Origin of the sequence: Arenibacter catalasegens (assembly GCF_002909235.1) — a bacterium.
In the GTDB taxonomy this organism is placed as follows: domain Bacteria; phylum Bacteroidota; class Bacteroidia; order Flavobacteriales; family Flavobacteriaceae; genus Arenibacter; species Arenibacter catalasegens.
This window is the reverse complement of record NZ_PHQQ01000019.1, coordinates 1-115,343: the sequence shown is the minus strand read 5'-3', so window position 1 is coordinate 115,343 and position 115,343 is coordinate 1. Positions and strand designations below refer to the sequence as shown.

Annotated in this window: 91 protein-coding genes; 54 read left to right on the top strand and 37 right to left on the bottom strand. The window is 38.1% G+C overall.

Translation table 11 applies throughout. The features are described from left to right. The first annotated feature begins 107 nt into the window (after window positions 1–107). Window positions 108–479 carry a hypothetical protein gene (locus CWD90_RS15005; RefSeq protein WP_103476890.1) on the top strand — a complete coding sequence of 124 codons (372 nt, stop codon included), beginning with the start codon at window positions 108–110 and terminating at the stop codon, window positions 477–479. A gap of 590 nt (window positions 480–1,069) precedes the next feature. Here the strand turns inward: CWD90_RS15005 and CWD90_RS14995 are convergent. Next, window positions 1,070–1,504: a cupin domain-containing protein gene (locus tag CWD90_RS14995; protein ID WP_103476888.1), complete on the bottom strand. Its 435-nt coding sequence runs from the start codon at window positions 1,502–1,504 to the stop codon at window positions 1,070–1,072. Between the two features lie 71 nt (window positions 1,505–1,575). On the opposite strand from CWD90_RS14995, the gene CWD90_RS14990 reads away from it, so the two are divergent. From CWD90_RS14990 to CWD90_RS14980, 3 genes are all read left to right on the top strand, one after another. Beyond that, window positions 1,576–2,196: a TetR/AcrR family transcriptional regulator gene (locus CWD90_RS14990; RefSeq protein ID WP_103476887.1), complete on the top strand. Its 621-nt coding sequence runs from the start codon at window positions 1,576–1,578 to the stop codon at window positions 2,194–2,196. A 265-nt stretch (window positions 2,197–2,461) separates the two neighbouring features. After that, a complete protein-coding gene (locus tag CWD90_RS14985; protein WP_103476886.1) occupies window positions 2,462–4,312 on the top strand; it encodes a hypothetical protein in 1,851 nt (616 codons plus the stop codon). Window positions 4,313–4,315: 3 nt separating this feature from the next. Then, window positions 4,316–5,083 (top strand): polysaccharide deacetylase family protein, encoded by a 768-nt coding sequence (locus CWD90_RS14980; RefSeq protein WP_103476885.1) that lies wholly within the window; start codon window positions 4,316–4,318, stop codon window positions 5,081–5,083. A gap of 840 nt (window positions 5,084–5,923) precedes the next feature. Here the strand turns inward: CWD90_RS14980 and CWD90_RS14975 are convergent. Beyond that, window positions 5,924–6,457: a hypothetical protein gene (locus CWD90_RS14975; RefSeq protein ID WP_103476884.1), complete on the bottom strand. Its 534-nt coding sequence runs from the start codon at window positions 6,455–6,457 to the stop codon at window positions 5,924–5,926. 248 nt (window positions 6,458–6,705) lie between these two features. On the opposite strand from CWD90_RS14975, the gene CWD90_RS14970 reads away from it, so the two are divergent. Further along, window positions 6,706–7,671 (top strand): tRNA dihydrouridine synthase, encoded by a 966-nt coding sequence (locus tag CWD90_RS14970; RefSeq protein WP_103476883.1) that lies wholly within the window; start codon window positions 6,706–6,708, stop codon window positions 7,669–7,671. Here the strand turns inward: CWD90_RS14970 and CWD90_RS14965 are convergent. The 21 genes from CWD90_RS14965 to CWD90_RS14870 form a co-directional block, all read right to left on the bottom strand. Further along, window positions 7,668–9,554, bottom strand: a complete 1,887-nt coding sequence (locus tag CWD90_RS14965) for a right-handed parallel beta-helix repeat-containing protein (protein ID WP_103476882.1) — start codon at window positions 9,552–9,554, stop codon at window positions 7,668–7,670. The genes CWD90_RS14970 and CWD90_RS14965 overlap by 4 nt on opposite strands. After that, complete coding sequence (locus tag CWD90_RS14960) at window positions 9,551–11,833, bottom strand: glycosyl hydrolase family 95 catalytic domain-containing protein (protein WP_103476881.1); 2,283 nt, start codon at window positions 11,831–11,833, stop codon at window positions 9,551–9,553. Before CWD90_RS14960 ends, CWD90_RS14965 begins: the two co-directional genes overlap by 4 nt. Before the next feature lie 395 nt (window positions 11,834–12,228). Further along, window positions 12,229–14,037, bottom strand: coding sequence for a right-handed parallel beta-helix repeat-containing protein (locus CWD90_RS14955; RefSeq protein ID WP_103476880.1), 1,809 nt, complete (start codon window positions 14,035–14,037; stop codon window positions 12,229–12,231). Beyond that, window positions 13,994–15,226, bottom strand: a complete 1,233-nt coding sequence (locus CWD90_RS14950; protein ID WP_103476879.1) for a metallophosphoesterase — start codon at window positions 15,224–15,226, stop codon at window positions 13,994–13,996. Before CWD90_RS14950 ends, CWD90_RS14955 begins: the two co-directional genes overlap by 44 nt. 250 nt (window positions 15,227–15,476) lie before the next feature. Further along, a complete protein-coding gene (locus CWD90_RS14945) occupies window positions 15,477–17,300 on the bottom strand; it encodes a neutral/alkaline non-lysosomal ceramidase N-terminal domain-containing protein (RefSeq protein WP_205161255.1) in 1,824 nt (607 codons plus the stop codon). 55 nt (window positions 17,301–17,355) lie between these two features. After that, complete coding sequence (locus tag CWD90_RS14940; RefSeq protein WP_205161254.1) at window positions 17,356–20,403, bottom strand: PVC-type heme-binding CxxCH protein; 3,048 nt, start codon at window positions 20,401–20,403, stop codon at window positions 17,356–17,358. A 119-nt stretch (window positions 20,404–20,522) separates the two neighbouring features. After that, window positions 20,523–21,860, bottom strand: a complete 1,338-nt coding sequence (locus CWD90_RS14935; RefSeq protein ID WP_103476899.1) for a neutral/alkaline non-lysosomal ceramidase N-terminal domain-containing protein — start codon at window positions 21,858–21,860, stop codon at window positions 20,523–20,525. A 176-nt stretch (window positions 21,861–22,036) separates the two neighbouring features. Then, window positions 22,037–23,707 (bottom strand): metallophosphoesterase, encoded by a 1,671-nt coding sequence (locus CWD90_RS14930; RefSeq protein WP_157941251.1) that lies wholly within the window; start codon window positions 23,705–23,707, stop codon window positions 22,037–22,039. A 13-nt stretch (window positions 23,708–23,720) separates the two neighbouring features. Then, window positions 23,721–23,885 carry a hypothetical protein gene (locus CWD90_RS23090; RefSeq protein WP_157941250.1) on the bottom strand — a complete coding sequence of 55 codons (165 nt, stop codon included), beginning with the start codon at window positions 23,883–23,885 and terminating at the stop codon, window positions 23,721–23,723. 51 nt (window positions 23,886–23,936) lie between these two features. After that, window positions 23,937–25,349 carry a Gfo/Idh/MocA family protein gene (locus CWD90_RS14925; RefSeq protein WP_103476877.1) on the bottom strand — a complete coding sequence of 471 codons (1,413 nt, stop codon included), beginning with the start codon at window positions 25,347–25,349 and terminating at the stop codon, window positions 23,937–23,939. A gap of 91 nt (window positions 25,350–25,440) precedes the next feature. Next, on the bottom strand, window positions 25,441–27,075 hold the full coding sequence (locus tag CWD90_RS14920; RefSeq protein WP_192878032.1) for a PQQ-dependent sugar dehydrogenase: 1,635 nt from the start codon (window positions 27,073–27,075) through the stop codon (window positions 25,441–25,443). Window positions 27,076–27,230: 155 nt separating this feature from the next. Then, window positions 27,231–28,100 (bottom strand): GNAT family N-acetyltransferase, encoded by an 870-nt coding sequence (locus CWD90_RS14915; protein ID WP_103476875.1) that lies wholly within the window; start codon window positions 28,098–28,100, stop codon window positions 27,231–27,233. 9 nt (window positions 28,101–28,109) lie between these two features. Next, a complete protein-coding gene (locus tag CWD90_RS14910; protein ID WP_103476874.1) occupies window positions 28,110–29,177 on the bottom strand; it encodes a dihydrodipicolinate synthase family protein in 1,068 nt (355 codons plus the stop codon). Between the two features lie 154 nt (window positions 29,178–29,331). Beyond that, a complete protein-coding gene (locus CWD90_RS14905; RefSeq protein WP_103476873.1) occupies window positions 29,332–30,372 on the bottom strand; it encodes an NAD-dependent epimerase/dehydratase family protein in 1,041 nt (346 codons plus the stop codon). 42 nt (window positions 30,373–30,414) lie between these two features. Next, complete coding sequence (locus CWD90_RS14900) at window positions 30,415–31,635, bottom strand: Nramp family divalent metal transporter (protein ID WP_103476872.1); 1,221 nt, start codon at window positions 31,633–31,635, stop codon at window positions 30,415–30,417. Between the two features lie 154 nt (window positions 31,636–31,789). Beyond that, window positions 31,790–33,049, bottom strand: coding sequence for a hypothetical protein (locus CWD90_RS14895; RefSeq protein ID WP_157941249.1), 1,260 nt, complete (start codon window positions 33,047–33,049; stop codon window positions 31,790–31,792). A gap of 80 nt (window positions 33,050–33,129) precedes the next feature. Further along, window positions 33,130–34,806 carry a right-handed parallel beta-helix repeat-containing protein gene (locus tag CWD90_RS14890; RefSeq protein ID WP_103476870.1) on the bottom strand — a complete coding sequence of 559 codons (1,677 nt, stop codon included), beginning with the start codon at window positions 34,804–34,806 and terminating at the stop codon, window positions 33,130–33,132. 71 nt (window positions 34,807–34,877) lie between these two features. Further along, a complete protein-coding gene (locus CWD90_RS14885; RefSeq protein WP_103476869.1) occupies window positions 34,878–36,191 on the bottom strand; it encodes an amidohydrolase family protein in 1,314 nt (437 codons plus the stop codon). 123 nt (window positions 36,192–36,314) lie between these two features. Then, window positions 36,315–37,868 (bottom strand): RagB/SusD family nutrient uptake outer membrane protein, encoded by a 1,554-nt coding sequence (locus CWD90_RS14880; protein ID WP_103476868.1) that lies wholly within the window; start codon window positions 37,866–37,868, stop codon window positions 36,315–36,317. 27 nt (window positions 37,869–37,895) lie between these two features. After that, window positions 37,896–41,228 (bottom strand): TonB-dependent receptor, encoded by a 3,333-nt coding sequence (locus CWD90_RS14875; RefSeq protein ID WP_103476867.1) that lies wholly within the window; start codon window positions 41,226–41,228, stop codon window positions 37,896–37,898. A 146-nt stretch (window positions 41,229–41,374) separates the two neighbouring features. Then, complete coding sequence (locus CWD90_RS14870; RefSeq protein WP_192878031.1) at window positions 41,375–42,541, bottom strand: FecR family protein; 1,167 nt, start codon at window positions 42,539–42,541, stop codon at window positions 41,375–41,377. Window positions 42,542–42,704: 163 nt separating this feature from the next. On the opposite strand from CWD90_RS14870, the gene CWD90_RS14865 reads away from it, so the two are divergent. The 3 genes from CWD90_RS14865 to CWD90_RS14855 all read left to right on the top strand — a co-directional run bounded on the left by CWD90_RS14865 (window position 42,705) and on the right by CWD90_RS14855 (window position 46,088). Continuing rightward, window positions 42,705–43,280 carry an RNA polymerase sigma factor gene (locus CWD90_RS14865; protein WP_157941248.1) on the top strand — a complete coding sequence of 192 codons (576 nt, stop codon included), beginning with the start codon at window positions 42,705–42,707 and terminating at the stop codon, window positions 43,278–43,280. 302 nt (window positions 43,281–43,582) lie between these two features. Then, window positions 43,583–45,211 carry a glycoside hydrolase family 31 protein gene (locus CWD90_RS14860; RefSeq protein WP_103476898.1) on the top strand — a complete coding sequence of 543 codons (1,629 nt, stop codon included), beginning with the start codon at window positions 43,583–43,585 and terminating at the stop codon, window positions 45,209–45,211. A gap of 229 nt (window positions 45,212–45,440) precedes the next feature. Continuing rightward, the gene (locus tag CWD90_RS14855) at window positions 45,441–46,088 is read left to right on the top strand and encodes a DUF4377 domain-containing protein (protein ID WP_103476864.1); all 648 of its coding nucleotides are present in this window, start codon (window positions 45,441–45,443) and stop codon (window positions 46,086–46,088) included. Between the two features lie 104 nt (window positions 46,089–46,192). Here CWD90_RS14855 and CWD90_RS14850 read toward each other — a convergent pair whose 3' ends face one another. Continuing rightward, window positions 46,193–46,867 carry a class I SAM-dependent methyltransferase gene (locus CWD90_RS14850; protein ID WP_103476863.1) on the bottom strand — a complete coding sequence of 225 codons (675 nt, stop codon included), beginning with the start codon at window positions 46,865–46,867 and terminating at the stop codon, window positions 46,193–46,195. 610 nt (window positions 46,868–47,477) lie between these two features. On the opposite strand from CWD90_RS14850, the gene CWD90_RS14840 reads away from it, so the two are divergent. The 6 genes from CWD90_RS14840 to CWD90_RS14815 all read left to right on the top strand — a co-directional run bounded on the left by CWD90_RS14840 (window position 47,478) and on the right by CWD90_RS14815 (window position 52,683). Then, window positions 47,478–47,996 carry a GNAT family N-acetyltransferase gene (locus tag CWD90_RS14840; protein WP_103476861.1) on the top strand — a complete coding sequence of 173 codons (519 nt, stop codon included), beginning with the start codon at window positions 47,478–47,480 and terminating at the stop codon, window positions 47,994–47,996. A 23-nt stretch (window positions 47,997–48,019) separates the two neighbouring features. Beyond that, window positions 48,020–48,484, top strand: a complete 465-nt coding sequence (locus CWD90_RS14835) for an N-acetyltransferase (RefSeq protein ID WP_103476860.1) — start codon at window positions 48,020–48,022, stop codon at window positions 48,482–48,484. A 247-nt stretch (window positions 48,485–48,731) separates the two neighbouring features. After that, window positions 48,732–50,450: a purine-cytosine permease family protein gene (locus CWD90_RS14830; protein WP_103476859.1), complete on the top strand. Its 1,719-nt coding sequence runs from the start codon at window positions 48,732–48,734 to the stop codon at window positions 50,448–50,450. Between the two features lie 4 nt (window positions 50,451–50,454). Then, window positions 50,455–51,939: a mannitol dehydrogenase family protein gene (locus tag CWD90_RS14825; protein ID WP_103476858.1), complete on the top strand. Its 1,485-nt coding sequence runs from the start codon at window positions 50,455–50,457 to the stop codon at window positions 51,937–51,939. Between the two features lie 224 nt (window positions 51,940–52,163). Then, the gene (locus tag CWD90_RS14820; RefSeq protein ID WP_103476857.1) at window positions 52,164–52,409 is read left to right on the top strand and encodes a ribbon-helix-helix domain-containing protein; all 246 of its coding nucleotides are present in this window, start codon (window positions 52,164–52,166) and stop codon (window positions 52,407–52,409) included. Continuing rightward, on the top strand, window positions 52,396–52,683 hold the full coding sequence (locus CWD90_RS14815) for a type II toxin-antitoxin system RelE/ParE family toxin (protein WP_103476856.1): 288 nt from the start codon (window positions 52,396–52,398) through the stop codon (window positions 52,681–52,683). The genes CWD90_RS14820 and CWD90_RS14815 overlap by 14 nt, the downstream gene beginning before the upstream one ends. A 198-nt stretch (window positions 52,684–52,881) precedes the next feature. On the opposite strand, the gene CWD90_RS14810 is transcribed toward CWD90_RS14815, so the two are convergent. Next, window positions 52,882–54,171, bottom strand: a complete 1,290-nt coding sequence (locus CWD90_RS14810; protein ID WP_103476855.1) for an FG-GAP-like repeat-containing protein — start codon at window positions 54,169–54,171, stop codon at window positions 52,882–52,884. 321 nt (window positions 54,172–54,492) lie between these two features. On the opposite strand from CWD90_RS14810, the gene CWD90_RS14805 reads away from it, so the two are divergent. Continuing rightward, the gene (locus CWD90_RS14805) at window positions 54,493–55,095 is read left to right on the top strand and encodes a TetR/AcrR family transcriptional regulator (RefSeq protein WP_103476854.1); all 603 of its coding nucleotides are present in this window, start codon (window positions 54,493–54,495) and stop codon (window positions 55,093–55,095) included. 101 nt (window positions 55,096–55,196) lie between these two features. Here the strand turns inward: CWD90_RS14805 and CWD90_RS23085 are convergent, their stop codons facing one another. Further along, window positions 55,197–55,475, bottom strand: a complete 279-nt coding sequence (locus tag CWD90_RS23085) for a hypothetical protein (protein WP_157941247.1) — start codon at window positions 55,473–55,475, stop codon at window positions 55,197–55,199. 62 nt (window positions 55,476–55,537) lie between these two features. On the opposite strand from CWD90_RS23085, the gene CWD90_RS14795 reads away from it, so the two are divergent. Continuing rightward, entirely contained in the window at window positions 55,538–56,272 is a 735-nt protein-coding gene (locus CWD90_RS14795; RefSeq protein ID WP_103476852.1) for a glucose 1-dehydrogenase, read from the top strand. 272 nt (window positions 56,273–56,544) lie between these two features. Beyond that, complete coding sequence (locus tag CWD90_RS14790; RefSeq protein ID WP_103476851.1) at window positions 56,545–57,549, top strand: alpha/beta hydrolase family protein; 1,005 nt, start codon at window positions 56,545–56,547, stop codon at window positions 57,547–57,549. Window positions 57,550–57,750: 201 nt separating this feature from the next. Here the strand turns inward: CWD90_RS14790 and CWD90_RS14785 are convergent, their stop codons facing one another. Beyond that, window positions 57,751–58,707, bottom strand: a complete 957-nt coding sequence (locus tag CWD90_RS14785) for a helix-turn-helix transcriptional regulator (protein WP_103476897.1) — start codon at window positions 58,705–58,707, stop codon at window positions 57,751–57,753. Between the two features lie 325 nt (window positions 58,708–59,032). On the opposite strand from CWD90_RS14785, the gene CWD90_RS14780 reads away from it, so the two are divergent. The 5 genes from CWD90_RS14780 to CWD90_RS14760 all read left to right on the top strand — a co-directional run bounded on the left by CWD90_RS14780 (window position 59,033) and on the right by CWD90_RS14760 (window position 65,605). Next, entirely contained in the window at window positions 59,033–59,524 is a 492-nt protein-coding gene (locus CWD90_RS14780; protein ID WP_103476850.1) for a DinB family protein, read from the top strand. Window positions 59,525–59,544: 20 nt separating this feature from the next. Continuing rightward, window positions 59,545–59,763, top strand: a complete 219-nt coding sequence (locus CWD90_RS14775) for a hypothetical protein (RefSeq protein ID WP_103476849.1) — start codon at window positions 59,545–59,547, stop codon at window positions 59,761–59,763. A gap of 363 nt (window positions 59,764–60,126) precedes the next feature. Then, window positions 60,127–62,763 carry an MGH1-like glycoside hydrolase domain-containing protein gene (locus CWD90_RS14770; RefSeq protein WP_103476848.1) on the top strand — a complete coding sequence of 879 codons (2,637 nt, stop codon included), beginning with the start codon at window positions 60,127–60,129 and terminating at the stop codon, window positions 62,761–62,763. A gap of 197 nt (window positions 62,764–62,960) precedes the next feature. Next, window positions 62,961–64,247 carry an acetylxylan esterase gene (locus CWD90_RS14765; RefSeq protein ID WP_103476896.1) on the top strand — a complete coding sequence of 429 codons (1,287 nt, stop codon included), beginning with the start codon at window positions 62,961–62,963 and terminating at the stop codon, window positions 64,245–64,247. A 68-nt stretch (window positions 64,248–64,315) separates the two neighbouring features. Continuing rightward, entirely contained in the window at window positions 64,316–65,605 is a 1,290-nt protein-coding gene (locus CWD90_RS14760) for a Gfo/Idh/MocA family protein (RefSeq protein WP_103476847.1), read from the top strand. Window positions 65,606–65,804: 199 nt separating this feature from the next. On the opposite strand, the gene CWD90_RS14755 is transcribed toward CWD90_RS14760, so the two are convergent. Next, window positions 65,805–67,586 (bottom strand): PQQ-dependent sugar dehydrogenase, encoded by a 1,782-nt coding sequence (locus CWD90_RS14755; protein WP_205161253.1) that lies wholly within the window; start codon window positions 67,584–67,586, stop codon window positions 65,805–65,807. 287 nt (window positions 67,587–67,873) lie between these two features. Between CWD90_RS14755 and CWD90_RS14750 the strand changes: the two genes are divergently transcribed. The 5 genes from CWD90_RS14750 to CWD90_RS14730 all read left to right on the top strand — a co-directional run bounded on the left by CWD90_RS14750 (window position 67,874) and on the right by CWD90_RS14730 (window position 71,008). Continuing rightward, a complete protein-coding gene (locus tag CWD90_RS14750; protein ID WP_239986529.1) occupies window positions 67,874–68,260 on the top strand; it encodes a tyrosine-type recombinase/integrase in 387 nt (128 codons plus the stop codon). A 90-nt stretch (window positions 68,261–68,350) separates the two neighbouring features. Then, window positions 68,351–69,046 (top strand): hypothetical protein, encoded by a 696-nt coding sequence (locus CWD90_RS14745; RefSeq protein ID WP_103476846.1) that lies wholly within the window; start codon window positions 68,351–68,353, stop codon window positions 69,044–69,046. A 335-nt stretch (window positions 69,047–69,381) separates the two neighbouring features. Then, a complete protein-coding gene (locus CWD90_RS14740) occupies window positions 69,382–69,789 on the top strand; it encodes a nuclear transport factor 2 family protein (RefSeq protein ID WP_103476845.1) in 408 nt (135 codons plus the stop codon). A 78-nt stretch (window positions 69,790–69,867) separates the two neighbouring features. Continuing rightward, window positions 69,868–70,239 carry a hypothetical protein gene (locus CWD90_RS14735; RefSeq protein ID WP_157941246.1) on the top strand — a complete coding sequence of 124 codons (372 nt, stop codon included), beginning with the start codon at window positions 69,868–69,870 and terminating at the stop codon, window positions 70,237–70,239. A 67-nt stretch (window positions 70,240–70,306) separates the two neighbouring features. Beyond that, window positions 70,307–71,008 (top strand): hypothetical protein, encoded by a 702-nt coding sequence (locus CWD90_RS14730; protein WP_103476843.1) that lies wholly within the window; start codon window positions 70,307–70,309, stop codon window positions 71,006–71,008. Between the two features lie 231 nt (window positions 71,009–71,239). On the opposite strand, the gene CWD90_RS14725 is transcribed toward CWD90_RS14730, so the two are convergent. Next, window positions 71,240–71,932 carry a LytR/AlgR family response regulator transcription factor gene (locus CWD90_RS14725; protein WP_103476842.1) on the bottom strand — a complete coding sequence of 231 codons (693 nt, stop codon included), beginning with the start codon at window positions 71,930–71,932 and terminating at the stop codon, window positions 71,240–71,242. Between the two features lie 895 nt (window positions 71,933–72,827). Here CWD90_RS14725 and CWD90_RS14720 point away from each other — a divergent pair. From CWD90_RS14720 to CWD90_RS14700, 5 genes are all read left to right on the top strand, one after another. Next, a complete protein-coding gene (locus CWD90_RS14720; protein WP_103476841.1) occupies window positions 72,828–74,114 on the top strand; it encodes a glucuronyl esterase domain-containing protein in 1,287 nt (428 codons plus the stop codon). 326 nt (window positions 74,115–74,440) lie between these two features. Further along, a complete protein-coding gene (locus CWD90_RS14715; RefSeq protein WP_103476840.1) occupies window positions 74,441–74,854 on the top strand; it encodes a hypothetical protein in 414 nt (137 codons plus the stop codon). A 250-nt stretch (window positions 74,855–75,104) separates the two neighbouring features. Further along, window positions 75,105–76,493 carry a sensor histidine kinase gene (locus tag CWD90_RS14710; protein ID WP_103476839.1) on the top strand — a complete coding sequence of 463 codons (1,389 nt, stop codon included), beginning with the start codon at window positions 75,105–75,107 and terminating at the stop codon, window positions 76,491–76,493. 366 nt (window positions 76,494–76,859) lie between these two features. Continuing rightward, window positions 76,860–78,263, top strand: coding sequence for a BNR repeat-containing protein (locus tag CWD90_RS14705; RefSeq protein ID WP_103476838.1), 1,404 nt, complete (start codon window positions 76,860–76,862; stop codon window positions 78,261–78,263). Window positions 78,264–78,349: 86 nt separating this feature from the next. Then, entirely contained in the window at window positions 78,350–79,639 is a 1,290-nt protein-coding gene (locus tag CWD90_RS14700) for a sialidase family protein (RefSeq protein ID WP_157941245.1), read from the top strand. Between the two features lie 119 nt (window positions 79,640–79,758). On the opposite strand, the gene CWD90_RS14695 is transcribed toward CWD90_RS14700, so the two are convergent. Next, window positions 79,759–80,334, bottom strand: coding sequence for a DUF4494 domain-containing protein (locus CWD90_RS14695; RefSeq protein WP_103476836.1), 576 nt, complete (start codon window positions 80,332–80,334; stop codon window positions 79,759–79,761). A gap of 471 nt (window positions 80,335–80,805) precedes the next feature. On the opposite strand from CWD90_RS14695, the gene CWD90_RS14690 reads away from it, so the two are divergent. Then, on the top strand, window positions 80,806–81,531 hold the full coding sequence (locus tag CWD90_RS14690) for a class I SAM-dependent methyltransferase (protein ID WP_103476835.1): 726 nt from the start codon (window positions 80,806–80,808) through the stop codon (window positions 81,529–81,531). 223 nt (window positions 81,532–81,754) lie between these two features. Next, a complete protein-coding gene (locus tag CWD90_RS14685) occupies window positions 81,755–82,759 on the top strand; it encodes a 3-keto-disaccharide hydrolase (RefSeq protein ID WP_103476834.1) in 1,005 nt (334 codons plus the stop codon). Window positions 82,760–82,812: 53 nt separating this feature from the next. Here the strand turns inward: CWD90_RS14685 and CWD90_RS14680 are convergent, their stop codons facing one another. Continuing rightward, window positions 82,813–83,952 (bottom strand): NHL repeat-containing protein, encoded by a 1,140-nt coding sequence (locus CWD90_RS14680; protein WP_103476833.1) that lies wholly within the window; start codon window positions 83,950–83,952, stop codon window positions 82,813–82,815. A gap of 425 nt (window positions 83,953–84,377) precedes the next feature. Here CWD90_RS14680 and CWD90_RS14675 point away from each other — a divergent pair, with 425 nt between their 5' ends. The 3 genes from CWD90_RS14675 to CWD90_RS14665 all read left to right on the top strand — a co-directional run bounded on the left by CWD90_RS14675 (window position 84,378) and on the right by CWD90_RS14665 (window position 85,779). Beyond that, a complete protein-coding gene (locus tag CWD90_RS14675; protein ID WP_103476832.1) occupies window positions 84,378–84,863 on the top strand; it encodes a hypothetical protein in 486 nt (161 codons plus the stop codon). Window positions 84,864–85,058: 195 nt separating this feature from the next. Beyond that, the gene (locus tag CWD90_RS14670) at window positions 85,059–85,553 is read left to right on the top strand and encodes a MarR family winged helix-turn-helix transcriptional regulator (RefSeq protein WP_103476831.1); all 495 of its coding nucleotides are present in this window, start codon (window positions 85,059–85,061) and stop codon (window positions 85,551–85,553) included. Next, window positions 85,534–85,779 (top strand): YgjV family protein, encoded by a 246-nt coding sequence (locus CWD90_RS14665; RefSeq protein ID WP_103476830.1) that lies wholly within the window; start codon window positions 85,534–85,536, stop codon window positions 85,777–85,779. The genes CWD90_RS14670 and CWD90_RS14665 overlap by 20 nt, the downstream gene beginning before the upstream one ends. Window positions 85,780–86,113: 334 nt before the next feature. Here the strand turns inward: CWD90_RS14665 and kbl are convergent, their stop codons facing one another. Further along, entirely contained in the window at window positions 86,114–87,301 is a 1,188-nt protein-coding gene (gene kbl, locus CWD90_RS14655; RefSeq protein WP_103476828.1) for a glycine C-acetyltransferase, read from the bottom strand. A gap of 49 nt (window positions 87,302–87,350) precedes the next feature. Beyond that, on the bottom strand, window positions 87,351–88,325 hold the full coding sequence (locus CWD90_RS14650; RefSeq protein ID WP_103476827.1) for an NAD-dependent epimerase/dehydratase family protein: 975 nt from the start codon (window positions 88,323–88,325) through the stop codon (window positions 87,351–87,353). A 181-nt stretch (window positions 88,326–88,506) separates the two neighbouring features. Between CWD90_RS14650 and CWD90_RS14645 the strand changes: the two genes are divergently transcribed. After that, entirely contained in the window at window positions 88,507–88,968 is a 462-nt protein-coding gene (locus CWD90_RS14645; protein WP_103476826.1) for an Lrp/AsnC family transcriptional regulator, read from the top strand. 96 nt (window positions 88,969–89,064) lie between these two features. Further along, the gene (locus CWD90_RS14640) at window positions 89,065–90,057 is read left to right on the top strand and encodes a 2-hydroxyacid dehydrogenase (protein ID WP_103476825.1); all 993 of its coding nucleotides are present in this window, start codon (window positions 89,065–89,067) and stop codon (window positions 90,055–90,057) included. 18 nt (window positions 90,058–90,075) lie between these two features. Here CWD90_RS14640 and CWD90_RS14635 read toward each other — a convergent pair whose 3' ends face one another. The 3 genes from CWD90_RS14635 to CWD90_RS14625 are packed head-to-tail and all read right to left on the bottom strand — an operon-like array spanning window position 90,076 to window position 94,227. After that, on the bottom strand, window positions 90,076–90,366 hold the full coding sequence (locus CWD90_RS14635) for a Dabb family protein (RefSeq protein WP_103476824.1): 291 nt from the start codon (window positions 90,364–90,366) through the stop codon (window positions 90,076–90,078). 40 nt (window positions 90,367–90,406) lie between these two features. Continuing rightward, the gene (locus CWD90_RS14630; protein ID WP_205161252.1) at window positions 90,407–92,017 is read right to left on the bottom strand and encodes a hypothetical protein; all 1,611 of its coding nucleotides are present in this window, start codon (window positions 92,015–92,017) and stop codon (window positions 90,407–90,409) included. Between the two features lie 29 nt (window positions 92,018–92,046). Further along, window positions 92,047–94,227, bottom strand: a complete 2,181-nt coding sequence (locus CWD90_RS14625; RefSeq protein WP_103476823.1) for an alpha/beta hydrolase — start codon at window positions 94,225–94,227, stop codon at window positions 92,047–92,049. 213 nt (window positions 94,228–94,440) lie between these two features. Here CWD90_RS14625 and CWD90_RS14620 point away from each other — a divergent pair, with 213 nt between their 5' ends. The 3 genes from CWD90_RS14620 to CWD90_RS14610 all read left to right on the top strand — a co-directional run bounded on the left by CWD90_RS14620 (window position 94,441) and on the right by CWD90_RS14610 (window position 98,322). Next, window positions 94,441–95,367 carry a hypothetical protein gene (locus CWD90_RS14620; protein ID WP_157941244.1) on the top strand — a complete coding sequence of 309 codons (927 nt, stop codon included), beginning with the start codon at window positions 94,441–94,443 and terminating at the stop codon, window positions 95,365–95,367. Between the two features lie 4 nt (window positions 95,368–95,371). Beyond that, window positions 95,372–97,420 (top strand): heparinase II/III family protein, encoded by a 2,049-nt coding sequence (locus tag CWD90_RS14615; RefSeq protein WP_103476821.1) that lies wholly within the window; start codon window positions 95,372–95,374, stop codon window positions 97,418–97,420. A 524-nt stretch (window positions 97,421–97,944) separates the two neighbouring features. Then, a complete protein-coding gene (locus tag CWD90_RS14610) occupies window positions 97,945–98,322 on the top strand; it encodes a nuclear transport factor 2 family protein (protein WP_103476820.1) in 378 nt (125 codons plus the stop codon). Between the two features lie 222 nt (window positions 98,323–98,544). Here the strand turns inward: CWD90_RS14610 and CWD90_RS14605 are convergent, their stop codons facing one another. Beyond that, window positions 98,545–99,270, bottom strand: a complete 726-nt coding sequence (locus CWD90_RS14605; protein ID WP_103476819.1) for a hypothetical protein — start codon at window positions 99,268–99,270, stop codon at window positions 98,545–98,547. Between the two features lie 480 nt (window positions 99,271–99,750). Between CWD90_RS14605 and yiaK the strand changes: the two genes are divergently transcribed. The 12 genes from yiaK to CWD90_RS14545 all read left to right on the top strand — a co-directional run bounded on the left by yiaK (window position 99,751) and on the right by CWD90_RS14545 (window position 114,895). Further along, entirely contained in the window at window positions 99,751–100,770 is a 1,020-nt protein-coding gene (gene yiaK / locus CWD90_RS14600) for a 3-dehydro-L-gulonate 2-dehydrogenase (protein ID WP_103476893.1), read from the top strand. Window positions 100,771–100,854: 84 nt separating this feature from the next. After that, complete coding sequence (locus CWD90_RS14595) at window positions 100,855–101,562, top strand: class I SAM-dependent methyltransferase (protein WP_103476818.1); 708 nt, start codon at window positions 100,855–100,857, stop codon at window positions 101,560–101,562. Between the two features lie 121 nt (window positions 101,563–101,683). Continuing rightward, a complete protein-coding gene (locus tag CWD90_RS14590) occupies window positions 101,684–102,781 on the top strand; it encodes a hypothetical protein (protein WP_103476817.1) in 1,098 nt (365 codons plus the stop codon). 254 nt (window positions 102,782–103,035) lie between these two features. Continuing rightward, entirely contained in the window at window positions 103,036–105,465 is a 2,430-nt protein-coding gene (locus CWD90_RS14585; protein ID WP_103476816.1) for a hybrid sensor histidine kinase/response regulator, read from the top strand. A gap of 181 nt (window positions 105,466–105,646) precedes the next feature. Then, entirely contained in the window at window positions 105,647–106,096 is a 450-nt protein-coding gene (locus tag CWD90_RS14580) for a hypothetical protein (protein ID WP_103476815.1), read from the top strand. A gap of 40 nt (window positions 106,097–106,136) precedes the next feature. After that, window positions 106,137–106,502, top strand: coding sequence for a DUF2200 domain-containing protein (locus tag CWD90_RS14575; RefSeq protein WP_103476814.1), 366 nt, complete (start codon window positions 106,137–106,139; stop codon window positions 106,500–106,502). A gap of 463 nt (window positions 106,503–106,965) precedes the next feature. Further along, window positions 106,966–107,427: a (2Fe-2S)-binding protein gene (locus CWD90_RS14570; protein WP_103476892.1), complete on the top strand. Its 462-nt coding sequence runs from the start codon at window positions 106,966–106,968 to the stop codon at window positions 107,425–107,427. 1 nt (window position 107,428) lies between these two features. Continuing rightward, complete coding sequence (locus CWD90_RS14565) at window positions 107,429–109,693, top strand: xanthine dehydrogenase family protein molybdopterin-binding subunit (protein WP_205161251.1); 2,265 nt, start codon at window positions 107,429–107,431, stop codon at window positions 109,691–109,693. Between the two features lie 686 nt (window positions 109,694–110,379). Beyond that, window positions 110,380–112,008 (top strand): long-chain fatty acid--CoA ligase, encoded by a 1,629-nt coding sequence (locus tag CWD90_RS14560; RefSeq protein ID WP_103476812.1) that lies wholly within the window; start codon window positions 110,380–110,382, stop codon window positions 112,006–112,008. 590 nt (window positions 112,009–112,598) lie between these two features. After that, a complete protein-coding gene (locus tag CWD90_RS14555; protein WP_157941243.1) occupies window positions 112,599–113,342 on the top strand; it encodes a hypothetical protein in 744 nt (247 codons plus the stop codon). A 475-nt stretch (window positions 113,343–113,817) separates the two neighbouring features. Further along, window positions 113,818–114,147 carry a hypothetical protein gene (locus CWD90_RS14550; RefSeq protein ID WP_103476810.1) on the top strand — a complete coding sequence of 110 codons (330 nt, stop codon included), beginning with the start codon at window positions 113,818–113,820 and terminating at the stop codon, window positions 114,145–114,147. A gap of 40 nt (window positions 114,148–114,187) precedes the next feature. Further along, on the top strand, window positions 114,188–114,895 hold the full coding sequence (locus tag CWD90_RS14545; protein WP_103476809.1) for a 3-keto-disaccharide hydrolase: 708 nt from the start codon (window positions 114,188–114,190) through the stop codon (window positions 114,893–114,895). Window positions 114,896–115,343: the final 448 nt, after the last annotated feature.

Here is a 115,343-nt window from a genome sequence, read left to right as displayed (position 1 = left end):
TTGAGAAACAATTCCAGTATTCACCCAATATTTTCTTTACAATTATTCTAAATACTACTGTTTTAATTGTAAATTAGAGGAGGACTATTTAAAAAAAATCAGATAATATGAAACATACAAAAACTCATTATTTCGGATTACTAGTGACAGCTTTTCTTTTTATTTTCTCTACCAGTGCTTTTGCTCAAAGTTCGGAAACTATCAAAGGAGAAGTTTTAGACCTATCTTGTTATATGACGCAAGATGCTACGGGACAAGGCCACAAAAAATGTGCTCAAGCCTGTTTGGATAAAGGATTACCTGCCGGAATTCTTAGCGAAAACGGAACGGTTTATCTCTTGGTGGAAGACCACAGCGCATCCGATGCCTATAAGCAAGTAATCGGACAGGCTGCTGAAATGGTTGAAGTAACCGGAAAAGTGGTAGATAAAAACGGCGTAAAATCCATAGTTGTAGAAAAAGTTGCGGTAAAAGGATAAACTAAAAATCTTTTTAAACCTATTCAAAAGCAGTTCTCTTACGGGACTGCTTTTTTTATTTCAATTTTTTTCCATTGTCCAATATAAGGTCCACCCAAACCACAAAGCGTATTTCTTTTGAGGTGGGCCGTTTAGGAAAACTATTTTGACCGCTATGTTTTGATGGTTCAAGCTATTCTAAACATTGGTAGGGTTATGCTGATCTATGTATTGGGCAAAACTCAAATAACAGATTATCAATTAATTAAAGTTAATGTTTCTGTCGCCTCGAGCCTGCCTTGTCTGCAGACAGGCTCCGTCGAGAGGTATTGGACACTTATATATGTAAATGAGGTCTCTCACGATAACCGTAGGGATGGGCTCGACCGGACAACATTTCCCTAAACAACTCATTAACAAATATCGATCGAACACACCTTATTTTCGAAAAAAGTATTCATGAAAACCGATGAAAAACAATAACAACGACTTGAGTAAAATGAAGGTATAATTGTATCCTACCAAAGCTCCAAGCCTATTGCTTTGGGTGTTCCCACTAATCATTTTAAAAAGTTGTGTGTCTAGCCGCTTGGCAACAAGCTTTGAATTATTTACATTTTAATATGCATGTCAAAACTAGCTGCTGATTGGATCACCTTTTGCACCACATCAGGGGATACAGATTTCATTTGAGCATCTGTTTCTTCTTCCGATATACCCATCTCTTCAAAGAATCCTCTAAAGCCCTTGGGACTGTGAATATTGATAAGTTTGCAAGTTTTGTCCCCCACATTTTCAAACGTATGTAAGGTATTGGGTGGAATATCAATAACCTCTCCTGCCCCTAAAGTCTTTATTTCCCCATCAATAAAAAATTGCATTTCCCCATCAATGACCATAAATGATTCATTATAGGATTGGTGGGTATGAGGAGGTGGCCCTTTTGCCTTTCCAGGTGTTTCTATAACTGCTAAATCGTAATTTCCTGTAGTATCATGCGTAGTTATCTTATGTCCTACTACCCATTTTGATTGACCATTTTTCATATATAAGATTTTTGTCTCATAAATATAGAATGGAATTTTGACACTAACAAATTTTATAAGATATTTGTCTCATGAAAAGGGAATATATCCAAACTGGAAGAATTAATCAAAAGTTGGAAACAAGGGCTAAAATCCTTGAAAGTGCCAAACAATTGGTTAGACAAGGAATAGATTTCAATCTTGAAGACGTCGCAAATACAGCCGAAATTTCCAGGGCTACCATTTACAGATACTATCCCAATGTAGAAATCCTCTCCTATGAGGTAGGAATCGACATTGGAACTAAAAGTCCCGAAGATATAATTGAAGATATAATTGAAGATAATAAAGACTGTTCCCTAAATGAAATGATATTGGGTATCCAAAATTATTACAACGATCATGCTGTAAACAATGAAAATGCTTTCAGAAAATATTTGAGTGCCGTATTAACGTCCGCTTCTGAAAAAAAACGAGGTGCCCGACGGAACAAGACGTTGCAGCTAGCTTTGATGAAAACTGATATAAGTCCTAAGGAAAAAAAGCATTTGGTGAACCTTATGGCCATACTAATGGGAATTGAACCACTTATTGTAGCCAAGGACGTCTCTGGATTGGATAACAAAGAATTCAAAGAATTGATGAGTTGGGGGATGAAGTTACTTCTAAAAGCGTTCTTTGAAGGTAAAGAAGATAAAGCTGATTTACAATAAGGCCTTAATGAAAAACATTACTCCACGCTGCTAATTAACCGAACCTCAAAAGTTTCTATTCTATTTTCCCCAAGTCCACAATGATGTACTAGAGGCTTTATCATCCTTCCATCAATTCTAAACATTAACTGGGTAAGACTACTCCATAAATCTCCTTACTCTCCCCTATTGGGGTAACCATAAGTCAGGTTTCGGTAATATTTACCAATTATAGCAGCTTTTTATTCCATAAATTGATGTTTTTATTACAGACCTAATTACACCCATGACCACAACCAACCACTTATTAAGAAAACTGTTTATTTCCGGATTAATGATAGCCATATCCATTTCCGGGTTTTCCCAATCGAGCGCAGCAATAGATGACAATTTCCATTTCGCCAAACAACATCAAGAGGATTTAACGCTGAGCGTATATATCACAGCACATTCTGTGGAGCGCTTGCTTTCAACCCCAGAAGGAAGAAGGGAAGCTACTTCGCTCATGATGGCCAATGGGATTACCAAAGTGTATTTGGAAGTCTATCGAAGCGGTTTGGTAGTCGCTCCCGAGTTGTTGGCCGAGACCACAAAATATTTTACCCAAAACGGCTTTGAAGTTGTTGGTGGAATTGCCACGGTTCCCGGAGGTGATATAGGGGTAAAACAAGAGGGCGGACTAGGTTGGTTCAATTGGCAGAATCCAAAGACCCAACAAGACATGAAGAAAGTGATGTTGGACGCAGCCCCTATTTTTGACACTTTTATTGTGGATGATTTTTTATGTACGGGAGATATCAGTTTGGAATCCAAGGCCGCCAAGGGAGACCGCAGTTGGTCCGACTACCGCAGACAATTAATGACGGAATTGGCAACCTCAATCTTCATAGATCCGGCCAAGTCCGTTAATCCTGATATCCATATGATCATTAAATATCCACAGTGGTACGATCGTTTTCATATGTTCGGTTATGATGTGGAAACTGGCCCAAAATTATTTGACGAGGTTTGGGTAGGAACGGAAACGCGGGGACAATACACCCAGCGGTTTGGATTTGTACAGCCTTATGAAGGCTTTGTGAATTATAGTTGGATAAAGTCTATGGCGGGAAAGAAGATCGGGGGAGCCTGGTTTGATCATGGGGATTGCGATGCTTTGGATTTTGTGGAGCAGGCGTATCAATCCGTACTTGCCGGGGCCAACGAATTGGTGATTTTCAATTATGGGAGTTTTGTAAACGGCCATGCCGGGCACCACTTGCTGCGAATGGATTTTGAAAAATTGGCAAGGCTCGCCAAGGCCCTAAAGACCTCTCCAATACATGGTGTAGCCGGGTATAAGCCCCCGAATAGTGATGCAGGTGGCGACCTGTATATCATGGATTTTATTGGGATGTTGGGAATTCCATTGCTACCAACGGCCTACTATCCCGAAAATGCTGAAACTATTTTTCTACCAACGCAAGCTGCTGCAGATCCTGACATTGTCGGCAAAGTAATGGCATCCCACAAACAGGGAAAAAGAATCATCATGACGGCGGGATTTTTGGCCACTGTTGATGACAAAGGGAAACTGGCCAAATTAGCCGGTATCCTAAAGCCCAAGATTGGGGTAATAAATGCGGAGAAAATAATCCTGGACGGAAGTGAAACCACTTTAGAAAGGCCGTTGGATTTGGAGGCCGCATTGAAAATCAAAAAAGCCATTTCGATGCTGGAAGTTAAATCCGGCAACAGCACCATTCCATTCCTGACCAAAAGTAAAGATGGGCAGGTTTATGTAATGAATTCCCATACGTTTTCCGAGGCCGATTTTGAGGCCGTAGGGGAAGTTTTGCTCTGCCCTCGCCCACTGGGTCTGCTAGATCTACCTACTCCCTGGGCCAACGTTCTTCGTAATGTTTTCAACGAACAATTACAGATAGAACTTAAAGCACCCACCAGAATTACCCTGCAACCCATGGAAAATGGGGACCTAATTTTGCACAATTACAACAAAGAAGACGTAGAATTTCAATTAAAGGGATTTGAAGGGAATGGATACTTGGATGCTTTTACCGGTCAAAAATTGGATAACGCATCAGGAACACTGAAAATGAAGCCGAGGTCGAGGCTTTGGCTTGGCAAGACCCATTAGCCCATGAGAATATATCCCTTACTTCTCCTCCTTTTTTTAATTGGACCCAATGCAGGACAACCCACCATTAAGAAGGTTACAGGAGCTAAACAAGCCGTATTTAGCTTTATTTTTGATGATCTGAATACCACTGATGCCGATGTAAAGGCCATTTTTGATGAATTTGGTTTTCAGCCTTCATTTGCCATCACCACTAATAAATTAAACTCAAAAACAGCTCCTCTTTATAAATCCTATGCCGAGGAGGGAATAAGTATTTTATCCCATTCACACACCCATCCCAAGATGAACAATGCATCAGTTGTTGATAAGGAAACCATTCTTTTGGAATTAAAAAGTTCTAAAGAAAGGATTGAAAGTTATGGTATTCCCGTTCATGGTTTTGTTACGCCCAATTCATATATGCGCCCAGAATTTCTAACGTTGTTGGGTGCAACATATGATTATGCCTTTACCAATAATCACAATGATTTGTATGATACATCGGTAGGCAAGCAACATCTTGCACGATATGGTATAGAAAGTAATATAGCTACCTCCGACCACAGTATCGAAAAAATAATGTTACGCATAGACCAAGCCATAAAGAATAAGGAACTATTGGTGTTTTATGGGCATGCCTTGCCTTCCACTTACCTGGATGATTTGGGCAAGCCTAGAGTTACCGCCAATGATCTAAGGGCTATTTTGAGTTATTTAAAAAGCAAATGGGACAATAATGAATGCCTTGTACTTTCTTCGGATTTAGCTATAGAGGCGTATTATAAATAAAGGGAGGTTTATCAATATCTTTTTTTAAGTTTACAAAAGCTGGTGTTGTTTTTATGGATCAATCCCAAAAGTTGTGTGAGAGTTGGAAAAGATAGAATTAATTATCCCACAGTTTGTGTCCTGTTCATTTTTTGCATCGCCCAAAAAACGAACCAGGGCCGAAAAACGAAGGTACGGTATACCTTTGTTTCGAGGAGCCAGCAGTAGAAGTGGTCACCTTGCGCTACGGCTACCCCCGCCCAATGTGAAATCCACTTGATTTAAAACGAAATCGAAGATTCACGAAAACCTATAAAAAACAATAATAACCACTTAAGTAAATTGAAAATAGGCCGTTCCTTTGTTCCGTCAACTTATAAAGTCCAGAAAAAACCTTATCCGCTATTCAATAACGTTGAACATTGGCTTCAAAGTCCGTTGTTAGGTTGATCTTCTTCCGTCGTGGAGATGGCCTGGCCGTAAAGAATTATTGAAGCCTTGGAAATAATTTAGGCCATGCCATCGGCCCATAAAATCTAAAGATTTTATGGGCCACCTAGCGAAGAAGGGTCTTTTCTTTTGTTTCGTTTTATTTGGACAAGCAAAGAAAATGAAAAGATAATTTCAACAAAAATTTAATGCGATTATGCCCAATAAATATAGCTAAAATCAAAGAACACGATAAATCATATTCATCCCAATTTTTGAAGAAACACAACAATTAAGCATGAACCGTTTTTTCCAATTTATTAACGAAACCCAGAACTCGTTTCTGAATTCAATGGCCAGATATATTAAACCTCTAAAACGCAAAGAGTCCTGAATAAATCAGGACTCATTAAATTGTATGAATACTATAAACTAGTTTTTCTGATATACTTTTACATCAACTTGTTGGGTGTCTTTGTTATAATATTCTACAACAAAATCCCCATTAGTATTGAAATGACCAATACCAGAATGTGTTTCTCCTTCTACAATATAATATTCATCATTACTTGAGGCCCAGGAATTTGCACTTTCTACCGATGCAGCATTGTCTGGATTATATTTTATACCAAAACCCTGATCATTAGGAGAAAAAACATAATTACCGCCATCGGAAATATAATACGTCTCTTTTGTTAAAAACTGATAACCGGTATTGTCATCATTATCCACATAAACCTCTTTTTCTACTTTTGTACTTGATTTTACGCGGTCTTGATTACTTTTGTCCAACTTAATGTCTGATGTTTCTTTGGTAACTACCTTTACACTCTTTGCGGAAATTTTATCACCATGGTTTGTTTTAACAGTAGTTACTTCCGTCTCTTGTTTTACTTCCTTTGGATTTTCTTGTGCCAATAGCGTTACAGAAATCAGAAGCACTATAATAAATAATAAATTTTTCATTTGTTTATTTTTTAAATTTTTAGTGTTGCCGTTTTTAAGATGCCAACATACAAAGGTGAGCTAATTTCCTAGCGTTCGCGTTACATAATTATCGCCAAGTATTGTATAATTCAACTATATTTCACCAACTAGAGTAGATTGGAGAAGGTGAAATTAGATGCACTCTATGCGTGAAAATCGTTTAAGGATTTAATCCTTAATGAAAACCATCAACCAATTATCCTATCTTTGCCCAGCTAAACAAATAAATGGCCTCTACCCTACTTTCATCACCTTTACAAGGTTTTACAGATTTCAGGTTTCGCAATGCCTTCAATCATTACTTTGGGGGTATCGATACTTTTTATTCGCCCTACATTAGACTAAATGGAAAGCTGAAAATTAAGCAGTCCTATCAAAACGATCTATTACTCGAAAACAACACTACTTTAGAGGTGATTCCGCAAATAATCACTAATGATCCCGAGGAGTTTTTATTTGTTGCCAAATACGTGCAGAGCTTGGGCTATAAAGAATTGAATTGGAATTTAGGTTGCCCTTATCCTATGGTTACTAAATCGGGAATGGGCTCTGGCTTAATTTGCAATCCTAAAAGAATTGACGAAGTCTTACACAGAGCACACAACGAAACAGATATTTTGGTTTCAATGAAAATGAGAATGGGTTACGAAAACGCAGAAGAAATTCTGGACGCCTTTCCTATTTTAGACCAATACCCGCTTAAAAACATTGCCATTCACGCCAGAATTGGTAAGCAACTCTACAAAGGCCCCGTAGATTTAGATGCTTTTGAAAAATGCCTCAGTAGTACCAAACACAAGTTGTACTACAACGGAGACATTACGAGCGTATCTGCTTTTAAAGCCATTGAAAAACGGTTTCCGACTATAGATCACTTTATGATCGGTCGCGGTTTAATTGCCGATCCTTTTTTACCCAGTATGATCAAAAATAACACTACGGAATATCCCCAAAACCGATGGTCTATTTTTTCAGAATTTCATGACACTATTTACAAGCAATACGACGAGTACTTGACTGGACCGACACCTATAAAAATGAAAATGCTAGGTTTTTGGGAGTTCTTTTCACAATCTACCTCCAATCCACAGAAAACGTACAAAGCCATAAAAAAAGCCGGAAATCCTGTAAAATACAGACTAGCGGTTGATCAAATTATAAATTCTGAAATGAAAGTCAAAAGCCCTTTTTAAAAGGGTTTGACATTGGGTTTTGAAATTAATTGCAATTCGTTTTTAGAGTCATATTTTATTTGTGACTTTTTCATATCCTTGATCTGGATCTTGGTGTCCATTTCTTCGGTATCCATCTCATTCGACCGGATACTTACATCTGTACAATGTTCCAAGAAAAACATGGGTTGATCGCTAATAGGAAAAATGTCCTGCTCTCCTCTCCTCACCTTGTTGTGTTCAAAAGTAATATTCTCCGTTGCCCTAGCGAATAATAATGGGGGACCAAAAAGCGTGAACTCATTATCCACAATGCTAATATTGGAATGTACATATTGATTCTTTACAAAATTATGGGTCTCCGGCATAATAGCGATGGGATAGGTATTGGGAAAAGAATTGTAACCACATTCAATAAATTTATTGTTTCTGATCGTAACGTCCTTTACCGCTCCAGATTCATACCAGAAATTACAGTCGTTGGCAATAAGAATGGCATGCATACCGGTTCTAAAAAAAGTATTTCCCTCTATCAATACTTTCTTTCGCGTTGTTACCAGAAGTCCTCGTGTATTGGTATGTTCAAATCTATTATTCCGTACTACCAATTCAGGGGTTTTAGTAAGGTTTTCCACACAATGCTTCTCCTTTAATTCTTTGGGCACTGGGCGGTCCAAGTATAGTTCTAGCTCCCTGTCCGACAGTTTTGTTACCTTTTTTACAACCGCATTTTGGTACACCAATAGGTTCTCGTTGTCTACATATCCAATGGAATCACCTTCTTCAAAGGCCATCAAATTCCATGTTTGGTGGTGCATAAACCGCACTTTTATCTTGTCCCCGTCATGGCCAACAACACGCAAATGGGTACCATGCACATTTACGGGATCATCATGAGATCCCGAAAAAAGACTGTTATCTATGGAAATCTTGCCATAGCAACCGGAAAAATGAAGAAAATCGGCAAAACCGGCGATTATCCTTCCTGTTTCGGGCCTAGGTTTCGCTCTAAGGCCATCTACAGAAATATTCTTGGAAAATTGGCTCACCATTCCCAAGCCGTGCATATAATGGAATCCAATGTTCTCAAAAATCAAATTCTCTGAAAAATGATTGAGTATACCCAAGCAATCCCGGTAGGTATCCCGCATTGTTAAAACATCATCCGTAGCTAATCCCGCATTGACAAAATCTCCCCGGAATTGAATTTGGTTATTACCAAGGTCCGTAGCTATGGCATTGTCAAAAGCCGGATTTCTAAAATAATACATTGCTTCAAGGTCAGGGTCAAACTTAATAGTATGTAATTTCCCAGATTTCCAGCCCTCCCCATACCACACCACTTTTTGGTCGATAACAGAATAGCGCGAATCGCCGTGAACTTTTACCAAGGCATAATCATCCTGCACCTCCAATATTGTGAATTCGGACATGGTTGGCCTTTCGTAGTCGAAACCAATATTTTTTACCGTAATATTCCGGCTATTAATATTCGCCAGATGTACCATTTTCCCATGGCTCATTATTATGGTTTCATCGCCTTCCAAAGTAATGTTACTCATATTCTCCAATAGAATACCTACATTTTTAACCTTGCTCAGGGAGTCGGACTCTGTAGCATTGGAAACATACAATTCCCTCTTGGCAGCTTCGGCAGGCCACAGATCGATTCGACCCTTTGGAAAACGTACCACCGCAGAATCATATTTCGCAGCTTCTGCTAATGCTTTGGCTATGGCAGGAACGGCATCCTGAAAGGAATTGGCCCTAACCCCATAATCCTTGAGGTCTATTATTTGTTGGGCATTTAATAAATTAAGGGCTCCTATAATTAGAAAAAGGGTAAGCGTATGTATTTGCATTCTCAAAAAAGTACCTAACCTATCCCATGGTATAATAATCATAATTTTAGCAATATTTTTTCATTCACTTGGGTAGGAAAAGAAAAGCTATCGCCATGCAATAGTTCTGCTTTCTTTCCATTCCTGTATAACTGGACACTGTTTTTGGGCCATGGGTTTTTCATGGTGCAAACACGACCTTTTTCACTCAAAATATCCACGTATAAGACTATCCCGTTCCTTAGTTCACTAGAAACCAAGAAAGCTCCATATGCCCTTAAGGTTTTAAAACTAGCATCTTTATTTTTAGGCCAAACAGGAAAAACACGTAATATTCCACCATGGCCCATACAAAGCATTTCATTAATGGTATTGGGCACTGTGCTCATATTTTCTATGCCATGGGGATTATTTTTCTGAAGTCCATTTGGATAGGTGTTTTTAGCATATCGATTTAGATTGGTTAAGATAGAATCAGCTTCGTACCCTACACGAACTGCTGCAGGAAAGAAACTATTGGAGCCATTAAAATCGATCCAACGATGCATTACGCCAATGGTGTTATGGGCAACTTTTAGTAGTTCTGGATCGCTATCCAATCCTATTTGTCCGCCCGGATAGATGTGTTGGATTCCCAATGTATTGTCATTCCACCAATCGGTTCCTTTCTCAGTATACCGAAAAACTTTTTTACCGTCTCGCATTTGGAAGGAATAGTCTGATAATTTATCTATTATCTGTTGCCATTGTTTTCTTCTGGTGGAATCAACTCCTAAATTAACGCTCATGTCAATGGCGGCATTCATCACCATTCGCACTAGGCCCAAAGAAAGAATGGGGTTTACCGTACCTACAGTTCCTTCATGAATGGCATCGTCATATATAACATAGCGGCCATTCTCATACCTTAGGTAATTTTCCCAAAAAGTAGCTACCCCTTTAACAAATGGGTAATATTTTATGGTATATTCTTTGTCATATGTAGTATAGAAGTGTTGGGCCATATTTACTACGGCATAGGCGGAGTTACTCTTTTGTCCGTAAAACAAACCTTCGTCCTCTACATTGCCCTCATCGATCCAATTGGAACGATGTTCTATCATTAGTTTATTTTTGCGAGTAGTCTCTATTCCTAAGGGGCCAGCGCCTACTGGCAAAATAATACCGTTCTTAATACCTGTGTTTTTTTCGGAATAATATTCCCCTCTTTCTTGTTGCGCCAATAAAGGCATGTTACTGGTGATTGCCTGTTCCGGATGATTAGACGAAAACAAACCGTAATAAGGCGCGAAATGATTGTAGTTTAAATGATAATCCCCATTCCAGTGTGGGCGTTCCTTAGTTATCCAAGAGCCAAAAATTGACGGAGGGAAATTCAAGTCTCGACTACAACTCGCCATGGTGTATTGGGAGAGGTAGTATTGTTTTTCTATGATCGGGTCCTTAATATTTACATAGGATTTCGACCAAAAATTGGCCCACCAAGAGGTATGTGCACTGTCCATGTCTTTTACATCCCCATCATTAATCTCATCCAGTTTGCGAATTACCGATTGCAAAGGGGCATCATTCTTGAAATTGCTGGAAAATGCCATAACGATGAAAACCGGTTTTGCTTCTGAAATTATAAATGTTTTGGCAGGATTATCTATAATTTTAAATGCCGCTACAGCTTTAGTTGGGATATCAACATCTTCCTCAAAAGCCCTTGAAATATAAAAAATACCGTTTGAAGCTTCCCCTTTATCGGCTACTGTGGGGAATATGACATCAAAGGGAGGATTGTCGATCAATTCCTGTTCACCAGGTAAATCTAGATTAATTGTACCCTCTAACTTTCCTTTACCGATCATGTCTATCTGTACTACCATAAAATCCTCAGCAGCGGAAACATAGCTTGTAAAGTGGACTTCCTTACCTTGAATTTCAAATTTGGATTTAGTTTTTGCGCTGTACAAATCCTGTTCCACCAAATACGTTGCATTGGCAAGGCCGGGTAAACTGATTTCCAATTTTCCCAAAACTGCAGGAAACGATTGGTTAAAAGAAGATTTTAAACGCCAAAAATCATTTCTGGCCAAATAATACACCTGCTTTTCCGGAGGTCCCGAAATTGCGACACCGGTAAACCCGTTGCCCATCAATGGGGCATCCACAGAATAGGGAACAGGTATTTTATTAGGTTTTTCATTAAAAATAGCTAGATGCTTAGATATTATAGTCTTAGGACTGCTGCTCTCTTTTCCAACAATGTCCGCGGGTATCTGTGCTAATGCAAAAATTGGCAAAAACAATGTAACCAAACCTATTTTGAAGCGTTTCGTGTTGCAATGTTTATTCATACTATTTTTTTTATTTCACAGTAGTAATCTGTTCCAAACAAATTACTCTAAATATAACAACCCTCCTTTAGTTGGTATCATCATAATTTTATCGGCATGTCCAAAGGTACTTTCTTCCAGTAATTTTACAATTTTAGGGTCATATAATTTCACTTTTTACGTCAGATGCATACATAGGATTTACCACCACCAATCCGCCAGTTGCAGCCGAATTGCCTAAAAAATATCAACTTTTCATATGTTATAAATTACGATTATAACCGTAGAACATTAGGTTGGGCGGCTAACAATATCAAAAAGAAAACTAAAATTATAATTTTGATTATGGGGTAGAATCCTCATTTTCCAGTACTAAAAAAGGGTTCAATCGTCTTTTTCATTGGTTTTTTCCATGACTATAAATTTGGTAGTCTAGGAACATTAACATCCGTCTTCAATGTTTCAGCACCCTTGTTATCATAAGCACTAACACGTTTTGATGAGCCAATAATAATGGGGTCTCCACCAATGTTTTTAAAAGTATTGTTTCGTAAGGTCACATCTTCTGAACCCTTAACAACAATGGCATGTTGTCCTCCATAAATAGTATTATTATCTATCAAAATGCGCCTATGCAGTCCCTGCACACTGGTGTTTTTGGCCTTTACATGAAGTGCAATTGCCGATGCACCGTCTAAAGTGCCGTCATTGGGACCGCCTAAACCACAATTGGTAAATTTATTACCCCTTATAACCACATCTTCAGAGGCAGGTCCTTCACCCCAATCACCTTCAACACCCAAGTGTATGGCAGTGCCGGTCGTATTTTCAAAAGAATTGTTCTGAATCAACACCTTACGGGTCTTTACTAAAACTGAACGTGCCCTGTGGGAACGGATGGTGTTATTGACAAACTCCAATCTTGGTGATGCCGATATATTAATTAGGTAGTAATCTTCTATTTTTTTAGGTAGCTTTCCATCAAATTGGATCCTAACCTTGTCCTGCAATGGATAGGGCCAAAATCGTCTTACCCTAAGGTAATCCAATTCTTCCAAGGTATTTTTATCTACCAAAGCCATTATATCACCTTCCGTGGGTTCATCCAGATAAGAGGAATGGGTATAATTCTTTCTATCGACCATAATATCGTAATATCCTTCTTTTGAAGTATTGGCGATGGAAACATAATAGGTGTGCACATTGGTGGCATCATCACCTTGCCCAGCAAACTCACAGCCATTGAACCTAATTAACCCCCTGTTCGTGGCAAAATGGGTAGCGTCGGTATTGGTAGAGGCATAACGGCCCTCAGAAGGCACTACCCTTAAGTGATTCATGCTAATGTTTTCACTGAGATGCCCTACAATTCCCATTCCTGCTTGGGAATGTATGGTTACATGGTTCAATTCAATATTTTGGGTCTTATAAATTAAAATGGCAGGACGATAATGATATCCTGAAAAGGTGAGCAGCATATTACCTATTTCCGATTGACCCCTAATGTTCTTTCCATAAAAGCGCACAGTATTGGGGCCCACGAATTCCATTTTCTCATGATAGACCCCTGCACCGGTAAAGGAATTTTTCTTTTTGTCGAACACCATAATACGCAATACAATCTGATTGTGTTGCAGCATCTCCTTGTCTGTAAAATACACCTCAACATAGTTGCTCCCCAAGGACGTAACTTCCCCTTGATTGTTGGGTCTTCGCTTATAATCTATAGTGATTCCGTTTAAGGTAATATTTTTAGTGTTCCGAAACGAAAGTGGCTCCATCCATCCATCACAGAGCAATTGCACTCCAGCTGCCTCAATGACCAGATTCTCTGCTTCATCAAAATCAAGGCCAATGGCATATTCCTGATTGGGAATGAATAATTTGTCCTGGGGATTTGCACCCAATTTTCCTGACATGGCCTCCTCTTGGATCTTTAGTGCTAGTGGATCCGATATGTGGTAAGTGCCTGGCTCAATATACAAAATGGCACATTCTTGGGAAGATGCCGCCGATCGTACAGCACGTCTCAGAGCCTCTGTATCATCTTTTTCGTCATTAGGCAAGGCGCCAAATTCTGTTGCCTTTATAATTTTGCAATCTGATTTTTCTATTTGCGCACTTCCTAGGCAAGGAAGACAAAATATCAATAAAAGGGTTCCTAAATAAACTGTGTAATTATTATTCATTTCCAATTCTGTATTTACCCACATTGGTTCCATCATCCCTGATCATTTGAACCTCCAATTCCAAATCATCCGCTTTAAACTGTATGAGTGTCCTGTTTCCCGTTTTAGGTCCACCACCAATTATTATAGGATAATTATGTTCTTCCGAAGGGGGATGGACCCCATAGCGGTGAGTATGACCTGATATCACCATATTTACCCCATGATTCTCAAAAATGGGATGGAAAAGTTTTCTACAGTGGGTTGTTCCGTGCCAGTCCCCGGAATAAAAAGGTGGGATGTGCATAAGTACTACACGAAACTTACAATTTTTGAACTTAAGGCTTTGCAACTCTTCCTCTAGCCATTTTGCCTGTTTTTCCCTAAAGGCATCAAAACATACAATATCACCATAAACAGGTGTCTCATCTTCTTTATCCTCTCCAGTATCCAATACGATCCAGTGTACAGGGCCCTGTTTAAAGGAGAAGTAGTATTCATTATCGGGAAAGGTAAAATAATCTTTGATATTTCTGGCAAACTTGCCCCTAGTCTCATGATTCCCTCGAATCATAAGGAAAGGCCTATGACTAGCAAAAAGTGTAGTACAGGGTGTTATCAAGTGATCTATTAGCTGTTGCTCATCAGTTTGATGATCGAACATATCTCCATTGAGTGCCACAAAATCAAAAGGAAAGTCTTTGTTCAATGAAAGTAGATCCGAAAAAGAATAAGGTCGGTCATGGATGTCATTCAGAATCACACAGGAAACGGTATCCGAATCTTTTTTAGGCGTACGAAAAGTATGGATATCCCCCGTTAACGTCTCCCCAAAAACTAGTTCATAAGGATCGAACATTATAATTTCCCTACTCATAACTCTATACTTATAAGTTGTATTGGGTGTAAGCCCATTTATCCTGATTTTATTAAGACGGTTATTGGCCTTCACAAATCCATCCTCTGTGGACTCTGCTTTTAGCCATAGTTCCTTTTCACCATATTCCACCCAACTATGTGCCCTATTATTCATTATGAAAGTAATGCTTATAGAAATTTCCGATAAATCCTGAAGGTAAGGTGCTGCCAAGATTTGTAATTCATCTTCACGGGTTTCAGGAATTGCCATTGCGGAGGTTAACGGCAAAGATGCCCCAACTAGGGTGATTTTGGTTAAATCGCCCATGAATCCCCTCCTACCTTTGTTGAGCCCTTCTTTTTTTGAAATGTTATTGCTTTTGTCCATTTTACAATATTTTAAGGGTGCCTTTATAGGTCATCCATATCCAGCAGTGTGATTAATATTATTCTCCCTTCCTTAACTTTAACCTTGCCTGATTGCTACACCCGAGCCATACTTACCCTCAACATGTTCAATTCCCTAAATTATTTCCAAACTACGGTATACCATTCAATTGCAATCTAGCCGCCGCCGATATTCCCAAATCATAAATACAGCTAGAAACACAAACTAGCACCTAAAGGTTTTTACCTTTTTACAATCCCAATAAATACCCCAAAACTGCCTCCTTTAGTTCTGTTTCAGCCGAAGATGTAAAGGGAGAAACTGTTTCTACTTCATAACCTCCGTGTTGCCAAGCCGACGTAGTAGGCAAATACCCGAGCCAGCCATTGGTGTACCCAAAATAGAACGTAAAAGGGAAAGGGGAACGATCGCGAATTTCGTTCGATATTTCATTGAACAGCTCCAAGGGAGCACTCCATATCGCCACATCATCGTTTATGTTTAAGAAGCGGATTGGAAGTCGTACTATATTCATTCCATCATCCGTAGTTCGTGTGTAGTTCCCGAGGTCCGATGGCCATCCAAGATCTGGTTTCCTAGGGGTTTCAACAACCATTGCTCCTGCATGTAATTTAACCTCATTGGTCGTGGATAAAATCCTTCGGTTCGCTTCAATAATTTTATCTCCCAATAGCACCCGGAATTGTCCTAAACGGCCAGACCCCGGCGTTGGGTAAGTACTATAAATGGGGGCCAGATTACCCGCAGCACCATTAATAAAGAGAACCGGTGCCCCAATCTTTTGCTCCACATACTCCGAGACAATTCCCGGGGCATCACCACTAATTTTTAAGTTACCATGTCCCAAAACCGTTCCATGAATGGCATAATTGGAGAGCAGCGCCAGTGGGCTTCCATCTTCCCTATCAATTCGCATCAGGCCAATACGTCTGTCAACAGCCCCATCAGGATTCATACCCAAGGAGGCCTTTCCATCAACATCCAAAGCCCTACGGTTAATATTTGCCTGTGAGAAACCCCAGCCCACACCTAAACGTGCTGGTTCAAGGTTCTTCCTGGCCTCTAAAATTCCATCAATTAATTTCTGTTCCACCATGGCAGTATAAACGGGGTCGATTTCGTGTTGAATTCGTTCACCCATATAGGTGCCATAAATACCTGGCACGCCCACTTCAGGTGCCGAGTGGGTATGGGTAACCGTCCACCATACATCAATTGGGTTTATTCCATGTTGTTTCTGGAGCCTATCTGCTACCTTATCATATTCCGATGGGGAAAACAAGCAGATATCTGTCGATACGATAAAAAATTGTTTTGTACCGTCATCCATTGCAACAATCCGATGAAAAATACTATCGTGGACACTCTCCGATTTTCGTTCTCCATAGCCAAGAAGATATTGGCTATCCGCTGGGGTGATACTTTTTTTGACAACGGCCGCTCTAAATTCGTTCCCTATGGTCGAATTCTGCACCCCAACTTTGGTTTCAATTGGAACTAATCTTATTTCCCTTAAATCTAACAGCGCACCTTCCTTAAATTTAGAGTCTGGCTTAAAAACCATCAACTGCCGACCTGCCGTTAAATGGACACTACCTATTTTTTTACTTTTAAAGGTCTCCCATGAACCGGATTTAGCAACATTATTTTTCAATTCCTTATTTCCTGCTTTAAAAACAAAAGGCTTACCAGCTTCAATATCTGATACGGACCATTCTAAGAAGACATCATATTCTCCACTTTTGTTTACCAAAACGTTCCATTCTACCCTGTCCTTTGCCGTAAACCAACCGAAAGCTTTCCATTCTGGCATATATTTGATCTCCGGACCTATTGCCTTACCCTTTTCCGCATTTAAACTTAACGAGCCATTGGATTCTGGCCGCACTAACAATTCATCTTGTACGAATGAATTTCCAGACATAGATTGGAATGAAATCAACAGAATAAAAACAGTGATAAGGTAGCTAACACCACAAATTCTTGAATGTCCACCCAAGATTTTTTTTGGGTTTAATTGTGCCAGTGATAATTTTACTTTTAGAGAATCCATAATTATTTCATTTGAATTGAAACTTTTCTACCTGCTTAGTTTTAAACCGATAATACTATTTTTTTACATCCCGTATATAGGCTAACAGATCTGCCATTTCCTGTAGATCAATATTATTCTCGAGTCCAACTGGCATAGCTGACATGCCTAGTGGTACTAATGACTTAATATCTGCACGGGAAATAGTTGTTTCCTGTCCCCCTATTTGGTGCAGGGTGATAGCAGTGGGAGTTTCCGCCGAAACAACTCCCTGAATTGATTCACCATCATTAAGCATAACTGTCCACAGATCAAAACCATCGGCGATAGATTGGGCGGGATTTATAATATCATTGAGAATGGAAGCAGGTCGCCGATTTCTGATGGTGGCAAGATCGGGACCGAAATCTGTTCCAATTTCACCTCCTATTTGATGGCAGGAAGCACAATTTTGAAGGAACACTTGCTTTCCCTCTAATGGGTTTCCATTAAGTTCTAGTGCACTTTTATAACGTTCTATTATCTCTTGGCGTTGATGATCATCATTTTCAGAAAACATGGTACGGGCTCGGTCCTTAAGTGCTTGATCATGCTGGGTCATAAGTTGAATTTTATGACCTTGGCCCAAGTTCGTTTTCTGAATTTGTCCTGCATCAATTGCGTCCAGGAGTAATTTAACCCTAATCGGATCCTTTAAAAAAGTCTGAATAGCGGCCTTTCTTACTTCAGGAGACAATACTTTCCATTGCTCCAAAAGATATGCACTAATAATCTGTCCGGGTATGGCACTAAGGGTACGCAATGCCGCCAGTTGAACTGGCAATGCCTCACCAGGTGTAATTAGCCCTTTAAGCAATGGAATATGTTTTTCAGGATTGTTAAGGGCTAGAAAATATACCGCCTCTGCCCTATGTTCTATAGATTGGTGTTTGTTACCTATTGTTTTTTCGGCACGATCTAAGGCAGTTGTTGTTATTGGACTATCAGCAAGACCTATCACTTGCAACATTTGTAAGGAACCCTCCCGAACCGATTCTGAAGTATGTTCAAAAAACGCTCGAATTAATGAATTTTGAACCTGCTGAAAATCTGAAGAAACTAATTCCTTGCTTTTAAGGCCCTGCGCCAAGCCTTTGAGGACAGATGACTGCCACTCAGATACCTCTTTTGAATCCTTCTTTGTTGCCCTTTGCACTAAGTCTTGAATTTCCTTTAGCTTTCCAGACCTTCCAATCATAGCGCTCAATTTATGGATCAGTGAGGTATATGCTGAAACATCCACCGCGGAGTGAACGATGACGGCATCCAACAACGTACTATGCTGAACGGAGGAAGCCGAAAGCGCTGCAATTTGAAACCACTCGTCCTCTATATCTTTAAACAGAAGGTCTTGCCGTGCCTGTGAAACAGCTGGTGTATCAACAAATCCTAATGTCAGTAACAATTGATACCTTACCTTGGGGTCTTCATCTTCCTTTAGCGATAGCAAAGCATCACTAAGATCAGAAGTTTCACTAAGGTGCAACTCCGCCAGTCTGATGGCATTTTCTCTTATTCCCGCAATGGGGTCCTTAAACGCCTGTTTTATCATTTCCGGGGCAAGCTGCCCTAATCCTTCGAGGGTCCACAAGGCATGTAGCCGGCCCAATGGGGAGTCAATGTTCTTTGCCATTTCCGTTAATAAAGGTATCGCCTCTTTCTCGTTCCTATCCAGTAATATACGTTGAGCATTTCTACGCCACCAAATATTATTGTTGGTCAAAGCCTCTACAAGTTGCCCAATAGAAGCACCTGCCAGGTTCAACCTTTTGGACAAATCTGCAGATTTTGATCCAATTGGGGTAATGCGATAAATTCGACCCTTATCGGTGCCTTCATAAAGTTCGCCCGATTCTACCACTTCTTTTGCCATCCACTCAGGATGTTCTATAAATTTCCTGTAATAATCAATTACATAAAGGGCACCATCGGGTCCGGTATAAATATTGACGGGACGAAACCAAGAATCGGTAGATGCCAAAAATTCCTTTTGGTTATAAACACGGGAGGCTTTAAAGCTAACCCCATCATCTTTTATATAGTCTGCATGTACTAGATTATTTACAGGCTCTGCTACGAAACTCACTTTATCAAAATCTTCTGAAAAAGCACCCCCTTGGTACATTTCAAGGCCGGCAGCAGAGGTAAAAACCCCTACGGTGGTCAGTAATTGGTGCTGTGGGTCTTTAGTTATGGGAAACACATCTGCCGGTTGCCCATGGTCGGAAAGGTTTCGGGTAACTCTTGTTACAAGAAGGTCTGGGTTTCGTTGCAGATATCGCTCGGCTATAAGTTCTTGGTAGATGTGATTGGAATTGTTAAGTAGGAAGTGATTGCCCCAGGAATCAAATGTTTGACCAAATTGAGAGGCGGCAGCGGTCATTTCCAGTTCATGACTGTCCGGTCGGAAACGGACATTTCTGCCATTGGCATTTTTTGGAAGACGTGAACCCTCAGGTTCGGAAGGATAGAGAATAGCTTCCCCTTCATCACCGAACTCCTTCTTATAGGCTTGGGTAGCCACCGAAGATTCATGGGCCAGATATATCCAATTATCCAGGCCATACAAAGGATTATTGAGGTTGTGTTGTGGATTTGACAAGGCAAATCCTGTTAGTATGGTTTCCCTAACATCTGCTTTGCCGTCATTGTTAGTATCTTCCAGGTAAAGAACATTGGGAGCATCTGTGACTATGACACCCTTCTTCCAACGCATGATTCCCGTGGGAAGCGTTAGTCCATCGGCAAAAACAATGCTACTATCAATTTGTCCATCACCATTGCTATCCCTTAACAGTTTAATTTTTCCGGTGCCACTTTCATCAAGTGGATATCCATGCATTTCTACGACATAAATTTCTCCATTTTCATCTATCATCATATCTACAGGATCCGATATCAATGGTTCGGAAGCAAGCAGTTCTATCTGGAAAGGTGGCGCAATCTCCATGCTAGAAAGAGCATGGACAGCTGATTCACTAAATGGTGTGTCAGAAACATTCCGACAACTTGTACTAATTAAAAGTAAAATACAAAACGAAAAAAGAAAACATGGTTTATAGGCATATAGGCAGTTCTTTTTCATTCCTAATATTTAATTTAACCAAAGATTATAAATTCATAGGTTAAATCGGTTATATATATTGCCCTTTAACAATGATTTTTTAACTTTTAAAGTGTTCCTATACTTAGGGGGTAGCTGGATTAGAAGCCATCCTTTGATCGCCCTTCAAGATATCCCAGAACTGCCTCCTTAAGTTCAATTTCTGCAGAAGATGTAAAGGGAGAAACTGTTTCTACTTCATACCCCCCTTGTTCCCATGAAGCAGCGGTGGGCAAATACCCTAGCCAGCCGTTGGTGTATCCAAAATAAAAAGTAAAAGGGAATGGGGAACGATTGCGTATTTCGTTCGATATTTCATTGAACAATTCCAAGGGAGCACTCCAGATGGCCACATCATCGTTGATATTTAAGAAGCGTATTGGAAGTTTCACTATATTTTTTCCGTCATCCGTAGTCCGTGTGTAGTTCCCGAGGTCCGATGGCCATCCCAGACCTGGTTTCCGAGGGGTTTCAACAATCATTGCTCCGGAATGTAATTTCACCACATTGGTCGTGGATAAAATCCTTTGGTTGGCTTCAATAATTTTGTCTCCCAATAGCACCCGGAATTGCCCTAAATGGCCAGACCCAGGAGTTGGGTAGGTACTATATATGGGAGCAATATCGCCAGCGGCACCATTAATAAAGAGAAGCGGGGCTCCAATCTTTTGCTCAACATACTCCGAGACAATACCAGGGGCATCACCACTAATTTTTAGGTTACTTTGTCCCAAAACCGTTCCATGAATGGCATAATTGGAGATTAGAACCAATGGGCTTCCATCTTCCTTATCAATTCGTAACAGACCAATACGTCTGTCAACCGCTCCATCAGGGTTCATGCCAAGGGAAGCCTTGCCATCTATATCCAAAGCCCTACGGTTGATATTTGCTTGCGAGAAGCCCCAGCCCACACCTAAGCGTGCTGGTTCAAGGTTTTTGAGCGCTTCCGAAATTCCTTTTATAAGCTTTTCCTCCACTTCCAAAGTATATTCTGGATTAGCTTCATGTTGATAGCGTTCCCCCATAAAAACAGCCGGAAGTCCTGGAGCACCCACTTCTGGGGCAGAGTGGGTATGGGTAACTGTCCACCAGAAATTAATTGGACCAATTCCAAATTTATCTTCAAGTTTGGCCGCAATAAGATCATACTCGGATGGAGAAAGAACGCATAATTCAGATGATACTATAACAAACTTACTTGTACCATCATCCATAGCCATAATACGATGGTAAATATTATCATGGACTTCTGTCGATTGTCGTGGACCATAACCCAGCAGCCATTGGGGGCCTTTAGGAGTAATGTCCACTTTAACTACCGATGCCCTAAACATTGTAGACGGTGCTTTTTCTTTTGCAACTGAAGAATTAAACTGTTGGGCCAAAGACACTTCAGAAATAAATAAAAGAAAAAAAACTACAACAAGATTTCGCATTATCATGGAGGAATTAAATTATTAATTTCGTTAGTAGCTTCCATCACCAAGCTAACATCTTTTATTTTTATGGGTTGATTTCATCCCTTTCCCATAGGTTTTGGTTCCTCTTTGGAGGAAATTCTTTAAATTGGATACTACTCACTGGTCAATTTAGGAATAATTTATTTACTAAATTATTCTATCACAACAGATTCGTTGTACGTTTTTTTGTTTGTTATTATCTCCACAACATATATGCCTTTTGGCAACTTGCTAACATTGAAAGTTTCTTTTCTACTCTTCTTTACCAATTTCCCAATGTTATTATAGAATTTAACTTTCTTTAACCGTTCATTAAGATTTACGTTGATCTTAACCAAATCATTTTCGGAATTATAAATAAGCACTTTATTCCTTGTTACAGCTTTGTTTGCATTGGCTTTAAGTGTTATACCTGATTTGTTGATGGTGAAATAATCATCGACCTCATCAGTTTCTCTTATAAACTTTACGGTCAGATTTTGCCCGCCCATTCCATCATCTTCAATTTCCATAACACAGGACCCCAGTTTGTTCAACGACACGGACATGGCTTGGTGGTTCAAGTCTCCGCCAGATATTTGACCGGCAGAGCCTGTAGTTATATAAACAGCACCTTCTGAAGCTGCACTAGTTTTTTGATAGGCACCATCACTATCTGCTTTACCGTCCCCATTTCCTTGTGGTCCAACGGTATGCCCGCCTTTATTAATTTCTGCTGAGTTAAAAGTATTGGAAAATCCTTGATGTCCGTTTAAGAAATAAGAGCGTTCATAAGAGTGGCTATGACCATTTAATATAAGATCTACTCCGTTAGCTTCCAACATGGGCATAAATTTTTCCCGCATTTCAATTGGTCGGTGATCAACATCAGAGTCATGTGACCCTTTAGAGTAGGCTGGATGATGAAACAAAGTTACTATCCAATCCTGTGTTGTGTTTTGAATATCGGTCTGTGCCCAATTGAACATAGCGCCTCCGATGGTACGACTTGAATGATGGGAGTCTAGAATTATAAAATGAATGTTGGCATAATCAAAGGAATAATAGGCCTCTGTTCCCGATGCTGTTCCCCCGGCTTCTCCTGCTGTCGGAAAGGTAAAAACATCATAATACGGACCCGATTGTGTAGCCGAATCTGCAGAGTCACCATCATGGTTCCCCAGGCAGGACCAAGCTACGGATTTTTCAAACATATCCCCATACACATCAAAAAAGGCATTTTGATATTCGGCATCTGTTCCAGTATGATAGGCGTTATCCCCTAAAAACAACATCATATCCGTTTTATCCTGGTTTATTGGCGCAGTTGCCACATACTTGTAGTACGCATCGCGCACATTCCTTTGGTTATTATTACCAGTACCAGGATCGCCCAAAATCCATGCACGCACAAATTGTTTGGTGCCTGCAATAGGTGCTGTTATTAGATACATATCGCCCGAATCACTTTCGGATAGCACTTCTGTTTGATTACCAATATTGAAATAATATTTTGTGTTGGGAGTTAACCCAGATAAAGTAACTTCATGTTCCGTTGTTAAATTAGCACTGGACTCTTTCATAGACAATGACCCTAATGAGGTCCCGAAATTAACAACAGATTCCGTTGCACTATCTGTTCTCCATCTTATAATAACACTTGTTGGTGTACCGCTTTGCATATAAGGACCTCTTTCTACAACTGCGGAAGGAGAATTCTTTGGAAGGTCAACATTTTTAGAGACCGAGGTAGCACTTGCATTAGGAATATTTACAATTGAAGTTTGCGAAAATGAAGACACCGTTAATAGCATCAATAAAATAAGAGCACTTTTTTTAATCATAATTTTTCCTTGTTTAAGCTTTTTCAACTTGATCGGAATCCTTTAGGTAGTCTAATTCTTTAAGTTGAGGTGACAATGTGATTGGTCCAAGTTGGTTTAAACCAGGTTCAATTGCATTTAAAGCGGCTTCATGATTTTCATTGTTTTTTAGGTCATTGCCTTCTGAACCAACTATCAATAATGTTTATTCAGAAGGCATTCACCATATATTTATTCCTTGTAAATAATATTAACCAACTATCCCTAAAGGCTCAGTTGTTTTCCAATTGCCCCTAGTAAAATCGGGAAATGCCTGTGGAGCACCATTCTGGGCCACAGAAACTTCACTCAAGGTCCCTACTGCACTCCAATAACAACCTTCGTATACGTTTTGATCTAAGGGTTCCCCTTTTCTTAAACACTCAATAATCCGGTATCTCATTATAAAGTCCATTCCTCCATGACCGCCCATTTTGGTGGCCAGTTCGCCCAGTCGGAGGTACAACGGGTGTTCGTATTTCTCAAATATTTTCTGTAATTGATCCCCTTCTGCGTATTCATGATGGCTATCAGGACCTCCTTCTACCCCACCTTCCAAAGCAACCCTGGTCGGGAAACCGGTCAAGGTGCCCTTTGTTCCCTGTATCAGATTATGTCTGGTGTAGGGCCTAGGACTGGTTTCGTCCCATTGTACCATTATAGTTCTGCCCAGGTTGGTTTTTACAATAGATGTATTGATATCCCCTCCCTTAAAGTCCAACTTGTTCCATTTATGGTCCGAAGGAAAGTTTTTGGCTGCATATAGGTTACGTCCTTTGCCGGGTGAAGAAAAGGAGTTAATAAATTTAAAATTATCCTCTCCCCTGGCCAAATTCATGTATTGGGCAACCGGGCCCAATCCATGTGTAGGATACAGATTACCATTGCGATGGGCATAATGCTGGGTACGCCATGAACCTGTGCCACGTTCCACATCGTTCATCTGTGATCTTAATTCATGGATATAGGAAGCTTCACCATGGAGCAATTCCCCAATAACACCTTTTCGGCACATGTTCAGGTAAAGTAGTTCTTCCCTGTTGTAATTAACATTCTCCATCATCATACAATGCCTCTGGGTCTTCTCGGAAGTATCTACTATTTCCCACATTTCTTCTATGGTAAGAGCTAGGGGGACTTCCACAAATACATGGGCTCCGCTTTTCATGGCCTCAATGGCCATAGGGGCATGTAATTCCCATGGGGTACAGACAAAAACAGCATCGGGCTTTTCCTTTTTTAACATTTTTTTCCAATCGTTTTCACCATTGGTGTACAACTTTATCTTCTTGTGGCGGGTTCCCGCACCATGCTCCTTACATACCTTTGCGGATTTTTCGGCCAAGTCTTCGTATAGATCACTGATCGCCACCACTTCGGTACCTTCAATGGCCGCAATCTGCTGTACATGACCAGATCCGCGGGACCCCACGCCTATAAACGCACATCTCACCGTATCCAGTTTCGGGGCGGAAAAGCCACCCATATAGGTAGCACCGGGCTTAGCTGCCGATATATTATTTAAATTGTGGTCCGTTATGGAATTGGACCATGCAGGCGCCATAGCCAAACCCATTCCTGCAATGGATGTTTTTCTTAGAAAATCTCTCCTGTTCGAATTCATTGTCTGTATTTTGATTAATTAAATATTTGAGTTTATCCAGTATTTTGTTATTGCCATATACAAATACGTAACCTTCGGTATAAGTACCTTGTTAGTTATTTGGCATGGATTTATATTTGTTTACTTCATTCTCCGTAACGCTCGATTTACTATTCCCAAAGGAAGCCCTGACATAGGTAAGCACATCAGCCAATTCTTTGTCTGTCAAAAATTTAAAACTGGGCATTTCCTGATTATATGATTTACCTTGAACCTCTAATGGCCCGGACAAACCACTTACCACAGTCCGTATCAATCTTTCCTTATCAGCAACTCCCTCAGTTTTGGATATTGGAGGAAAGAAACCATCACTACCGGAACCATCGGTTTTATGACATGAAGCACAATATTTTTGATAAATGGCCATACCTTCGCTATGTACGGTCCCATCCATATTGGCCATAGCTTCTACATCAAGAGGCGCTTGCTTTTCAGTCATCTCAGCCAACCTATTTCTTAAATCTTCCCCTGCTTGGTGAATTCTAATTATTCTGTCATCATTCTCAAATGGTAATTTTGCTGGACTATAAAATTCTGGATTGGCAATTGGATGCCAGTCTTTATTGCTTGTACATATATAAATATCTCCATTCGGTGCAGAGACTACATCCCTTATCCTTCCAAACTGTCGGTTAAAAGCCACAGTTTCTTCTTCTATACCAGTTCCATCCGAAGAAAGTTTCAAAACCCTTAAACTCGTGCCTTTTAGGGAGCCAACCAATAGACTATTATTCCATTCCGGGATTGTTTCTGACCCATAATAGTCTATACCTGCTGGGGCTATGGTTGGAGTCCAAGATTTAATAGGCTCCGTTATTGTAGAGTCTTTGCAATACCCAATTTCATAGGGCTCATTACAGTAACCTGTTACATCTGGCCAACCATAATTGCTTCCTGCTTCAATAATATTTATCTCATCATCATTGGCTTCTCCATGTTCTGAACTATATAATTTACCATTGGCTATCACCAAACCTTGAGGGTTTCGGTGTCCCCATGACCATATAGGGTTATCTTTAATAGGATTATCACTTGGGATAGTCCCATCAAGATTAAGTCTCAAAACCTTTCCCGTTAATACAGAAACACTTTGGGCCATTCTTTTATTTCCAGCATCACCCAAGCTTATAAAAATTTTATTTTTTGGAGAAATAACAATTCTACTCCCGTTATGATACGTGGCGCCAGGAATGTCCTCTAATAATATTTTTGGACTTTCCAACCTCCCTTTGCTGTAGGTATATCTAACTAACTTAGAATGTAATTCATCATTCTTTAAATAGGTATAGTGTAAAAACACATATGGATGTCGTGCCATATCCGGGTGAACCACGAAACCTAATAATCCATAGGACTTTTTAACCAATACGTCCTCCAGTCTTAAAAGTGTTTTTATCTCCCCTGTAACTGTATTTAACTGGTTAACTGTTCCTTCTATTTCCGTAAACCATAAAATATTACTATCATCATTACCCCAACATAAGTCCCAAGGATTGTTCAAATTTGAAGCAACAACAGATATTGCCAATTGGGAAGTTTCCAGCGTTTTTTTGAATAAATGTTTCTGATAGGATACTTCTTCAGGCCTCTTTTTATTTTGTTCCAAACAGGAAAAATTCAATACTACCAACAATAAAACATAAGGACTGAGCCTCATTGCAACTATATTTCGTTTTAATTTCATCATGTTTTTTAATATTAAGCATCTGCAATGGCCCATAGAAAACATTAGGTTATCCCACAAAAAATTTGAGGTAACAAAACATTGGAAATTTTAATTACCGATACGCAGACATAATTCCAACACCTATTTTTGCCTTCTTCCCATTGCTTTTAAAGGAACTAACCCAATTCGGGACCTGCAATTAAAAACTGTTTATTTGCTACCCCCGAAAAGGAGTTATTTTTTAAATACATTCTTGTGAATGAGCGTTGAAAGGAAAACCCTAAAGAAGTTAATCGTTGTTTAAATGCAACCTGATGGTGCAAAACGTCGATTACAACGGACTGACCAACGCATTGTTCAAGAATAGTTTCTAAAAGGTTTACTGCATCATCAACCGTTTCTGCCATAAGCGGACCTACTTGAAAGAAATTAAGGCCAATCCGCCCTAGCACATATCCTACGATACGTTCGTTTCTTAAAATACACCAAGTTTTATATCCATTTCTATTGATTAGCGAATTGATCAATTCAAATCTATCCGCCCCAAAAATTTTTAAATCCAGCTGTAATAATTCTTCAATATCGTCTTCCGATATAAGCTTAATATGTGCGATGTTCCTTTTGTCAGTATTTCCCTTAATCTCAGTTGTTACCATGCGGTTGATTTCCAATTCTTCATGGAAACCCAATTTTCTATAGACCGGTATTCCTGCAGGTGTTGCATCCAATTTAATTGATTTGCAATCCCCCAACTTTTCAATTACAGTATTTAATAAAGTTTTACTAATACCCAAACCTCGGAAGTTCTTAGAAACCAGCATCATTCCTATCCAAGCCACTTGATCTTTATAATTTACGGCAGTAACCGTACCTACTACTGCTCCATTATATACAGCTACAAGGCATAAATTAGAATTTAGGCCTAGGAGCATCCGCCAATCCTCCTTTGTTTGATTCCAATTTTCATCAAACACCAATTGCATTGCCCCGGAGATATCGGCATTGTCCATTAGTCTTACAACTATATTTTCTAGATCAATTCTCATATCAATCTACTATTGGAGCCAGGCCTCTAAATTTTTAGTGACAAAATGGTCATCATTTAATTCAGGATATGCTTTATAAACTCTATCTATTTCCGCTTTTTGCTTTGAGCTTAAACAATCGTTTTCATTCAAGGTCCATGTACCCTCTAAAAGACCCTGTCTCCTTAAAACTTCAAGCAGCCCCACGATACAACCTGAAAAATTATTGGCAGCGTCAAAGAATGCAGCGTTGCTATCTGTAATTTTCGCAGCCATGGTCAGAAGCTTCCCCGAATCATTGGCATACACCCCTTTTTTAATGTCCTCTAAAAGAGTAACGGCTTCTTTTGCCCATACCGACCAATGCCCTAGTAGCCCCCCTACAATTCTCTTATTTATGACCTTACCTCCCGACTGAATCTGGAATTCTGTCATCAAATCCACCAAGATGTTATCATCATTACCGGTATATAAGGCTATTTTTTCCGCACAACCAGATTCTACAACTGCACGCGCTACATCGAAGGTTTGATACCTGTTAAAAGGAGCCATTTTAATGGCAACCACATTCTTGATCTGAGCAAATTCATACCAAAAGTCAAAATCCAAATACCGACCTCCTACAGCGGTCTGCATATAAAACCCTATTATTGGCAGTACTTCGGATACCGCTCTACAGTGATCCAACAATTGTTTATTGGAAGCATCGGGCAAGGAGGCTAGACTTAGTAAAACAGCGTCATATCCAAGATCAACGGCCAATTGAGCTTCCTGTAACGCTTGGTTTGTATTTCCGATTACACCCGCAATTCGAACGATAGGCCTATTCGATTTTAAAGCATAATTGTCAATTTCTTCTTTGGCCAACTCTAATACAGGCTTAAATAGATTTACATCCGGCCTTCTAATCTCGAATTGGGTGGTATGAACTCCTACCGCCAAACCACCGACTCCGGCATCCAGATAATATCTTGATAACGCCCTTTGCCTTTTCTCATCTAACTTTCTATGTTTATTTAAAGCCAATGGGTGTGCCGGAATAACCGTCCCCTTATGAAGAAGTTGCATTGCTTTGGTTGATAATATATTATTGTTCATATGTACTATCTAAAATTAATTATCGCTATTTCTGGCTTACCAGTGTTAGCCATTTATGTATTCGTAAAAAATAATTCTTGATGTTTTATCAATTCCATTCCGTTTTGGGTCCATAATTTATCCTTGCACAAAAATTAGAATTAATCAACCTACCTTAATACTTACCATCTTTTACTTCAAAATGTGTTGGTTTCCCATGAACTCTTTGTTCTGAATTAACCCAATCCGCAATCCATTTGATCATTTCGTCAACAGAAACCACTGGCTTGCCCATTGATTTAATAATATTGGAGGCGTTTGAAAGCAGGGCAACTTTATCTTCTTTTCCTGTAATTACCACTTCCCTACCCATAAGTTTTCCCAATTTCTTGGCTACATCATGTATTGAGATTCTTTCCAAGCCTGTAAGGTTCAATATTCGAGCTGGATTTTCACACAACATTAATGAACGCAGTACAAAAGCGTTGGCATCGCCCTGCCAAATAATATTGGCATAACCCATTGTAACATCCACCGGTTGGTTATTTTTAATTTTTAGGGCTATATCCACTAAAACGCCATAACGCATTTCAACCGCATAATTGAGCCTGATCAAGGAAATGGGGGTTTTATGTTCCAAACTCCCATATTGAAATAGCCGCTCTCTCCCCAAGCATGATTGTGCATACTCTCCGATGGGCAAGGCTGGATCCGATTCCAATGAACCTCCTGAATCTATATTGACCAAAGGATAAACACAACCTGTAGACAGGGCTACGATACGGGAATTTTTATAGTGGTCCACCACTAAACCTGGGATAAAGGAATTCATAATCCAGGTGTAGGGTTCATTACCGTCAGTCCCAAATTTAGTACCTGCCAAATAAATGACATTCTCCACTTTCGGCAAGCTTTTTACAAATTCTTGATCAACAAGATCCCCTGATATTATTTCTATTCCGAGCGATTCCAAATAATCTTTATTTGTAGGTTGGCTAAATCTGGAAACACCGATTATTCTCTTTTTTATACCCGCCATATCACAGGCTCTTTTGGCCATATGGGCCATTGAAATACCCATTTTCCCGGAAACTCCTAAAAAGATTATATCTCCTTCCAGTGTCTCCATCATCTTTACTACTTCTGGAGTTGGTCTTGATATCGCTTCTTCCAGTTCTTCTTCATTCTTAAAAAATTCAGGATATGTCTTTATCATCGTTCTTAATTATTAATAGTTCCATTTAAATTTCAACACATTTTATACTGCTAAATACCCAATAAGTTTTCCATACATAAAATAGACCAAAACACTTATAAGTATAAACCCAACTACAGCCATGAAATTCTGTAGATTATTGTTCCTATACTTACCCATTATGGACTTGCTATTAAGAACTAAAAATAGCCCTATGGCAATAAGTGGTACACCTAATATAGAAGATGCCTGGGCCATTATTAAGGCGTAAATAACATTTCCCCTAAAAAATACCGCAATCACCATTCCTGCAATCAATATTATGGCTGTAAATACTTTGGGCATTTTCTCATTCATTGAACTCCCCATTCCCATGCTATCCGCTAACAATCCACCGCCAGTAACCGAATTGACCAAGAGGGAGGAAAATGCAGCTGCCATAAACCCGAAACCAAATATATATTTAGCAAAACTTCCTAGCAGCATTTCCAATTGGATCGCCATATCGGCTGCTGAGTTCACCGATATTCCCCTTGGCTTTAAGGTTGCAGCAGCTGTAATAATAACCAATATTGATATTAGTGCAAGAAGGGATACACCAATTTTGGTGTCCCGTATACTTCGCGGCAAATCGGCCAACTTCCATCCCTTTCCCTGTACAAGGTAGGATTGGTAAAATGCATTATGTAATACGAATGTTGTCCCCACTAGGGCTGCTATTTCATTAAAATTATCACTTGAGACGGCACTTGGGATAAACCCCATGGCCGCAGCTTCTAAATCTGGCCTTATAAATATAAGGTTTACAATAAAGGCAAGAATTAGGATTACTACCATAATCATCATAAGTTGCTCCAGTGCTTTGTATAAATTCTTTGAATAAAAAACCAATACTATCGCCAAGGGTGTAAATATAAATGGCCAAATAGTTTCGTTAATTCCGGTTAAAGTCTTCATGCCCATTCCAACTCCTAAATTATTACCAAATTGAAAGCTTAGGGCTGCTAAAAAGGAACATACACCAATGGCAATGGAAAGCCACTTGCCATATTTTTCAGATATCACCTTAAGCAATGATTTTTCATGTAAAACTCCAAAACGAACACTCATTGTGGTATAAACGCTCATGGAGATTGCGCCCACCAATATTACCCATAAAAAAGAATAACCGTGTGTAGCGCCTATCTTAGAAGAAACTGTGATGCTACCAGGTCCTAAAACCACAGCGGCAATAATAAAACCAGGTCCTAATGACTTGAAGAAATTCTTAATTTTAAAATCCATATTATCGTTATTATAAAAATATTAGAACCACCCCAGTGAATTATTAATGCCCTAAGATGTTGTATTCAACAAAATGGGAAATATGCTTAGGTCCTACAAGTACTATTTTGACGGTATAAATTGAATCTGTAAAATGCCCTATCCGTATCTATTATTATAATCTTGGTATAAACTTTACAAGGACAGGTTGTGACAATTGTTCATACAGTCTTTCTATTTTTTCAGAAGGGCCTTTATTATTGAATCCAAAAATGGAATACACATTTTCTTCAAAGTATTTACTCCCTTTGGGTACTTTTAAGACTCCACTATCTACAAATCTTCTGTCCCAATATCTACCCTCATTTAAGGCGTATGAAATTTTGGTTTGTGAATCCATCATTGGGGACATAACGCCACTTAGGTTTTTATAATCAAATCCAATTCTTAAACTTGCAAAACCATATTTAGTACTATCATTGTAAAAACCAAACCATTTAGCATCTGCATCAATCGGTTTTTTCCTCAATTCCTTTATGGAGTAATGAGGTATTAAAGGGAGGCTATCATATAATGGTACTGTCTTTACTTTCCCATCCGCAAGAGGGAAAATCGCATGGGTAAAAAACTTATCCATAGTCATTTCATCATTCCGTAACATGGTCAGTGATAAGCTGTCTATCATTGTCATTTCTGACGAAAAACCAAAAAAAGGCTTGCCTGCATAAAACTTATATTCTCCTTTTAATTGAATTTCTTCATAACCTTTAACTTTTCCTGACCGATAAACAGAAATCATATATGGGCCTCTTTCTATAGATATCGAATCAAATTCTTGAATGTGCGCCATTGTTTTATAGTCTTCATTCTCCTTTTGAAAACTTGGCGCCCAATGCATTTTAATATTAGTTCGCTCCAATGTTATACCACTGTGCTCTTTTAAGGAAATTGAAGTAATTTGTCCAGGGCCCAATACAATATTGTTTGAAGACTTTTTAGCGGTAAGGTCTGCCTTATAAAACTCATTCTCAATAAATAGATTTAATCCCTCCCCTTTCGCTATAAGATCGGTAGTTGTCTGCACATTATCTCCAATTACGATATCATATTCTTTAGTTTCATGGGCTCGAATACTAATTGGAAATAAACAATGAACAAGATTAGATTCTAACAAAACCTTGGAGCGATTTAAAATCTGCCCTTTTATTACGTTTCCATCTTCGTTATTACGTAAGAACAGTGCCTTATTCTTAAGACGTTGTGCCGCTATAGGAATTTTTACTTCAATATACTCCAGATCACGCGTAATGCCAGCAGGTTCTGTAAGGTATAAATCGCCAATAACACCATTATCCGTGCAAGAAGATAACAGCATTAATGCCGCACTAAACAACACATAAAGCGATCGTGTAAAAAATATGATTCTAGATTTCATTGTTGTACTAGTCTAATAGTCCTTAATGTTTTTTCAACCTAAACTAAATCCAGTTCCTCCTAAAGGAGAATTTTAGAGTATCAAAACTTTTCTCCCTGCATTGCCGGGTCAAACTCAAAAGCGCCGATATCTGGTCTCTTATTATAATATAATGGCCCCACACCTTGACCTTTATGCCAAGTGAGTGCCTTGTCTAGTATCAATTCCTTGGTGTTATGATCAATAGATAAAATAATTGCTCTGTCCAACTGTCCATCTAGCTGTATGACATCCCCCTCAATTATCCCAAAACCATCTGTAAACCAACCGGAATCGGCTACTTTCATAACCTTACTATTTAATCCTACGTTCGTTGTATTCGTTAAAAAAACTCCCGCATCTATCATCGGGCTATCTGCCATTAATTTAAATTCCCTATTTAACGGATCGGTGAATTTTGGCTCTACTCTTAAACTGTTTTTAATAAAATCACTCCTGTTCAACTCCCACCAACTAAGTGGCATAAGGGGTTCATTGGAAGTAGAATTTCTTGCGCCATAGGAGATTAAATAAACCTCGTCATTGTTAGCGCCAAAAATATTGTTGTTGTCGAATAGCACATTATCCAACCTACTGGTATAAATCTGTATTGGCTTGTTGTCCAATTCAGAATACCAGGTCCAGCGATTGTCATTTTTAACAAACCTATTATTATAAAAGATGTTGTTTTTGATTTTTTGATCATAAAATTTTGCCTTCCCAACAATACTATTGGCAATTCTAATACCTCCAAAATCATTCTTATAAAATACATTTTGATAAATCCTATTCCCGTAATTATTTGCAGCCTCACCACCATAAATTGAAAGGGAAATTGGAGGCCCTGTGCATTCATAAAATACATTGTTGCGGATTATACCATTTTGACCGGCGTATTGAATTCCGGCATATGGGGAAGCATTACCTGAAGATGGAGTATGCGCAAAGATGTTTCCTTCAACAACATTGTATTTTGTATCATCATAGGAGTTCAACTTAGGGTAGTCCTCATTTCCATACCCTGCATTTTCACAATCATAGATTTCTCCTATTTTTTGAAGCTCATTTTCAAAATAATTATTTTTGACCACATTAAAGTTACTACACTTAAAAACCCAAAGTACATGTGTAGCTTTTGTTATTCTATTTCTCTCAACTAGACTATAATTGCAATCCACAAAAGCCAAATTATCTTGTGTGGAATCATGTAGACTATTATCTGAAAATATGGTAAAGTTGCATGATTGTAGAAACACACCAGTTTTAGAACTGCCAAAACCTTTAGCTCTTTCAAAAACATTATTCTTTATTACCAGATGATTGCTACCCAAAGCATTTAGCCAACGCTCAACATCACGAATAATTAATCCTTCAATCTTTATATAATCCTGATTTACGATCCATATTGCAGGCGAAAGAACGGAACCACTTAGCTCGACTTTTTCGTTGCCATAATTTTTATAGGAAATATAATTCTCCTCCGTACCGGAATTTTGAGGGTTTAATTGCTCTGTATAATTTCCTTCCCTAATTAACACAGAAGTACCGGCCATAGCAATGTTTGCAGCGGTTTTTATTCTTTTGTATGCATCACCATCAGAACCACTGCAGTTGCGATTGACCACAGAGTAATTGCCACTGCAATCTGTAGAAAGTTGGCCATCTACATAAATGAATTGTGCTGATAATGGATAAAAAGAAAATAGTAATATAAAAATCAATACTTTGGCAAAAATCATGTACGCACTTTTGTATATAGAATTTTTTCAATCTTAGTATTCATCCTAACAAAATTGTTGTTGGATTGTTGTTAGTCAAGCCAGACTCCGTTTAACATTACCCTCTCAATATTGTACATGTCTTTGATATTGGTAATCGGGTCTCCTTTAATTAAAAGTAAATCAGCTTGTTTGCCCTTTTCAATACTTCCAAGGCGATGGTCTATCTTTAAAAATTTGGCATTCTCAATGGTAGATGCCTTCATAATATCAACATTATCCATTCCTGACCTCGCCAGTAAATCCATTTCATGTTGAAATGACCAACCCTTTTCTGCGTAAGGAACCCAAGGTCCATGAGAACCTACTGCAAGTCTAACATTAGCTTTAGCACATCTCCCGATAAATGCGCTCATATTTTGAAAGGCCTTTAAGGCAGTACTGTCTTTCTTATCACCTTCAATTTTATATTCATAAGGTCCCAAAGTAGCGGTTAAAAAAGTACGATGTACCTCAAAAAATTTAATCAAGGAATCTGCTTTCTTTCCATTTACATCAATATCTCTCCACATTTCCAAACGTCCAGAAAGTCTTTCTTTATTATTGGCAAGCATACCTTGTCGGAACTCCTCAGCTCTTTTTCTGGAAACTAAGGCCGTACCAAGAGATGTTACATGCTCAACTCCGTCCAATCCGGCCAATACTGCCTGACGAACATCTGTAATTTCCAAATGAGCGGTAACAGGCAACCCATGGGCATGAGCTATATCACATACTTCTTTAATCAACTCAAGGGGTAATCTGTGATAAATTTTTATAGCTGAAACGTTCTCACTAATCAGATAATCCATGGCCTCCCTAACTTCGGCCTTATCCCTAACCATATAGGAATCTGTTGGCCAGGTGGGCGGGGGAGAATCTATATGTGGGCCTGTTAAAAATAATCTGGGAAGCGGGTCACCGGTCTGGCGTTCAAAATCAAAAGCTTCTATCCATTGGCCCGGATCTCTTACCGAGGTTACACCGTTACGAACAAATTTTGTAGGGAAGTGTTTAACGTGGTCATAGTGAAAATGGGCATCGATCAAACCCGGCATTAAGGTAAGACCCTCACCTTTAATAATTTCAGCATTCTCTGGGACATCGATAGTATCTTCTGGACCTACTTTATCAATAAGACCATTACGAACAATAACGGTAGAATTATGGGCGGTGGAATCTCCCAATCCGTCAAAAAGGGATACCCCAACAATGGCAATTACATTGGCACCAATTGCAATCTCTTCATGGTTTATCTCTAATGGGGAAAAATCAATTTTCTCCTTAGTTTCCTGTTTTTGACTCCCCTCATTACAAGAGAAAAGCACAGACAAAATTGATAGAGATATTAAGATATATTTCTTCATTTTAGTATTAATTTATGACACAAATCCAATAAGCTTAAATTCTTTTTGTTTTCATCAAAATAAAGGCATTCTTCCTGAGAATGAATGCCTTTAAACAACTAAACTAACTCAACTAACTTTTTTTTAGTAACCTGGATTCTGTACAAAATTCTGATTCTTGTCTATTTCACCTTGTGGAATTGGCCACAAGTATCTAAACTCACTGAAATTTGATTGTGGTTCCAATCCGCTAGGACCAAAGACTTCACTTCCTAAATCTCTACGTACAATGTCATACCATCTTTTAAATTCAAATGCTAATTCTATACGTCTTTCTTCCAAAATAATGGTTCTTAGATCGTCTATATTAGTTCCTGCCAAAACATCTGCAGGAAAAATGGAGGGGGCATATGTTCCATAACCACTTCCATAAAAATCAATCGTTCCCGCATTTCTAGCACGACCCCTAATTTGATTAACATACCCTATTGATTCAGGGGAAAGACCTAATTCATTCGCAGATTCTGCGGCTATAAGCAACACTTCGGCATACCTAAAAGCTGCGTGGTCAAAATCAGATCTCCACCCGGCAGTAGTCCTTCCTTCACCTGTAAATCTATTAAACTTTGCTATATGAGGTCTAGCCACCTCGAATTCAGAAAATGGCCTGACAATATCTGTATCATCAGCCAATATCAACGAATCGGCCATACTCACTTTTAGTCGATAATCATTGGAATCCCAACTATTGTACACGTTAATATGGGGAACGAGCATACTCCATCCCCTAATAGGCTTTGCACCACCTTCAACACCATTAAACGGACCGATCTTATTATCATTTTCATAGGTGGCTGGATTTGGATTTTCTCCTGTTTGATTCCCTGTAAAATCAATTGAAAAAATATACTCTTGGGAAGCCCATTGTTCACTTTCCCTAAACACATCTTGGAAATCATCTTCCAATGCGTATTTTAAGTTCCCTGCATTATCTATCACCCATTTAGCCATATCGTAGGATTGTTTCCATTCTTCCCTAGTCATATAAATAGAGGCTAAATATGAGGCTGCTGTTCCCTTTGATGGTCTGGACCTTACACTACCACGTGAATCCATCTCCAGATTATCAAAGGCGAATGTCATATCTTCTATAATCTTCACATATATTTCATCTGTTGATGATAATTCTATGCTTAACGGATCAACTATATCAGGACTATCTATATAAGGAAGATTGCCATAAAGCCGAACTAAATGATAATACAAAAAACCTCTAACAAATCTTGCTTCACCTTCTGCTATGTTTTTATCTTCCTGATCAATGTCATCACCTAAAAGACCTACACCTTGAATAGAAGTGTTCGCGGTGGCAATAGCTTGATATGCCGTAGCCCAAAAATCACGTACAAAAGAATTTGTAGGGGTAACCAAGAAAGGACTAAACTCGGTATAATCGCTAAATTCAAGTCCATTATCAACCATATCACTTGACAGTTGCAAAGGCGTGGTAAGTCCACTTCCGTAAAAATTTGAGGATGCCATTAAACCGTATGTGCCATCGGTCATTGCGTTTACATCATCTATAGTATTAAAGAAACCCTCTGGACTCAATGTCCCTACCGGTTCTTCATCTAATTTTGCACAGCCAACAACAAATGTCAAAATAGCTAGTGCAGAAAATTTTATTATATTCTTCATAATTATATTTTTATTTATTGTTGATTACTAAAATCCGATGTTTAGTCCCAAAGTGTATGATTTCACATTTGGATAACTACCATAGTCAAGTCCAAGATTACTACTGGAACTACTATATCCTACCTCAGGATCAACGCCTTTATATTCGGTTAACGTCAATAAATTTTGACCACTTATATAAATTCGTGCTGATGTTAAATTGATTTTGGACAAAAGTGATTCAGTAAAATTGTAACTTAAAGAAACATTTTTCAACCTAACATAACTAGCATCATCTACCCATCTATCGGATGTCACAAAACTTCTGCTGATTCTTGCCTCGGGAATATCCGTATCCGTATTCGTAGGCGTCCATCTATTAAGGGCTTCAGTCGTTACATTGGTTCTTCCGTTTAAGGCTCCTAACTCCATAAGGGAGTAATTTAGCATTTCACCACCTTCTGATCCTTGAATAAAAATATTAAGACTTAGGTTCTTATAACTAAAATCATTATTCCATCCCCAAGTAAAATCAGGATGAGGGTTCCCCATAACACTACGATCATCATCTGTTAGTTCCCCATCCTCATTCAGGTCCTTGAATTTTTCACCACCAACGTCTTCACCACCTACAAGTACCTCATCGGCAGATTGTACAACTCCGTCATAAACATAACCCCAAAACTGACCCACGGATAGGCCTTCTCTCAATATTTGTGTATTCCCTGCTCCAGCTAACGGTGCCGAAGAATAATAAATATCATTGCCTTCAGTATCGTTCTCAACAAGTTTGATAATCTCATTTTTATTAAATGAAATATTTGCAAATGTTTTCCATTTAAAATCACTCGGAAAAATAGTTGCGTTTAGTGCTAATTCAAATCCTCTGTTTTCTACAGTCCCTATATTTTGTAACTGTGTCTCAAACCCAGTATAAGTTGGCGTAGGAACATTGAATAAAAGATCCTCTGTTCTCATGATATAATAATCTGCCGTAAATCCAAATCTGTTCCCTAGGATTCCAAAATCCACACCAATATTTGTCTGTGTAGTCGTTTCCCATGATAAATCGTTATTGGAAATGGTTGAAGGCCTTAAAGCAGTAACAGTACTTCCTTGAACAGTTGTAAAAACATCCGTAAATGAGGCTAATGATTGATAAGGGCTTATCGCCTGATTACCTACTTGACCATAACTAGTACGAAGTTTTAGCAAGCTAATGGTACTCGAATCGGATAGAAAATCCTCATCAGAAATTTTCCAACCAAAAGCAGCAGAAGGAAAAAATCCATATTTATTGTTTGCTGCAAATACCGAAGCCCCTTCATAGCGCCCTGTAAACGTAAATAAATACTTATCGTTCAATGTATAATTAACTCTTCCGAAGAAAGCTTCAAATGCTGATTTTGTCAATTCCGAATCAACAGAAGGTGTGTTTGTACCCGCTCCTAAATTCCAATATGAAAAAGAATCAGAAATAAAGCCAGAAGCTATAGTTGTTGAAAGTTCCGTCCTATCTTTTTGATAAGAATAACCGGCCATCAAGGATACATCATGAATGTCCCCAAATATTTTGGAATAATTTAAATAATTTTCATTGATTAAACTAGTATACTTAACATTTGTAAGAGTAGCCTCGCCCCCAGTACTACTACCGCGCTCCAAGGTTGTTGGGTAGTACTGACCTGTTCTAGAACCACTCACTTTTACACCTAATGTAGATTTAAACTTTAAACCTTCGGCAATACCGATTTCCGCATAAACATTTCCTTGAAACAAATCTCTTTCAACTTCGTTTTGGTATTCGGTTGCCATAGCATAAGGATTATCGATAGGATAACCTACAACACTTAATGAATTATCGCCATTTTCATCTTTAACCCCTTGGGTAGGTGAAAATTTATAAGCCCCTGATACAACGCCAGTTTGCGAAGCATCACCGCCTTCTTGGGTTCTTACCCCATTTCGATTGGTTCGTCGTGCAAATATACTTGACCCAATATTCACAGACTCTGACACCTTTAAATCTAAATTGGAAGTAATAGAATATCTTTTATAATCCGAATCCTTGATAACACCTTGCTGATCATAGATTGCGCCGGACAAATAATAAGTTAATTTATCTGACCCACCAGCAACTGAAAGTTGATAATTTTGAACTCCTCCGGGTCCGTAGATTTCATCTTGCCAATCGGTACCTGTTCCCGTTAATTCAGGAACAAAACTAGGATAAAGCTCTTGTATGTAGTCGGTAAATTGATCTGCATCAAGTAGGTCTAGCGTATTTATTTCTTTTTGAGAAGAATATGATGATGAAAAACTAAATTGTGCTTTTCCTTCAGTCCCCCTTTTTGTACTTACAATTACAACTCCATTGGCGCCTCTAGCACCATAGATAGCTGTAGATGAAGCATCTTTAAGAATCTCTATGGACTTAATATCCTCAGATGGAGGCATAGTCCCACCAATAAATCCATCAACAACTATTAAAGGATCATTTCCGGCATTAATTGAGGTATTACCACGAATTTGGATACTATACTCTGACCCAGGTGCACCATTCGTGGATTGCACTGTAACTCCGGCCGCCCTACCCTGTAAAGCTTGGGCTGCATCCACAACTGGAAAAGCCACTAAATCCTCTGAACTCACAGAAGAAACAGAACCTGTTAAGTCACTCTTTTTTACACTTCCATACCCTACAACAACAACTTCATCTAATCCTGCAGCGTCTTCTTCCAATTTTATATTGACTAAAGTCCGACCATTAATATCTACCTGTTGGGTCGCAAAACCAAGATAGGAAACAACCAAAACTGCATTGGGGTCATTTAATACAATAGAAAAGTTACCATCAAAATCGGCCTGTGTACCATTAGTGGTACCTTTTTCCAGAATATTTGCCCCGGACAATGGCACTCCCTTATCATCCGTTATAGTTCCCGTTACTGGCTGTTGCTCTTTTTCAATTTCAATAAAGCTCTGGCTTGGGGCTATAGATAAAACGGAAGTTGTTTTTTTATCTACTTCTTTTAATATTATTTGCTTTTTTAATACTTCATAGGTGATATTCGACCCAAGAAAAAGTTTGTCCAGAATATCAAAAATCTTTTCCTTATCGGCCTTTATATCTACTACCCTTTTTATATTAATTTTCTTTGTGTCCACAAAAAACTTAAACTCTGAGATGGTTTCGATCCTGTTAAGTACCTCACTTAACTTTACGTCGTTCATTTCTAGAGAAATTCTTGTTTTTTGGGAGTAGGTAGTGGCGTTAATCTGCAACATACAAACTAAAAGGAAAAATGCAGTTAACTTCATTTTAAGATCCCACTTTAGGGTGAACATAGACGAACACCCGATTATTATCAGTTTTTTCATACTTTTGTTAAGGTTATTAATTGGTTACACTTTTTTTTGACCACTCTTTAAGTCGGGAAATGTTACTAGCATTTTCCGATTTTTTTTAGGAGCCGATCACATTAAATATATTGATCAATTCATAGGCAATATCTGTTTTTAACTTTTTAATTTATAATTATTTGATTGTCCTTAACTGAATATTCAATTCCGTAAGTTCTATCCAGTATTTCCAGTATCTCTTCTATGCTTTCTTCCTCAAAATTACCACTGAAGGTATTATTATCTAAAGCCTTGTTGCTATTAACAATGGTTACATTATAGCGTCGCTCCAATTGTTTGCGGATAATTTTAAAAGGCATATCCCGAAATACAAGTTTGCCCTGCACCCAAGCCGTATATATTGAAGTATCTACCTTATCCGATTTAAAATCCTTTCGCTCCCTACTCCAGGTTCCCCTTTCTCCTGGAACCAATTGTAAATTCGTCTGTTTTTTATTCACTGATGTGGAATCGTACAACTGTACGCTACCAGAAACTAAGACTGTACTGGTTTCGATATCTTCACTATAAGCGGATACGTTAAATTCCGTACCCAACACCCGGACATTAACAGCTCCCGTATTCACTATAAAAGGATGCTCTGTATCCTTAGTCACCTTAAAAAAGGCTTCTCCTTTCAGGGACACTTGCCTATGATTGGCAGCTGTAAAACTTGTAGGGTATCTTAAGACAGATCCAGAATTGATATAAACAATGGTACCATCGGACAGTTCCAATTCGAATTTCTTACCAAAGGGAACACTTAACTCATTATACTGTATTTCTACCGATTTATTTAAAGGTATATACTTAATTTTATCTCCTGTTTGCACAGCTACTATATTACCTTCAGAATCCAGAATATTAGTACTACCTGTCTCTTTGATTATTTCTCGCTTTCCATTTCCCAAATTCAGGTTAACTTCTTCGTTCGCTATCGTAAGGTTTTCTTGAATATCATTAGATCCTAATAGGGAATTTAGGCCCAGTCCCAATCCTACTATACCGACAAAGATTGCGGCATATTTCCAAAATGCAGGAATAGCCCGTCTTTTTGGTTTTCTCAAAGGGACAGGCTGAAGTCTAATTTGATTCAGAAAATCTTTGAAGGCACTTTCTTGATCTACATTTACATATTTTTTGGATAACAGATAATCCACTTCCATAGAATCCAAAAAATACTCTTTTACCTCTTCCAATGGATAATCCTGAATATAATCGTACATCTCGGCCTCCCCAATTTTTCCATCCAGGTAATTTTGAATAAGACCTTTAAGTGTGCTATTTTTCATTTCCATTTATCGTTTACATAACTAAGACCCCAGTTTTATCCCAATCCCTACATTTTTTTAAATCTTTTTTTTAAATCTTTAAAATTTTAATGATTTTGGTCAAATTTCACTAATTTTCACAGAATTTTACATAGATTGATCACTTACCAACTACATTGTCCCTTTGCACAACAAAGAAATATTATTACTCGAAAACCTCAAGAAAGGAGATGAAAAAGCTTATCAGCATCTGTATGATCTGCATTATGCAAATCTTGTGGTGTATTGCTATAATTTAACCAAAGATCAAGACCGAGCAGAGGACATTGTGCAACAGGCATTCGTTAAAATCTGGATCAAAAGGGACACTCTACATATAAAATCTTCATTAAAAAGTTACCTCTACCGCACTGTCTATAATACCTTTCTCAAGGAATACCGAAAGCTAAAAAAAGAAGAGGTTGCACTTTTAGAGATCAAAAATTCTATCCTTATAGATTTTGTAGAAAGGGATGAAACTGTTTTGGAAGAAAAAATGAAACTGTTGGAATCGGCCATAGACCAGCTCCCAAAGAAAAACAAGGAAGTCTTTTTGCTCAGCAAGAAATCTGGATATAAACACAAGGAAATAGCTGCCCAGTTGGACATTACGGAAAAGGCTGTTGAAAAACATATTAGTAGAGCTACCCAAACGATAAAGAAATGGCTCAAGGACAAAAAAAACAGTTTGCTACTAGTATTCTTGTATTGTAGGACCTAAAATCTTTTGATTTCAAAAATTACGACAGTTACAAAACCTAACACCTTGAAAAGGTATTACAGGCCGGAAATTAATATGATTTGTTGTTATCTGGATAAAAAGGAGTTTGGTTTATACAATAAAGCATGTATATCTTTACCATCTTTCAAAATAAGTCTAATTCAATATTCCAAGAGCAAGAAAGTAATCCAAAAAAAATTGGCGTAAGCGTAATATATAGTCGGAAACGAATATGCTTCCATGGTATGGATTTACCCCTAGCCAAACGCTTTGGACTAGAAAATATAAACAAAAAACAGAAAATGACAGCTAAATTATTATTACTAATTTCATTTATCCTCTTTTCCAATTTTGGAAGTAGTCAAGGAGGTTTGCCAGAGTTAAAAGAAGAAAAAATTCAAATTAACACAGATGAAAAATGGTGGGGAGGAGCCATAAATGATGGTGTAATAATGCCTTTTGCAGTTGGTTACTCATATGATATGTATGGGAATTTAAAAGGTAATCAATCACAGCCATTACTTTTATCCAATCAAGGAAGAATAATTTGGTCAGAATCTCCATTTAAGTTTACGTTTTCGGATACCGAAATTATAATTCAGGGCATTGATCAGATACATATAACCGAAGGCAAAGAGAACCTCAAAAATGCCTTCAAATTTGCGTCCAAAAATTATTTTCCCCCAAATGGAAAGATGCCCGATAGGTTATTATTTGAGCAACCCCAATATAACACGTGGATCGAGTTAATTTACAACCAGAATCAAAAAGATATCCTAAAGTATGCCCATTCCATAATCGACAATGGTTTTCCACCGGGAGTATTAATGATTGACGACAATTGGCAAGAAGCTTATGGTAATTGGAAATTTCATCCAGAAAGATTCCCTTCGCCCAAAACAATGATAAATGAATTACATGAATTAGGGTTTAAGGTAATGCTTTGGGTCTGTCCTTTTGTAAGTCCGGATACTGAAGTATTTAGAAGCGCCGCAAAAAAAGGCATATTTCTTAAATATCCCGATAATCAAGCAGTAGCTGGTTTTCCTGAATCTTATTTTGAGAATGTTGCCATGATTGGTTGGTGGAATGGTTATAGCGCTTTATTAGATTTTTCTAATCCAGAAGCGAAAAAATGGTTTAAAGAAGAATTGCAATACTTAGTTGATGAATATAAGGTAGATGGTTTTAAATTAGACGCCGGGGATGCTGTTTTTTATCCATCTTGGTTAAATAGTCATGAAAGAAATATATTCCCCAATACCCATTCAGAATTATTTGCGCAAATTGGCCTAGATTTTCCATTAAATGAATACAGAGCTACCTGGAAAATGGCAGGCAAACCGTTGGCCCAGCGACTTCGTGATAAAGGTCATAATTGGAAAGATTTGCAAACCCTGATACCAAATATAACCGTTCAAGGCTTAATGGGGTATGCCTTCACCTGTCCTGATATGATTGGAGGAGGAGAATTCAATTCATTTATTAACACTACTACGATAGACCAAGAATTAATTGTACGTTCTGCCCAAGTTCATGCCTTAATGCCAATGATGCAATTTTCTGTAGCACCCTGGAGGATCTTGGACAAAGAACATCTTAGTGCCGTAAAAACAGCCATAGCCCTACGTCAGAAATTCACCTCCACCATTCTTGATTTAGCAGAGGAAGCGGCTAAAAATGGACAACCAATTGTACGCACAATGGAATATGTTTATCCAAATGCTCAATATGAAAATATTAAAGACCAATTCTTTTTAGGAGATGACTTATTAGTTGCTCCTGTCTTAAAGAAGAATCAAACGAACCGGATAGTAGTTTTACCAAAAGGAAAATGGCAAGGATTTGATGGAAAAATTTATTCTGGCAATAAAGAAATAACGGTTAAGGTTAAATTAAATACTATCCCATATTTCCAAAAAATAAAATAAATTCGGTCTAAAACAACGTATAGCGGTCACTCATTGCCCTGCCCCTGCCCGCACCTTGCTTAAGCGGCAGGATCAAACTGGTAGCCTAAAACCCCATTCTTTAATTTCCGGAATTAGAAATTGTTTTATAAACTATCTGCCTTAGCTAACATTGAAGGTGCTACTAAGCAACCATTTCGAAATATTAACATCTATGATTTAGTATTGAAAAACCCTAAATCTCAAAGAAATGAAAAAAATTCAATTACTCTTAACATTCATTGTTTTAAGCTTATTTCTTAACAGTTGTCTTAAAGATGAAGAAAAGGACAAAGAAAGAATAGTTGAAATGATAATATATCCAGAGACTGGGTATGGGGCAAGTGTTATGAGTGATATTTGGACTCAACCTTTGATTTTTTCGGATACCGATGACAGCCAAAAGCGCTTGTTGGTTGATATAATTGTTGAAGATTTTGATTTTGAGTATGAAAGGGGATTTAAATATACTTTAAAGGTTAAAAAAGTTTGGATGCATGAGCCTCCCCAAGATGTTTCTTCGGTTAAGTATGTTTATATAGAACTTCTTTCCAAGGAGAAAATTATTACCGAAGATAGCGAAGAAATCATTGACCTTTTTGTATCATCCAAATCGGTTAAGTTTACACCTAAATTTCCAAGTGAATTCGAAGAAAATGAATCCTCACCCAAGATTTATACTGCTTTACATTCCAAAAAGACTGACTCCGATAATTGGATGGTTCTCACTGAGATAGAAGGATTTGTTTTTGAAGAAGGGTATGAGTATGTATTAAGCGTAAATAAAATTACCAAGGCTGAACCATTCTCAGTTAAATATATATTACTGAATATCAAATCAAAAACCCTTAAAGACTAAAAGTAAAAGCGTTCAACACACCGTATAGAATTTACTGGGACAGTAATATATTCAAGGTTCGTAACACATTTTAAAGCAGAACAGTTTATCCCAATAGTTGAAGTTTAAATTTTAAACAGCGTAGTTACAATAATTCCTTTACTACCATTTAAAGTAACAGCCGATAATTGTTTTTCTTCTTTAACCTTAAAATTAAAGGGTGGCGCCAATAGATTTAAACCACTTTGCTTTTTTAGCCTAATTCCTTGTCCAGAAATAATCTCTTTGTTGGGTATAAAATCCCCTTCTGGTAAATGTTCCGTTAAAATAACATATTTATAATCTGTCAACTTACTTACTATTCTTTGTATTTCAACATTGGATAAATGCTGCAATACCTGTCTTAAAATAGCACAGTCCCCAGAAGGCAGGTCATCTACTGCGATATCCAAACAATGGAATTCCAAATTGTCTTCATTGAATTTTATTTTATTACGGGCTATTAGATTTGTAACTATATCTACTGCAATATATTTTTCTGTAAACTTTACCAATTCCCTGCCTACATTAAAATCGCCACAGCCAAGGTCACACACCACAAGTGGATTCTTAAAGGATGATAAAAATGATTTCAAAACTGCTAAGTATGGGTTTACTATCTCAGGATGATGCGACCCTACCCCTGAATAAAAATCAGATTTGTTATCACCCCAAAGTTTCATTGCATAAACCTGTTCCATCGCCTCTTTGGTCGGCCAAGCTGCCTTTATTCTCTTAGATTCATCTTCTTTCTTCTTCATAAACAAGCTATTGGCCCATACGAACTATAAGGGCCTATTCATATGCTCTTATGAGATAATACAACAAGCGTACATATCACAAAACTGACAACTCATTCTATAAAAATCTATTTAACAACATATATCTGTAATCTGTTGCATGGTTTTTAATGCTCTGGTTTGCCTATATTTATTACGTCCAAAATATTTAAAATTTTGTTGTGGCCACAAAAATACAAATCAAAACCCGCCCGAACGCCCGGCTGAATCACAAAGTTGGGCAGGTACCTTTTCGGTACGGGCAGGCAAAAAGCTTTTGCTAGGTTTGTACCTTTATTTAGAAACAAAGGTTATGGCCCTTAATTGCAATTGTGATGGCGGTACTAATTACGGTCTAGGTTACTGGGGCAAAATGGCCGATCGGTTCTGAAAACCAATTTTTACTCAAAATTAAATCGCAAGTAAAAAAGTCAAAAATGTTTATACAGCAATTGAACGAACTATTTTAAGATAATAAATATTAACGAACCTTATGTATTATTATTCGTGTCTTGCGCACATTGACCCTTGGAATTGTCCGCAATTGATTATAGACAAAACCATAGGGGCAATTTGATAAAATTTAAACAAGATGAGTCAATATAAACTATTTGAAACCGAAAGGTTAATCCTTAAACCAACTTCAGAAGAAGATGCCGAATTTATTTTTAAATTAATGAATACGCCCAAATGGGTAGAAAATATAGGAAACAGAAATATCAAATCTGTGGAAATGGCAAAAGATTATATAGAAAACAAAATGCAACCGCAACTTGAAAGACTTGGGTACTCCAGTTATACTATTATCAGAAAAATGGACAAGGCAAAAATTGGAGCATGTGGACTATATGATAGAGAAGGGTTGGAAGGAATTGATATTGGCTTTGCCTTTTTGCCCGAATATGAAGGTAAGGGGTTTGCTTTTGAAGCTTCCAACAAAATAAAAAATGTGGCCTTCAATACCTTTGGAATTAAAGCCATAAGTGCTATCACATCTAAAAACAATATTCCCTCCCAAAAGCTTTTGGAAAAACTTGGTCTAAAATTAACCGGAACAACAATACTCCCAAATGAAAATGAGGAACTTCTTTTATATAAAATTGAACAGTAAAACGGACTAAAAACACCAATGAAGTGGAATTCATAAAGTCGGCCGTATTATCAATATCTGAGAAAAGGAAAATTCTTGACCTATGGAACAACGAATATCCTGAAAAACTCAATTATAAATCACTGACAGATTTTGAAAACTATTTAGGTACTTTAACTGAACAATCTCACATTTTGATGTCAGATAACAACAAGGATATTAAAGGTTGGTATTTCGATTTTATACGAGAGAACAAAAGATGGTTTGCAATAATATTGGATTCAAAAGTACACGGATTGGGATTTGGAACTCAAATTTTAAATATTGCTAAAGAAAAAGAATTGGAATTGTATGGCTGGGTAATTGACCACAACAATGACAAAAAACAAAATGGAGAAATCTATAAATCACCTTTGAGTTTCTATATTAGAAACGGGTTCGAGGTACTGATGAAGAAGCGACTGGAACTCGACCTAATCTCTGCCGTACAAATCTATTGGAAAAAATAACGGCGTAAATTATGAGTTATAACTCCATTCCACCCTTTCTATAATTGATAAAAATCCCTATTTTTAACAGGCTCGATTATGAAATTCAAAATCTTATCCCAACCAAAAGTGTAACAGGTCGGATGTACTAGATTAAAATTATTGATTTAGCACATTATAGTGCATTAGATCAAAATATGTTAAATAATCCCTGAAATGTTACTCTTGGGAATATTCAAGAATCCAATTTTCAACACCAACATAAAATATGGAAACGACCAAAGATTTTAAACAATTTGAAAACCTAGAAGAGGAACAACTGCCCGTCGCCAAACATAAATTACATGATTGGACCCATTTCGCGGGACTATATGCTGCAGAGCATGTGGCAGCGACGGAATTTGTAATCGGGGCCACATTTGTTGCACTTGGCGCCAAAACAATGGACATTTTATTGGGCCTACTGATTGGAAATATTTTGGCCGTTCTTAGTTGGACTTTCATTACTTCCCCCATTGCAGTAGATACGCGATTGAGTCTCTATACTTATCTCAATAAGATTGCTGGAGATTCCATGACCAAGCTTTACAATTGGGCGAATGTGATTATCTTTTCAGTCATATCGGCCGCCATGATCACGGTATCGGCAACAGCGGTTCGTTTTGCCTTTGATATCCCTGCACAACTCAATTGGTACCCCACCAATCTCTGGTTTATTTTAATTGTATTCGGAGTTGGCATAGTAGTAGTATCCATTGCACTGTATGGATTTAATGCAGTTTCAGAATTTTCAGGAATTTGTGCTCCATGGCTATTCGTGATGTTCACTAGTGGGGCTATGGTACTTTTGCCCGCATTATCCCTTGATGTCCTAGCTAAAACTTTACCAACAGGGTGGGATGATTTTATTTCATTGGGCAATCAATCGATCTGGACGGGAATAGATAGTAACGGAGAGCCGGGTATTGGGTTGATCGAGGTGATAGGTTTTGCCTGGGCCGCCAATACCATTACCCATTTTGGTTTAATTGATATGGCCCTTTTGCGTTTCGCAAAAAAGAAAATTTATGGGCTGGCCACGAGTACAGGAATGATGTTCGGGCATTATGTTGCCTGGATCGCCGCCGGTATTATGGGAGCAGGGGCAGCGGTTATTTTAGGGAAATCTATAGTGGAACTTGATCCTGGAGATGTCGCCTACTATGCCTTGGGTTGGTCCGGGTTCGTTATTGTCATAGTGGCTGGTTGGACCACCGCCATTACTAACCTTTATAGGGCAGGATTGGCAGCGCAAGCTATTTTCTACAACCACTCTCGAAAGAAAACCACCATAGTGGTCGGTTTGTTAACTATCGCGATAGCATGCTTCCCTTTTGTGTTTTCGCAAATACTTCCGTTATTAACTTACGCGGGACTATTGGTAGTTCCAGTAGGGGCCATTGTATTCGCTGAACATCAAATCTTTCCCCGTATAGGATATACTAGATATTGGTCTTACTATCGCCAATTAACTTTTAGCACCCCGGCTGTCGCCTCATGGGCATTGGGATTGGTGTTCGGTTTTGGGTTGAACGCCCTTAACGTGATGTCTTTCTTTTATTTATTTATCCCTACTTGGGTATTCACTATTTTAGTTTACACCTTCTTAGCTGCCCGCTATGGTGCCAAGAAAGGATATCCGGAAGCCGAAAAGCAGGAAAAAATTCGCAATGAAAACATCGCACAATTCCAACAGCAAAAAGGAAAATTGGAAAAGGAGCATATAAAAGATACTTCCATTTTTTCCAGAATTTTAAAAATCGTTTCTATAATTGCCCTTATTATTACCTTAACACTAGCTTGTATTGTTCTTTTTGGTAGTTCTGATGAGGCTATTTATGTGGAAAATCGCGCACAATTTTATCAATACGCATTCATTTGTACCATACTTTATTTTGTTACGGCCTATTGGGCGTTTCAGCGGTTAAAACAAAGGCAAAAAAACTAACATAATGGATACTACTATTATACTCAATCAAAAGAATTTAACTCAAATTACAGACCGTATTACCAATTTGGATTACGATAGAAGCAATCTAAAATCAGGAATGGTACATATTGGTGTAGGTGGCTTTCACCGTTCGCATCAGGCTTTTTACACCCATGAACTTATGGAAAAATACAATGCTCCTGAATGGGGTATCTGTGGTGTAGGTTTGCGGGAAGGGGATAGAAAAATACACGACGTTCTTAAAAAGCAGGATGGCCTTTATACCCTTATAGTTAAGCATCCTGATGGAAAAATAGAACCAAGTATAATTGGTTCAATATGCGATTTCTTGCTAGGGGTCGATAACCCTAAGGCCGTCATAGCGCGCATGGCCGATCCTACTACCAAAATTGTATCACTCACCATTACCGAAGGAGGTTATAATTTTAATCCTTCCACAGCTGAATTCGATTTTGAAAATCCCGATATACAACATGATTTAAAATATCCAGATAACCCAAAAACGGTATATGGGTATTTAACTGCCGCACTAAAAAAGCGTCGTGATGCCAACTTAAAGGCATTCACAATAATGTCCTGCGATAACATTCAGCACAACGGCGACATAGCGCGTAAAATGTTATTATCATTTGCCAAGAGACAGGAGGCAATATTGGCGAATTGGATAGAACAAGAGGTGTGCTTCCCGAATAGTATGGTAGACCGTATAACGCCGGTAACTACCCAATCGGATATAGATTACCTTGCAAAAACATATGGAATAAAGGATGAGTGGCCGGTAACCTGTGAGCCATTTATTCAATGGGTCATTGAAGATAATTTTTCCAATGGGCGACCTGAATTGGAAAAGGTCGGTGTGCAATTTGTTCCCGATGTGAAGCCCTATGAAAAAATGAAACTCCGTTTATTAAATGCAGGGCATTCTGTTCTTGGACTATTGGGAGCATTACATGGGCACAAAACCATTAATGCCTGTATGGAAGACAAAACCTTTGTTACTTATTTGAGAACGTTTATGGACAAGGAAGCAACCCCGGTCTTGGATGAAGTTAAGGGGATTGATCTAAAGGATTACAAAGACAGTTTGGAGGCACGGTTTGCCAATCCCAACATAAAGGACAGTGTAAGCCGCATTTGTTCGGAGAGTTCTGCCAAACTGCCGAAATTTTTAATAGCGACCCTTGAGGAAAATTTAGCTGCAGGAGAAAGCATTAAATATGCTACCTTGGTTATTGCAGCTTGGTGCTACTACAGCGATAAACAATCGGATAAAAATGGGCACCCACTGGAGATTATCGATGCCATGAGTAACGAGCTTCACCAGGCAGCAGCAAAAACCGGTTCGGACCCACTGGCGTTTATTAAACAGCAATCCCTTTTTGGTAATCTTGCCAAAAATGAACGCTTTACGGAGTTATACACTGTTATGGTCCAGAAAATATATAAGGATGCCAATATCAAAAAGTATATGCAGGATATGCTTTAAAGGTCAGATTTTATATGAAAAATTTGCCTAAATTCTAAACTCTTTTTATTGATAAAATGAATATGATAATTAGGTTATCCGTAACCTTAAAATGTGGTGTTTTATCATATTAAATACCTAATCGTCAAATCATTATCTATTACACCTAAAATTCGATGATTTAAATCATGTTTGCAAATGATGCGTATTTGGTGTAAATTTACATCATATTGTAATAAAAAGTTATGGCAAGACAAAGTATTTCATTCACGGAACCCAATGATGAGTGGTTAAAAACTCAGGTAGACAATAAAGAATACTCAAGTAAAAGTGAGCTAGTCAATGATTTGATACGGCAGGCGAGAAAACAGCATATACAAATTGATTGGATAAGGGCTAAATTAGAACAAGCAGAAAATAGTGGATTTACCAATGATAATAAAGAAGAAATATTAAAACAGTCAAAGTCTTCGCTCAATGCCAAATTATAAATTAAGTACTGTAGCTAAAGTAGACTTAATTAGAATTCATCATTACGGAGTTAACAAATTTGGAATTGAACAAGCTGATAAATACTTTGATTCGTTTTTTGAATATTTTGAGATTATTGTTCAGCGCCCGTTCTCATTTGAATCGGTCGATTTTATAAAAAAGGGGTATAGACGTTGTGTCTGCGGGTCCGACAGCATTTATTACAGAATAAATGGTGATATTATTGAAATAATGACCATCATTGGAAAACAAGATTTGAACAAAATCATGTAACTTTCCAATTCAAAAACACTGTTACCAGAAAGGGCGGTTATACACCACTTTCTTTTACCACTTTTCATAACATCCACAAATACCTTAGACTCTTGACCAAGTCGAAAATTACGGCTTCTTTTTCCAAGGCACCGTTTCATACTTTGATCGTTTTCTTTAGAAGTAGAAATATTGCGCCTAAATAGTGTTTGAAATTGCTTATTGAATACCGAAAAACAGAGTGTACAAAGTGCCTGTTCCCCCAGCTCCCCCACCAAAATTTATAGCAATAGAACCATCTCCCTTTAAATCGCCCGCAAAGGAAATAGAGCGGGAAAAACGTTCCTCGGACTCTAAATTCAAATTAAAACCACCCTCACCATTATTGATCCTGTCGTAAGATTTAATGGTCTTATCCGCATTTAGGTAAAGTACATAACCCCAACCTTCATATTGTTGATTTGCGCCAGTAACCAAATCAGCTATTCCATCGCCATCAATATCCCCAGCTGCACACATGGCATGGCCAAAATTTGCCCCCAAAGTTCCGTTCGGATTTATATCCTCAACCAACTCATCTTCAAAACCATTCATGTTCTCTGCCAGTTTTAGCTTAGATACCACATTGTATGTTGAGTTATCCAAAGAAAGAATCCATATTGCGCCTTTCCCTCCATCGGACATAAAAGCACCTACAGCCAATTCTTTATTTCCATCATTATCCAGGTCACCAAGCATTGCCACTTCCCTACCCCCAAATTGGTCACCATCTTCAAGTCCAGATCCAAAACCACCTTGAGTTGAACTAATGGTCACCTTATCTGCATATATTACTTCAGATTCGCTATTTAAAAATAGGATATCTATCGCTCCACGGTTGTTACCCCCATCGTCAGACCCAGGAACACATGCGACTAGGTCAATCCTTCCATCTCCATTTATATCCCCAATAGCCGATAGTCCATTTGCAATAATATTTCCATTCTTGACGAAATCTTTTACCGTTCCATCAGTATTTAAATGAATAATATACAAAGCGTTATTGGGAGGTACCGGTGAAGCTACAGCAATGTCCGGAATACCATCCGAATCATAATCTCCAATTCCCGCTACACCATATCCAAAAAAGTTTCTCGCATTCAAAGTGTCTGTAAATCCACCTTCCAACATCGATATTTTTTGATTTGATTGTACGGTCCCATCGCTATTCATAAATAATATATAAACCGCACCTGCATCTGTAGCTCCATCATCATCGGATCGGGCTCCTACAACAAAATCTACCACGCCATCTCCATTTACATCACCTATTTTATCATGGTCCCTACCAAATCGATCTCCACTTTCCAAATTGGCTGTGAAGCCACCTGATCCAGTTTTAATCGTAACCAAACCTTCTGGTTCATAAGCCAATGTTGATGTTGGTGTTGAAGTAATTTCCTTTGGATTATCTTCTTTACTGCAACTAATAAAAGTTAGTGCAATTGAAAGAAATACTACTATTCTCATATTTATGATAATTTGCTACTTTGACCAGAGTTTATCAGAAAAGTTTAATTGAAATTTTCATTTACAAAATTTTAATGGGCTAAACTAAAGTTAATAATGTACAACTCTTACGCCCTAGTAAGTGTTTAAACTTATAGTTTCCAGGCACTTATAATGATTGTTCAATTCGTATGTCCTACACTTCTAAATAGAAAAGAAAATGAAGCCATTTATAACTAATAGGCTTGGTTAAACCGAAAATTTAAGGTGCAGTTGGCTGTGCCTGCTGAGTAAGAATTATCAAAACATTCTAACTAGTATTTTTTTTGTTACATTTGTAAAATGCAACAGGAGTTAAAGTCTGAACTTACCAAGCAAATAATCATTGATAAAGCCTTCAACTTGTTTTATGAAAATGGTTTTAAAACGACCAGCATCGATAGAATAATGAATGCCACCAATCTTACAAAGGGCGCATTTTATCATCATTATAAAAACAAAAAAGAGTTAGGCCTGGAGGTTATTGCCCTGAAATTGCAAAAAAGGGTTTATGACAGTATGATTTTGCCCTTATATGAAACTGGAGATGCCTTAAAAATACTGGAAACGACTTTTTTAGAGCGTATCAAATCCTTTCCAGTTTATGACAAGCAACACGGTTGCCCGATGAATAATTTTATTAATGAAATTGGCGACTTTGAAACTGCCTATCAAACCGCTTTAAAGAATATAATAGAAAATTGGAAATCGGCCTTAGCAACATTGATTGAAAGAGGTCAAGATGAAAAGTCCATCAATAGTAATATTTCCAGTCAGGCCGTAGCAGTTTACCTAATAAGTGCCTTTGAAGGTATTCGTGGTATTAGAAAACTATACGATAACGATTTGATCCTTGATGAATATATTATAGGACTCTCCGTCTACTTAAAACAATTGGAAGCTTAATTTTTTTTTTGCCCATAAAACATACCGTATAGGATGTTATTAATTTTATAATATAAAAATCGAATGCAAATAATCAATATTGTTCCCACTATTATAATGACCTATTTTGCCATTCCCATATTAATGGGAAAACCACAAAGTATTGCCGGTTTTAAACAATTTGAAAATGCAATTGGTTTAGATGCTGGTTTTTTCCACATAGTTACTGGAGTTTCAGAATTAGGATTAGCCCCTCTACTAGCTATTTTTTCTTCTAACAACAATAAAGTCATTGGAAAATTAGCCTTCACATTTTTACTACTAACCATGATAACCGCACTGGGGTTGGAATTTTTCGCAAGACCGGAACCGCTGATAGTTTTAGTAATTATTTCCTTCATTTTAGCATTGTTATCCCTATACAAATTAAAAACCCTAAAATAATTCCCTTAAAATTAATCTTATGAAATTAGAAAATAAAGTCATTATCGTAACCGGAGCTTCGAGAGGTATTGGAAAAGAAGTCGCGTTACTTTTAGCCGAAAATGGTGCCAAGGTAATAGTCAATCACTCAAACAGTGAAGCTGAAGCCCAAGCAACGGTAGAGAATATAATTAATAACGGAGGGCAAGCTTTGGCTATAAAAGCTGATGTTAGTAAAAGGGAAGATGTAAGTCTTTTGTTCGATAAAACTATTGAGACCTTTGGTAAGGTAGATGTATTGGTCAATAATGCGGGTATCATGATTTCCAAAAAATTAAAAGATAATACACAAGAAGATTTTAGCCGACAATTTGATATTAATGTAAGAGGGATATTTAACACCTTACAGGAAGCGGACAGCAAATTAGCCGACAATGGAAATATTATAAACTTTTCATCAAGTACAGTTAAATTAATGTTTCCAACCTATGCATTATATTCTGCCTCCAAGGCAGCTGTTGAGCAAATGACCCGTGTATTCTCCAAAGAAATTGGCAGAGGAATTTCAGTAAATGCCCTTGCTCCTGGAGCTACGGAAACAGAATTGTTTTTAAAGGGAAAATCGCAAGAAACTATAGATCGGCTAAGTGCCATGAATGCTTTCAACAGATTGGCAAAACCCATTGATATTGCCCGGGTAGTTCTATTTTTGGCAAGTGATGATTCCAAATGGATTTCAGGTCAAGTGATAGGTGCCAATGGTGCTTTGGTGTAATCCAAATAGCTAACTGGATATTACACCTAAAATTTTAGTCCGTTCCAATATATTCACCACATAAAAAATAATTCTTAAGCATCCATTGATATAAAAATCACCATCCTTAGTATTGTTTGGCTTGCCTACTTCTATTCAAAAGTTTTTGTACATTTATCCGGCCCCGATTCTCTGCTAGATTTTATTAAAATTAAATCCCATAAAGCAAATCAACGCCTAAACCTTAGGGTAATTATAAAAGACAAACTTTGAAAAATAGGCTTTTTAAATTGATGACTTTTATCTTGATTTTATTAATTGGGATAGGTTTAGGTATATTTCTAAGTAAAAATGAATCGACGTGGTCCTTTATTAAAAAACCCTATGAAGAAGCCTATTTAAAGTTTGACGACACCAGAGAGATAGGATGGAGCAAAGATTTTAAAATTGTTGAAATCAAATCCTCTAAGGATAATAGTTTTCAAAAATCCTATTTCTTTAAATCAACATCCGACACGCCCAAACCTTTAATTGTAAGCCTACATACTTGGAGTGGTTATTACAACCAAAATGACGATTTAGCAGAAATGTGCAAACAAAAAGATCTGAATTATATCCATCCAGATTTTCGAGGAGCAAACCTAACAATAAATGCCTGTGTCAGTGAATTAGCACTATCGGACATTGATGATGCCATAACTTATGCCATTGAAAATTCCAACGTTGACACCTCTAGAATATATGTTGTAGGTGTTAGTGGCGGTGGCTATGCGACCCTGAGCACCTTTATGAAATCTAAACATACTATTAGAAAATTTTCCGCTTGGGCATCAATAAGTGATTTAACTGCCTGGTACAAGGAAAGTTTAATAAGGGGCAATAATTATGCAAGGAATATTCTTGATTGCACTGGTTCTGGAGATGTACTTTATATTGAAAGTGCGAAACAGAAATCACCTATTTATTGGAACACACCAGCAGAAAAATTAAAAAGTTCCGAACTAGCTATTTATGCGGGAGTATATGACGGAATACAAGGAAGTGTTCCGATTACCCATTCAATCAATTTCTATAATAAGTTATTGACCGATATGTCAGTGTCCGATACTTTACAATATGTATCGCCTTCTGAGAAGTTGAAGTTGCTTGAAAAACGGGAAGCACTAGGTGAATTTGGAAATATAGCTAATAGGAAAATTTTTTTAAGAAAGGAATTTGAAAATATAAGTCTGACTATTTTTGAAGGCAATCACGAAATGTTGACCGAATTTGCATTAAATGAATTACTTGAAGATTAACAATATACAGCCAATAACCAAGTGTTGATATTGCTGAAAATGAATAGCCCATCCTCACAACAAGTAGGTCCCCTACCTCAGATGGAGGAAATCTGAATAAAATAATCCCAAAAAAATGACTGAATATTATTACCTAATAACAAGTAGTCATTAGTACCGAGAGTATCCTATTTTAAATTTTCAGGGGTGTATCACTAATTACTAAAGCTTGGAAATAGCTATTTCCAGAATCGACTTTATCCTAAGTTTTAAACTTTCAGGCTCCAATATTTCGGCATAATCCCCAAACATAAGATACCATCTTGCAAAGCCATGTTCCAAATCTGGCGACATAAATGTCATCTCCACCTTGCTCTCCTTTATTTTCTCCGAAACAAAGCCATAATGTTTTTTACTACTATTGATATACCTGGCGACACTTTTATCAACCAATATTTTAACCTGAACTTTTTTTCTATTAACCTCTTTAGTTAGATGGTCGTCCAAACTACCATGTTCACGGCTAAAGGAAAGTGAAGTTCTTTTAATACCCAACATTCTGTCCGTTCTAAATTGCCGGTAATCATTTCTGTAATGGCAATACCCCAATACATACCAAAAGTTATTTTCATGAAATAGGCCAACAGCTTCTATATGTCTTTCAGAAGGATTCTCACTCTGCATTGAGTGGTACTTTAAGAAAACCTGTTTTTTTTCTGCAATACTTTCAAAAAGAATTTCGAGGGCATTGGGTATATTCTCATTGAACAATTGCTGTGAAGGGTCTACCGCTATTTGTGATTCCAATGCAGAAATCCAATCTTTCTCCCTGCCTCTCAAAACCGACTTTACCTTAAACATGGCTGACTGGTGATAATTGCCAAGTGATTTGTCTACAAACTTTTGCATCAATTTTTCAGCAGCAACAAAGCTTCCCGCTTCTTCACGGGTAAACATAATTGGTGGCAAACGATACCCTTCCATAATGGAATACCCAATACCAGCCTCACTGATTATGGGCACACCAGAAGCCTCCAATGTTCTTATATCACGATAAATAGTACGAAGGCTAACCTGGAATCGGTCCGCCAATTCCTGTGCCTTTACAATTCGTTTCGATTGTAATTGTACCAAGATGGCTACAATACGATCAAATCTGTTAACGGTATCTGTACCCATAATTGCATAACATATCTCCCAAAGATAGGATTTCATATAAAAGTATAATCCAAATTTTCCCTTCGATTTATACATAATGGTTCATCATTTACAACAAAAGACATTCAATTACCTATGCCAATGAAATAAGTGCACAAATTAAAGCCCTGTTAGTGACAACCCATTGTCAACAGTAACAAAAATAATATTTTTACACATTTAATTATCTCAATATCAGTAACTTGAATTATAATTTAATTGCATTTTTTTTCTACTGACATAGGGCTGTCACTAGCTGCGATTAATTTTGGTCCAGAATTATTAATCACTTAAAAAATGTACAATCATGGAAACTATTTTAAACAAGTCGTCCCAAGTAATCTCAACCCAAGAATTATTGAAGCATTGGCAAGGTCATAGGGTTTTAACCAGGAAGGTAATTGATGCTTTCCCAGAAGAAGCCTTTTTTAATCATACCATTGGTGGCATGCGCCCGTTTTCCGAAATGGTGATGGAACTTTTGGGAATTGCAGCACCCGGGTTAAAGGAAATTGCTACGGGGATCAGTGCTCCTCTAAACGAACACATGGAACATGCTAACCAAAAAGCTAAAGTACTTGAACTTTGGGATAGTGCCACTGGAGAGATCAACAGTTATTGGTCGCAAATTAAGGAAGAACAATTTCAGCAAACCATAAAGCTCTTCGGCCAATATGAAGGTACCGTTTGGTCTTCCGTATTTTATTTTATCGATAATGAAATCCACCATCGCGGGCAGGGCTATGTCTATCTTCGCGCCTTGGGTATAGAGCCACCTGCATTTTATGATCGTAATTAAAATTGGATTATAGGAAAATTATGAAAACAATATTGGTATTTAAAACGTCTGTAACTAAAAAACGGGACGTAAGGACCTTAAAACCTGTTTTAAATAGATTAATTACCAATAATGACTATTGGAATTTTGACCTGGAGGATTGCGACAACATCCTTCGGGTCGAAACCCAGGTGGTCCAGGTAGACTCGGTAATACGAATATTAAAACATCATGGGTTTTATTGTGAAGAATTGGAATAGAAAAATAACATTTTCCGATTTTATTCAAGCTTAAAATGGATGGCTTGTTAAACTATTTACCAACATAGTGCACTTGGTTGGAGATTAATAAAATAATACTCTTGGGGTTGCCATTTCCCGTGTTAGTAAATATTGTTTTAACAATTTAAATTCTATTTTTTTATAGGTTAATAAAAAATTAACAGCCGTAATGCTAATTAAGTAATATTAAGCATTTTAGTGGCTCACTCGTCAAATAAGGTTTATTTTTGCGCTTAATTAGCCAAAAAAAGATCAACTTCTGTACCGTATTGAACTGTAAAGAACCAATCTCTTTTGTAAGCAACCGTTTAAACAATTTCAATACAACATAATATTATCTGAATGGCATATTTGACCCCGAAAATTGCTGAAGAAGAAAGATTGGCAGTTCCTGACAACTATAAAAATTGGAAAAAATGGGGGCCATATTTGGCGGAAAGACAGTGGGGCACTGTACGGGAAGATTATAGCGCACATGGCGACGCATGGGATTTTGTAGATCATGATAAAGCCCGTAGTAATGCCTATAGATGGGGAGAGGAAGGTATTGGAGGTTTTTGTGACTCCAAGGAAATATTATGCCTAGCACCTGTTTTTTGGAATGGGAAAGATGAAATTTTAAAGGAGCGTTTGTTTGGTCTTACCAACAACCAAGGCAATCACGGTGAGGATGTTAAAGAACTCTATTTTCATCAAGTATCCTCACCTACACACTCCTACAGCAAATATTTATATAAGTATCCACAGAAAAAATTTCCGTATGCGGATTTGGTCAAAAACAATAAAAGAAGCCGGGAGGAAGCGGAATATGAGCTCCTAGATACACCTAGTTTTAAGAAAAATGCCTATTTCGATTGTTTTATAGAATATGCCAAAGCCGATGTAGAGGATATTCTAATGAAAATCACGATTGTAAACAGAGGTCGTAAAAGGGCCAACATCCATGTATTGCCACACCTTTGGTTCAGAAATTTTTGGAAACACAACAAACGATTTAGTCGCCCTAGAATAAAGTCCGTTGCAGATAATTGTGTGCAATCCAGAAGCATTAGAAACGGCAGGCATTATTTTTATCATGAAAGTGGGGAACAAATTTTCTGTGAAAACGAGACCAACAACAAGCGTATATATAATGTGCCCAATGAGGTGGAATATGTTAAGGATGGCATAAATGACCATGTCGTAAATGGAAAGCACACCGTAAATCCAGAAAAGACCGGATCCAAGTCGGCAATCTGGCATAAATTTAGTCTAAAAGCAGGTGAAGAAAAGAGCATTAGGGTACGTCTCAGTAAAAAGAAACTGAAAGATCCCTGGGCAGATTTTGATACCGTATTTAATGAGAGAATTAAGGAATGTGAGGAATTTTATGAGGGCAAGCTAAATAAAGATTTGCCAATAGCACACCAGAATATTGCAAAAAGTGCCTTCTCAGGGCTGTTATGGACCAAGCAGTTTTATTACTATGACGTTTTTAAATGGCTTTTTGGAGGTCCCGGAGAAGCTAAGCCAGATCGAATAAGCCCTCGAAATTTTAGCTGGCAGCACCTTACCAACAGGCACGTGATATCTATGCCGGATAAATGGGAATATCCTTGGTATGCCGCGTGGGACCTTGCTTTTCATATGGTTTCCTTTGCAGATATAGACCCTTATTTTGCCAAAGAACAGTTACTACTAGTTCTAAGAGAGAGTTATATGCACCCTAATGGACAAATTCCTGCCTATGAATGGAATTTTAGCGACGTTAATCCTCCTGTCCATTCTTGGGCCGTTTGGAATGTATATGAAAAGGATAAACAAAGGAACGGCACAGGAGATACCAAGTTTCTGGAAAATGCTTTCCAAAAACTACTTATTAATTTTACTTGGTGGGTAAACCAAAAAGACAAGAACGGTACCGATCTTTTCGAAGGTGGATTTTTAGGCCTCGATAACATTGGCGTGTTCGATCGCAATCATATGCCCCATGGCGTTAGTAGGATGCAACAGGCCGATGCCACCAGTTGGATGGCTATGTTTACCGTAAATATGCTGCGCATGTCGTTAGAATTGGCGAAGACCAATAAGGTATATGAAGAGTCCGCGGCCAAGTTCTTTAGGCATTTTCTTAATATTGCCTGGGCCATGCACCACATAGGGAAAAAAGATATCTCACTTTGGGATGACGAGGATGATTTTTATTATGACGTGGTTGAAATGTCCAACGGTGAAACAAGCCGATTGAAGGTGCGTTCCTTAGTAGGTATCATCCCATTATTTGCGGTGGAAATCATTCACAAGGACCTCTTTGAACAATTAAAGGAGTTCAAAATAAGGGCAGTCGCTATTATTAGGACCCGCCCAGATCTGGCCTCTTTGATTTCCAATATAGAAGAGACCAATAAGGATGGCAACTATCTTTTTTCGATCATGCGAGGCTATAGGTTGGAAAAGCTGCTGAAACGACTCTTGGATGAAGACGAATTTCTTTCAGACTACGGCATCAGGTCCCTATCAAAATACCACAAGGATCATCCATTTGTATTTCAACATAATGGTGATTATACCATTCACTACGAACCTGGGGAGAGTCGATCCAGTATGTTTGGGGGCAACTCCAATTGGAGGGGTCCTATATGGATGCCATTGAATTATATGATCATTCAATCTTTGCGCAAGTACTATACGTTTTACGGGCCTACCTATCAGTATGAATTTCCAACGGGATCTGGTATAAAGCTAAACTTAAAGGAAATAGCCAATGAACTTACCAAGAGGTTGGTAAAACTATTTGAGCGTAACTCGGAAGGCAAATTTCAATATCACGCAGATGATAAAAACAACCTTTTCGCACAAGATGAGCATTTTAGGGAACAACACCTCTTTTATGAATTTTTTGATGGCGATAATGGTAAGGGTCTCGGAGCTTCGCATCAAACAGGGTGGACTGCACTAATCGGTAATTTGATCATGGAAATGGAAGAATCCAGTGACTAGTATGGATATCTTCTAAACTTCTATTAATATTCAGGCCTCACAATGTGAGGTCTTTTGCATTTAGAAACCTAAATCCCAACCTTTTTATTATCTTTCTACAGTGGTTGGGAATCATTACCAATTTCTTCCACATAAATATGGGCATGCTCCTTAGTATCGCTCTAATTTTGAACACAAACCAATCCGAAAGAATAAAAATGAAAACATTTACTTCGCTTGCATGCTTCCTCCTTTTTTACTCCTTTTTAATTGCTCAACCCCGCCAAGAACTAGTAGAAGTCATTGTTAGTCCAAACCATACCGACTGGACCTACTCTGTTGGCGAACAGGCTGAATTTTCAATTTCCGTTTTCAGAAACAATGTTCTCCTAGACGACATCGAAATTAAGTATATCGTACAACCAGATCCTGGGTACCGTACCTTAAAAATTTGGGATGAGGGCACTCGAACCCTTAAAAATAATTCCACCAAAATAAAAGCTAAAAAATTTACCGAACCTGGATTTCTCCGTTGTACTGCAACCGTTGAAGTAGATGGCAAGGAATATTCGTCGTATACCACGGTAGGTTTTGCACCTGAAAAAATACAGCCCACGACCACTTTACCGAAGGATTTTGAGGCGTTTTGGAATAAAGGCAAGGAAGAATTGAACCAAGTTCCTATGAAGGCAATAATGACCTTGATGCCCGAACGGTGTACCGACCAGGTAGATGTATACCATGTGCAATTGGACAATATAAAAGGGAAAATCTATGGCATTTTAACCAAACCCAAAAAAGTTGGTAAGTATCCTGCCATTCTGCACGTGCCAGGCGCGGGCATACGACCTTATTATGGGGAAATTGACGAAGCTGCAGAAGGGTTTATCTCTTTCACCATTGGTATTCACGGGATACCCGTGAATTTGGATCAAAATGTTTATGATGATCTTCGCGCGGGGCCCCTGAACGGTTACCCTACCTTTAATCTAGATGATAGGGATAATGCCTACTACCGCCGTGTATATCTCGGTTGTGTTAGAGCGGTCGATTTTATAGAAAGTGTGGATGGTTTTAATGGCGAAGATATTGCGGTTACCGGAGGTAGCCAAGGCGGTGCACTTTCCATTGTGACTGCAAGTTTGGATGATAGAATTGATTATTTGGCAGCTTTCTACCCAGCCCTCTCAGATATGACCGGTTTTTTACATGGGCGTGCCGGGGGTTGGCCACAGATTTTCGTGGACGAATTTTCCAACAAGCCCGAGAAAATAGAAGTTTCCAAATATTATGATGTTGTGAATTTTGCTCGTTTCGTAAAAGCACCGGGTTGGTACAGTTGGGGTTATAACGACAATGTATGTCCACCTGCGTCTACCTATTCCGCCTATAATGTATTGACAGCTCCTAAGGAGTTACATCTTTTTCAAAAAACGCAACATTGGACGTATCCTGAACAACAGGAATTAAAAAAAGAATGGCTATTCGCAAAGCTGAAGGAATAAGATAGACCCGGCGCCATAGTTATTGGCATTCCGCCTCCCTATATTTAATTGAACCAAACTAATCATACATGAAGTCAAAAGACCAACATCGTAGAGAATTTATTAAACAAAGTGGTTTAGGCCTATTGGCCCTAACCTTATTACCTTCAGCATACGGCAAAATTGCCCCGAGCGATCGCTTACGGGTGGCACACATTGGCGTAGGCGGAATGGGCAACAGCCATATGAAATGGTTCAGCGGTCTGCCCGAAGTGGATGTGGTTGCCCTTTGTGATGTAGACGAATCACATTTGGCAAGCAGCCTAAAAACAATGGAAACCCTTCAGCCGGGAAAAAAGGTGAAAGGTTATGGTGATTTCAGAAGTATTCTGGACCGAAAAGATATTGATGCCATCACCTGTGCTACCCCGGACCATTGGCATGCACAGATCGCAACTTTGGCTTTTCAAGCAGGAAAAGATGTGTACGGTGAAAAACCACTGTCCTATGATGTTAAAGAGGGACAAATGATGCTCCAAAATATGGAAAAGCATAACCGTATTTTCCAAATGGGTACACAGATACACGCTACCGATAATTACCACCGTGTTGTTGAAATTATAAAGTCAGGAGCCATTGGTAATGTTCACACGGTTCGTTTGTGGAAAACGGGGGCACCACCAAATTTAGGCAATCCAAAAAGTGTAGCCGTCCCCAAAGGCCTGAATTGGGATATGTGGCTGGGACCAGCACCCTATGTGGATTATATTCCTGAGAAATGCCACTTTACGTATCGCTATTTCTTGGACTATTCAGGGGGCTTCTTTGCTGACTTCTGGTGCCATATTGCCGATGTGGCTTTTTGGGCCCTGGAGCCTAAGGGTCTAAAAAGTATTGTTGCCCGAGGGGAGAAGGCCGAAGGTATCGCCGACACCCCTAAATGGATCGAAATCGATTATGAGTTCGACGGATTAAAACTCCATTGGACCAGTGAACCTCCAAATGTTCCTGGTGCCGCAGAGCGCGGAATCGGCGCCTATTTTGAAGGAGACAAGGGTAGTCTAATTTGTGATTACAATACCCGGGAAATTACCATTAACGGGGAAACCATGACCGATATTCCCGAAATACCACAAACCATTATCCGCTCTCCAGGGCACCAACAAAACTTTGTGGATGCCGTAAAATCGAGAACCCAACCCCAATCCAATCTCGCCTATGCCCGCACAATGACGTTGCCCATGCATTTGGGATTAATTTCATACAGATTGGGAAGAAAACTTGATTGGGATTCGGAAAAGGAGTTGTTTATTGGAGATTCAGAGGCCAATGCCCTTTTGTCAAGAAAGCCACGGAAGGCATGGCAATTGGTAAAATAACAGCTAGCGTATTTGAGATAGGGATTATCTAAAAATAATACAGCTATTTAAAAATTAGACTTAGCAATGGTGACCTAGATAGTAGGTAGTGCAAAAAGTTTCTTGCACTACTTACTATCTGAAAAAATAGGGGCAGATAAAATATAGCTCATCCATTTTTAGACTAAGTACCTGTAACTTGTGACAAGATATCTTTGCTTTAGAGATTGTCTTTTTCTTCCTCTTTTTTCTTCTTCGAATAATACCTGCCCTGTTTTACGTAGTACGATCCCACTGGAGGAGAATTATCGCCAAACTCTTTTCGAATATAGGTCAGAATCTGGGCAATTTCTTCATCTGCCAGGTAATCAACTGGTGGCATCACCCCGTCAAAGGCCTTGCCATTCACTTCTATAGGTCCACTTAAACCGCTTATTACAACATCTATAAGCCTTACCTGATCTCCTTTTACCCATTCCGATCCGGCAATGGGCGGAAATCTGCTGCCATCACCTTTACCGTCGCCCATATGGCATGAACCACAATATTTATTATATAATACTGCTCCTGCCTCTGCCCTGAATGGAGTAAGATCGTCCTTTATTTCATCGGGAGTTTTAATATGTGGGAGTGATTTATGTGCTTCCATTTGCGCAAGTTGTCCCGCGCCAAATTTTTCTTTATCCCCCTTATACATGACACGCCAAATCTTTCCGTTCTCACTTTCACTTAAATACAATGAACCATCTGGCCCCATGGCAATACCCATAGGTCTATACCCGGCGTCACCCGTATCAATAATTTTATCCACCTGTGTAAAACCATCCGCAAAGACTTCCCATTCCCCAAATTTTCCATCTTTAAAGGGCACAAAACCAATAAAATAACCAGCTTGCGGAAAAGGAGCTCTAATGGTTGACCCGTGAAAAGCTATAAAGGCGCCATTTTTGTAATGCTCCGGGAATTGATCTCCTTGATAGAAATAAAGGTCATTGGGCGCCCAATGTCCTGGAAAACCAATTATTGGTTGCTCATATTCAGCTCCCTTACCTTCCTTTTTACCATCCCCGCCATATTCCGGATTAAGTAATTTTTTACCCTGCATATGATCATAGTAATAGTAAGGCCAACCAGCATCGGTACCATCTTGTATCCTAAGGAATTCTTCCGAAGGCAGCATAGCACTTTTCCATGGTGAATAGTATTCGGGCCAATTACGGTTCATGTTGTCCCTTCCGTGCTGCAGGGCATACAAGGTATTGTCGTGGTGGTTCCAGTCCATCGCAACAACACTTCTAATTCCAGTCGCATAGCGGTGACCATCTTTTTGAACCTGATCGGGCTTATTGGCATCAAATTGCCAAATACCACCGTGCCACTCTAACTCAGGACATGGATCTTGGCTCAATGCACCCGGCATACGATCATGCTCTTTAGACTGACAAACATCTCCTGGCGAACCAAATGGCACATACATATGGCCGTCCTCATCAAAAGTCAATGGCTTTGCAATATGTGAATATCCAAATTCGGAATTTCTATAATCATCAGTGAGCATAACCTCCGGCTCGCCTTCCGGGATAAGTTTACCCCTTGTTAGTTTTTGTCTATATACGGTACTGGCCGTACTATAATACAAAAATTCGTTATAAATGCGCATTCCAGTGGCATAGTAACCCTTTTGATCAAATACACCAAACCGCTTTATTACGTCCGCTTTCCCATCATTATCGGTATCACGAAGACCTATATTCTCGCCGTCCTCATGAGCAAACCGCATTTTAATATATATATCCCCGTTCTTATTAACAGCAAGATGGCGGGCAGGCCCAATACTATCTACCACCACAACTGCTTCAAAACCTTCAGGTAGGGCCAATCCCCCATTATCTGGGTCGCCCGGAGGTAAAACCTTCGTGCACTGGACAAAAACACCTGCAAATAGTAGAAAACATAGAATTATTTTTAAGCGAGGTTGCATTGTTACTAATTTATGTTTCATTTTTTCTGGTCTGTAGTGAGGAATAAAAATGTTTTAAATTAGTTCGTGAATCATTTAAACTTAGATACTAAATTTAGTATTAATTATTTGATTTTGAAAATCACATTTTTCTAGTAGGCCCGGTCAATGATTTGGGCGTTCCCTCCTACGTCGGGCGGGCCCTTGGCTATATCCTTTGCTTCGCTGCGGGGATGCCGCCGCGGTCCCTAACGAAGAACAATCGCTATTGGTTGTACAACGGTATGTTGCTCCCCTCCTATGGCTCCGACTTGAAACGGAGTATATTATTGAATCTTAAAATTGGGGATATAGACAGTAAGAGAAAGTTGGTACGCGTTCAAGGAGCTAAAGGAAATAAGGAAAGATATACCCTTTTCTCGAAAACCGCGCTAGAAGATCTTCGTAACTATTTTAGGGCATGGAAGCCCCAAAAATATTTGTTCAAATGGCGGCAAGCAAACAAGTATACTGCTGAAAGCGTATTGCAAATAGTTAAAGCCGCAGCGGACAAGGCAAGGATAAGTCAAATCGTTACCCCTCACGATCTACGCCATAGTTTTACCACCCACTTATTGGAATCAGGCGTGGACCTAAGACAGATTCAGGTACTTCCAGGACATGGTTCCAGCAAAACAACAGAATATATACACCCAAGTGGCTACAAATACTTTTAATAATATTAAAATCCCTTAGATTAGTAATCCTAAAATAGATATATAGTAACTTGTTATTATATATCTATACGTTGTACGCAAGTTAAAAGAATGAAAAAAATATTAATAATTCTGATATTGACGACTACACAATTTCATTGCTTTGGGCAAATTTACATAGCAACAAGCGATCAAGAGATTAGTGATGTAAAAACAACAGATAGAAAAACTAATTATGAAAGTAGAATTAAGACACAGGGCTTTACCAGAGACAGCTATATTCATACTGAAGCAAATTACACTGATACTACTGGAAAAGGCATCATCATACAAAACAGCTATCCAAGAGGTGGTGGTTCTATTAATACTCCCAACGAAAAGAAATATGGACATGCAGTATTCTGGACGCGTATTATAAACAAAGAGGATACGGCATTAGAACTAACAATTAAATTCCCTTCTGATTCTATTGTAATTGTCCCGTCATCAAATGTTCACTTTAAACTATTAGTACCACCAGACACAATGACAATTGATAAAGTATCGACATATAATTTTGGACTGGAAGGTATAGAATCGTTTGTACAAAAAAACTTCTATCAACCGAGCCAAATACAAAGAACAATTAATCCGAATGAAGATTGTATGATCTATATTATTTTACTCAGTCACTTATCTCAATATGATAAAGGCGAGAGTCGAACAGGTCTTTTTTTAGAAGGACAAGACCTTTTTTATAAGCTTAATGATAGGGACTCATCGAACTCTAAGTTAATACCTTGTGGATGGATATCTTTAAAAAATTAAAATGTGAGCTAGAGGTGTTGAAAAAAAAATTAAAAGCCAGTTGCCAACAGGAACTTTAAACGATACAAGTTTCGGGCTTAATCGCAGGAATAGCGTATTTTTATGAAGTCCTCAAAATCTTTAGGATTTTGCTTTGGAAGGGAAAAGAAAAAACCACGCTAAAAAGCGTGGCAGGCAAAACCAAAAGATTTCGCTATGTGCGTGGCAAACGGAAACGAAAAAGTTTCCTTACCTCCGCAATACGGTATTGCTTCATTAGGAGTCATCCTAAATAAAGACTACAATAATTTAATACAACAAATTTAAAAAATTGATAACCAACTAAAACCAAAATCATGAAGACAAAACGTAACATTCAAATTATTGAATCCTTGTACAATGCTTTTTCAACTGGCGATATACCAACTGTTCTCGGATTAATGCATTCTAAAATCGAATGGAACGAAGCCGAAAGTAATTCACTTGCAGATGGAAATCCCTACGTTGGGCCAGATTCGATTTTAGAAGGCGTATTTGCACGTCTTGGAGCAAACCATGAAACCTTTGGGTTACAGGATGTAAAAATCCATGGCATGAGTGATAACATGGTCTTAGCTACCCTAAGATATGATGCTAAGGTAAAAGCAACCGGAAAGAGCTATAATGCACAAGCCGCACATCTATGGACGCTTAATGATGAAGGAAAAATCACTGCCTTTCAGCAGTATGTTGATACTAAGAAGTTGGCAGACTCTGAAAAGTAATGCGCAAAATCACAACTGATTCTCCGCAACAAACCAAACACAGACCGATACCAAAAATAAAAATACCAATGACTGGTTATGAATGATATAAGCATAAGCACAGTAATGATTGTTATCATTTTTTGCCATTTAGCAGTCATTACCATTGGGTATAAAATGCAAAAAACAACTTTATTAATTTCCTATTTAAATGCGGTTATTGGTTTAGGTATATTTATTTTTTGGGCTATCGATAGTCTTAATATAAAACAACACAACTTAGAATTAAGAGAATTATTTGTACTCTGTGTGGAAGCTTGTATTTTACTATTTGCCCTTTACTCCATTATTGGTTTTCATAATAAAACTTGGGTGAAAGTCATCAATTATATTGGCTTTGGGATTCATTTATTGGCTACATCAGCTCTGCTTTATTATATGCTGACATTCAAATTTAACAAACTCTTTTAACCATAAATTACGATTGTGAAGAACTAGCATATGTGATTATAAGTACTATAATAAAATACCCTTAATAATGAAGATTTTTGAAATTAACATACTATTAATTCTATTCCTTGTATTCATTCAAGTCCCAGGATATGGGCAATCAGAAAAAAAGATAATGAACAATTCCATTATAATACCTCTAAAAATTGGGAAAAATCCTAGTACTCCATTTGGGACATTTGTCATAGAACCTACCAATCTTTTCATTCAATCAAAACCAGCAAACAAGTCATTTTCGCATATCCAACTAGAATTGAATATTGTTGAAAATAACCACAGATATTCTACTTTTCTCAGGAATTATGATGGGTCAAGTAATAGTCAAAAAACAAACTATCCGAAAGCATATCAAAACTATTCTTTTGATTTAAAAATCAATAAAGAAGAGATTGAGTTAGTTGTTGAAAAATTAGACTATAGAAAAGCCATATTTATTGATTTAGGGCAGAACGTGGTTATCGGAAACCTTACAATTCTGTTTGAAGATTACATTGGAGAATGGTCCGAGGATATTAATGGAAATCAGATTGATGCCTTTAATACATATACTATCTCGTTATCAGAAGAAGATGAGCAGAAGACCATGTCGTTTATGTCACTAAATAAACAAGTTGGAAAGGAACTATCAATAGAATGGAAGGATTATAATATTTTGATTTTGGAAGATTCTGAAAAAGCATTAAAGCTAATGGTGCTTATGAACGATTCTAAAAAAAATAACGGTAGGTAATACAACCTTTAACCTATACGGGCTTCGGTCTTAATCGAAGGGTTTGTGTATTTTTGGGAATATGTGTAAGGGGAAGAATTGAATGAAAAATTAAAATAAATACTGGAATGATGTTCGTGCCTACGACACTTGCTCAATCTAAGTATATCATTCTTATAGATATTATTACCAACAACAAGAGCGCTACCAAAAACTATCTTGTCGTACGGAAACAAATATTAGGGTTAATTTTTAAACGTTATAAAGCGCCTCCGCCAATTCGATTTTTTTGTTTCTGCTCAATGGTACCAGTTTTCCACCGAGTTCAACATTTTTACTATTGAACTTTTCAACTTTTTCCAAATTCACGATATAGGATTTGTGTATCCTTAGGAATTTATCCTTCGGCAACTTTTGTTCAAAAGATTTCATAGTAGAAAGAATAACGACATTGCCTTCATTCGTAACCAATTTAATATAATCGCCAAGCCCTTCGACCCATTTTATGTCGTTAAGAACAACTTTACGTTGTCTAAGGTTGCTTTTTACAAAGATATACTCCTCCTCCTCGGTCACCTTATGCATCTGTTCGTAATTGGCCACAGCTCTTTTTACGGAAGCGTCAAAACGTGTCAAAGTAATAGGTTTGTGAAGGTAATCGGTTACATCGTAATCAAAAGCCTTAAGGGCATAATCAGGATTACCTGTAATCAAAATTACTTGTGGTGGGTTGTCCAAGGATTCCAAAAGATCAAAACCATTGATGATGGGCATTTCCACATCGAGGAAAATAAGGTCGATGTCATTGCTTGTGATCCCTTTTTTTGCCTCAATGGCATTACTGTACTCGGCTACCATTGCCAAGTTTGGATGATTGTTCACTAATTTGGCTATGGCAATTCGCTGCATAGACGAATCGTCTACAATTATACTTCTTAATTTCATAATGGGTGATCCTCGTTTTAAATCAAGTCAAGGTACTTAAATGGCGGTCTAAGCTGGTAGAAATGATGTGAACGGTACATTATATGTTGTGTAAATAGAGATATATGTGGTTTAGGTATTTGGTTAGGTTCAATTGTCTTAAATGTATTTTGTCCATAGTTGGGATTTATAGACAATCGCTCTATTGCAATCCAAAAAAACCTTAATGAACTAACCCGATACAGAGCTCATACATTTGACCTAGGAAGGAGGATGACATATCTCCTTTCCATTTATTTTCGCCACGACCTTTTGAAGGTAACCCTAGTGGAGAAGGCTCTCCGCTACTTTTTTGTACTGGGTTCTTTGTGCCTAAAAAACATCAATATAAAATTCAGCACGAGTTTCCTTTCTTTAAATTAAATTCTAGTCCGTCTTATAAATTAATCACACCGGATTCAACACAAGCTAAAAACTTGTTTGACACCATTTTTGAGGAGTTTCATATAGGCGACACGCATTATGTAGAATTGGTGCGTTCTTATCTTATTGTATTAGTACTTCAAATAAAACGTGTCGTTGGCAATTCTAGCGGAATGGTACCATTAAAACGCTGCCAAGAAATTACAGCTCCTTTTTGAAGCCTACCTTCAAGCAGGTTCCGTTTGTATTTGCTAAATTAGGTGACTGATACACCTAAAGTACGAATTAAGAGCCGTTGTACTTAATTATAAAGAATGAGATTCTTCATAGAAATTGTTTAATGAGCAAAAGGAAGAATATTTAAAAGACTATGAAGGTTTTTCGGTGGCTATTTCGCCGGAAATTTATTAATCAGATCTAGGGGTAAAGAAGATGCAATACTTTGGTGGCGATTCAAACGCTGATAATTTAATATTAACACAAAATTAAATACATGATCAATAAACTTTTAATATTAGTCTTGGCCATATTTATTTCATGCAATGTTACTTCCCAGAATTACGAAGGAAAATTTATCGAAGCGAACTATGACGAATCAAAAGTGCCAGAGTACAACCTACCCGATGTGCTTTCGTCATTTAAGGGGGAAAGTATAAAAACAGTTGAAGATTGGGAAAAATTCAGAAGACCAGAAATCGTTGAATTTTTTGCCCAAAACATGTTTGGTGAAGTACCCACACCTTCTGGGCCAATTGAAAAATCGTTCAAACTAATTTCTGAAGACCAAACCATTTTTAATGGCTTATGCACCAGGAAAGAGGTGCTAATAACTTTTGAAAACAAATTTGGAAAAGTTACAATGCCTCTTGTGCTTTTTGTTCCGACCAATTCCAAGGATAAAGTCCCGGTAATTCTACTGGCAAATGGCAGTGACATCAAACGAAAAGGCTTAAAATTAAACAACTCCCAGAGTTACGGTCAAACCGAAAACGGAATTCCTTTACATCAGTTAATGAGTCGCGGAATTGGTGTTGCAACTCTGGATTACCAAGCATTTGGTATCGACAATGGAAATACGGATGGAAAAGTAAGTGGCGGAATTTCAAATCTCTATTTTAAAGACGGCCAGGAATTTACTAAGGAAAATGAGTGGGGTATGATTGCCATCTGGGCTTACGCCTTACGTGCCGGAATGGACTATTTGGAAACAGATAAAGATGTTCAGAAAACCCAGGTGGCCACACTGGGTTGCTCAATTGGTGGGAAAGTCGCTCTCTGGGCTGCTGTAACGGACACACGTTTTGGAATGACACTTCTGGCAACAGCGGGTCACGGAGGTGATGCAATCTGGCGCCGTGAATATGGTGAAACCTTACAAAACATGTGCGATTACCTGCCAACCTGGATTTGCAGAAATGCAAATAAATACGCCAAAAATGTACATGATCTGCCTGTCGACCAGCACTCCCTATTAGCTACATTAGCACCACGCCCCTTTTATGTTAGTAATGCACAACACGATTTATGGGCCGACCAGAAAGGACAATGGATTGGAACTTACAATGCAGCCCCTTCGTATCAGCTTTACAAAAAAGATGTGACGTTTACATCTGAGAAACAACCTGCGATTAACCAACCAATTATTAAAAGTACGATTGGGTACCACGTTCGGTCTGGTGTTCATGGACTTGAATTGTATGATTGGGAACAGTACATGAAATTTATAGAATATCATTTTTTGAATATTGAACCAAGGAGTGTGGAAGAGGTTTATAAATAGAATAGACGGAAACAGTAATAAAATGTTTTACCGATGAAAGAGTTTTTCAGAACAAAGATCCTTTCAGAAAAACATGTTAAATTTAAAAATAGGATAGCACAATAGAGAAACAAATAAGCACAAAACACCCTATTAACCATAGGGGCATCCGGCTTAATTTAAAGGTCTGTGTATTATTACCAGGAGCCAAAAACATAGGACCTGTCTTTGAAAATAAAATACCTGACAAATAAGTATCAATGAGGCTAAGTCAAAATCCAGTGTAACGCATAAGACTTTAACTTTGTAAGCTAACTGCCTTACCGAACTTTAAATAATACCTCCAAATGAAAAATTCACTGACTATATTCTTTATGACTTTTTGCTTGGTTTCATGCTCCCAATCCCATGACATTGCCGGAGAATATGAAATAATTGGCCCAGTTCAATTTTTACTGAAATTAAACCAAGATGGTACTTTCTATTTCGATTCTTATAATAAAGTGAATTCGGGCCTGCCTGCTGATCCCAGTATTAGTGGAAAAGGTACTTGGAGAGCTGAGAATGACGTCATTTATTTCGGAACAAATCCTGATACGGACATAGACCACAATTATACCTTGAACTTCAATGACACGAAGGCTAAATTTAAAAATGAATCTTCTAAAGATTTATCTAATAAAAAAACCAACGGAAAACTGCAATTCATGGATTCTGGTATTTTCTGGATTAATGGAATTGAATTGAATAAGAGAAATTAATTGCATACTAAGACAAGGTGTTTAAATTAATTGCTGGTAAATAGATAAAGTATATCACGAAAATTTTACCGAATTTCCTAGGTGTAACGCATTTTTGTTTTTTTAGTTGCCCACGCAACTAACTATAAACCAACCGATATGAGGATTTCCATTAATATAAACTCATTTAAATTTCCAAACTAACAATAAAAAAAAACAGATTATTGCTTGATTTTTTTGATCTTTAGCAAAATAAAATGAATAAAGAAAAATGTCATTAGATTACCCCTCGATATTGTTTTTTTTGGCCCTGAATAATTTATTTATTATTGCATTGTTCATCTATCAATATTTTTATAATCACAAACAATGGTCTGTATTGCTAGTTGTACTAGGTCTTACGTTTCAAACGCTTGCCATCATTCTATTTGGCTATAGGGATATGTTACCTCTTTTGCCTGCTGTGCGCATAAATAATTTCCTTATGATTTCCTGTTTTGCATTGACATCGTTTGGCCTTGTTTCCTTTGACGGTAAAATTCGAAAAAATCTTTTGTGGATTTTCATTGTTTTTGTTTTTCTATTTTATTCCGCCATATTAGTGGTTAAAGAAAACGGCACCTTTCTTAGTGTTATCCGAATAATTTCCTGTTCATTTTTCTATGGGATTGGTGCATTTTATCTTTTTAGCTATAAAAATAAATATAAATTTTCTACACTTTTAGGAGGTGTACTTCTAATATATTCTACATTCCAGCTTGTTCGTGCGTATAATATATACCAAATGGGTGAGTCATATGTTTTCCTCAAGAATTCTACGTTCAATAATTGGTTTTTAATAATATCTGTCCTTGTAATAAGTGCTATCAGTATAGGTTTCATAATGCTTTTAAAAGAAATAGATCAAAAAACAATACTTAAAAAGAATATGATAATTCAACAGGATAAACGCAAACTTGAAGCATTAAACCAAACCCAAAATAAATTATTTTCAATTATAGCACACGATTTAAGAGGTCCCTTTATCAACATATTAGGCCTTTCTGACCTACTCATGGGCAATGTAAAAGAAACCAACAACCCAGATTCAGAAAAATATACTGATTTAATAAATTCAACGGCTAAAAACACACTCAATTTACTCGACAACTTATTAAACTGGGCAAAATCACAAACAGGAGAACTTAGTTTTAGCCCAGAAAAAATTATGCTGACAGAAGTTATAAGTGAAATAATAGGACTTAAAATGTCACATGTAAAAGCCAAAAACATTTCTTTGGAATATTCCCCAACAAATGAAATTGTATTATTTACCGATAAAAATATTTTAGGAACTATTTTACGAAATCTAATATCCAATGCTATAAAATTCACTAACCTTGGAGGCCATATAAAAGTTTTAGCTACTGCTGATCAGCACCAAGTTGAAATTTCTATTTCCGACAATGGAGTTGGTATGAACAAAGAAACAATTCATAAAATTTTCGACTTAACCACTAATGTAACATCTCGAGGCACAGCTAACGAAAATGGTTCTGGTTTAGGTTTAGTGCTTTGCAGAGAATTTGTGGAAAAACTTAATGGACATCTTTGGGTCGAAAGTGAAGAAGGAAAAGGGAGTACTTTCAAATTTACGGTTCCCGTACCTATTTCAAAATAAACAGGTATATAAACTGCTTATATCAATAGGCATGTTTCATAACGGTCTCAATATGGGAATCAACCTTTAATATAGTGCAACTTATGAGCCTTAAGTATATATTTATTGGAATTGGATTGATAACTTTCGGATTGTGAAAAACAAGAAACTCAGTCCACTACATGAGGTACAAAGCATTGGAATTTATCTGGTTATTAAAACATTCTGCCACTCATCAAGTTTGGTGTTTCTCAACAGCTAAGTAGCATGGAATCGCCAACGAATTCATATCACCATCCCTGCTGCGGCCTAGCATCAAATTCATATTCAATATATTAGTGAAAGATTAGTCCACAACAAGCCGGAAATTTATAAAACGAATATAATATGAAAACAAAACTTGTCATTCTTATTGTTGGTTTCCAATTACTATTCGCGTGCAGCGCAAAAAAATCCAATCAACCACTTGAAATCGATGAAACTGGCAAAACGGAAACCATCAAACAAGTCATAGAAATTGATAGTGTATGGGCCGGTCATCCCGTTGGGTTTTGCCTATATACACATGGAGACAGACAATATATAGCTTACTACAATGCCAACCGCAACCTGGTGGTTGGACAAAGAAATCTTGAGGATGAGGACTTTGATTTGCATATAATACCTCCAACAAGTCGCGAAACTTCTGGCGGCACAAGTACTGTTTTGGGATGGGACAGTCACAATTCTGTTACGCTTGGAATCGATAAAGATGGGTTCATTCATCTTTCAGGGAACATGCATACAAATCCCATTACCTATTTCAAAAGCAAACACGCCAATGATATATCCACACTCGTGCAGGAAATGGAAATGATTGGGACCAATGAGAAAAGAAGTACCTATCCTCATTTTATGCTTACAAAAGATGGGGAGTTAATTTTTCATTATCGCGATGGCGGTAGTGGTAATGGTAATGAGATTTATAATATCTATTCATGCGAAAATAAAACCTGGTCTAGAATGCTGGATGTTCCCTTAACAGACGGACAAGGGTTGATGAATGCATACCAAACACAACCAACTGTTTTGAATGACGGTTGGTATCATGTTTATTGGGTTTGGCGAGATACTCCTGATTGTGAGACGAATCATGATCTATCGTACATGAGGAGCCCGGATTTGAAAAACTGGTTTGATGCTTTTGGCGGAAAAATTGAACTACCTGCCACTTTGGATAATAAGTTATTGATTGTTGATCCAATTCCTGTAAAAGGAGGAATTATTAATTTGGCAGCTAAACTCAGTTTAGATAAAAATAACAACCCGGTATTTGTATATCATAAATATGATTCTGTTGGAAACCTTCAGATATACGCTGCTCACATAAATGATAAAAAATGGATTCATAAGCAAGTGACCAATTGGGATTATCGCTGGGAGTTTTCAGGACGCGGAAGTATTAATGTTGAATTTCGTTTCAAAGATTTTAATAAAAGAAAAGATGGTTATTACGAAGTTGATTATTGGCATACCAAATACGGAAACGGAACTATTTTGCTTAACGATGAATTTGAAAATATTGGGAAGGTATTGAAACCTGAACCATTTGACTCAAATCTGGAAATTGAAGGAGATTTTCCTGGTTTATTGGTCAAAACCAGTGAAGACATTGGGCCTGCAAATGACAAAAACCTAAGATATGTTCTTAAATGGGAAACCCTCAACAGCAACCGGGATTTGCCGCGTGAAAAACCCTGGCCAAAACCTAGCAAGCTGATTTTGTATAAATTAAAGAAAGCTAAAGAGTAATTTTTTACATTTGAAATAAATTGATTATCAAACCTAATGCTAACGGTATGATACTAATTGGCTATATTCTAATCAGAAGTAAATTAATGATGACAAAACTATTTCAACTACTAAAAATAGCAGTAATAAAATGTTTTATGTTCCTGTTTATATTGCATTTTCAAAATTCAAGTGCACAAACAAGTAGTCTTAAAGAAACAAACTATCTAAGGGTAGAAAATGCTGAACATATTGTTGTTTACCAAGAAGAAAACAAATTCCTTGGATGGCCGGCAAATAATGGGGCATGGTCTGCTGATGGGGTGAACATGCTCGTCGGATTTACTCATGGAGATTATGAACTTATTAAAGACAATCACAACATTGGAGGCAATCAGGTAAGTTGGCTGGCCCGAAGTACTGATATGGGGCAAACCTGGGAAGGGTATGACCCAGTTGGTTATGTCGGGGATTTTGGTAAGGAACCGGAACTACAAACATTGGAAAAGCCTATAGACTTTTCGCACCCACAGTTTGCTATGCGCATTGTGGGAACTTCCTACCATGGCGCCCATGATGGGAGAGGCCACTTCTTCTTTTCCTATGATGCAGGTAAGTCGTGGAGTGCTCCCTATCGTTTTGGGGTCGATGATATCCGTGAGTGGCCCGAATTGAAAAACACCACTTTACCTGATGAAACCGAGTTAACTCCAAGAACAGATTATGTGGTGGAAGGAAAGGATGAATGCCTTATATTTATGTCTGTTCGTGAAAAAGGAAAATTTGGAACAGACCGCCTTTTTTGTATTCGTACCCTTGACGGAGGAAAGACTTTTAAGTTCGTGGGCTGGGTTGTACCACCTTTTGATGAAAGGAAGGTCGATCTTTCTGTAAAAATAAAATTGGAAGAAGACGATTCCCAAAATCCTCATCCAAATCAAAGCCGTGCCGTGATGTCCCAGACCGTCAGACTTGAAAACGGTAAGTTGATATGTGCAATGCGTCGAAGGTATAATAAACATAATTGGGTGGACGCATATACTTCTCAAGATGGTGGTGTCTCTTGGGCATTCCTATCAGAAGTTGGTGATGCAGGAGCAGGTAATGGGAACCCTCCCGCACTCAATATAACGAACAAGGGAAGACTGGTTGCAATTTTTGGCAACAGAGAAGAGCCAGGGACTATGATGGTTGTTTACAGCGACAATGAAGGAGCCTCCTGGAGCAAACCAAAGATCATAAGGGATGGTTATGGATCAGTTGATATGGAGACTATTGATCTAGGTTACCCACAACTACTGAGACGTAAAGACGGCAAAATGGTCGCACTTTATTATTGGTCTACCAAAGATTACCTCCACCATATTGCAGCAACAATATGGGATGCGGATAATTAGCTAAGAAGGGGTGGCAAGTGTCCCTTCACTCCCATATTATTCGAATGTCAAGGGTTGGCAATAAACATAAAAGAGGGCCTAATAGCCCTCATTTATGTTATTATTAGCACATGTATGGGCTATTCTACCTCTCCGTCTAATACTTCGGCGGGCACAGCTACCTCGCTCTCTACGGTATCCAATTCCTCTTCCGATTCATTAGGTTCCAAAACTGAAGACTTTAAGGCATTAAACTTTTCCAATTCTGCCATGTCTCCTTCTTCTCCTGAAAAATAAGGAAACACATCCATTATTGGGGACTCGGAAATAACGGGAATGCTGTAATCGCCCATCGTACCTTTCATAGCCTGAATGGTATTATCATATGCTTCCTTTACATCATTGCCCTGTACCAGCAAATAAATATTGGTTTTTCTTTCCTTACCACTCTTTTCATCGAATGCAATTAGCGCCACTTTCGACTTAAACCACCTATCCGAATTTTCAAAAGGATGTACCTCAGAGAAATTGGCGACTTTTATATTCGTAATCAAGAATTCTTCACTGGTATAAGCGGCCATCTCCTCATTTATTCTGCTCTCCGCTTCGGTATACGATATCGCATCCAACAAATAACATTCTGTAGTTACTTTCTGTTCTCCAGTTTCATGTATTTTTCTATACTTCACTTTGCACTCGTACCAAGTCTGACTCATATCTAATTTTTTTAAGGATGCCAAAAATAGGTCTTAAAAAAAAAATATCCTCCCATTCGCAAAATAGATATTCACAATTTCTGAATGAATTTTGTTCCTCTGATTAAATTTCAGAATGATTATTCCGGGATAATATTACTTGGTCTGGCTAACTAGCCACCGCTCAACACTATAAAAAAAATAAATAGATAATTTCTAATCAAGAAAAGGTATGAGGCTAGGGTGGCATTTTTTTATTCGTTAGGCTGAAATCCATAATTGACAAAACCGAAGACAAATGAAGACATATAAATAGGTGATTTAAATTTCCCACCGTAAAACCCCAACGATCCATTATCTTTAATCCAACGTGAATTCGGTCCGGTCATATTGTAAACCCCTTGACAAATAGAGCAAGGGAAAGTGTACAACCACAAGTGGCATTGACCATGCAATAAACTTATATTTTAAAAAACTAAACTCCAGTTGAATATGAAAAAGGTAGCTCAAGTTTTATTCTTGCTTTTGGTTTTATTACCTGTATACCATGGTATTGCACAGATCCATACCCAAAAAGCTATTTACACCTTTAAAAATGGTGACCATAATGGTATTGGCAAATGGTATATGGGCAGGGAAATTGCCCATGTTATGGGGTATCAGGCAATGCAGTGGTTAGATCGCCCTGATCGTGAGGAAGAGGAAAACACCACTACATTATTACAGAATATGACCATAAATCCGGAGGATATTATAGCGGACATTGGCGCGGGATCCGGTTACCACGTCTTTAAGATGTCTCCTATGGCGAGGCAAGGGCTTATCTATGCTGTTGATATCCAAGAGGAGATGTTGGCAGAAATCAGTCAGCGCAAAGAAGAGAGCGGAATTAAGAATGTGTCGGTCATAAAAGGAAGCGAAAAAAATGTCAACCTACCAGAAAATTCGGTAGATAAGGTGCTCCTAGTAGACGTTTATCATGAGTTTAATTATCCCTTAGAAATCGTGGCTTCCATAAAAAAAGCATTGCGGGCAAATGGAAAGCTGTTTTTGATCGAATACAGGGGTGAAGATGATAATGTGCCCATAAAAAAATTGCATAAAATGACGGAAGTGCAAGCGGTGAAGGAAATGCAAGCAGCCGGAATGAAACTTGAGCGGAACATAGATAACCTTCCCTGGCAACATTGTATGGTTTTTGTAAAGAATTCATTATGAAGTATAGCCAAGTATCCATATGTTGCCACCCCTGCCCTATTCTGTAAATGGATATAATACCAAAGCAATTCAATTTGGAATCAATGTGAGGGGTATCTGCAATCTAGTTTTGATTTAATTTAAAACACTGAAATTGAACTTTTTATTCTAACAATTTATTATCTTCAAAGGATAATAAATTGCCTAAAAACCAAGAATTTAACTCGAATTAAAACCCACTCAAATGAAACGGACACTTTCTTCAGTAATAATATTGTTTATTGTCTTTAACAGCTTTGCAAATAGTACCGAACTACCACTTTTGGCCACCCCCTTTATGGGTATGTGGGGAATTGATATTGAAGGTGGAGGTGCAGGTTGGCTTAACGTACATGAGGACCAAGGCTTCTTGGATGCCGAACTATTGTGGATCGGCGGTAGTGTAGTTCCCGTGTCCAACGTTTACCTAGTTGACGAAAATACGCTGGTGGTTACCCGTACCAATCAGGTTAAAAGAAGTTCCGATCGCAGCCATACGGTAACCTATACCTTAGAGGTCAAAAAAGTGGGAGATGCCTTGAAGGGTACCATGATTGGACCCAATAGTGATGGAAACGGGGTGTCCGTCAAAAATTTTACCGGAAAGCGAATGCCACCCATGCCAATCACGCCAGACTTATCCAAAGTAAAATATGACAAACCGATCAAATTGTTCAATGGAAAGGATTTAAGTGGCTGGAAAGTGATGGATCCAGAAAAGGCCAATGGTTTTAAGGTCGTGGACGGCACGCTGATGAACGACCCGGTGCAACCCGAAGATGGTAAGCACATTTCTTATGGAAATATTCGGAGCCTACAAGATTTTAACGACTTCAACCTTAAGCTGGAGGTCAACGTACCCGAAGGAAATAATAGTGGGGTTTACTTACGTGGACTTTATGAAATTCAGGTAGTGGACTCTTATGGCAAGGAATTGGATTCCCATAATATGGGGGCACTATACAGTCGCATTACCCCTAGTATGGCAGCCGAAAAACCCGCAGGTGAATGGCAGTCATTTGATATCACCTTAGTAGATCGACATGTAACCGTGATCTTTAACGGCAAAAAAATAATTGACAACCAAGCCGTTTGGGGTCCTACCGGTGGGGCCATGTCTTCCGATGTGCTAAGCCCAGGACCTATCTATTTACAAGGTGATCATGGCAATGTGGCCTATCGCAATATTGTTCTTACCCCTATAAAGTAGTACAGCAAAACATTAGGTTTCGCCCTCCTTTAAAACCAAGGAGGGCTTGCCTTTTATTTTTCCATTTTTAAAACAGCAAATTTGCCTTTGTTCCAACCATGAACAAGTAGGTAAAGCTGTTTTGTTCCGTTTTTAGTCACAAAGTGTGGCCAAACCTGGTGAATATTTGTCAAGACAGGAATGTCCAAATCCCCAGGGATTACTGTCGACACCAACTTTTCTCCTGTATGAACATAAAGAGGAGCCGATTTCTGTTCTCCAATGGCCTGCAGCGCATTTAGGAAGTAATGTTCATCCGTGAAAGCAACATTACAAACTAAACTGCCCTCAGGTATATCATTAAAAGTTTCCACAAACTTACCCTTCTTGGTAAATTTAACGACCTGTCCTGCAGCCCTATTGGCAACTAGGATATGCTTTTTGTGGGCATAAATTCCATGCGCGGTCTGAAACTGACCAGGATTGTCTCCTTTTCCACCCCATGCAAGTTTCCCCCAGCTCCAAACACCACCTTTTTCTTTTATTGTCATAACAAAATCCCCAGCAGAATAACCATGCGCTACATACAAGGTGCCATTCAGATAAGTTACATCGGTTACCCCAAAATTGCTGTCCTTGGATGCAAAGAACTCATTGGCAGGGGCAAATTTAAATTCAGTGCCTGTAGGCTTCAAAATTTCACTTACAATAGTGCCATCCAAAGTCATTACAAGTACTCTTTTCCCTTCCTGTGCTACCGCAAGATATTTTTGCCCTTTGTGAATAAAGAATACAATACCATGAATATTATCCTTTAAGCGCTGATCGCTGCCCAAAGTAGACCACTTTGTTAGATCAGGGCTAATGGAACACAGTCCGTACCCCGGAATTCCGGTATATACTATTCCTGTTTCTGGATCTTCATTGAAACCTCCGTGCATTCCCGGTTCAAATTCGTGTGCCTCTTCTGGAAAAGCTGCCGTTAAATCCTGGTCCCATGAAAATATAAAATCGCCCTGGCCTGTAACCAGTTTTGCTTGCATAGGCATTTCATCTGATGCCATTGGGCCATGCTGGTGATCGGCTATAGCATTATTTTCATGTGAATGATGCGTATGGTCTTGTGAGTGTTGGTTGTTTTGTGCCAATAAGGAGGTTGATAATCCCAAAGAGGAAGCGATCGACAATACGGCTAGTGTAGTTTTTTTATACATGGATGGTTCTTTATTAATTTTGGGAAAGTTAATCAATCCTCCCTAAATATTCAACCCGCGTAACTTCAATCTTTTTTAAAGGATAAAAAGCTGTATTTCAATTAAATAAGGCTATGGAATATTTTTACACTTTCCAAAACTATAACCAATTGTATGGATCAACTGAGCAAAGTAGCTTGTATAACACTTCATTTTTCGGAGGTGGATGGTGTATTTCATAGACCTAGAAGGGCACTATTTGAAACGCAATCTAGAATTTCTAAATTAAAGGAATGTGCCTTGTTAATCAGTTCCCCTTATTTTAATATTAGAGATTAATAATAGGTGTAAAACACAATTTATCAGGAGATTATACACTAACTTAGATATCATCTATTCGACCAATGGTCCAATAAATACCCCCCTTCACTTTTAGATATACCATCATGAAAAATATTTTGCTAATCCTAGCATTTTTATTGGTTACATCTACCTATGGGCAACAAAAGATAAAAACAACTGGGGAATTTGTTCGGGTATTTGATTTACATAGAAAAAAAATTGGTAAAGGGAAAATCCTTGTACTATCGGACTCCATTCTGCAATTAAAAGGAAATAAAGGTGAGCTTAGTTTTCGCCCCGAAGAGATTGGATTTATCCAAACCAAAAGGGCCGCAGGAAATAATGTACTAATTGGAACTCTTTCAGGTGCAGTGGTATTGGCAGTTGTTGTGGCGGCTTCTGCAGATCCCAATGATTGGGTATTTGGTTATACCACAGGTGAAGGCGCGGCCGTAGGGGCCGTACTTGGGGCTGTTTCTGGTGCTGCCCTTGGATCCCTCTCGGTACTATTTAAGAAATCGGAGATATACCCCATTAATGGAAATTTATCCTATTGGAAGACCTTTAAGGATGACCTGGGGCATTTTTAGATAGGACTTTGCTGAAATTGCTCAAAATAAATAGCTTTATGCAGGCGGCTATCTTCCATAATTTACTTATTCACTTCTATTTTCTATGTGGCGGATCAATTGAAAAATTATTATTTTTTCAAAATTGAATAATTTATGTAACTAGTTACGTAAAATTATTTACATTTGCGTAACCAGTTACTTAAATAAACAATAATGAACGACTTTTTAACGGAAATGGAATTTGTGGGACTAACCAGTAGGCTCAAGAGATTAAGTGATTCCCTCCTCTATAGTACTAAGGAGTTGTACAAAACTGAAGGACTGGATATTGAACCAAATTGGAACTTGATCTTTATTCTTTTGCAAGAAAACGAGACCATGACCATCACCGAAATATCGGAAAAATTACAGTTTTCACATCCCGCCGTGGTGAAAATTATTAATAAAATGAAAAAAAACGGACATGTGGAGACCAAGACAGATACTACGGATAAAAGAAAACAGATTTTAACTTTAACAGAAAAAGCTCATAAACAATTACCAGTTTTTGAGAAATATTGGACAGCAGGAAGACAGACCGTAATGGATCTACTAGCCGACAGTCCTAATTTTTTAGAGGAATTTTTTAAAATAGAAGAAAAAGTGAACCAAAGCGATTACAGAGAAAGGACCTTAATAAATTTAAAAAATGACGAACATCATAATTGAGACTATTGGCTATATAGCAATCCTTACAGGTTTCTTTGCCATTACCAAAAAAGACATGAATAAATTCCGCGTTTGGCATTTAATCTCAAGTTTTTTCTATATCATATATGGCGCTATGTTAAATTCAGTTCCCCTGGTCGTTGCCGGAGTGGTATTTTGTATTATACACGCTTATCATTTAATAAAAATTTACGATTCCAACAAGGGCCCCAAACTCAAAATTTAATCAAGTGGTTTTCACTTTGGGCAATGGAAGCCGTCCATTGGCTCATGTTCACCCAAGTGAAAGCGGCCTGGACAGTGCGGCCGTGGAGATAGATTGCCTTACTTAAGGCAAGGGCGATCAAACTAGCCTTCGCTACAGCTGGCTCCTCGAAACAAAGGTACACAGTACCTTCGTTTTTCGGCCCTGGTTCGTTTTTTGGGCGATGCAAAAAATAAACAAAAGACTAAAGCAATGTTGTATTGTTCTAGTTTATTATTCAGTGCACCCAATACTTTTAAGATTGACCCAAAGTTTGGACAGCAGTTACCCTTTTCCAACTATTTAGGCCATAGGGTTAAATTACCTTGAGCGCCTTCCCTACTTTGGTAAATGCTGCAACCGCTTTTTCCAAATGGTGACGGTCGTGGGCGGCCGACAATTGAACCCTAATTCTGGCCTTGCCTTGTGGCACGACAGGGTAGAAAAATCCAATTACATATATTCCTTCATCCAACAATTTGGAGGCAAACTCTTGGGCCAAGGGAGCTTCATAAAGCATTACGGGAACTATTGGGTGATCTCCCGGAACTATATCAAAACCTGCTGCGGTCATCGCTTCTCGAAAATATATCGTGTTCTCCTCCAACTTATCACGCAGTGCGGTTGAAGAAGCCAATAGTTCCAAAACCTTTATGGAAGCCCCTACTATTGAAGGTGCCACTGTATTGGAAAACAGATAGGGTCTGGAGCGCTGTCTTAGCATGTCCACAATTTCCTTTCTCGCTGCCGTAAATCCGCCGGATGCGCCTCCAAGAGCTTTGCCATAAGTCCCTGTAATAATATCGATTCTTCCCATTACATTTTTATACTCATGGGATCCACGGCCTGTGGCACCCAAGAAACCTGTTGAGTGACATTCGTCAATCATAACCATGGCATCATATTTATCCGCCAAATCACAGATTTTATCCAATTGGGCGATGGTTCCGTCCATGGAAAAGGAACCATCGGTCACAATTAATTTTCTTCGGGAACCTTCTGCTGCCTTTAATTGTTGTTCAAGGTCCGGCATGGAATTATGTTCAAACCTAAAACGTTTTGCTTTACACAGCCTAATACCGTCTATGATGGAGGCATGGTTAAGTGCATCGGAAATAATAGCGTCCTCAGCACCCAAAATAGGCTCAAAGAGTCCACCATTGGCATCGAAGGCGGCTGCATATAAAATACAATCTTCCATACCCAAAAACTCGGCGGTCTTGCGCTCCAATTCCTTATGTATATCCTGGGTACCGCAAATAAAACGAACGGACGACATTCCATAACCATGGGAGTCAATAGCATCCTTGCCCGCTTTAATAACATCCGGATGGGCGGAAAGACCCAAATAGTTGTTGGCACAAAAATTTAGTACCTCCTGAGTATTGGTGGTTTTGATCTCTGCACCCTGGGGTGTAGTAATAATTCTTTCCTCCTTATATAAACCATCCGCTTTAATGGCATCAAGTTCCTTCTGTAAATCGTTCTTTATTGTTGAATACATATTTCTCAGTTATTTTATTGTTGACAGACATATGCCCGTTCATATTGAATTACAAAAGGATCCCTAATGATTTTTTGGATCGGGTTCCGTAATGTTCCCCAAGCTTTTCGATCATAGTTCGGGTAATTAACTTAAGGTCGTACTCCGGCTTCCATCCCCAATCTTTAAACGCCTCGGTGTCGTTGATGGAATTAGGCCATCGCGATGCAATTTCCTGCCTGAAGTCGGGCTCGTATTTCACTTGAAAATCAGGATAATAATTACGGATTTCCTTCACTATATCCTTTGGTGAAAAACTACTTCCGGCAAGGTTATACGATGTTCTAAAGGTAATCTTTTCTTTAGGTGCCTCCATGAGTTCTATGGTGGCTCTTATAGCGTCCTCCATAAAAATCATGGGTAGTGTAGTATCTTCTTCTAAGAAGCAACTAAATTCTTCTTCCAATACCGCCTTGTGAAAAATATCCACAGCGTAATCGGTAGTACCACCGCCTGGCATGGATTGGTAGCCAATAACTCCGGGATAGCGTATGGACCTTACATCCAATCCATATTTCAAGTAATAATATTGTGCCCAGTTTTCTCCGGCGGCCTTGCTCATCCCATAAACAGTTGCAGGGTTAAGATTGGCATTATTAGGGGTATTATCCGCAGGGGCATCTTCCCCAAAAACGGCAATGGAACTTGGAAAAAACACCTTGTCCATTCCGCTGATTCTCGATACTTCCAAGACATTGAACAGCATGTTCATGTTAATATCCCAGGTGGCCAAAGGATTTGCCTCTCCCTTGGCAGATAAAATTGCCGCCAAATGATACACTTGCGTAATGGCATGTTTAGTTACTACTTTTTGAATTTGATTTCTATCAGTAGCATCCAATACCTCAAATAAACCATGAAAATTAGATGCTTCATGGATATCGGAAGCGATTACATTGCCGACACCAAATCTACTTTGTAGTGCTTTGGTCAGTACTGAACCCAATTGTCCGTTGGCTCCGATTACCAGAATTTTGGCATTCATAATTTTTCATCTATTCGTAATCAACAAAAGTGTTAATTACTATCAAAATTACAAATAACAAGTCAATCATGTAAATTACATATATAATTAAGTAATTATAACTTAATTGTAGTAACTTTAAAGTTAATTTTACTTTTAAACTTAAATAATAATCTGTTTTAAAGTAATTTTTTAGATACTTATGGAGCAACTTGATCAAACTGATATTACTATTCTCAGGATTTTACAAAAAGATTCAAAAAAAACGACAAAGGAAATTGCAGCCATTCTCAACCTTACCCCTTCTCCCGTATACGAAAGAATCCGCCGGTTGGAAAAACAAGGGGTTATTAAAAAATATGTGGCCATTCTGGATAAAAAACAAATAGACCGGTCTATCACCGTAATATGCCAAGTATCCATGCGATATCACAATGAAGCCTTCATAGAGAAATTTGAGGCACAGGTTCAGTATTTAGAAGAGGTTCAGGAGTGTCACCATTTAGCAGGGCAAGTAGATTTTATCTTAAAAATCCATACAAAAAGCCTAGAGGATTACCATGATTTTGTAAAGACCAAACTCTCCAAAATAGAAAATATTGGAGTACTAAACAGTACGTTCGTATTGAAGGAAATAAAGCATTCCTCGGAATACTATATTTAATTCCTATTACATTTCTATTATATTTGTTTTAAGAGGTAGTTTACAAGTAGAACTTCCCTATTTATACAAACCAATCATTACCGATTTCACCATAATATGAAAATAGTCAGGACCGATATGGAGCTAGAAACTCCACTTGTAGACAAAACCCTTAAGGAACAAGGACACCATTTAGTTTTACTTCCGGATGGCGTATCGGAAGATATACTGGCTAAAGAAGTAACGGATTGTGATATCCTATTAATGTGCTACACCCCTATTACCCGTAAAATAATTGATTCGGCAAAAAAGCTCAAAGCAATTGTAAAATACGGAGTAGGAATTGATGCCATTGATATCCCTGCTGCCAATGAACGAGGTATTGTGGTGGTCAATATTCCAGAATACGCGGAAGAGACGGTTGCTGAAGGAGCCTTTGCCATGCTAATTGCTCTGGCCAAAAAATTGCCCACATTACAAAAACAAATGAACAATAAAGCTTGGGTATGGCCGAGCCAAGAATGGTTGGGACTTGATATTGCCGAAAAAACGCTGGGCATAATTGGTTGTGGCAAAATTGGCACCAGTATGGCCAGAATGGCCGGCCTTGGTTTTAGGGCAAGGGTTATTGGTTATGACCCCAGTAAATCTAAGGAGAAATTGGCCCAACGTGGAATAGAAAAATATGACAACCTGTTAGAAATGATCAAAGAATGTGATTTTATTTCCATGCATACTGTTTTAAATAAGGAAACCAAGCATCTTATTGGTGCAAAGGAGTTTTCTGTGATGAAGAAGACCGCTATTATTATCAATTCCGCTAGAGGGGCCTTGATTGATGAAATGGCACTTTTGGATGCCTTGGAAAAAAAACAGATCGCCGGGGCCGGCCTTGATGTCTATAGCTTGGAACCCTTAAATAAAACTGACCATCCTTTAAAAAAGCTTTATGAAATGGACAATGTAATGCTATTGCCGCATCTGACTTTTTACACTAAGGAAGCTATGGAGCGACTAGAAATCGAGACCTTGGAAAGAATTGCTGAAGTAATGGAAAATAGGCCGGTTACCATCAAGTCCAAAGACCCACGCCTACAAAACCAGACATAGGCTTCGTTTTCTTACGAACTAAATCTGCTCGTAATCCAATTCCAAAAACTTATCTACGTACTTGGCCCAATAAGTCGATACAAACTTGGTGTGATCCGGATGTTGATTATAGGCCTCATAATCCGCCATGGTATCAAATTCCATTGACAAACCATAATCAAAATCGTTCTTCTTCCCTATTTGGTGCAAGGATTGAAAATTTCGGACTCCAGGAATAGAAACCAATTTAGCCGCCGCGGAGAGAAATTCTTTTTCTTCAGGCGAGCCTTTGGGGTATTTTAACTTTAGGGCTACGGTATGCTGAATCATAAATTACAATTTAGATTTTTATATAGGTGAATTTAAGCAACTAATACACCACCATTCTTTTGTTATCCTTTATTTCAATGGCAATACCATCTATAAGTTGATTGCCCTGAAATTTAATGGATTTGGACTGGTCATAATCCAGCAGCGTATATTCCCGATCCTTATCGGCCGTAAACCACTCAGGAAATTGATTGATTCTGGCCCAATCCATAGGCAACTTCATATTCGCCTTGTGCCTAGGCTTATCAAAAAATAGTTTTCCTTTCCAAGGTAGTTCAGATTTAATTGAGATCAATAATGAGTCTCCTTTTTGCTCCGCTCCAAGTAACAGGTCATCTCTCCAAGGCTTTACATACAAACCCTTGCTTTTCCATAAATTATACATAATGGTAGTCCTGGCAAAATTGCCATCCCCATGCCAACCTTCTATAATGCCACTTTCTTGCTGCATAGCCCACATCACTTTTATTTCACTGTCCATCCATTTGGCAACGGAGGCATCCGGAATCCGATTATACAAATTTAGGGCGCCTTCAATGGCATCCGCATACCCATCGGCACTACCCTTCTCCCAATCATAGTTGGTGTATTTGTTTAAATTGGAATATATCTTCAATATGGCTTCCTTATATGTAGGATCCTTATCCAACATATAAACAGCATAAAATCCGTTAAGGGTATAACCCCAATTATCAGCAGGGCGTTCCTGTACAACTTCTCCTGTTAGGGGATTTATCGCATCATAAAACAATCCGTCTCCATTTCTACCAACTTCCAAAATCCTATCCATCATCTCATGCAATGGTTTTCGGTAGGCTTCCCTTTTGTTTGGCCTGGCGAAGCTTGTGGAAACATACAATTCACATAAGCCTGATATTAACTCGCAACCATGATCTCGCAGCCTAAGGTATTCCAAGTTCTTTGTGGGGTGGTGGTTGCCCAATAAATAATAATCGCCAATGCCTACGGCCCAGTCCAAGAACTTTTCATCCCCCGTCATCCAGTATATTCGGGAAAGAATCTGTAGCAATTCGCCATTCACTTCCTCCCGGGTTGCATTGGAACCATTTTTAGATATCCCATCGGCAACATTTACTTCATTCTTCAGATCGTACAACATCTCTAACATTCTATCCGACCATGGACTTTTCCCTAACCATTCTGTAAGGGGCAGCAAGCCATCCTTAATGTATTCCGAAGTCCCGAAAATAATTTCAGCCATATCCAATTGTTCATTTTGAAAATCCTTTTTAGAAAATGAATAGGTATCGGGAAGGGTGTTAACTCTAGACGTGAGTTTTTTTTCAGAATGTAACATATCCAACATGGCCCCATCAAATAAATCCTGATCGGTAAAAAAAGAAGTGAGTACCATAAATGGATAATTATCGGCCGCAGCATCTTTTGCGTTCCATATGTCCGTGTCAGTTTCAAGATTTCTTGGAATTAGGCCAGATTCGGGATCAGCCATCTCCAACCAGCCATGAACAAATTTCTCACTCCTAATAAATCCCTCACTGGCCAAAATGGCATTTTCATCTGCTTTAGTAAACAGATGGCTATCCTTTTCAGACATCTGTATAACTGGTTTAGAATCTTTACAGCCAATTATACTTAAGATTACTAATGCAAGAATTAAATTTATTTTCATGATACTAATGGTTATTTTATGATAACCCGTTAAAGGTCCGATATAAACTCATTTACAAAATCCATCGCTTCTTTCTGTGAATTAACCTTTTCGATAGAAAAGTTATTGGCCTTGTTCATGGATTCATAGTGTTTGCTTACAAATTCATAGGCCTCCTTAAACCCCTCAGCTGCCAAAGTATCCTTATCCGTAACTAACATTAGTTTCCTAGGGGAAAACGCTGCCGACAAGTCTGGGAGGTCGTAATGTGGCAAGGCCCCTGCAACGGCAAAAGGAATTAAGGCCGGATCATAATCTTTATTGGAAACAATGGATTCGAACGAAAGCATTGGCTCCAAAAACAACAACTTTGAAAATTCCACCCCTGAAACTGCAGCGTGCAAAAGGCTGGAATTAAAGCCACCTTTAGATATTCCGATTATTTTTTTAGCGTCCAGTTTCAATTCTTCCACGCAAGATTGAAGTAAGTTTTCTATAGCCTCTACATGAATGGCCACCGTACTTTTCCCATTTAAAATACCGGCAAACCACTGGTTATAAGAGGTGTTTTCAAAATAGGCATCCCCTTTTAAATACCCTGGCCCCAATTCACCAAACCCCGGTAAATCAGGGACAATTACGGTAACACCTTTTTTGGCCAATTGAATGGGAATGGCATAAGCTTCGTCCGACTCCTTATCCTGCAAATTATCCAAGTAAAGAGCAGAACTGCCCATGGGCTGTTTCGGTACAAAGGTTACAAATGGAATTATTTTATCCCCTTCAAGCACTTTAAGATATTTATTGAGGTAATAGGCTTCAAATTCCGTTTGTCCGGAAAATATCAATTTTCCCTTTTTGGCACTTTTGGAATAACCATAAATTGCTTCTACCTTTTGTTTTAAATTGATTAAATGTTGATTCATATTCTGCCTATCCCCATTCAACATCTCCATATTCTTCGTGGTCAAAGTTTTATTCACATCAAATAAAAACTTGCTACCGACCGATGTTGAAAGCTGGCCTGTTTCCGTAACATACAGTTCTTCTACTGGAAAAATAACCACTTCCCCATCCTGGGAATTTCCCGGGTTATCCAAATGCTTTTGAAAAAAGGCGTACATGGCTTCCCTGTTTTTCAGGGTAGATTGATGCCCCGCATTGTCCTCTACCATCATCATATTTTCTTCTTTACCAAAAGCTTTGTAGGCCAATCGTGTTTCTTCATAGGTATCACGTGCGCCCTGAATACTAAACATATCCCGCGTTGTGGTTATCATCAAAGTTGGTTTGGGAGCCCTCACTTCCAAAAGATCTGCATGGTCCAAACCAAGCTGAATACCCCTAGGAAAATTCTGCTCTGCGTCTTGAGGCCCACCTGATTTTAGCTGGTATTCCAAGGTGGTGATATAGCATTCCGGTGCTGATGCTTTTATTCGCTCATCAAAGGCTGCTATAGAGGCTGTCTGTGTACCTCCACCAGACCTTCCTGTGATTCCAATCCGGCTTGGATCCACTTCCTTACGCGATAATAAATAATCCACTGCCCTAATCCCGTCCCAAATCATATATTTGGCCGTAGACTCCCCATTGATAAACAACTGCGCCCCAGGAAAGGAATGCTCACGCGTTGGACTAAAGCGTGACTTGCCCTGAGTTTGGTCAAAATATTGCAATCTTTCTCCTTGTCCGTAAGGGTCAAAGGCAAATACAGCAAAGCCTTTTTTAACCAGATTTAAAATAACATGTTGATAGATGTCGCTTCTAAATGCCAGATCACTATGGCCACTGCTATAAATTATAGTTGGCAGATTCTTCCTTTTACCTTGAGGAATAAAAAAAGCTGCTGTCACCTTGACGCCTGGCATGGATTCGAAAAATAATTTTTCTATGCTATAGCCCTCCTTTTTAATCCTTTTGGTAATCACAGGATTTAAAGGTGTCTTTACGGGAAAATCCCCTAGCGACTCCCGTAACTTTTCTTTTATCAATTGTTGATGACCTTCCCAATCTATTTTCGTCTGAAGCTTCAATATCGATTCTTGTCTTTTGACAATACTTTGAAAGGAAATCTCACTTTGTTGTTTGTAAAGTTGATTTTCTGCATCAGAATAATACTTCCAATAATCAAGCACCGAATAATCCGTTTGGGTATGACCAATAAGCGGTTGAAATATAAATATCAAAAATATAACAAGGAAAGGAAAATGGTTACTTACTCTTTTGGACATAATAGGTTTTTAATTGGCTATAAATTAAGAAAATTTAAAGTCCAAGATAATTATTTAATCGTTTAAACAAGAAAATTGGTTGTATTTCAATAGAAAATAGTAGGTTTAAACCGTTGCTTCTGAAAATGATAAATATCCAACATATATTATTTTTGATGAGGATAAGAATTTATCGTTAAACAGAAAGATAGTTCACAATAAATTAAAAGCACTATGGGCACACAACATTCTTTAAAAGAGCTTATTCTAATTGTTTTCCTATGGCTATGTCCTATGACGGGTTTTGGTCAACAAGTAGCAAATGTGTCCGAAGCTTTTAAAGCTTTAAGTTCCGAGCCAGAAGTAATCCTTATCAACAATAAAATAAAAATCCCCAGTGAAAGTGGCCATTTTCAAGGTGTTCAACTCATAGAAAAGAAGGGGGCCAAAAAACTTCTTATTTCAGGGAGTTCACTTACTAAGGCCTACGTTTTACAAATAAATCTTAAAAAAAGAAAAACGGATGCCTTAATTACTCTTATGACTGATCCGTACCGGCATGCTGGAGGAATTCAAATCAGTGAACCTTATATGATAGTTGGCATTGAAGACAATATCATTAAAACCACTTCCAAGGTCTGCCTTTACAATTACCAGAGTAATGCACTTCATGACGCCCAACCTAATTTAATTATTGAACGCAATGGACAGGTCAAGGAAAAAACAGCGGGAGCAACAGGATTATTGGCAATGGGTGAAAATTATTTAGCGGTAGTTTCCAATTGGGACTCCCGAAACTGGGACTTCTACCGAATTGATCCTGAAAAAGGGGAACAAAAACTACTGTTTAGTTTTACCGCACCAAATGCTTGGGGAAGTTATCAATCCATAAATCTTGTTAAGGATAACTCCGCTATATATGCCATTGGTTTTTATAAAAAAGAGCTTTCTGGGCAAGCCGATTTAATCCTCGTAAGCAAGCTTGGTTCCTTTGAACCCATCATGGAGAAAGTCGAATCCAAAACCTTTAACTGCAAAAACGGAGTCGATTTTAATGCGGCTGTAGGCTTGCAAGTAGACAATGAAGGGAAATTAATAATCTGGAGTACCCAACCTGATCCTAGAAAACAAATTGCCATAAACAAGTTCACTCAAAAATAAAGTCATGCTTAAAATCATCAAATCAATATCACTACTTATCCTATTTTTTTGCAATACTGAACAAATTACTGCACAGCAAAATTGGAAAAGTATAACTACCGTAGAAGATGTTATCACTTACTATCCCGAGACGATAGAAAATATGCTGAATCAAATCAATCTTGATTATCCAGGAATGGAAAAGGTAAAATTAGCACATAGCAATGGTAATATCATAGCGGCATGCAACGCACTATTGGACTATTATAAAAATGGAGCCCTTACCTCTGACCTACGAAAAGAAATTCCTAAAATAACGACGCGAGAAGTGGCGGCTGCCGATACCATTCTAACAAATGTGTTCGTAATACAAAATGTACAGGGAAAAGTACCCTATCTTGCAGATGGGCATCGCGACTGGTACTACAAAGGCCCCAATAATGACAAGGAATGGGCTTGGCTTTCCAATAGGCATAGCCAGTTAAGCCAAATATTCAATACTTATTTGGAAACCGGAAACCCGAAATATGCTCAATATATAGACTTATTCTTAAGAGATTTTATAATCAAGAGCAATCCTTACCCAGCGGTTAAAAGCGGCACCTCTGTATGGCGTGGATTAGAGGTCGCTGCCCGAGCAAAAGTATGGACCAAAATATTTTACGGACTAATCAACTGCGATTATATTTCCCCTGCCACACAACTATTACTGCTCAGTAGTTTGCCCGATCACGCCCATTACAATAGGAATTTTCACAGCGCTAATAATTGGCTTACCATGGAAATTTCAGCACTGGCAACGGTGGCAGCCTATTTTCCGGAATACAAAAATTCTGAAGAATGGTTGGACTATGCCATTGAAACTATGGTGGAAAGCATGAAAGATCAGGTGTATCCGGATGGCGTACAAACTGAGCTTAGCTCGCACTACCATAACGTTTCCTTAATTAATTTTGAACTTTTCAAGGATATCTGCGACAAAGCCAACAAGACACTGCCCGACTTCTACAACAGAACCATTGAGGATATGTACGGTTATATTTCCCATATGGTGAGACCTAGAGGTTTTCGTTTACTGAACAATGACGGTGACAGGGGAAGCGACCGTAATTTTATTTTAAAGGGAGCTAAAAAGTATCATCATCCAGATTGGGAGTATATAGCCACCAATGGCCAATTTGGCCTTAAACCAACGAACGGGCCCTCCTATTTATATCCATGGGCAGGGCATTTTGTTTCAAGAAGTGGGTTTGATGCGGATGCGCAGTGGTTATTTTTTGATATGGGACCATGGGGCAGTGGCCACCAACATAATGATAAATTACACCTTTCTGTTTCCGCCTATGGCAAAGATTTTTTAGTAGATTCTGGACGATTTGCCTATACCGGTGAAGTTGCCGAAAAATTCCGCCCTTATGCCAAGGGCAGTGCTGGGCATAATTTGATTTTAATAGACGGAAAAGGACAAACTAACGGCCCTAAACATGCCCTAGAACCGTTGGCAGAAAGTCACTTTAAAATAACAGAAGGTTTTGATTATGCTTCAAATTCCTTTGACCAGTTTATAGATGTAGAAGGAAAGGCCAAACATACTAGGGTTGTTTTTTATGTTCGCAACGAATTTTGGATTGTTGTGGACAAGGTAGAAACGGACAGACCACGCAAAATTGATGCACTGTGGCATTGGCATCCGGATAATATGATGAAAAAAGAGGGGACAATAGTGAAATCCACTAATGAAAGGGGTAATCTTGCTTTGATACCCATTGGAAAACAAGAATTAAATTTAAAATTTATCAAAGGTCAGGAAAAACCTGAAATACAAGGTTGGTATAGTCCTGAATACAATATCTATGGGCCAAATATTACCAGTTCCTATACTACCGATATTGGTTCCGATACCACCTTTGTCTGGTTGCTTATGCCTTCAGAGAAAGCAACGCCAAAAATAAAGGCGAAAATTAAATCGGAAAATGAGCAAGAAATTAGCGTAAGTGTAACCTCAAAGGATAAAAAATGGCTGCTCACTATTCCCTTTAACAACAGTAGCAAAGCAAAATTAGCTACACCCTAAACAAAGTAAGTTATTTTAAAACCTAGAAATATCCAATCCATTATTGGGGCCATTCAAAATCCATAATATGTAAAATTAGCGTTGGTAATATTCTTTATTTTGATTTTTGAAAATATTGTAGCACGGAATAAAAATCTAGAATAATCCATTTTCTATTGCATGTTTAGTACTTTATTTCTTTGCCAAAAAACAAAATTAAATAAGTTGAATAACACATTGGAAGCCTTTCGATTAGGTTCCTTTCTCCGCAGAATAGGATTCAAAAGCTCCGAAATCCAGCTTTTTCCTAAAAAAAGCGCGGAGTTTTGAAACCGGTTTTTAGACTTGGTCTAAAAAATTCATTGGAGAAGGTGTCTTTTCTTTTGCTTCGGTTTCTTTGGACAAGCAAAGAAAATGAAGATTGACACAAAAAGATTATCGACAATAATGATTACTTTGATTAAAATGAAAGTATAATTTCATAATGTAGTCTACTATTTTGACAAGTGTGAAGTAATTGATAACTATAACTTAGAAATAATCTTATGGACTTAGAAAAAAACAAGAAAAATGCCATAGCCTTTTACAGGACCGCCTATGAAGGAAATCCCAGAACCGCTATAGAAAAATATGTTGGCAAGGAATATCTTCAACACAATCCGCATGTCGCGGATGGCACCCAAGGTTTTATTAACTATTTTGAAAGAATGGCAATTGAGTACCCCCAAAAATCTATTGATTTTGTTAGATCTATTGCAGAAGGGGATTTAGTGGCATTGCATACTCACCAAATTTGGCCAGATAATGACCAATATGTCACCATGGATTTTTTTAGGTTTGATGAAAACGGTAAAATCTGTGAACATTGGGATTCTATACAGCAGATACCTAAGAGTTCGGAAAATCCGAATACTATGTATTAAAGTTAACTTGCCCAACTATACCTTTTTAGGCTATTGCAAGTAATATACCAAGTACTTAAAAGACAATGTCTAATTTGATTCTTCTTGGACTAGACCTTAGAAGTCAAGACTCTTGGTAGTAAACCTTAATTTAATCCATTTTGGAATTGAAAAACAAAGTGACAATATTAAAAACCAACGGCTTAATATTTTTTTAAGCCCCCTAAACACCTACTGTAGTCATTAGGCCTTTATTTTTTGCACTTCCGCCAATTTCTTTTTAGTTTTAACGGTAATTTTAAAAGTCCCAAATTGAATATTAATGTATAAAAGTAGCGTGTATATAAATAAAGCTATTCCAAACATTTCCATAGACTCTTCTATGGTCATCATTAATATGTACACCCAATTATCTTCACCACTTATATAATGAATTTTGGCGGTAATCATTTCAAAGCCCACACTTCCCATCAAAAAAATACCTCCGGACAATATCATATATAATCTAACCTTTGAAGGCAGGTCCATAACGAATTTAAAATAAGTTACACCCAATACCAAGATAAGAATTCCATAAGGAATTACCCAACCGTAGTACAAGAATCCAGTAGTTTTATAAGATTTTTGAATCAGGCCTGAAAAATGTTCGTGTATTACGCAAATTTCATCAAAGCTTAAGAAGATAAAAATAAAACCGAGCACTAACCATGCTATGTATTTATTACCAAGCTCTTTCTTCTTTAACGCTATTATTATTAACAGAACAGCAGCGATCATTAGGGCACACGAGGAGTAAAAGGCAGGTATGGTCATTTCATTATCCAAATAAAATAGCTTTACAAAAAAATCAACAAATCTATTATTCACAAAATGTTGAAGGCCAATGCCAATACTACTTAATACTACTAGTGAAGCAATGATAATACTCAATAGCCGCAACATATATTTTGGTGTAAATTTTTTCTTCATAAGTTTAAATTAATTAAGTGCTTAAAAATTAATGGGAAATTCAAAAATCAGTTTATCCACTTTTGAAAACTTAACAAACCCCTAAAACGAACGTGCGATTAAGAATTTCCTGAAAAATCTCAACAATCTTGATTTACAATAGATTGTAAAATATTGAACACAAATCAAATGTTAATCAAAAGTTAATCAAATGTAAAATAAATGTCAATAAAATAATAATACTTCTGATTAAGCGACAGCTTTATTTGTTGAAATAACTGATTAGTTATGGATTCTCCTATTTGAATTAAGTAAATTGAGAATTCAAATATAAAAAGTAGTATTTTAAAAAAGCTCAGACATAAATTTACCCACTTTATTATTTCACTAATAAACCCCTTCAAAAAATTTAGCACATTTATAAGGAAACCGTTAAAACATGTATTTGATTAGGTATAAATCTTAATGACAGAGCCATTCACCAAAAGTAATTACTATCAAATGAAAAAAACCTTGCAAATTTCCTCCCAACACTTGCAGGATGTACTCTACAAACTGTTCCTAAAATATAAATTCACCACAGAAAAGGCCCAATTATTGGCCAAGACCTATACGGAGAGTACGTTGGCTGGTGTAAATTCCCATGGTATTAATCGCGTACCCCTTTTTTTGGAGTATGTTGAAAACGGTTCCGTTAAAATTGATGCGGAGGCAGAAAAAGTGGAATCCTTTGGTAGCATAGAACGATGGGACGGTAATTATGGCCCAGGAATTATCAATGCCACCATTTGTACCAATAGGGCTATAGAATTGGCTAAACTCCATGGAATGGGATTGGTGGCCTTACGTAACAATAACCACTGGATGCGCGGTGGTACCTACGGAAAATTGGCTGCAGATGCCGGTTGCATTTCCATTCTATTTACGAATACACAACCCAATATGCCACCATGGGGAGGTAAGGACAGCCGTATTGGCAACAACCCATTTATTGTATCCATACCTAGAAAGAAAGGACATATTATATTGGATATGGCCATTTCTCAATTTGCCTTCGGAAAGATCAACGACTATAAACTACGGGGTAAAAAGTTACCCTACCCTGGTGGATGGGACGAGAAAGATCAACTTTCCAATGACCCGGAAAAAATTTTAATAAAAGAGCGTGGCCTCCCTATCGGGTATTGGAAAGGTTCTGCGTTATCCATAGTCTTGGATATGCTGGCCACCTTACTGGCAGCAGGGAACTCTACCTATAAAATAGGTTTAAAGGAATTTGAAACGGGTATTTCACAAGTGTTTCTATGTATTGACCCCGAAGTGTTCCACGACAAGGATTTACAGGATAAACTTATTGAGGAAATAATAGGCTATACCCATGATGTAGATTCCATGGAGGTTGGGGACAAAATCTATTATCCGGGTGAGCGAAGTGCGCTTACCACAGCAGAGAATTTAAAGGTAGGCATACCGGTAAGCGAAAGTGTTTGGGAAAAGATATTGGAACTCTCCAACAAATAGAAAAACTAAATACTATTTACTTAATTACTACTTGAATTTTTAGTAGTTTCAGCTATACTAAACAATTAGCTGTTATTTTAATATATGAAAAAATCGAGTATAGAAGAGATCAGGGAAAGGTTCGACAATGATGTGGATAGGTTTTCTAATTTAGACACTGGGCAACTTACCACCATCGATGCCAAAATTTCATTGGAGCTTATAACCGAGGCTGCTAAAAGAATATGCCCCAAAGCGGAGAGCTTACTGGATATTGGTTGTGGTGCGGGCAACTACACCTTAAAGATGCTTACTAAAATCCCTAACCTGAATTGTACCTTGGTGGACCTGAGCAGGCCAATGCTAAATAAAGCATATGAAAGAGTCTCCAAAAAGACGGATAAAAAGGTAGAAATAATACAGGGTGATATTAGAGAAGTATCCCTTGATAAAAACCAATTCGATATTATTTTGGCCGGCGCCGTATTGCACCATTTAAGGGATGACCCAGACTGGGAGGCTACCTTTAAAAAAATATATGATCTTCTAAAACCGGGAGGTTGCCTTATGATTTCGGACCTTATTACGCAGGACACCGATATGCTGAACGAATATACTTGGGAAAGATATGGGGACTATTTAGAGGACTTGGGCGGTAAGGACTATAGAAAAAAAGTGTTGGATTATGTGGCCAAGGAAGATTCCCCAAGATCCATGAACTATCAACTGGACTTAATGAAAAAAGTAGGTTTCCAAAAGGTTGAAATCCTACATAAAAACATGTGCTTTGGGGCTTTTGGAGGTATAAAATAAGTTTTCGTTAAAGGCTGTTATTAAATCCCGTTCCCCTTTTTGACCCGCCTTCGTAAAGGGGTATACCTATGTCTCAAATTTAGTCTGAAAGTTGTAATTTAATTCTCAAAAATAAGCGGTGATGACTACAAATCTAAAATTCTGTTTTCCGTACATATGTCTTTTTATCATTCTTGGTTTTATCTCATGCGGAGATGATTCTGCAAAAACTGTTGAGATCAGGGGTATTTATGGAAACCCTAAACCCTTATGGGATAAAGGATATCATCTGAACGACCTAGGGATTAATGCCATTTTTGTGCATAGCGGATCGATCAACGAAGATATGATTACTAGGGCAAGGTCCGAAGGGTCGAAGGTATATGCTGAATTTGCCACCCTCAACGGCAAGAATTATGTAGAAACAAACCCGGAAGCATGGGCCATAAATGAGCTGGGAGAAAAAGTGGAGTCAGCAACCTGGTTTATGGGAGTATGCCCTACCGAACCCGGTTTTAGAAAGTATCGTTTTGATCAACTTAGGGACTTACTCTTGGACTATGACCTGGACGGTGTATGGATGGACTATGTTCATTGGCACGCCCAGTTTGAAGACCCAGAGCCCATCTTGCCCGAAACCTGTTTTTGCAATCATTGTCTTGATATTTTTTCAAAGGATTCCCGTGTTGAAATACCCGATGGGAGTACCGCGCAGAAAGCACAATGGATACTTCAAAATCAAGATCACACTTGGCGCAATTGGCGCTGTAAGGTTATATACGATTGGACCTACGATATAAAGAGCATAATTGAGGAAATAAAACCAGGGACACTTCTAGGCCTATATCACTGTCCTTGGAACGACGAAGATTTTAATGGTGCTAGACAACGTGTTCTAGGGCTGGACTACAATCTATTAAAAAAAACCATAGATGTGTTTTCCCCCATGGTTTACCATAAAAGAATGGGAAGAGATCCTCAATGGGTACAAGAAAACATTCAGTGGTTTAGTAATGAATTAGATATACAAAAAGGCACTTTTCCCAAAGTATGGCCTATAGTTCAGGCCCACAACGACCCAGGTAATATTACCCCAGAGCAGTTTGAAACTGTCCTTAGAGGGGGACTGTCGGGTAAATCCAGTGGGGTAATGATGTTTACCACCCATGCCATAGCGGAAGACGAAGACAAAATAGAGGTCATGAAAAAAGTGTATTTCGAGCTAAAGGACAAGCCTTGAAATAGAATTGTTGATAACCGCACTAAATATGACTGCTAAGCTAACCCCCATTAGTACATGGTGTATGACTTTTTTCAAACGGCATATAAAATTCCTACATTTGAAAAATATTTTTGCTTTTGATAAATACTTCTTTCAGGCGAGTACATACGCAAGAACATAAACCTCAGTAAACAACCAAATTTTTAACTTAACAGTAATGTTGAAATGGTGCTGATAATTACTATAAAATGCAGCAATGAAATGAGTTATTTATGAAAACCAACCAAAAAAAAGTTGATGATGAAATCAAAGAAAAAGAGGAACTAATCCTTAAAATGTTTGATGGCATTACTATAGGCTACGCATTATATGAAATGGTTTATGATTTACAAGGCAATCCTATAGATTATCGCTTCTTGCAGATTAATAAAGGATTTGTAGATCAAACTGGGCTGGAAATTGAAACAACAATAGGTAAAACAATTAAGGAAATTTACCCTGACGTGGAATCAAAATGGATAGACAGATTTGGTGAGTTGGCCAATAATCAAGTTCCCATTCACTTCATAGATTACAACCACAATACCAAAAAGTTTTACGACATCTATGGCTTTTCCCATGTAAAAGGAAAATTCTCTATTTTGATCAGTGATGTAACAGAGCAAAGAAATGCGGAAATTAAATTTATGGACAGTCAAGACCTTATGTCCGTTGTCTTTAATAATACCCGTGATCTTCAACTGTTGGTGGAATACCATGATATTCACAATTTCGAAATTGTTGCTGTCAACAATTCCTATATGGATAAAGGCAAACAATTTGGAATTTATGTTACCAATGAGGATTTTGTGGGGAAATCTCTAGAGGATGTTTGTCGAGATTTAATTTATCTTAAACCCGAAGTACTTAAAGCAACCATTATTAATTATCAAAAAGTAATTGATTCCAACCAGCAATTAAAATTTATTGAATCCATTACTATAGAAAATTTTCCATATCACTCAGAGGTAACTCTTTCTCCAATAATTAATGCTGAGAATGGTAAGAGGTATGTATTTTACAACTCCCACGACATTACCAAAGAGACGGAATCAATAGGTTTGTTGAAAGATAGTGAAGAGCGGTTTGCCTTAGCGGTAAAAGCTTCAAATGCAGGTATTTGGGACTGGAAATTTCTCGAAAGCGATGAACTATGGATTTCAGATCGATTGTATGAAATATTGGGCTATGAACCTGGGGAAGTTGAACCACGATTTTCGAATTGGAAAAGTTGGATACACCCTGAAGATGCAGAGCGTGTTTTAACGGTACTAAAAGATTATTTAGAAAATGACGTCACTTACCAAATAGAATTTCGTATACGGAAAAAAAACGGTGAATATGCATGGATTTTTAATAGAGCCGAATCAGTTCGTGACGACAAAGGAAGACCAATTCGGATAGCTGGGTCAGTGTCGGATAGAACACAAAGAAAAAAAGGGGAATTTTTAATTCAAGAGAAAACTAAAGAGATTGAATCCCAAAATATAAAACTTAACCAAGCCAACAGAGAACTTTTAAAAACAAAAGAAAAGGCCGAGGAAAGCGATCGTTTAAAATCTGCTTTTCTTGCCAACATGAGTCACGAAATAAGAACTCCTATGAACGGAATTCTTGGTTTTTCAAGATTATTAAAAGAACCGGGACTTTCAGGGGATGAACAAAACAATTACATTAAAATTATAGAAAGTGCGGGGGAACGTATGCTCAATATACTTAATGACATTATAAGCATCTCTAAAATAGAATCTGGTGAACGGAGTATTACCTATCGAGAAACCAATATTTACAATCAGGTAGATTTTGTTCTTAATCTACTGAACCCTGAAGCTGAAAATAAAAATATACGTCTTTCCAAGGACAAACAATTTTCCGATGCAGATTTAATCATTAAAACTGATGGAGAAAAACTTTTTGCCATTCTTACCAATCTGGTTAAAAATGCCATTAAATATACCCATTGTGGTGAAATTGTAATAGGGTATTATAAAAAAGGAGCGTTTCTGGAGTTTTTTGTTAAGGATTCAGGAATTGGAATCGCGGAGGATAGACAAGATGTGATTTTTGAGCGATTTATCCAGGCAGATGTTCAAAACATTATGGCAAAACAGGGTGCAGGATTGGGACTTGCCATATCAAAGGCCTTTATTGACATGCTTGGTGGAAAAATATGGTTGGAAAGCGAAGAAGGAATTGGCAGTACTTTTTATTTTACAATTCCCTACCAGATCGGAACTGAAGATTTTGAGGTATTGGAGAAAGTAATCATACCTTCGATTGAAGAAATTGATATAAAAAAGATTAAAACTTTAATTGCTGAAGATGACAAAATATCTGCAATGCTGATTTCCAAGGAAATGGAAAAGTATAGTGCAGAAATATTAAAAGCGGGAACAGGATTGGAGGCGGTAGAATTATTTCATAAAAACCCTGACATTGACTTAGTTTTGATGGACATCCAAATGCCTGTAATGAATGGATATGTTGCCACTCAGCAAATAAGGAAAACCGATAAAAATGTTATAATTATTGCTCAGAGTGCATTTGCGCTTTCCGGGGATAAGGATAAAGCCCTGATTGCTGGATGCAATGATTATATAACTAAACCCATTAACAGGATCGAACTAATTACATTGCTCCAAAAATATTTTAAGAAGAAATAAAAACTTGGTGACTATTCCAGGATACATATATAGATTCATGTGATTAGGGCAATCAGTTATGTCAATCAATATTTCCGACTAGTTTGCTGTTAAAGTGTTAGGGGGGTACAATACCATAAACATATCAGAGCTTGCAAAAAAATAACAATTAAGCATTTTTAATCAATTAAAGTATAGAATAATGAAAGTTAATGCTGTTGTATGTCAAGGTCATGGTGTTGCCTCAGGGAAGGCAAAAGATCCTCGCTATCCAGATGGAACTTTAAAAGCCCAATGCGAACATTTCTTAGTAAAAGGATTAGACCTAAATCAATACTTTTTAGGGACTATCAATTTAGACATTGCTCCGTTTATTTTTAAAATAAAAAAACCAAAATATTTTCTCGAGAATGTAAACTGGTCTAAATACATTCCCCCAGAAAATTTTTACTTTTTTGATGTATCACTTCAATTTAATGAAACTACCTATAAGGGGTTGATTTATATGCCAGATCCTACCACCAAAGCAGAACATTTTCAAAACCCGACAATATTGGAACTTTTGCTTCCAAGAATTGATGGCTTAAAATATGGGGACCTTGTAATGCTTGAGGTTATTGATGCGCAAATTAAGTTAATTGACACACCATAACCACAAGTAAATTAACTAGACGAACACCAAAGTATTAGTAATGAAAACAACACCCGAACACAATGAGCGTATAGCTAAATTAACCTTCTCCTCAGTATTTCCGCACTATATTTCAAAAGTGGAGAAGAAAGGCAGGACGATAAAAGAATTGCATCAAGTGATAGCATGGCTGACCGGATTTGATGAAAACAAATTAAAAGAACTCATGGATGAGAAGGTTACGTTTGAAACATTCTTTCAGAGGGCAAAATTAAACCCTAATGCCCACCTCATTACTGGTGTAATCTGTGGCTATAGGGTAGAGGAAATTGAAAATACCTTAACCCAACAGGTAAGGTACTTGGACAAATTAGTGGATGAACTGGCTAAGGGAAGAAAGATGGAGAAGATTCTACGTGCCGGGTAGATTTACCATTATGTCATTAAAGTTAGTGTTGCTGTCTCCAGCCCGTCCCTTCGAGTGATTTTATGGAGTGAAACGAAATAAAATTGTATCGAGAAGATTACGAACTAAACGTAACCAGTTCTCGATACAATATCGCTATTGCCATTTCACTCGAACTGACCATAACAACTAACAAATCCCCCTGCTGAACAAAGTTGCCCGACTATAAGCCCTCCCCTACTACCTAGGCCAAAATGGCAGATCCATTTTAAGCTGGTTTGCCCATAGGTAGGCTCGCGCCAGTGATGGGGCTACCGAATTTATTATCCATTGCGGCCTGAGCAATCAATTTTTTTATTATCTTAATGCTTAATATGGGGCAAAACCATTCTAAATCAACCTTTTAGAACCACATTAAAGGCTTTAAAAGCCTATCCAATTGCATGTCGCCATATGGTTATTACATAAATGAATGATATTGCCCATGGAAAAATTCACCTTAAACATCAATAATCAAAAGGTATCGATTGAATGCGCTCCCGACACACCTTTATTGTGGGCGCTTCGCGATCAATTAGGGCTGACCGGGACCAAATATGGTTGTGGAATAGCCATATGTGGATCTTGTACGGTCCATTTGGACGGTACAGCAGTAAGGTCGTGCAGCCTACCAATTTCCGCAATCAATGATAAAGCTATTACCACCATTGAAGGGGTCGGAAAAGATGGACTTCACCCTGTACAAAAAGCATGGATCGCTGAGAACGTTCCCCAATGTGGATTTTGCCAAAGTGGGCAAATCATGTCGGCCATAGCATTATTGGAACAAAACGGGAATCCGTCAGACGCTGACATCGAACAAGCAATGTCCGGTAATATTTGCCGCTGTGGAACCTATATCCGAATTAGAAGTGCCATTAAGAACGCTGCTAAAAACAATGTGTAATATGAAACCAAACCCTTCCAATGATAAACTGTTTAAAGTTAGTAGAAGAGATTTTGTGAAAATTGGGGCCTTGGGCAGCACTGGTTTTATCCTTGGCATTCCTTTGGGATGCAAGCAAGAAAAAAATGCCTTTTTAACCGGTCGGGAAGATGCTGTTTTTGCTCCTAACGTATATATCACGATTTTGGGAACCGGGGAAGTACAACTCATTGCCCATCGCTCGGAAATGGGTACTGGTATTAGAACAAGTCTACCCTTGGTAATGGCTGATGAAATGGAAGCCGATTGGACCAAAGTAAAAATAATACAGGCTGTTGGGGATGTAAAATATGGCGATCAAAATACGGACGGCTCCTATAGCGTAAGAATGTTCTATCAACCTTTAAGGGTAGCGGGCGCTACGGTGAAATTAATGTTGATGCAAGCAGCGGCCCAAGAATGGCAAGTAGATATTTCTGAATGTAGTGCCGTAAATCATGAAATAATCCATAGTTCGGGAAAAAGTTTGGGCTACGGTTATTTGGCCGAAAAAGCCGGTGCCTTGCCCATTCCAGAGGAAAATGAAATTACTTTAAAGGACTCGAAAGATTTTAAATACATTTCCAAGGAAACGGTTATCTATGACCTAGAGGATATCGTAACTGGGAAAGCGGTCTATGGACTAGATGTGCAGATCCCTGATCTGAAGGTCGCGGTCATAAAAAGAAATCCAGAGGCAGGGGCAGGATTAAAATCGTTCAACAGCGATATGGCCACTGCCATTGAAGGTGTCTCCAAAGTATATAAAATGGAGGCAACTGCCTTTCCTATGGGCTATAATGCCCCATTGGGCGGAATTGTAGTGGTCGCCAACAATACCTGGACCGCAATAAAGGCAAGGAATGCCGTGGAAGTGGTTTGGGAGAAGGGCATAAATGCGTCCTATGACTCCAACGCCTTTATGCAGCAAATGCAACGATCCGTACAGAAAGAAGGGCAGGTGAAAAGACAACAGGGTTCTGCAACCAAAGCTTTAAAAGAGGCCACAAAGGTTATCGAGTCCGATTTTTTGGTACCACACTTGGCCCATTCCCCTATGGAAACTCCTTGTGCCGTTGCGCGCAATAATTCAGATGGAACTTGTGAAATATGGGCTCCCGTACAGTCGCCACAATGGGTACGGCAAGCAGTCGCCGCCGCCTTGGGTATTGAGGAATCAGAAGTTACCATTAACGTTACCCTATTGGGAAGTGCCTTTGGCCGTAAATCCAAACCTGATTTTGTAGTGGAAGCAGCCTTGATTTCAAAAGAAATGAATACTCCCATAAAATTGTTATGGACCAGGGAAGACGATATTCAGCACGATTTTTACCATTCCAATTGTGCACAACATATAAAAGTCGGTATCGACAAAAACAATAAGGTCACTTCCTGGGTGCACCGTACGGCTTTTCCATCTATTTCAGGTACGGCCAGCGCCGAAGCCAAAGGGCCTACTTCGGACGAATTATGCATGGGCGTTTTGGACATGCCCTTCGAAATTGAAAATATATCCTGTGAATCCTTGGATGCAAAAGCGCAGATTAGGATTGGGTGGCTGCGATCTGTCCACAATATCAACCATGCCTTTGCCATAGGTTCTATAGTAGATCAAGTGGCCCAGGCCAGACAGATGGACCCCATAGAGAATATGCTGGATCTATTGGGCAGCGATCGTAAAATCGATTTTACGGCCCAAGTGGAAGGGTTCAACAACTATAACGTTAAATTGGAAGATTACCCATGTGACACCCATCGCCTTAAGCAGGTAGTACAATTGGTAAAAGAAAAATCAGGCTGGGGTAAAAGCCTTCCTAAAGGCAAAGGAATGGGGTTTGCTGCACATCGAAGCTTTCTTACTTATGTAGCCTGCGTAGTGGAAGTGGAGGTAGATGACAACAACAATATCAAAATACCAATGGTCCATTTTGCTATAGATTGTGGTGTACCGGTTAATCCGGATAGAATAAGGGCCCAATTCGAGGGAGGTGCTGCCTTTGGTGCCAGTTTGGCCTTGAAAAGTGAAATAAATGTGCAAAATGGGGCCGTTATGGAGAACAATTTCAACAACTACCTTGTCGCCCGTATGACAGATGCGCCCATCAAAACTGCGGTACATTTTGTAGAAAATGAAGAAAAACCAACAGGAGTTGGAGAACCCCCTGTGCCCCCGTTTATACCAGCACTTTGCAATGCCATTTTTATGGCTACCGGAAAAAGGATTACGAGATTGCCTATAAGGCTATAGGTTTATAAGTTGTCTTTTGATCGGAAACAAGAAGACTTAACTACAAGATTCCAGAAACTAGACGTGTTTGTCCGGCTAATATCTTTTGGCAATTGGCATTTAACTCTAGCCCCGTTCTCGATACAAAATGGCTATTCACATTTCTCGAACTGACGATAGAACGGCTGCACAAAGTCGGCCGACTATGAACCCTCCCTTACTTCAATTTCGAAAATCCCCAAGCCGGTTAGGACTTTGAACTTGGGAAACCTTGAACCTTCCCTCCGGCTGGCGTGAGGATCTCCTTCTTGTTAATTCCCTTTCATAAGGCTTGGGATTTCAATCCCTTTCGTCTTCCCCGCTACCGGCGGAGAATCCACCTTCCCTTAACCAAGGGAAGGAGTTTTTTTGTTCGAATTACCAGCGCAGCCTGACTGCACAAAGTCTGCCGACTTTGACCACTCAATACCCCTCTATCCCATAATAGGCTTCTTTGTTTAGTCCGATAACGGATCAGCTCTTGCTTGTCTCCATAACGGACCACCTTTATTATTCATTACATCGAACACATCCTTATTAATGTCCACTCCCTATATTTCAGTATATTTAATTATTAGATTTTAATTTCGAAAGAACTGCTACTTGGCCTTCAACAACTTAAAAATGAGCAAGTAATGCACATAAAAAAGACTAAATCAAATTGTACTATGGAAAGTTTAATGATGAATTATCCACTCACAACAAATACTATTCTTGAATATGGCAATAGGGTCTTTCACCATAAAAAAATAATAACGTACCTCCCTGATGGTGCACGTCATGAATATTCTTTTGGTGACATGTACCATCGATGCAAGAAGTTGGCAAATTCATTGACCAAAAAACTGGGAATTAAAAAAGGAGATATGGTAGGTACTTTTGCTTGGAACCATGGCCCCCATGTAGAATTATACTATGGAATATCTGGTATTGGGGCTATTTGCCATACTATTAATATCCGACTCTCCAGTCAGCAAACAGAATATATCATTAATCATTCGGAAGACAAAGTCATTTTTGTAGATGCTACCCTGGTTTCCCTTCTGGAGAAAATTGCCCCATTACTTGAAACTGTAGAATATTACGTTCTTATTAATACTCCACCTAATTTTAAAACTACCTTACCTAATACCCTAAATTATGAAGATTTATTGGCCGAGCAATCTGAAAATTTCGAGTGGCCTGTCTTAAATGAAAATGATGCCTGTGGTATGTGTTATACCAGCGGAACTACTGGCTTACCTAAAGGTGTATTGTACTCCCATAGGTCAACCTATTTGCATGCATGCACTATTATCACCCCAAATGCGGCAAATTTAGGAAGTCAGGATACCCTCTTATTAATTGTACCACAATTTCACGTAATGGCATGGGGCGCTCCCTATTGCTGTCTTATGTCCGGAACAAATATGGTAATGCCTTCTTCCAATTTACAACCTGAGGCCCTCATTAAAATTCTTGAAAACGAAAAAGTCACCAAAGCCAATGGAGTACCTTCAATTTGGATGGGAATCTACCACGCCATGAAGAAGAATCCCCCTACCGTAAAACTGGCGCTTAAAGAATATCTCGTTGGCGGCTCTGCATTACCTGCAAGTCTTATTGAAGCATTTGATAGAGATTTCGGAATAATAGGAACCCATGCCTGGGGAATGACCGAAACTTCACCACTGGGCACAGCCTGCCGATTACAATCGAAACATGAGCAATTATCCGATTCGGAAAAACTAAAAATTAGGGCTAAACAGGGCATTAGTTTTCCAGGAGTAGAGTTACGGGTGATCAAAGAGGACGGCTCATTGGCAGCACGGGATGGAAAATCTATGGGAGAATTGCATATAAAAGGTGCGTGGGTTATAAGCTCTTATTTTAAAACGAATAACCAAGAAAATTTTACAGATGATGGTTGGTTTAAAACTGGGGATGTTTGCACAATTGATCAAGATGGCTATATGGAAATTACAGATAGAACCAAAGATCTTATAAAAAGTGGTGGTGAATGGATATCAAGTGTAGCTTTAGAAGCTGCATTAATGTCACATCCAAAAATAAGAGAAGTGGCCGTAATTGCAATACCGGACGAAAAATGGGCAGAAAGGCCGTTGGCAGCTATTGTTTTGGAAGACAATCAGGATAAACCTTCCGATGATAATCTAATTGAATTTTTAACCAAAGACTTTGCCAAATATCAGATTCCAACGAACTATGTCTTTATTGCTGAAGTGCCAAAAACCAGTGTTGGGAAATTTGACAAAAAAGAGCTTAGGAAATTATTTGCGGAAGGAAAACTGAAGTAATATAAAATAGGATAAAAAAACTGCTGCACAAAGTCGCCCCACTTTGAGCCATCCACCACTTCCTTGACCACAATGGCGGGCCCATTTTTTTAGCTGGTCTGCCGAATATAACTTTCAACCTTAAACTTTTAACTCATAACTAACTCCGATTTCGACTATGCTCACTCTCCAGATGAACATTGAACATTGAACTTTGAACCTTGTACCTAATTCCGCCCACTGCCAACTGCAACTGCCAACTTTATACAAACCTTGAACTTTGAGCTTTGGACTTTCAACTCATCTTGCCATTCAACGGATATTCCTGCGCTTCACCGATTAGGTAAAACCTGATTCCAATAATGGCTTACTTAGAACGTTAGTAACCGACTCTTGGTTGTAGTACTCCCTCCTCTTTACACCACAGAAAACTATCTGGGATTAAATAGACACTAGAATAAATTTAGGTACAATCTAGTGAGCTTGTAGTTTTTGAAATAGAGATATAGTTAATACCGATATCCAATTGTTGGCAGCAATTACCAACTACCTATTTTAGGTGTAATTTTTGTAATGAATAAGCAAAACCACTACTAATAAAAATCAATTTTATGAAAACAGTAAAAATTTACTCATCTATTGCATTAATGCTCACAGTACTTTTCAGTCTGACATCCAACATTGCTATAGCTCAATTAAAAACCCCTAGTTCGGTTGGGAAATATGAAAAAGGAACAATAATCCTTAAAAAAGGGAAAGAAATTGAAGGTTATATTTATATGGATATGTTAAACCCTCAAGAATTTCAAAAAAGGGTTAACCTCATTAATGAAAAAACACATAAGGCCTTCCTTCAAGGGAAAAAAATAAAAAAAGAAATTGAGGTTTATAAAGCCAATGATTTGCAAAGTTTTACGTTAGAAAATGGTCGAAAATTTAAAAAGGCTAAATATGTCAATTTATTAGCCACTAGAAAACAAGACATGTTTCCTAAAAATCTTATGTTAGAAGTTGTTACCGAAGGAAAGGTTACCATATATAAAAAGCATCACCACACTCAAGGTTTTGTTTCATCTTACTTACCTGACCGTACTAAAGTTAATGATGCTGAATATGTTGCATTTCAAGAAAACAATTTTGAGATTCTTTTCCAGAAAGAAGGAGAAGGCGTAAAAAATATGTCTATAATAAACATAAAAGCTCTTGTGGGAGACAATGAAGCCGTTTTAGCTAATTATGTCAAAGATTATTATGGTTTTCAAACTCTATTTACTAACGGTCCTATTTTTGAATCTAGCTTCCAGCTAGATGCTTTGGAAGCTTTCACTAAATTAGTAGAAGATTATAATAAATAACAATAGTTAGAATTTATTACAGTATTAAAAGAGACGACTATAAAAGGTCGTCTCTTCTTGTTTTATGAAATACTGCCTACAACAAACCTCCAATGAAAAAGTTCAGTTCCTTAAAGTTAGAGATTGTTTGTGTTTTTAATTAAACCCCTCTTTTTTGTTAAACTTTGACTTGTTCTGCTCCTATTTTGCAGACTTTCATTTAAAAAAATACCATAGGTACACCATATCATAACCACAGGCTAAACAGATTAAAAAATATTAATTAGCGCGTGGAGATTTAACAAAATAAAAGATTGGCTATATTAGTCATAAAATAGATAAATAGTTAATATCCAATTGTTGTAGGCCATTAAAAAAACAGGATAGAAATACCTAAACGAAATTCTACGATACAATTATCAGTAAAATTCCAATTAAAAGATTTTGAAAACTGGATAATACTACTTTTATCAAATAGTTTAGACTTATACTCATTATGGAAAACATATCTCATACAGTTAATCAAATTCAATACATCACTAATTTTCAAGACTTCGTTTCCGCTTCTTTTCATGGAAAAACTAATGTGATTTGTTGGAACCGTAAACTAGTAGGTGATTTTTCTGAGATTGTTAAACACTTAGAGTTTAATGAGAATATAACCGAACTTCATCCAAATGACCTTCTTGAACTTCAGTTGAGTGAACAGGGGCAGCTTGCTCGTGAAATTCTTTTAAGGGATTTGAAGACCTTGAAAGCTCTTGGTGCATCTCCAACACTTAATCTGTTTAAGTTCTATGATAGAGATGCCATGAATATTGCGTAACAAAAGGCAAATAAGTAGGGAAGTGATATAAAAAGAAATTATGAAAAACCAGCTAATTATGATCGCACAAACCTTCCTGATAATATTTCTAATTCCTTGTCAGGAAAGTATAGCACAAAATGTACCCAAAGGCTTTATTTCACTTTTTGATGGCAAAACATTAAAGGGTTGGAATGCTGCTGATATGAGCTGGTGGAGTGTGGAGAAAGGAGCTATCACAGCAGAAATCAGCAAAGAAAAACCATGCACCGAAAACCAATACCTATTTTCTGAATACGGCCAGATGGCTGACTTTGAACTAAAGCTGAAACACCGTTTAGTGAGCAAACATAATGTGAATGGAGGGTTTCAGTTTCGGAGCGAACATTACGAACAAGCCGATTGCAAGGGATACCAAGTAGACAACAATACGGAAACAGACTGGTTGGTAAGGTTATACGATGAATTCGGAAGACATACATTGTCTTGGCGAGGAGAAAGAACCGTTTTAGACGAAAAAGGTGTAGCTACGAAAACAACATTGCCAGGGGCAAAGGAAAAGGCACACTTTAAACTGGGGCAATGGCACGACTACCACTTAATTTGTAAAGGAAATAAAATTACCCTTTACGTAAATGAAAAACTAGTAGCCGAAGTAATTGATAATGACCGGGAAAATTTCGACCCATCCGGTTTACTGGCTTTGCAACTACATTCCGGGAGACCAATGTTGGTTCAGTTTAAAGACATCTGGTATAAAGAGTTGTAATGCCTCAGGTAATATTAACATATGAGCATTCGAAATATTTTTAATTAATATAAGTTAGTATCCAAAAATGAAAAGAAAAATGATGCTCCCGCTGCTCGATAAAATTGAGAACAGAATGGTTGAGGAAATACTTGTCCTAAAAAATTAAAGTTGGGTAGAAGATAGAAACAATTAACATAATTATAAAAGCTCAACCATTGTTGGGTAACAGGAAAAAGCTCATAATACGGTGTATAGTGCATAGCACCCTCCGATACGCTACGACACCATACACAAACCGTTGTAGGCCATTAAAAAAACAGGATAGAAATACCTAAACGAAATGACACTATCCCGCAAACTGTGTAAGTTAAAAATAACCAGGGTTTGACTTTTATTTAAAGTCTGACCCTTTTTTCATAGATCGTAAGGAACTGATTTAAAATAATGCCCCAGTTCCTGATGGGCA

Coding starts and splice junctions, on each gene's coding strand:
- CWD90_RS15005 (WP_103476890.1), top strand. CDS start 108: ATGAAACATACAAAAACTCATTATTTCGGATTACTAGTGACAGCTTTT.
- CWD90_RS14995 (WP_103476888.1), bottom strand. CDS start 1,504: ATGAAAAATGGTCAATCAAAATGGGTAGTAGGACATAAGATAACTACG.
- CWD90_RS14990 (WP_103476887.1), top strand. CDS start 1,576: ATGAAAAGGGAATATATCCAAACTGGAAGAATTAATCAAAAGTTGGAA.
- CWD90_RS14985 (WP_103476886.1), top strand. CDS start 2,462: ATGACCACAACCAACCACTTATTAAGAAAACTGTTTATTTCCGGATTA.
- CWD90_RS14980 (WP_103476885.1), top strand. CDS start 4,316: ATGAGAATATATCCCTTACTTCTCCTCCTTTTTTTAATTGGACCCAAT.
- CWD90_RS14975 (WP_103476884.1), bottom strand. CDS start 6,457: ATGAAAAATTTATTATTTATTATAGTGCTTCTGATTTCTGTAACGCTA.
- CWD90_RS14970 (WP_103476883.1), top strand. CDS start 6,706: ATGGCCTCTACCCTACTTTCATCACCTTTACAAGGTTTTACAGATTTC.
- CWD90_RS14965 (WP_103476882.1), bottom strand. CDS start 9,554: ATGATTATTATACCATGGGATAGGTTAGGTACTTTTTTGAGAATGCAA.
- CWD90_RS14960 (WP_103476881.1), bottom strand. CDS start 11,833: ATGAATAAACATTGCAACACGAAACGCTTCAAAATAGGTTTGGTTACA.
- CWD90_RS14955 (WP_103476880.1), bottom strand. CDS start 14,037: ATGATGGAACCAATGTGGGTAAATACAGAATTGGAAATGAATAATAAT.
- CWD90_RS14950 (WP_103476879.1), bottom strand. CDS start 15,226: ATGGACAAAAGCAATAACATTTCAAAAAAAGAAGGGCTCAACAAAGGT.
- CWD90_RS14945 (WP_205161255.1), bottom strand. CDS start 17,300: ATGGATTCTCTAAAAGTAAAATTATCACTGGCACAATTAAACCCAAAA.
- CWD90_RS14940 (WP_205161254.1), bottom strand. CDS start 20,403: ATGAAAAAGAACTGCCTATATGCCTATAAACCATGTTTTCTTTTTTCG.
- CWD90_RS14935 (WP_103476899.1), bottom strand. CDS start 21,860: ATGCGAAATCTTGTTGTAGTTTTTTTTCTTTTATTTATTTCTGAAGTG.
- CWD90_RS14930 (WP_157941251.1), bottom strand. CDS start 23,707: ATGATTAAAAAAAGTGCTCTTATTTTATTGATGCTATTAACGGTGTCT.
- CWD90_RS14925 (WP_103476877.1), bottom strand. CDS start 25,349: ATGAATTCGAACAGGAGAGATTTTCTAAGAAAAACATCCATTGCAGGA.
- CWD90_RS14920 (WP_192878032.1), bottom strand. CDS start 27,075: ATGATGAAATTAAAACGAAATATAGTTGCAATGAGGCTCAGTCCTTAT.
- CWD90_RS14915 (WP_103476875.1), bottom strand. CDS start 28,100: ATGAGAATTGATCTAGAAAATATAGTTGTAAGACTAATGGACAATGCC.
- CWD90_RS14910 (WP_103476874.1), bottom strand. CDS start 29,177: ATGAACAATAATATATTATCAACCAAAGCAATGCAACTTCTTCATAAG.
- CWD90_RS14905 (WP_103476873.1), bottom strand. CDS start 30,372: ATGATAAAGACATATCCTGAATTTTTTAAGAATGAAGAAGAACTGGAA.
- CWD90_RS14900 (WP_103476872.1), bottom strand. CDS start 31,635: ATGGATTTTAAAATTAAGAATTTCTTCAAGTCATTAGGACCTGGTTTT.
- CWD90_RS14895 (WP_157941249.1), bottom strand. CDS start 33,049: ATGAAATCTAGAATCATATTTTTTACACGATCGCTTTATGTGTTGTTT.
- CWD90_RS14890 (WP_103476870.1), bottom strand. CDS start 34,806: ATGATTTTTGCCAAAGTATTGATTTTTATATTACTATTTTCTTTTTAT.
- CWD90_RS14885 (WP_103476869.1), bottom strand. CDS start 36,191: ATGAAGAAATATATCTTAATATCTCTATCAATTTTGTCTGTGCTTTTC.
- CWD90_RS14880 (WP_103476868.1), bottom strand. CDS start 37,868: ATGAAGAATATAATAAAATTTTCTGCACTAGCTATTTTGACATTTGTT.
- CWD90_RS14875 (WP_103476867.1), bottom strand. CDS start 41,228: ATGAAAAAACTGATAATAATCGGGTGTTCGTCTATGTTCACCCTAAAG.
- CWD90_RS14870 (WP_192878031.1), bottom strand. CDS start 42,541: ATGAAAAATAGCACACTTAAAGGTCTTATTCAAAATTACCTGGATGGA.
- CWD90_RS14860 (WP_103476898.1), top strand. CDS start 43,583: ATGACAGCTAAATTATTATTACTAATTTCATTTATCCTCTTTTCCAAT.
- CWD90_RS14855 (WP_103476864.1), top strand. CDS start 45,441: ATGAAAAAAATTCAATTACTCTTAACATTCATTGTTTTAAGCTTATTT.
- CWD90_RS14850 (WP_103476863.1), bottom strand. CDS start 46,867: ATGAAGAAGAAAGAAGATGAATCTAAGAGAATAAAGGCAGCTTGGCCG.
- CWD90_RS14840 (WP_103476861.1), top strand. CDS start 47,478: ATGAGTCAATATAAACTATTTGAAACCGAAAGGTTAATCCTTAAACCA.
- CWD90_RS14830 (WP_103476859.1), top strand. CDS start 48,732: ATGGAAACGACCAAAGATTTTAAACAATTTGAAAACCTAGAAGAGGAA.
- CWD90_RS14825 (WP_103476858.1), top strand. CDS start 50,455: ATGGATACTACTATTATACTCAATCAAAAGAATTTAACTCAAATTACA.
- CWD90_RS14820 (WP_103476857.1), top strand. CDS start 52,164: ATGGCAAGACAAAGTATTTCATTCACGGAACCCAATGATGAGTGGTTA.
- CWD90_RS14815 (WP_103476856.1), top strand. CDS start 52,396: ATGCCAAATTATAAATTAAGTACTGTAGCTAAAGTAGACTTAATTAGA.
- CWD90_RS14810 (WP_103476855.1), bottom strand. CDS start 54,171: ATGAGAATAGTAGTATTTCTTTCAATTGCACTAACTTTTATTAGTTGC.
- CWD90_RS14805 (WP_103476854.1), top strand. CDS start 54,493: ATGCAACAGGAGTTAAAGTCTGAACTTACCAAGCAAATAATCATTGAT.
- CWD90_RS23085 (WP_157941247.1), bottom strand. CDS start 55,475: ATGAAGGAAATAATTACTAAAACTATCAGCGGTTCCGGTCTTGCGAAA.
- CWD90_RS14795 (WP_103476852.1), top strand. CDS start 55,538: ATGAAATTAGAAAATAAAGTCATTATCGTAACCGGAGCTTCGAGAGGT.
- CWD90_RS14790 (WP_103476851.1), top strand. CDS start 56,545: ATGACTTTTATCTTGATTTTATTAATTGGGATAGGTTTAGGTATATTT.
- CWD90_RS14785 (WP_103476897.1), bottom strand. CDS start 58,707: ATGGGTACAGATACCGTTAACAGATTTGATCGTATTGTAGCCATCTTG.
- CWD90_RS14780 (WP_103476850.1), top strand. CDS start 59,033: ATGGAAACTATTTTAAACAAGTCGTCCCAAGTAATCTCAACCCAAGAA.
- CWD90_RS14775 (WP_103476849.1), top strand. CDS start 59,545: ATGAAAACAATATTGGTATTTAAAACGTCTGTAACTAAAAAACGGGAC.
- CWD90_RS14770 (WP_103476848.1), top strand. CDS start 60,127: ATGGCATATTTGACCCCGAAAATTGCTGAAGAAGAAAGATTGGCAGTT.
- CWD90_RS14765 (WP_103476896.1), top strand. CDS start 62,961: ATGAAAACATTTACTTCGCTTGCATGCTTCCTCCTTTTTTACTCCTTT.
- CWD90_RS14760 (WP_103476847.1), top strand. CDS start 64,316: ATGAAGTCAAAAGACCAACATCGTAGAGAATTTATTAAACAAAGTGGT.
- CWD90_RS14755 (WP_205161253.1), bottom strand. CDS start 67,586: ATGAAACATAAATTAGTAACAATGCAACCTCGCTTAAAAATAATTCTA.
- CWD90_RS14745 (WP_103476846.1), top strand. CDS start 68,351: ATGAAAAAAATATTAATAATTCTGATATTGACGACTACACAATTTCAT.
- CWD90_RS14740 (WP_103476845.1), top strand. CDS start 69,382: ATGAAGACAAAACGTAACATTCAAATTATTGAATCCTTGTACAATGCT.
- CWD90_RS14735 (WP_157941246.1), top strand. CDS start 69,868: ATGAATGATATAAGCATAAGCACAGTAATGATTGTTATCATTTTTTGC.
- CWD90_RS14730 (WP_103476843.1), top strand. CDS start 70,307: ATGAAGATTTTTGAAATTAACATACTATTAATTCTATTCCTTGTATTC.
- CWD90_RS14725 (WP_103476842.1), bottom strand. CDS start 71,932: ATGAAATTAAGAAGTATAATTGTAGACGATTCGTCTATGCAGCGAATT.
- CWD90_RS14720 (WP_103476841.1), top strand. CDS start 72,828: ATGATCAATAAACTTTTAATATTAGTCTTGGCCATATTTATTTCATGC.
- CWD90_RS14715 (WP_103476840.1), top strand. CDS start 74,441: ATGAAAAATTCACTGACTATATTCTTTATGACTTTTTGCTTGGTTTCA.
- CWD90_RS14710 (WP_103476839.1), top strand. CDS start 75,105: ATGTCATTAGATTACCCCTCGATATTGTTTTTTTTGGCCCTGAATAAT.
- CWD90_RS14705 (WP_103476838.1), top strand. CDS start 76,860: ATGAAAACAAAACTTGTCATTCTTATTGTTGGTTTCCAATTACTATTC.
- CWD90_RS14700 (WP_157941245.1), top strand. CDS start 78,350: ATGATGACAAAACTATTTCAACTACTAAAAATAGCAGTAATAAAATGT.
- CWD90_RS14695 (WP_103476836.1), bottom strand. CDS start 80,334: ATGAGTCAGACTTGGTACGAGTGCAAAGTGAAGTATAGAAAAATACAT.
- CWD90_RS14690 (WP_103476835.1), top strand. CDS start 80,806: ATGAAAAAGGTAGCTCAAGTTTTATTCTTGCTTTTGGTTTTATTACCT.
- CWD90_RS14685 (WP_103476834.1), top strand. CDS start 81,755: ATGAAACGGACACTTTCTTCAGTAATAATATTGTTTATTGTCTTTAAC.
- CWD90_RS14680 (WP_103476833.1), bottom strand. CDS start 83,952: ATGTATAAAAAAACTACACTAGCCGTATTGTCGATCGCTTCCTCTTTG.
- CWD90_RS14675 (WP_103476832.1), top strand. CDS start 84,378: ATGAAAAATATTTTGCTAATCCTAGCATTTTTATTGGTTACATCTACC.
- CWD90_RS14670 (WP_103476831.1), top strand. CDS start 85,059: ATGAACGACTTTTTAACGGAAATGGAATTTGTGGGACTAACCAGTAGG.
- CWD90_RS14665 (WP_103476830.1), top strand. CDS start 85,534: ATGACGAACATCATAATTGAGACTATTGGCTATATAGCAATCCTTACA.
- kbl (WP_103476828.1), bottom strand. CDS start 87,301: ATGTATTCAACAATAAAGAACGATTTACAGAAGGAACTTGATGCCATT.
- CWD90_RS14650 (WP_103476827.1), bottom strand. CDS start 88,325: ATGAATGCCAAAATTCTGGTAATCGGAGCCAACGGACAATTGGGTTCA.
- CWD90_RS14645 (WP_103476826.1), top strand. CDS start 88,507: ATGGAGCAACTTGATCAAACTGATATTACTATTCTCAGGATTTTACAA.
- CWD90_RS14640 (WP_103476825.1), top strand. CDS start 89,065: ATGAAAATAGTCAGGACCGATATGGAGCTAGAAACTCCACTTGTAGAC.
- CWD90_RS14635 (WP_103476824.1), bottom strand. CDS start 90,366: ATGATTCAGCATACCGTAGCCCTAAAGTTAAAATACCCCAAAGGCTCG.
- CWD90_RS14630 (WP_205161252.1), bottom strand. CDS start 92,017: ATGAAAATAAATTTAATTCTTGCATTAGTAATCTTAAGTATAATTGGC.
- CWD90_RS14625 (WP_103476823.1), bottom strand. CDS start 94,227: ATGTCCAAAAGAGTAAGTAACCATTTTCCTTTCCTTGTTATATTTTTG.
- CWD90_RS14620 (WP_157941244.1), top strand. CDS start 94,441: ATGGGCACACAACATTCTTTAAAAGAGCTTATTCTAATTGTTTTCCTA.
- CWD90_RS14615 (WP_103476821.1), top strand. CDS start 95,372: ATGCTTAAAATCATCAAATCAATATCACTACTTATCCTATTTTTTTGC.
- CWD90_RS14610 (WP_103476820.1), top strand. CDS start 97,945: ATGGACTTAGAAAAAAACAAGAAAAATGCCATAGCCTTTTACAGGACC.
- CWD90_RS14605 (WP_103476819.1), bottom strand. CDS start 99,270: ATGAAGAAAAAATTTACACCAAAATATATGTTGCGGCTATTGAGTATT.
- yiaK (WP_103476893.1), top strand. CDS start 99,751: ATGAAAAAAACCTTGCAAATTTCCTCCCAACACTTGCAGGATGTACTC.
- CWD90_RS14595 (WP_103476818.1), top strand. CDS start 100,855: ATGAAAAAATCGAGTATAGAAGAGATCAGGGAAAGGTTCGACAATGAT.
- CWD90_RS14590 (WP_103476817.1), top strand. CDS start 101,684: ATGACTACAAATCTAAAATTCTGTTTTCCGTACATATGTCTTTTTATC.
- CWD90_RS14585 (WP_103476816.1), top strand. CDS start 103,036: ATGAAAACCAACCAAAAAAAAGTTGATGATGAAATCAAAGAAAAAGAG.
- CWD90_RS14580 (WP_103476815.1), top strand. CDS start 105,647: ATGAAAGTTAATGCTGTTGTATGTCAAGGTCATGGTGTTGCCTCAGGG.
- CWD90_RS14575 (WP_103476814.1), top strand. CDS start 106,137: ATGAAAACAACACCCGAACACAATGAGCGTATAGCTAAATTAACCTTC.
- CWD90_RS14570 (WP_103476892.1), top strand. CDS start 106,966: ATGGAAAAATTCACCTTAAACATCAATAATCAAAAGGTATCGATTGAA.
- CWD90_RS14565 (WP_205161251.1), top strand. CDS start 107,429: ATGAAACCAAACCCTTCCAATGATAAACTGTTTAAAGTTAGTAGAAGA.
- CWD90_RS14560 (WP_103476812.1), top strand. CDS start 110,380: ATGGAAAGTTTAATGATGAATTATCCACTCACAACAAATACTATTCTT.
- CWD90_RS14555 (WP_157941243.1), top strand. CDS start 112,599: ATGAAAACAGTAAAAATTTACTCATCTATTGCATTAATGCTCACAGTA.
- CWD90_RS14550 (WP_103476810.1), top strand. CDS start 113,818: ATGGAAAACATATCTCATACAGTTAATCAAATTCAATACATCACTAAT.
- CWD90_RS14545 (WP_103476809.1), top strand. CDS start 114,188: ATGAAAAACCAGCTAATTATGATCGCACAAACCTTCCTGATAATATTT.